This window comes from uncultured Sphingomonas sp. (assembly GCF_913774285.1).
In the GTDB taxonomy this organism is placed as follows: domain Bacteria; phylum Pseudomonadota; class Alphaproteobacteria; order Sphingomonadales; family Sphingomonadaceae; genus Sphingomonas.
The window spans coordinates 1-108368 of sequence record NZ_CAJYHX010000029.1 but is presented as its reverse complement, the minus strand read 5'-3'; the positions used below and the strand labels follow the sequence as shown (position 1 = coordinate 108368).

General features: G+C 67.4%; 126 protein-coding genes, 2 tRNA genes and 1 pseudogene. 74 read left to right on the top strand and 55 right to left on the bottom strand.

From position 1 onward, the window contains the following. Window positions 1-102 precede the first annotated feature (102 nt). From QZ670_RS16650 to QZ670_RS16545, 22 genes are all read right to left on the bottom strand, one after another. Window positions 103-606 carry a DUF2793 domain-containing protein gene (locus tag QZ670_RS16650; RefSeq protein WP_294257339.1) on the bottom strand — a complete coding sequence of 168 codons (504 nt, stop codon included), beginning with the start codon at window positions 604-606 and terminating at the stop codon, window positions 103-105. Beyond that, entirely contained in the window at window positions 603-2765 is a 2163-nt protein-coding gene (locus QZ670_RS16645; protein ID WP_294257337.1) for a phage tail protein, read from the bottom strand. The genes QZ670_RS16650 and QZ670_RS16645 overlap by 4 nt, the downstream gene beginning before the upstream one ends. Continuing rightward, a complete protein-coding gene (locus tag QZ670_RS16640) occupies window positions 2765-3151 on the bottom strand; it encodes a peptidoglycan endopeptidase (protein WP_294257335.1) in 387 nt (128 codons plus the stop codon). Before QZ670_RS16640 ends, QZ670_RS16645 begins: the two co-directional genes overlap by 1 nt. Further along, window positions 3148-3954 carry a DUF2163 domain-containing protein gene (locus tag QZ670_RS16635; protein ID WP_294257332.1) on the bottom strand — a complete coding sequence of 269 codons (807 nt, stop codon included), beginning with the start codon at window positions 3952-3954 and terminating at the stop codon, window positions 3148-3150. The genes QZ670_RS16640 and QZ670_RS16635 overlap by 4 nt, the downstream gene beginning before the upstream one ends. Next, complete coding sequence (locus QZ670_RS16630) at window positions 3951-6209, bottom strand: DUF2460 domain-containing protein (RefSeq protein ID WP_294257329.1); 2259 nt, start codon at window positions 6207-6209, stop codon at window positions 3951-3953. The genes QZ670_RS16635 and QZ670_RS16630 overlap by 4 nt, the downstream gene beginning before the upstream one ends. After that, entirely contained in the window at window positions 6209-6766 is a 558-nt protein-coding gene (locus tag QZ670_RS16625) for a tail tape measure protein (RefSeq protein WP_294257328.1), read from the bottom strand. Before QZ670_RS16625 ends, QZ670_RS16630 begins: the two co-directional genes overlap by 1 nt. Next, the gene (locus QZ670_RS16620; protein ID WP_294257326.1) at window positions 6759-6953 is read right to left on the bottom strand and encodes a phage tail assembly chaperone; all 195 of its coding nucleotides are present in this window, start codon (window positions 6951-6953) and stop codon (window positions 6759-6761) included. Before QZ670_RS16620 ends, QZ670_RS16625 begins: the two co-directional genes overlap by 8 nt. Then, complete coding sequence (locus tag QZ670_RS16615) at window positions 6950-7264, bottom strand: gene transfer agent family protein (RefSeq protein ID WP_294257323.1); 315 nt, start codon at window positions 7262-7264, stop codon at window positions 6950-6952. Before QZ670_RS16615 ends, QZ670_RS16620 begins: the two co-directional genes overlap by 4 nt. Beyond that, complete coding sequence (locus QZ670_RS16610; RefSeq protein WP_294257321.1) at window positions 7261-7668, bottom strand: phage tail protein; 408 nt, start codon at window positions 7666-7668, stop codon at window positions 7261-7263. Before QZ670_RS16610 ends, QZ670_RS16615 begins: the two co-directional genes overlap by 4 nt. A gap of 155 nt (window positions 7669-7823) precedes the next feature. After that, entirely contained in the window at window positions 7824-8228 is a 405-nt protein-coding gene (locus tag QZ670_RS16605; protein ID WP_294257318.1) for a DUF3168 domain-containing protein, read from the bottom strand. Then, complete coding sequence (locus QZ670_RS16600) at window positions 8225-8434, bottom strand: hypothetical protein (protein WP_294257315.1); 210 nt, start codon at window positions 8432-8434, stop codon at window positions 8225-8227. The genes QZ670_RS16605 and QZ670_RS16600 overlap by 4 nt, the downstream gene beginning before the upstream one ends. Beyond that, the gene (locus QZ670_RS16595) at window positions 8419-8985 is read right to left on the bottom strand and encodes a hypothetical protein (protein WP_294257312.1); all 567 of its coding nucleotides are present in this window, start codon (window positions 8983-8985) and stop codon (window positions 8419-8421) included. The genes QZ670_RS16600 and QZ670_RS16595 overlap by 16 nt, the downstream gene beginning before the upstream one ends. A 49-nt stretch (window positions 8986-9034) precedes the next feature. After that, window positions 9035-9157, bottom strand: coding sequence for a hypothetical protein (locus QZ670_RS16590; RefSeq protein WP_294257310.1), 123 nt, complete (start codon window positions 9155-9157; stop codon window positions 9035-9037). 12 nt (window positions 9158-9169) lie between these two features. Next, window positions 9170-10381, bottom strand: coding sequence for a glycine-rich domain-containing protein (locus QZ670_RS16585; RefSeq protein ID WP_294257306.1), 1212 nt, complete (start codon window positions 10379-10381; stop codon window positions 9170-9172). Between the two features lie 139 nt (window positions 10382-10520). Continuing rightward, the gene (locus tag QZ670_RS16580) at window positions 10521-10787 is read right to left on the bottom strand and encodes a hypothetical protein (RefSeq protein WP_294257304.1); all 267 of its coding nucleotides are present in this window, start codon (window positions 10785-10787) and stop codon (window positions 10521-10523) included. Window positions 10788-10804: 17 nt separating this feature from the next. After that, window positions 10805-11830: a phage major capsid protein gene (locus tag QZ670_RS16575; RefSeq protein WP_294257301.1), complete on the bottom strand. Its 1026-nt coding sequence runs from the start codon at window positions 11828-11830 to the stop codon at window positions 10805-10807. 32 nt (window positions 11831-11862) lie between these two features. After that, window positions 11863-12231 (bottom strand): HK97 family phage prohead protease, encoded by a 369-nt coding sequence (locus tag QZ670_RS16570; RefSeq protein ID WP_294257298.1) that lies wholly within the window; start codon window positions 12229-12231, stop codon window positions 11863-11865. Next, window positions 12228-12536 carry a DUF6127 family protein gene (locus QZ670_RS16565; RefSeq protein ID WP_294257295.1) on the bottom strand — a complete coding sequence of 103 codons (309 nt, stop codon included), beginning with the start codon at window positions 12534-12536 and terminating at the stop codon, window positions 12228-12230. Before QZ670_RS16565 ends, QZ670_RS16570 begins: the two co-directional genes overlap by 4 nt. Further along, window positions 12533-13633 (bottom strand): phage portal protein, encoded by a 1101-nt coding sequence (locus QZ670_RS16560; protein ID WP_294257292.1) that lies wholly within the window; start codon window positions 13631-13633, stop codon window positions 12533-12535. The genes QZ670_RS16565 and QZ670_RS16560 overlap by 4 nt, the downstream gene beginning before the upstream one ends. Continuing rightward, on the bottom strand, window positions 13630-13908 hold the full coding sequence (locus tag QZ670_RS16555; protein ID WP_294257290.1) for a hypothetical protein: 279 nt from the start codon (window positions 13906-13908) through the stop codon (window positions 13630-13632). The genes QZ670_RS16560 and QZ670_RS16555 overlap by 4 nt, the downstream gene beginning before the upstream one ends. 326 nt (window positions 13909-14234) lie before the next feature. Next, window positions 14235-15545 (bottom strand): terminase family protein, encoded by a 1311-nt coding sequence (locus QZ670_RS16550; protein ID WP_294257288.1) that lies wholly within the window; start codon window positions 15543-15545, stop codon window positions 14235-14237. Continuing rightward, window positions 15542-16033: a hypothetical protein gene (locus QZ670_RS16545; protein WP_294257284.1), complete on the bottom strand. Its 492-nt coding sequence runs from the start codon at window positions 16031-16033 to the stop codon at window positions 15542-15544. The genes QZ670_RS16550 and QZ670_RS16545 overlap by 4 nt, the downstream gene beginning before the upstream one ends. 305 nt (window positions 16034-16338) lie before the next feature. On the opposite strand from QZ670_RS16545, the gene QZ670_RS16540 reads away from it, so the two are divergent. Then, entirely contained in the window at window positions 16339-17139 is an 801-nt protein-coding gene (locus QZ670_RS16540; RefSeq protein ID WP_294257281.1) for a PEPxxWA-CTERM sorting domain-containing protein, read from the top strand. A 27-nt stretch (window positions 17140-17166) separates the two neighbouring features. On the opposite strand, the gene dapF is transcribed toward QZ670_RS16540, so the two are convergent. Together dapF and QZ670_RS16530 are read right to left on the bottom strand one after the other, a co-directional pair. Then, complete coding sequence (dapF, locus tag QZ670_RS16535) at window positions 17167-18114, bottom strand: diaminopimelate epimerase (RefSeq protein ID WP_294257279.1); 948 nt, start codon at window positions 18112-18114, stop codon at window positions 17167-17169. Between the two features lie 9 nt (window positions 18115-18123). Continuing rightward, window positions 18124-18798: a glutathione S-transferase family protein gene (locus QZ670_RS16530; protein WP_294257276.1), complete on the bottom strand. Its 675-nt coding sequence runs from the start codon at window positions 18796-18798 to the stop codon at window positions 18124-18126. A gap of 100 nt (window positions 18799-18898) precedes the next feature. Between QZ670_RS16530 and QZ670_RS16525 the strand changes: the two genes are divergently transcribed. Continuing rightward, complete coding sequence (locus QZ670_RS16525) at window positions 18899-21415, top strand: DUF2339 domain-containing protein (RefSeq protein WP_294257274.1); 2517 nt, start codon at window positions 18899-18901, stop codon at window positions 21413-21415. On the opposite strand, the gene QZ670_RS16520 is transcribed toward QZ670_RS16525, so the two are convergent. After that, window positions 21408-21851, bottom strand: a complete 444-nt coding sequence (locus tag QZ670_RS16520) for a DUF6456 domain-containing protein (RefSeq protein ID WP_294257271.1) — start codon at window positions 21849-21851, stop codon at window positions 21408-21410. The genes QZ670_RS16525 and QZ670_RS16520 overlap by 8 nt on opposite strands. Window positions 21852-21942: 91 nt before the next feature. Between QZ670_RS16520 and QZ670_RS16515 the strand changes: the two genes are divergently transcribed. The 4 genes from QZ670_RS16515 to epsC all read left to right on the top strand — a co-directional run bounded on the left by QZ670_RS16515 (window position 21943) and on the right by epsC (window position 25331). Then, entirely contained in the window at window positions 21943-22506 is a 564-nt protein-coding gene (locus QZ670_RS16515; RefSeq protein ID WP_294257268.1) for a helix-turn-helix transcriptional regulator, read from the top strand. A gap of 69 nt (window positions 22507-22575) precedes the next feature. Further along, window positions 22576-22944: a hypothetical protein gene (locus QZ670_RS16510; protein WP_294257265.1), complete on the top strand. Its 369-nt coding sequence runs from the start codon at window positions 22576-22578 to the stop codon at window positions 22942-22944. A gap of 125 nt (window positions 22945-23069) precedes the next feature. After that, on the top strand, window positions 23070-24368 hold the full coding sequence (locus tag QZ670_RS16505; RefSeq protein ID WP_294257261.1) for a dicarboxylate/amino acid:cation symporter: 1299 nt from the start codon (window positions 23070-23072) through the stop codon (window positions 24366-24368). Window positions 24369-24371: 3 nt separating this feature from the next. Next, entirely contained in the window at window positions 24372-25331 is a 960-nt protein-coding gene (epsC, locus tag QZ670_RS16500; RefSeq protein ID WP_294257258.1) for a serine O-acetyltransferase EpsC, read from the top strand. A 229-nt stretch (window positions 25332-25560) separates the two neighbouring features. On the opposite strand, the gene QZ670_RS16495 is transcribed toward epsC, so the two are convergent. Continuing rightward, window positions 25561-25636, bottom strand: a tRNA-Val gene (locus QZ670_RS16495). Between the two features lie 288 nt (window positions 25637-25924). On the opposite strand from QZ670_RS16495, the gene QZ670_RS16490 reads away from it, so the two are divergent. Continuing rightward, on the top strand, window positions 25925-26431 hold the full coding sequence (locus QZ670_RS16490; RefSeq protein ID WP_294257255.1) for a GNAT family N-acetyltransferase: 507 nt from the start codon (window positions 25925-25927) through the stop codon (window positions 26429-26431). Here the strand turns inward: QZ670_RS16490 and QZ670_RS16485 are convergent. The 3 genes from QZ670_RS16485 to QZ670_RS16475 all read right to left on the bottom strand — a co-directional run bounded on the left by QZ670_RS16485 (window position 26428) and on the right by QZ670_RS16475 (window position 28611). Continuing rightward, complete coding sequence (locus tag QZ670_RS16485; protein WP_294257253.1) at window positions 26428-26973, bottom strand: GNAT family N-acetyltransferase; 546 nt, start codon at window positions 26971-26973, stop codon at window positions 26428-26430. The genes QZ670_RS16490 and QZ670_RS16485 overlap by 4 nt on opposite strands. Next, window positions 26974-27162, bottom strand: a complete 189-nt coding sequence (locus QZ670_RS16480; RefSeq protein WP_294257250.1) for a hypothetical protein — start codon at window positions 27160-27162, stop codon at window positions 26974-26976. A 1209-nt stretch (window positions 27163-28371) separates the two neighbouring features. After that, window positions 28372-28611 carry a hypothetical protein gene (locus QZ670_RS16475; protein WP_294257248.1) on the bottom strand — a complete coding sequence of 80 codons (240 nt, stop codon included), beginning with the start codon at window positions 28609-28611 and terminating at the stop codon, window positions 28372-28374. 405 nt (window positions 28612-29016) lie between these two features. Here QZ670_RS16475 and QZ670_RS16470 point away from each other — a divergent pair, with 405 nt between their 5' ends. After that, complete coding sequence (locus QZ670_RS16470; RefSeq protein ID WP_294257245.1) at window positions 29017-29259, top strand: hypothetical protein; 243 nt, start codon at window positions 29017-29019, stop codon at window positions 29257-29259. Between the two features lie 78 nt (window positions 29260-29337). Here QZ670_RS16470 and QZ670_RS16465 read toward each other — a convergent pair whose 3' ends face one another. Further along, window positions 29338-30174, bottom strand: coding sequence for a DNA adenine methylase (locus QZ670_RS16465; RefSeq protein WP_294257242.1), 837 nt, complete (start codon window positions 30172-30174; stop codon window positions 29338-29340). Window positions 30175-30444: 270 nt separating this feature from the next. Here QZ670_RS16465 and QZ670_RS16460 point away from each other — a divergent pair, with 270 nt between their 5' ends. Further along, window positions 30445-30984 (top strand): hypothetical protein, encoded by a 540-nt coding sequence (locus QZ670_RS16460; protein ID WP_294257240.1) that lies wholly within the window; start codon window positions 30445-30447, stop codon window positions 30982-30984. An 8-nt stretch (window positions 30985-30992) separates the two neighbouring features. On the opposite strand, the gene QZ670_RS16455 is transcribed toward QZ670_RS16460, so the two are convergent. Both QZ670_RS16455 and QZ670_RS16450 read right to left on the bottom strand, forming a co-directional pair. Beyond that, complete coding sequence (locus tag QZ670_RS16455; RefSeq protein ID WP_365894674.1) at window positions 30993-31901, bottom strand: phage portal protein; 909 nt, start codon at window positions 31899-31901, stop codon at window positions 30993-30995. A 163-nt stretch (window positions 31902-32064) separates the two neighbouring features. Beyond that, window positions 32065-33831: pseudogene (locus tag QZ670_RS16450) on the bottom strand (terminase family protein); the annotation flags it as partial. Between the two features lie 197 nt (window positions 33832-34028). Here QZ670_RS16450 and QZ670_RS16445 point away from each other — a divergent pair. The 26 genes from QZ670_RS16445 (at window position 34029) to QZ670_RS16320 (ending at window position 54718) form a co-directional block, all read left to right on the top strand. Then, on the top strand, window positions 34029-34832 hold the full coding sequence (locus QZ670_RS16445) for a GPO family capsid scaffolding protein (protein WP_294257235.1): 804 nt from the start codon (window positions 34029-34031) through the stop codon (window positions 34830-34832). A gap of 57 nt (window positions 34833-34889) precedes the next feature. Then, complete coding sequence (locus tag QZ670_RS16440; protein WP_294257232.1) at window positions 34890-35948, top strand: phage major capsid protein, P2 family; 1059 nt, start codon at window positions 34890-34892, stop codon at window positions 35946-35948. A 52-nt stretch (window positions 35949-36000) separates the two neighbouring features. Beyond that, entirely contained in the window at window positions 36001-36867 is an 867-nt protein-coding gene (gene gpM, locus QZ670_RS16435; protein ID WP_294257229.1) for a phage terminase small subunit, read from the top strand. 121 nt (window positions 36868-36988) lie between these two features. Beyond that, a complete protein-coding gene (locus tag QZ670_RS16430; protein ID WP_294257228.1) occupies window positions 36989-37177 on the top strand; it encodes a hypothetical protein in 189 nt (62 codons plus the stop codon). Next, a complete protein-coding gene (locus QZ670_RS16425; protein ID WP_294257225.1) occupies window positions 37174-37647 on the top strand; it encodes a head completion/stabilization protein in 474 nt (157 codons plus the stop codon). The genes QZ670_RS16430 and QZ670_RS16425 overlap by 4 nt, the downstream gene beginning before the upstream one ends. Beyond that, window positions 37647-37862, top strand: coding sequence for a tail protein X (locus QZ670_RS16420; protein WP_294257223.1), 216 nt, complete (start codon window positions 37647-37649; stop codon window positions 37860-37862). Before QZ670_RS16425 ends, QZ670_RS16420 begins: the two co-directional genes overlap by 1 nt. A gap of 2 nt (window positions 37863-37864) precedes the next feature. Further along, entirely contained in the window at window positions 37865-38209 is a 345-nt protein-coding gene (locus QZ670_RS16415) for a hypothetical protein (protein ID WP_294257222.1), read from the top strand. Next, on the top strand, window positions 38206-38724 hold the full coding sequence (locus tag QZ670_RS16410; protein ID WP_294257220.1) for a lysozyme: 519 nt from the start codon (window positions 38206-38208) through the stop codon (window positions 38722-38724). The genes QZ670_RS16415 and QZ670_RS16410 overlap by 4 nt, the downstream gene beginning before the upstream one ends. After that, window positions 38721-39239 carry a hypothetical protein gene (locus QZ670_RS16405; RefSeq protein WP_294257218.1) on the top strand — a complete coding sequence of 173 codons (519 nt, stop codon included), beginning with the start codon at window positions 38721-38723 and terminating at the stop codon, window positions 39237-39239. The genes QZ670_RS16410 and QZ670_RS16405 overlap by 4 nt, the downstream gene beginning before the upstream one ends. Next, on the top strand, window positions 39184-39477 hold the full coding sequence (locus tag QZ670_RS16400; protein ID WP_294257216.1) for a hypothetical protein: 294 nt from the start codon (window positions 39184-39186) through the stop codon (window positions 39475-39477). Before QZ670_RS16405 ends, QZ670_RS16400 begins: the two co-directional genes overlap by 56 nt. Window position 39478: 1 nt before the next feature. Further along, window positions 39479-42208 carry a hypothetical protein gene (locus tag QZ670_RS16395; protein ID WP_294257213.1) on the top strand — a complete coding sequence of 910 codons (2730 nt, stop codon included), beginning with the start codon at window positions 39479-39481 and terminating at the stop codon, window positions 42206-42208. A gap of 14 nt (window positions 42209-42222) precedes the next feature. Next, the gene (locus QZ670_RS16390) at window positions 42223-42624 is read left to right on the top strand and encodes a phage tail protein (protein WP_294257210.1); all 402 of its coding nucleotides are present in this window, start codon (window positions 42223-42225) and stop codon (window positions 42622-42624) included. Beyond that, window positions 42621-43283 (top strand): phage virion morphogenesis protein, encoded by a 663-nt coding sequence (locus tag QZ670_RS16385; RefSeq protein ID WP_294257208.1) that lies wholly within the window; start codon window positions 42621-42623, stop codon window positions 43281-43283. The genes QZ670_RS16390 and QZ670_RS16385 overlap by 4 nt, the downstream gene beginning before the upstream one ends. Window positions 43284-43353: 70 nt before the next feature. Further along, on the top strand, window positions 43354-44256 hold the full coding sequence (locus QZ670_RS16380; RefSeq protein ID WP_294257206.1) for a baseplate J/gp47 family protein: 903 nt from the start codon (window positions 43354-43356) through the stop codon (window positions 44254-44256). Next, entirely contained in the window at window positions 44253-44795 is a 543-nt protein-coding gene (locus QZ670_RS16375) for a phage tail protein I (RefSeq protein WP_294257203.1), read from the top strand. The genes QZ670_RS16380 and QZ670_RS16375 overlap by 4 nt, the downstream gene beginning before the upstream one ends. A 14-nt stretch (window positions 44796-44809) precedes the next feature. Continuing rightward, the gene (locus QZ670_RS16370) at window positions 44810-46546 is read left to right on the top strand and encodes a tail fiber domain-containing protein (RefSeq protein ID WP_294257201.1); all 1737 of its coding nucleotides are present in this window, start codon (window positions 44810-44812) and stop codon (window positions 46544-46546) included. Next, window positions 46539-46796 carry a hypothetical protein gene (locus QZ670_RS16365; protein ID WP_294257198.1) on the top strand — a complete coding sequence of 86 codons (258 nt, stop codon included), beginning with the start codon at window positions 46539-46541 and terminating at the stop codon, window positions 46794-46796. Before QZ670_RS16370 ends, QZ670_RS16365 begins: the two co-directional genes overlap by 8 nt. Window positions 46797-47720: 924 nt before the next feature. Continuing rightward, window positions 47721-48272: a phage baseplate assembly protein V gene (locus QZ670_RS16360; RefSeq protein WP_294257196.1), complete on the top strand. Its 552-nt coding sequence runs from the start codon at window positions 47721-47723 to the stop codon at window positions 48270-48272. 5 nt (window positions 48273-48277) lie between these two features. Further along, window positions 48278-48640, top strand: coding sequence for a GPW/gp25 family protein (locus tag QZ670_RS16355; RefSeq protein ID WP_365894672.1), 363 nt, complete (start codon window positions 48278-48280; stop codon window positions 48638-48640). A 10-nt stretch (window positions 48641-48650) separates the two neighbouring features. Continuing rightward, window positions 48651-49817 (top strand): phage tail sheath subtilisin-like domain-containing protein, encoded by a 1167-nt coding sequence (locus QZ670_RS16350; protein WP_294257191.1) that lies wholly within the window; start codon window positions 48651-48653, stop codon window positions 49815-49817. A 35-nt stretch (window positions 49818-49852) separates the two neighbouring features. Further along, on the top strand, window positions 49853-50359 hold the full coding sequence (locus QZ670_RS16345) for a phage major tail tube protein (protein WP_294257189.1): 507 nt from the start codon (window positions 49853-49855) through the stop codon (window positions 50357-50359). 38 nt (window positions 50360-50397) lie between these two features. Further along, window positions 50398-50703, top strand: coding sequence for a phage tail assembly protein (locus tag QZ670_RS16340; protein WP_294257188.1), 306 nt, complete (start codon window positions 50398-50400; stop codon window positions 50701-50703). 8 nt (window positions 50704-50711) lie between these two features. Continuing rightward, window positions 50712-50840, top strand: coding sequence for a GpE family phage tail protein (locus QZ670_RS16335; protein WP_294257187.1), 129 nt, complete (start codon window positions 50712-50714; stop codon window positions 50838-50840). A gap of 4 nt (window positions 50841-50844) precedes the next feature. Beyond that, entirely contained in the window at window positions 50845-53331 is a 2487-nt protein-coding gene (locus QZ670_RS16330) for a phage tail tape measure protein (RefSeq protein WP_294257185.1), read from the top strand. Next, window positions 53328-53717 carry a phage tail protein gene (locus QZ670_RS16325; RefSeq protein WP_294257183.1) on the top strand — a complete coding sequence of 130 codons (390 nt, stop codon included), beginning with the start codon at window positions 53328-53330 and terminating at the stop codon, window positions 53715-53717. The genes QZ670_RS16330 and QZ670_RS16325 overlap by 4 nt, the downstream gene beginning before the upstream one ends. Continuing rightward, entirely contained in the window at window positions 53714-54718 is a 1005-nt protein-coding gene (locus tag QZ670_RS16320; protein WP_294257181.1) for a contractile injection system protein, VgrG/Pvc8 family, read from the top strand. The genes QZ670_RS16325 and QZ670_RS16320 overlap by 4 nt, the downstream gene beginning before the upstream one ends. Before the next feature lie 16 nt (window positions 54719-54734). On the opposite strand, the gene QZ670_RS16315 is transcribed toward QZ670_RS16320, so the two are convergent. Both QZ670_RS16315 and QZ670_RS16310 read right to left on the bottom strand, forming a co-directional pair. Beyond that, window positions 54735-55616 (bottom strand): hypothetical protein, encoded by an 882-nt coding sequence (locus tag QZ670_RS16315; protein WP_294257178.1) that lies wholly within the window; start codon window positions 55614-55616, stop codon window positions 54735-54737. A gap of 210 nt (window positions 55617-55826) precedes the next feature. Continuing rightward, entirely contained in the window at window positions 55827-56483 is a 657-nt protein-coding gene (locus tag QZ670_RS16310; protein WP_294257176.1) for a S24 family peptidase, read from the bottom strand. An 85-nt stretch (window positions 56484-56568) separates the two neighbouring features. Between QZ670_RS16310 and QZ670_RS16305 the strand changes: the two genes are divergently transcribed. The 16 genes from QZ670_RS16305 to QZ670_RS16240 all read left to right on the top strand — a co-directional run bounded on the left by QZ670_RS16305 (window position 56569) and on the right by QZ670_RS16240 (window position 65888). Next, a complete protein-coding gene (locus QZ670_RS16305) occupies window positions 56569-56892 on the top strand; it encodes a YdaS family helix-turn-helix protein (RefSeq protein ID WP_294257174.1) in 324 nt (107 codons plus the stop codon). Then, window positions 56885-57088: a hypothetical protein gene (locus QZ670_RS16300; RefSeq protein WP_294257172.1), complete on the top strand. Its 204-nt coding sequence runs from the start codon at window positions 56885-56887 to the stop codon at window positions 57086-57088. Before QZ670_RS16305 ends, QZ670_RS16300 begins: the two co-directional genes overlap by 8 nt. Window positions 57089-57193: 105 nt before the next feature. Next, complete coding sequence (locus QZ670_RS16295) at window positions 57194-57685, top strand: hypothetical protein (RefSeq protein ID WP_294257170.1); 492 nt, start codon at window positions 57194-57196, stop codon at window positions 57683-57685. Then, window positions 57682-57978 (top strand): ogr/Delta-like zinc finger family protein, encoded by a 297-nt coding sequence (locus tag QZ670_RS16290; protein WP_294257169.1) that lies wholly within the window; start codon window positions 57682-57684, stop codon window positions 57976-57978. Before QZ670_RS16295 ends, QZ670_RS16290 begins: the two co-directional genes overlap by 4 nt. A gap of 105 nt (window positions 57979-58083) precedes the next feature. Next, window positions 58084-60804, top strand: coding sequence for a toprim domain-containing protein (locus QZ670_RS16285; protein ID WP_294257167.1), 2721 nt, complete (start codon window positions 58084-58086; stop codon window positions 60802-60804). A gap of 50 nt (window positions 60805-60854) precedes the next feature. After that, window positions 60855-61220: a hypothetical protein gene (locus QZ670_RS16280; RefSeq protein ID WP_294257165.1), complete on the top strand. Its 366-nt coding sequence runs from the start codon at window positions 60855-60857 to the stop codon at window positions 61218-61220. Then, a complete protein-coding gene (locus tag QZ670_RS16275) occupies window positions 61217-61360 on the top strand; it encodes a hypothetical protein (protein ID WP_294257163.1) in 144 nt (47 codons plus the stop codon). The genes QZ670_RS16280 and QZ670_RS16275 overlap by 4 nt, the downstream gene beginning before the upstream one ends. Window positions 61361-61473: 113 nt before the next feature. Further along, window positions 61474-61716 (top strand): DUF2312 domain-containing protein, encoded by a 243-nt coding sequence (locus QZ670_RS16270; protein WP_294257368.1) that lies wholly within the window; start codon window positions 61474-61476, stop codon window positions 61714-61716. A gap of 5 nt (window positions 61717-61721) precedes the next feature. Beyond that, entirely contained in the window at window positions 61722-61856 is a 135-nt protein-coding gene (locus QZ670_RS16265) for a hypothetical protein (RefSeq protein WP_294257161.1), read from the top strand. After that, window positions 61853-61984, top strand: a complete 132-nt coding sequence (locus tag QZ670_RS16260) for a hypothetical protein (RefSeq protein WP_294257159.1) — start codon at window positions 61853-61855, stop codon at window positions 61982-61984. Before QZ670_RS16265 ends, QZ670_RS16260 begins: the two co-directional genes overlap by 4 nt. Next, a complete protein-coding gene (locus QZ670_RS16255; RefSeq protein ID WP_294257157.1) occupies window positions 61981-62289 on the top strand; it encodes a hypothetical protein in 309 nt (102 codons plus the stop codon). Before QZ670_RS16260 ends, QZ670_RS16255 begins: the two co-directional genes overlap by 4 nt. Before the next feature lies 1 nt (window position 62290). Beyond that, window positions 62291-63337, top strand: coding sequence for a DNA cytosine methyltransferase (locus QZ670_RS20105; RefSeq protein ID WP_365894670.1), 1047 nt, complete (start codon window positions 62291-62293; stop codon window positions 63335-63337). Between the two features lie 140 nt (window positions 63338-63477). Next, a complete protein-coding gene (locus QZ670_RS16250) occupies window positions 63478-64323 on the top strand; it encodes an MT-A70 family methyltransferase (RefSeq protein ID WP_294257155.1) in 846 nt (281 codons plus the stop codon). Next, complete coding sequence (locus tag QZ670_RS16245; RefSeq protein WP_294257153.1) at window positions 64320-64628, top strand: hypothetical protein; 309 nt, start codon at window positions 64320-64322, stop codon at window positions 64626-64628. Before QZ670_RS16250 ends, QZ670_RS16245 begins: the two co-directional genes overlap by 4 nt. Then, entirely contained in the window at window positions 64546-64908 is a 363-nt protein-coding gene (locus tag QZ670_RS20100) for a helix-turn-helix domain-containing protein (protein WP_365894668.1), read from the top strand. Before QZ670_RS16245 ends, QZ670_RS20100 begins: the two co-directional genes overlap by 83 nt. After that, a complete protein-coding gene (locus QZ670_RS16240; RefSeq protein WP_294257151.1) occupies window positions 64800-65888 on the top strand; it encodes a site-specific integrase in 1089 nt (362 codons plus the stop codon). The genes QZ670_RS20100 and QZ670_RS16240 overlap by 109 nt, the downstream gene beginning before the upstream one ends. 135 nt (window positions 65889-66023) lie before the next feature. On the opposite strand, the gene QZ670_RS16235 is transcribed toward QZ670_RS16240, so the two are convergent. The 7 genes from QZ670_RS16235 to QZ670_RS16205 form a co-directional block, all read right to left on the bottom strand. Further along, window positions 66024-66974, bottom strand: coding sequence for a hypothetical protein (locus tag QZ670_RS16235; RefSeq protein ID WP_294257149.1), 951 nt, complete (start codon window positions 66972-66974; stop codon window positions 66024-66026). A gap of 139 nt (window positions 66975-67113) precedes the next feature. Next, window positions 67114-67989 carry a hypothetical protein gene (locus tag QZ670_RS16230; RefSeq protein WP_294257147.1) on the bottom strand — a complete coding sequence of 292 codons (876 nt, stop codon included), beginning with the start codon at window positions 67987-67989 and terminating at the stop codon, window positions 67114-67116. A gap of 12 nt (window positions 67990-68001) precedes the next feature. After that, window positions 68002-69477, bottom strand: a complete 1476-nt coding sequence (locus QZ670_RS16225) for an NAD(P)(+) transhydrogenase (Re/Si-specific) subunit beta (protein ID WP_294257145.1) — start codon at window positions 69475-69477, stop codon at window positions 68002-68004. 2 nt (window positions 69478-69479) lie between these two features. Continuing rightward, window positions 69480-69773: a proton-translocating transhydrogenase family protein gene (locus QZ670_RS16220; RefSeq protein WP_294257143.1), complete on the bottom strand. Its 294-nt coding sequence runs from the start codon at window positions 69771-69773 to the stop codon at window positions 69480-69482. Window positions 69774-69776: 3 nt separating this feature from the next. Continuing rightward, on the bottom strand, window positions 69777-70175 hold the full coding sequence (locus tag QZ670_RS16215) for an endonuclease domain-containing protein (RefSeq protein WP_294257141.1): 399 nt from the start codon (window positions 70173-70175) through the stop codon (window positions 69777-69779). Between the two features lie 98 nt (window positions 70176-70273). Further along, window positions 70274-71395 (bottom strand): NAD(P) transhydrogenase subunit alpha, encoded by a 1122-nt coding sequence (locus QZ670_RS16210; protein WP_294257139.1) that lies wholly within the window; start codon window positions 71393-71395, stop codon window positions 70274-70276. 1 nt (window position 71396) lies between these two features. Further along, complete coding sequence (locus QZ670_RS16205; RefSeq protein ID WP_093297881.1) at window positions 71397-71534, bottom strand: aa3-type cytochrome c oxidase subunit IV; 138 nt, start codon at window positions 71532-71534, stop codon at window positions 71397-71399. Window positions 71535-71694: 160 nt separating this feature from the next. Between QZ670_RS16205 and QZ670_RS16200 the strand changes: the two genes are divergently transcribed. Beyond that, window positions 71695-73122: a sigma-54 dependent transcriptional regulator gene (locus tag QZ670_RS16200; protein ID WP_294257136.1), complete on the top strand. Its 1428-nt coding sequence runs from the start codon at window positions 71695-71697 to the stop codon at window positions 73120-73122. On the opposite strand, the gene folP is transcribed toward QZ670_RS16200, so the two are convergent. From folP to glmM, 8 genes are all read right to left on the bottom strand, one after another. Further along, entirely contained in the window at window positions 73107-74204 is a 1098-nt protein-coding gene (gene folP / locus QZ670_RS16195) for a dihydropteroate synthase (RefSeq protein ID WP_294257134.1), read from the bottom strand. The two genes, QZ670_RS16200 and folP, sit on opposite strands and share 16 nt — an antisense overlap. Window positions 74205-74427: 223 nt before the next feature. Then, the gene (locus tag QZ670_RS16190; protein ID WP_294257132.1) at window positions 74428-75558 is read right to left on the bottom strand and encodes a site-specific DNA-methyltransferase; all 1131 of its coding nucleotides are present in this window, start codon (window positions 75556-75558) and stop codon (window positions 74428-74430) included. 251 nt (window positions 75559-75809) lie between these two features. Beyond that, window positions 75810-76361: a hypothetical protein gene (locus QZ670_RS16185; RefSeq protein WP_294257130.1), complete on the bottom strand. Its 552-nt coding sequence runs from the start codon at window positions 76359-76361 to the stop codon at window positions 75810-75812. A gap of 96 nt (window positions 76362-76457) precedes the next feature. Further along, window positions 76458-77084 (bottom strand): ribonuclease HII, encoded by a 627-nt coding sequence (locus QZ670_RS16180; RefSeq protein ID WP_294257128.1) that lies wholly within the window; start codon window positions 77082-77084, stop codon window positions 76458-76460. Beyond that, window positions 77077-78237, bottom strand: coding sequence for a bifunctional hydroxymethylpyrimidine kinase/phosphomethylpyrimidine kinase (gene thiD / locus QZ670_RS16175; RefSeq protein ID WP_294257127.1), 1161 nt, complete (start codon window positions 78235-78237; stop codon window positions 77077-77079). The genes QZ670_RS16180 and thiD overlap by 8 nt, the downstream gene beginning before the upstream one ends. A 4-nt stretch (window positions 78238-78241) precedes the next feature. After that, window positions 78242-78466 carry a DUF1272 domain-containing protein gene (locus tag QZ670_RS16170; RefSeq protein ID WP_294257126.1) on the bottom strand — a complete coding sequence of 75 codons (225 nt, stop codon included), beginning with the start codon at window positions 78464-78466 and terminating at the stop codon, window positions 78242-78244. 43 nt (window positions 78467-78509) lie between these two features. Further along, window positions 78510-78794 carry a hypothetical protein gene (locus tag QZ670_RS16165; RefSeq protein WP_294257125.1) on the bottom strand — a complete coding sequence of 95 codons (285 nt, stop codon included), beginning with the start codon at window positions 78792-78794 and terminating at the stop codon, window positions 78510-78512. Window positions 78795-78823: 29 nt separating this feature from the next. Continuing rightward, complete coding sequence (glmM, locus tag QZ670_RS16160; RefSeq protein ID WP_294257124.1) at window positions 78824-80164, bottom strand: phosphoglucosamine mutase; 1341 nt, start codon at window positions 80162-80164, stop codon at window positions 78824-78826. A gap of 71 nt (window positions 80165-80235) precedes the next feature. Between glmM and QZ670_RS16155 the strand changes: the two genes are divergently transcribed. Both QZ670_RS16155 and QZ670_RS16150 read left to right on the top strand, forming a co-directional pair. Next, entirely contained in the window at window positions 80236-81495 is a 1260-nt protein-coding gene (locus QZ670_RS16155) for a cation:dicarboxylase symporter family transporter (RefSeq protein WP_294257123.1), read from the top strand. Continuing rightward, entirely contained in the window at window positions 81492-82547 is a 1056-nt protein-coding gene (locus tag QZ670_RS16150) for an AbrB family transcriptional regulator (protein WP_294257122.1), read from the top strand. The genes QZ670_RS16155 and QZ670_RS16150 overlap by 4 nt, the downstream gene beginning before the upstream one ends. Here the strand turns inward: QZ670_RS16150 and gorA are convergent. The 3 genes from gorA to pgi all read right to left on the bottom strand — a co-directional run bounded on the left by gorA (window position 82540) and on the right by pgi (window position 85784). Beyond that, window positions 82540-83886, bottom strand: coding sequence for a glutathione-disulfide reductase (gorA, locus tag QZ670_RS16145; RefSeq protein WP_294257121.1), 1347 nt, complete (start codon window positions 83884-83886; stop codon window positions 82540-82542). The two genes, QZ670_RS16150 and gorA, sit on opposite strands and share 8 nt — an antisense overlap. A gap of 96 nt (window positions 83887-83982) precedes the next feature. After that, window positions 83983-84291: an alkylphosphonate utilization protein gene (locus QZ670_RS16140; protein ID WP_294257120.1), complete on the bottom strand. Its 309-nt coding sequence runs from the start codon at window positions 84289-84291 to the stop codon at window positions 83983-83985. Continuing rightward, a complete protein-coding gene (gene pgi / locus QZ670_RS16135) occupies window positions 84288-85784 on the bottom strand; it encodes a glucose-6-phosphate isomerase (RefSeq protein ID WP_294257119.1) in 1497 nt (498 codons plus the stop codon). The genes QZ670_RS16140 and pgi overlap by 4 nt, the downstream gene beginning before the upstream one ends. A 104-nt stretch (window positions 85785-85888) precedes the next feature. Here pgi and lepB point away from each other — a divergent pair, with 104 nt between their 5' ends. The 3 genes from lepB (at window position 85889) to era (ending at window position 88501) form a co-directional block, all read left to right on the top strand. Next, window positions 85889-86752: a signal peptidase I gene (gene lepB / locus QZ670_RS16130; RefSeq protein ID WP_294257118.1), complete on the top strand. Its 864-nt coding sequence runs from the start codon at window positions 85889-85891 to the stop codon at window positions 86750-86752. A gap of 11 nt (window positions 86753-86763) precedes the next feature. Beyond that, the gene (gene rnc, locus QZ670_RS16125; protein ID WP_294257365.1) at window positions 86764-87423 is read left to right on the top strand and encodes a ribonuclease III; all 660 of its coding nucleotides are present in this window, start codon (window positions 86764-86766) and stop codon (window positions 87421-87423) included. A gap of 169 nt (window positions 87424-87592) precedes the next feature. Beyond that, on the top strand, window positions 87593-88501 hold the full coding sequence (gene era / locus QZ670_RS16120) for a GTPase Era (protein WP_294257117.1): 909 nt from the start codon (window positions 87593-87595) through the stop codon (window positions 88499-88501). 7 nt (window positions 88502-88508) lie between these two features. Here the strand turns inward: era and QZ670_RS16115 are convergent, their stop codons facing one another. After that, complete coding sequence (locus QZ670_RS16115; RefSeq protein ID WP_294257116.1) at window positions 88509-89420, bottom strand: LysR family transcriptional regulator; 912 nt, start codon at window positions 89418-89420, stop codon at window positions 88509-88511. A gap of 115 nt (window positions 89421-89535) precedes the next feature. Between QZ670_RS16115 and QZ670_RS16110 the strand changes: the two genes are divergently transcribed. The 8 genes from QZ670_RS16110 (at window position 89536) to QZ670_RS16075 (ending at window position 99170) form a co-directional block, all read left to right on the top strand. After that, a complete protein-coding gene (locus QZ670_RS16110; protein WP_294257115.1) occupies window positions 89536-91938 on the top strand; it encodes a TonB-dependent receptor in 2403 nt (800 codons plus the stop codon). An 11-nt stretch (window positions 91939-91949) separates the two neighbouring features. Next, window positions 91950-92921, top strand: coding sequence for an MBL fold metallo-hydrolase (locus QZ670_RS16105; protein WP_294257114.1), 972 nt, complete (start codon window positions 91950-91952; stop codon window positions 92919-92921). Window positions 92922-92924: 3 nt separating this feature from the next. Continuing rightward, entirely contained in the window at window positions 92925-94040 is a 1116-nt protein-coding gene (locus QZ670_RS16100) for an FAD-dependent oxidoreductase (RefSeq protein ID WP_294257113.1), read from the top strand. 18 nt (window positions 94041-94058) lie between these two features. Beyond that, entirely contained in the window at window positions 94059-94961 is a 903-nt protein-coding gene (locus QZ670_RS16095; RefSeq protein WP_294257112.1) for a VOC family protein, read from the top strand. 3 nt (window positions 94962-94964) lie between these two features. Then, a complete protein-coding gene (locus QZ670_RS16090) occupies window positions 94965-96122 on the top strand; it encodes an alpha/beta fold hydrolase (RefSeq protein WP_294257111.1) in 1158 nt (385 codons plus the stop codon). Beyond that, complete coding sequence (locus QZ670_RS16085) at window positions 96119-97303, top strand: MFS transporter (RefSeq protein WP_294257110.1); 1185 nt, start codon at window positions 96119-96121, stop codon at window positions 97301-97303. Before QZ670_RS16090 ends, QZ670_RS16085 begins: the two co-directional genes overlap by 4 nt. Window positions 97304-97314: 11 nt before the next feature. Continuing rightward, window positions 97315-97878: a cupin domain-containing protein gene (locus QZ670_RS16080; protein ID WP_294257109.1), complete on the top strand. Its 564-nt coding sequence runs from the start codon at window positions 97315-97317 to the stop codon at window positions 97876-97878. A 329-nt stretch (window positions 97879-98207) separates the two neighbouring features. Further along, window positions 98208-99170: a fumarylacetoacetate hydrolase family protein gene (locus QZ670_RS16075; protein WP_294257108.1), complete on the top strand. Its 963-nt coding sequence runs from the start codon at window positions 98208-98210 to the stop codon at window positions 99168-99170. A 562-nt stretch (window positions 99171-99732) separates the two neighbouring features. On the opposite strand, the gene xth is transcribed toward QZ670_RS16075, so the two are convergent. Further along, window positions 99733-100509, bottom strand: coding sequence for an exodeoxyribonuclease III (gene xth / locus QZ670_RS16070; RefSeq protein WP_294257107.1), 777 nt, complete (start codon window positions 100507-100509; stop codon window positions 99733-99735). A 94-nt stretch (window positions 100510-100603) separates the two neighbouring features. Here xth and QZ670_RS16065 point away from each other — a divergent pair, with 94 nt between their 5' ends. From QZ670_RS16065 to QZ670_RS16025, 9 genes are all read left to right on the top strand, one after another. Further along, entirely contained in the window at window positions 100604-101335 is a 732-nt protein-coding gene (locus QZ670_RS16065) for a DUF72 domain-containing protein (protein WP_294257106.1), read from the top strand. A gap of 74 nt (window positions 101336-101409) precedes the next feature. Continuing rightward, entirely contained in the window at window positions 101410-102450 is a 1041-nt protein-coding gene (locus QZ670_RS16060; RefSeq protein ID WP_294257105.1) for an ATP-dependent DNA ligase, read from the top strand. A 44-nt stretch (window positions 102451-102494) separates the two neighbouring features. Beyond that, window positions 102495-102968 (top strand): c-type cytochrome, encoded by a 474-nt coding sequence (locus QZ670_RS16055; RefSeq protein ID WP_294257104.1) that lies wholly within the window; start codon window positions 102495-102497, stop codon window positions 102966-102968. Then, a complete protein-coding gene (coxB, locus tag QZ670_RS16050) occupies window positions 102965-103924 on the top strand; it encodes a cytochrome c oxidase subunit II (protein ID WP_294257103.1) in 960 nt (319 codons plus the stop codon). Before QZ670_RS16055 ends, coxB begins: the two co-directional genes overlap by 4 nt. Continuing rightward, window positions 103921-105819, top strand: a complete 1899-nt coding sequence (locus QZ670_RS16045) for a cbb3-type cytochrome c oxidase subunit I (protein ID WP_294257102.1) — start codon at window positions 103921-103923, stop codon at window positions 105817-105819. The genes coxB and QZ670_RS16045 overlap by 4 nt, the downstream gene beginning before the upstream one ends. Further along, window positions 105816-106433: a cytochrome c oxidase subunit 3 gene (locus QZ670_RS16040; protein ID WP_294257101.1), complete on the top strand. Its 618-nt coding sequence runs from the start codon at window positions 105816-105818 to the stop codon at window positions 106431-106433. Before QZ670_RS16045 ends, QZ670_RS16040 begins: the two co-directional genes overlap by 4 nt. Further along, on the top strand, window positions 106430-106756 hold the full coding sequence (locus QZ670_RS16035) for a hypothetical protein (protein ID WP_294257100.1): 327 nt from the start codon (window positions 106430-106432) through the stop codon (window positions 106754-106756). The genes QZ670_RS16040 and QZ670_RS16035 overlap by 4 nt, the downstream gene beginning before the upstream one ends. Further along, complete coding sequence (locus tag QZ670_RS16030) at window positions 106744-107640, top strand: cytochrome c oxidase assembly protein (protein ID WP_294257099.1); 897 nt, start codon at window positions 106744-106746, stop codon at window positions 107638-107640. Before QZ670_RS16035 ends, QZ670_RS16030 begins: the two co-directional genes overlap by 13 nt. After that, window positions 107630-108040, top strand: a complete 411-nt coding sequence (locus QZ670_RS16025; protein ID WP_294257098.1) for a c-type cytochrome — start codon at window positions 107630-107632, stop codon at window positions 108038-108040. The genes QZ670_RS16030 and QZ670_RS16025 overlap by 11 nt, the downstream gene beginning before the upstream one ends. Before the next feature lie 202 nt (window positions 108041-108242). Here the strand turns inward: QZ670_RS16025 and QZ670_RS16020 are convergent. Beyond that, window positions 108243-108319: transfer RNA gene (locus tag QZ670_RS16020), tRNA-Met, on the bottom strand. Window positions 108320-108368: the final 49 nt, after the last annotated feature.

Below are 108368 nucleotides of genomic sequence, written 5' to 3'. Positions count from 1 at the left end.
CCCCTTTCATGGTCGTCCTAACGGACAGGCCAAACTCACTACTCAAACCAAAGTTTCGGCGCAAGCGCACAAACCCGCGGACTGTTGCACAAACGTCACATGTTAATCGACTCCGATCAACCCGTGTTGGCGCAACGTTTGCACGACCGCAGAGATCGCCCTTCTCGCCTCTGCGTCAACCGTCGTCCCCCCCGTCGGTTCCGCCACATTCGGCTGCCGAGGCCCAACTACTTGTCGCCCCTCGATAAAAAGTCTTCCATAGGTACGCCCTTGGTACCATTCTCCGCCGGCGTACAATGCCAAAGCCTGGTCCGCCGCCACCCAAACCCGCATGCCGTCGCGCGGCGACAAGAAACGCCAGCCTCCCTCGGTCCACCCTGTCAGCTTGCGTGTCTGCCCGGCCCAGGCGCCTTGCGGTGCAGCACCGACGATCCAGCACTGGCCGAGACTCGGCGCGGACGGCGGCACGTTGACCATTGCCGCAACCACCGCCGCCTGCGTCGCGATGTCGAGCAGCGCCAGGGCTTCGTTGTGGAACATCTCCTTCTGCGCCTGTCCGGGTTCGAGCATCGGCAGTGCCAGGCGCGGTGTCGGCGAAGCGGTCATCGGTCGTCTCCAAGGCTGGGAAGCGAAAGCTGGGCGGCGGGCGACAGGCCATGCGTGCCGATCTGCCGGACCGCCAGCGTGAGCGGCAGCGCGCGATCTTCGGCGGAAAGCGTCAGCCCGGGCGCATCCAGCGTGCGCACGCTGCGCTCGCCACCGCGCGCGATTTCCACCTGATACCGCTCGCTCTCCTCGCCCAGCGGCACGTCGACGCCGTCGCGCCACGCCCAGCCGACTCGGCTGCGCCGGGCCCATCCGATCTGCGTGATGTCGCCCTGCCGCGTCGCGCGAAGCTGTACCGGCGATGGCGGCAGCAGCGAGATGCCGTTCGACATGGCGGTGACGGCCGGCGCGTCGACCGGATCGTCGGAGCCTTGCGCGAGCAGTTGCACGGAACCACCAATCGCAACGCGGAGGTCGAGCGGCTTCAGCGTGTCGCGCGTCACCAGCACGAAGCGGTCTCCCGCGCGCTGGGTGCCGATCGCCGCCTCCGTACCGCGCCGCCCGCGCCATAGCTGCGACAGGCGCCAGCGCGTACCCCCGAGGCTCTGCACTTGGCCGAACTGAAGCAGTTCATCGCCCAGCATCGCCAGGTTGGCACCGGCATCCAGCGCCGCCAGGTCCACATTGGCCAGCACCATGTCGGCGCGGGCGAGTTCCACCTCGGCATAGCCCGCGCCATCGATCAGCGCCGCGCGCGCCGCGCCCGGCGGCACCTGCACCGTGCCGAGAATCGCCGGATAGGCGGTATCCCCCGCCGGCGCCCAGCTCGCACCGCCATCGATGCTCGCCAGCAGCGCGGCGCGGCGCCAGCCGCTGCCGGTGCCGGCCGCCGCGACGACGAGGTTCGGCACCGTTGCCGCCACGTCGTCGAGCGGCGGCAGCTCGAAGGGCAGCAGGATGGTGCTGCCCCGCTGCGCGTCGGGCGCCGTGACCGCCCGGCCGGGGCTCGCCGCACCCGCGAGCGGTGCCTCGGCGATCGGGACGCATTCCAGCTTCACCACCATGTTCTCGAGCAACCAGCGATCGACGCGCCACTGGCCGGGCGCGCCGTCGATGGTGATGCGGGCGCCGGGGGCGAGCGTCAGCGCCTCCCAGCCCAAGGTCAGCGTGCGGCGCTCGCGCGCCAGGTCGGTCCGCGCCAGCGCCCCCGCCGCCATCGCCTTGGCCGATCCCGCATCGAGCACGGCGGGCAAATCGATCCGCGTCTCGCGCGTACCCGTGCCCTGGCGTGCCGCCTGCTGCACCCCGGCCTGATAATCGCGCGCCGGATCATAATAGCCGATGCTTAGCCGCCGCGGCGCGGCATCGGCGGCGGCAATCGCGCGCACCCCGCGGCCGGTAGGCTGGGCATCGGCGCCGACGCCGCCGTCCGCCATCGCCCGTGCTGCGCCGGTGCCGGCCTGCAGCCGCACGGCAGCGCCATCGCTCTGCACCCAGGCGCCCGTCGCCGCGCACAGCGTGTCGAGCGTCGTGCGCATCGACTCCTGCGCCGAGAAGCCGGCAAGCGGCGTGGCGAGTCCGTCGGCCGCCACCCCCAGCGCCCGCGCCACGCTGCCCGCCGGTACCGGATCGGCATCGGCGATCACCTCGAAGCTCAGCTGGGGAATTCGGTTGCCGAAGGTCGCGAGCTCGAGGTCCTCGAACACCGCATAGGCGGTGCCGCGATGCGCGGGCGCCCTGCCCGATCCCTCGATCGCGGCGATCAGCGGATCGACCGGCTGGTCCTCGGCGCCGGTATAGAGCCGGAAGCCGGTGCGCACCTTGAAGTCGCCCGCCGCGCCGCGGAGCAGCTGGCCGTCCGCCCAGATCCGCCCCACGTCGAGGATCGGCCGTGTCGACAGCGCGATCGCGAACGAGGCGGTGTAGCTGTACGAGGTGGCCGAGGGTCGTCCCTTGCCGCCGCCCTCGGTGGCGCGATGCTCGATCAGGTCGGTCGCCCAGATCACGCTGCCGGCCACCCGGATCGTTCCGAACAGCTGCGGAACCGCGGTGCCGTAGCTAGAGGTCTGCACGCGCAGGTCGGCAAGCCGCGGACCTTCGCGCGGGCCCTGCTTGAACAGCAGCTGGTGGTCGATGGCATTGCCGATCAGGCCGCCCAGCCCCGCGCCGAACGGGCCGCCGATCAACCCGCCCGCCACCGTCAGCACTACCGTCGCCATCAGCCTTCCTCCCCCAGACGCCAGCAGCTCAACACCGGCCAGGGCACCGGGCCCGGCCGTTCGACCACGCGGCGCGCGATCGCGTCGGCATGGATGATTCCGTCCTCGCAGCGGATCGCCAGATGCAGCTGGCCGGGCCCGCTCCGGCAGAGCAGCAGGTCGCCCGGCGCCGCCTCGGCGACCTCGACCAGCCCCACCGCACGTAGCTGCGCCGCAGTGCCCGCCGCATCGCCGGTCCGCAGCCGATATGTCGCCGGCGCGCCGCGCCCGAGCGCGACCACCGCCAGCCCGACGCAGTCGAGCCCCGTCGCCACGTCGCGCCCATGCAGCCGGAAGGGCGCACCGAGCGCCGCGCGCGCCGCCGCAACCACCGCCGCGCCGCTCATGCGCCGGGATAGCGGGTGAGCAAGTCGGTGCCCGGCAGGAAGGGCTCGCCGCGGAAATTGGCGGCGTTGGCGAAGCGGCCCGAGCACGTCTCGAACCGGCCATCGCATCCCTCGATCAGCTGAACCAGCGCACCCACCCCGTCGAAGCGCGGCGGGCGGCGGAGCGTCACCCGGTTGCCGTCGGAGGCGGCGATCACATCCTCCAGCCCGCTGTTCGCCCCGCCGAACCAGCGCAGTCGGCCATTGCCATAGGCATTGGCGGCGGGTTCGGCCGCGTCCAGCGTCACCACCGCATCGGCCACTGCGGTCACCCGCGCGAAGCGCCGTCGCCCGGCCATCGCCACGCGGCACCGGGCATCGCCCAGCTCGGCGCGGCAATCGGGCGAGGTCGCCTCGGCCACCGGCGCGTCGAAGGCGGCGGTGAGCCCGCGCAGCTCGGCGGTGATCGCGCCGTCCCGCGTCTCGATCGCGCCGATCGTTCCCTCGCCCAGCGCCACCGTTTCGCCCGGCGCAGTCCAGTCGGTGGCGAACAGCGCGACGCGGGCGAAATCCCAGCGCCCCGCGAGCAGGTCCGTCTCGGAGATCGCATCGCCGGAGAGCATGCCGTGCACGTCCATGCTGTCCGCCTCCAGCGTCGCGCTGCGCTCGACCGCGCTGGGGGTCATCCCCGGCGCGGCGCGGTAGAGCACGCCGTCGATCAGCAGGTCGCGGTCATGCGCGGTGAGGCCGATCGTCACCCCGTCGCGGCGCTCGATTCGCCAGCACAGGGTGACGGTGGTCAGCGTGCCGTCGAGCCAGCTCATTCGCGGATCTCCACCAGCGGGACCGAGGCGGCCGCCCCGGCGAGGAAGGTCGCGCGGCTGACGCGCAGCTGGTCCTCGGCGAAGCGCACCGGCACGTCGAACAGGAAGGAGGCGGTGAGCTTGACGCCCGCGGCAGGCGCGACGTCGAGCGTCACCACCCCGCCCGCGCCCAGGGTGAAGGCCGAGGTTGCCGCGCCGTTCAGCTTGAGCGCCACCGTGCCCGCCACCGGCCGGGTGATCCGGCGGACCGTGTCGCCATAGGTCTTGACCAGCTGGAACCGCGCGGTCTGGCCGTCGCCGGTGCCGATCGGCTGGTCCTTGGCCTCGTAATCGAACGGGTCGCGCAGCCGGAACCCGCGCGCCGGGCCCATCCGCGCGCGGTAGAAGCCGAGCAGCGCGGCGATGTCCGCCTCGGAGCGCACGCCCGGCCCGACATCGTAGCGCGTCCGCGCCTGCGCCCAAGCGGCGTTGCGCCGCTCGGCACCGCCCGCGCTGGTGACGATCGCGGTGGAAAGCTCGGGCACCACCTCTGCCTCGCGCCCGAGCGCGATCGGGAAGGACACGTCGTCGAAGGGCGTCACATCCGCCTCCTGGTCGAAATGGGTGAAACCGTCGCGCGCCACCTGCGGCAGCGCCCAGACGAAGGTCGCGGCGACCCCGCGCGCGCGGCCCCGCGCCGCCGCCTCGGCGATCGCGCGCCACTGGAGCCGGTCCTCGGCACGCAGCACGAAGCCGGCGAGATAATGCTGCCGCGCCGGCGGATAGCCGAGCCGTGCCTGCGCCGCCGCGACCGCGCGCTCGGACGCCGCCGCATTGCCCGCCGCCGCCCAGTCATAATCCTCAAGCTGGAGCACATCGAAGGCAGGCGAGGCCCAGCCGACCGGCATATTGACGCGCTTCGCCTCCGGCATTGCCGGATCGAGCACGGTGGGCAGATAGGTGAGCAGCAACAGCTGCGCGCCCGGCGCCGCCGACTTCACCGCATCGCGCAGCGCCAGCGTCGACGCCGCGAGCAACGCCCCCGCCGCATCGAGCACGCCGGTGTTCACCGTGCCCTTGAGGTTCTGCGCCGCCGGATTGCCGAGCGCCGCCTGCGCCGCCGCATCGTGGATGCACAGCCGGCCATCGGCCATCACCCACCACCAGGGCTCGCCGACCTGGAACTTCACCGCCAACCCTGCGCCCTGCGCAATGCCGACGAACGCCAGCGCCACCGCGCGCAGATAGGCCATCGCCCCGGCATGGGCGGGCGAGAGCAGCGTCGAGGGCGGGCTCCATCCGGTCAGCGCCGGGCTGCCATCGGCGGCGCGCTGCTTCCAGTCGCCCCAGCAATGCTGGTCGAGCAGCTCGTAGCTCAGCGACCAGATCACGCCATAGCCGAGCGCCCTCGCCCGCGCGGCAAAATCGACATGCCAGGCGGCACAGGACCGGTTGAGCGCACCGCCGGCGAGGCTCGCATAGAAGCCGCCCGAGGCGGGTTCGAGCCGGAAATAATGGCTCATGCCGACATAATGGAGAATGTCGCCGCGATAGCCGAGCTGCAGGATGTTCCGCAGCAGCCGCGCCGGCGTCTGATTATAGCCGTCGTCATAGCCGGTCGCGATCGACAGGCCGTGCTCGGGCACCACCACGTCGCCGATCGTCAGCACCGACCCCGGCCCGTCGCAGGCGATCCCGCTCAGCTCGACCCAGCCCTCGCTCGCCGCCGCCAGCGGCGTGGTGTCGCCCGCGACATAGCCCGGCGGCACCAGCGAGACGAACATCCGGTCGACATCCCCGGCCCAGACCGGATCCGCCTCGCCGGGCAGCAGGAAACCGCCCGCCACGTCGGCAAAGTCGATCGACACCTCGGCGTCGGTTGCTTCGCCGCTGGCATAGTTCCACAGCCGCACATACCAGGCGCGCGGCGCGCCGCCCTCGTCCCGCCCCTCGATCGTCAGCACCGGGCCGTTGACCGCATCGAGCGCGATCACGCCCGAAGACCGCCAGCGGAACCGCAGTCGGCAGCCGCGAAAGTCCCGCGCGGTCGCATAAGCGAGCAGCGGATGGTCCCAGCGATCCTCCGCCTCCCAGATCAACCCGGCGAGATCGCCGCGCCGCTGGAAGACCAGGTCGACGCGCAGCGCATCTGGCGCGGTGGTGACCACGCTCGCCATCATCGGCCGCGGGAAGTTGACCGTCCAATAGACCGGATCGAACCGGCTGATCACGCCCGTCGCCTGGTCGCGCCGCCGCGCGGCGAGCCACCAGCCCATCAGTCGAGCCCCGCCAGCGCCGAGCGCACGGCCCGCGCCACCTGCCGACTCGACTGCGCCAGCGCCCTGGGCGCCGCATCGGCGGCGGCGTTGACGGTGATCGACACCCGCACGTCACGCCCGCCGCCCTGGCCGCCCGCGGGCGCCACCTGCCCCGCGCTGGTCGGCACGAACAGTTCGGGGCCGCGCTCGCCGACCCAATAGGGGCGGCCCGGGCTCACCGGCCCGCCGGTCGCACGGCCGGGCAGCCCCAGCAGTCCGCCGAGCAGCGACAACAGCCCGCCCCCGCCGCCGCCGCTGACCGAAGGGAACGCGACGCCGAGTGCGGCCCGCGCGATCTCGTCGAGCGCCTTCACGCCGATCTTGGCGAGATCGTCGAACCCGATCTTGCCGCTCTGCGCCGCGCGCAGCAATGTCGTCTCGATGGTTCTGCCCGCCTTGTCGACGCCGGTCGCCAGCGGGCCCTCCAGCGTGCCGCGCATCGCGTCGACATCGCGCGCGAAGCCGGCGGTATCGGCGCGCACCGACACCACCAGCCGTTCGATTTCCTCATCCATCGGGGAATTGCTCCTGCAATCTTGCGATCAGGTCCGCGCTCGGCGGTTCGCCCGCGTCGGGCATGGCGGCCGCCAGCAGCGCGGCGAGTTCGGCCGGCGTCGCGCGCCAGAACCGATCGGGGCTCCAGCCGAAGGCGAGGCCCGCCAGCCCGGCCAGCCGCCCGGCGGCCTCGGCGAAGGACGTCATCGTCCTGCCAGGATCTGGCCGATCAGCATCTTGAGCGCCGGGGTTGCCGCCACCAGCCCGGCCTCCGCCACGCCTTCGGAAAAGGCTTCGCGCGTCAGCCCCTCGGGCACCGACTTGAGGCAATGCCAGAACAGCGCGACCATCTCGCCCAGCGCCAGCCGCCCGGCCGCGGCGCGCTCGACCAGCGCGAACAGCGGGCCCAGCTCGGCCTCGGCGGCGACCAGCGCCTCGAAGCTCGGCCGCAGGACGAGCGGCACGCCGCCCACCCGCAGGGTTGCCTCGCCACGCACCGGATTGGCCGCGCCGGTCATGCGCTCACCACCGGGCCGGAGCTTTCCAGGCTCAGCGTGTAGCTGCGCTCACCGTTGAAATCGCCGGCATAATCGAGCTTGGTGACGAGGAACTTGCCCGTCATCGTCTCGCCGCTCTCGAAGCTCAGCCGATAATCGTCGAGCGTGCCGGCCAGGGCATTGGCCTTCACCCGCACCTCAGCGGTCGATCCGGTGAACACGCCCGCGGCGGACACGCTGACCGATCGCACCCCGGCGCCGGACAGCAGTTCGCGCCAACCGCCCGAATCCTTGCTGGTGATCGCCACCGCCTCGCCATTCACCGAAAGCTGCGTGGTCCGCAGCCCCGCCACGGTGGCGTACACCACCGGCGTCGCGCCATTGCCCACCTTGAGCAGGAAGGCGCTGCCTTTTTCCGCTGCCATGTTCGTCTCCTGTTGGTTCGTGAGCGTGCGCCAGCTTGGCGCGACGCTTTTAAGCCCCTCCCCTTCAGGGGAGGGGTTTGGGGTGGGGCTGTGTCTCACCGAGACCAACAGACGTTCTGGAACCCCTCCCCCCTCCCCCTCCCAGGAGGAGGGGCTTAGGTTGGGGTACGCAGCATCCGCACCCGGTGCTCGACCACCGCCGTCACGCCGCTCGTGCCCCCGTCCACCACCCGCGTGCGGACCAGCACCCGGCTGACGATCCGCCAGCCGCCGCCGAGCGCCGCGGGCATCGCCGCGATCGCCGCCTCGACGTCCGCGGCAAGCGCCCGCACCCGCTGCCGCGATGGCCCGGCGTCGCGTACCAGCACCGAGGTGCGGACCTCGCGGCCGTCCTGGTCCTTGGTGCTCCAGTCGGTGAGCATCGCCTCGTCGACCTGCAGATAGGGCCGCGCCGCCCGCGGCGGCGGCGCATCGAACACGCCGTTGACCGGGGTCGACAAGGCCCCCATGGCGGTCAGCGCCGTGCGCATCGCCGCGGTGATCGCTTCCTGCGGGCTCATCGCAACAGCCCTCCCAGCCAGCGCAGCGCCGGATCGGCGAGCCAGCGCCGCCACAGCCCGCGTCCCGACAGCGTGACGGCGCTGCCCTCGACCGCCACCGACACGCCCGGCACCGTTTCGCGGGCGCGTTCGGCCAATCGCCCGGCCGCGTCCGCGGCCGCCGCGCGACCGGTGGTTTCGGCGCGCGCCTTCAGCTGCTCCAGCATTGCCGCCGCGCCCCCGCCATCAGTTGCAGCCGCCGCCACGGCCGCCAGAATGCCACCACCGCCGCGGGCGGCACCGTGGCGTCGCCCCGCGCCTCGAGCAGATGCGCCGCCAGCAGCACCACGCCTTGGGCGAGCGGCGGCGGCAGGTTCTCCCAGCCCGGCGCCGTGCCCGCGGTGAAGGTAACGCGCACCCGCATCGGCGCGGGCGCCGGGGCAAGCCGCACCCAGCCTTCGCCGCGCGCATCCAGATCGATGGTATACGCCGCCACCGGCAGCGCGGTCGCCGTGCCGGCGGCGTCGACCGTCTCGACTGCACCGATTGCGATGACCGGCGCCACCGGCAGCCGCTGCCAGTCGGGCGAGCGGCCGAGCCAGGCCTGCCATTGCCGCGCGATCCAGGCGGTGCCGGTAAAGGCCTCGCCCAGCGCCAGCGCGGTCTGGACGGCGGCGGTAACGGCGGCATCGTCGGTGCCGTTCGCCATGCGCAGATAGTCCTTCACCGCCGCGCACGCGCTCGCGATCGCCGCCGCCGGAAAGGGCGGTGCGTCCATGGTTCTTCTCCCTCTGTTGGTTGGCGCCGCGCGTTGCTGCGGCCCGTGCTCAGGCGGAGGCTTCCGCCTCGACCTCCAGCGTCCGGTTCTCGCCCGGGTCGTATGGGGACGTGCCGTCCCACTCGATCCGGTTGACCACCGCGCCCGCCTCGATCACCCGATAGACTGCCATTGTCCCCGCTCCTCAGCCGAAGGTCCAGGTGACGCGCACTTCGCCGCGCCCGCCATTGCCGCCTGCGCCGGGGGAGAAGCCGGTATCGCAGGCACCGCCGCCCCCGCCACCGCCGCCAGGGGCACCGCCGGCGCCCCCGGCGGCGCCGTTGCCGGTCAGATTGCCCGAAAAGCCGCCCGCGCCGCCGGAATGCAGTGCCGGATCGGCCGCGGCGCCCGCCCCGCCGGCGGGGATCGTCGCGGTCCCCGCCGTCCCGCCCGAGAGCGGCGCGGCGGCATGGTTCGATCCCGCGCCGCCGACCGCAGCACCCCGCGCGACATTGGCCGCATCGATGCTGGCGCCGCCGGCACCACCGCCGGTCGCGCCGTTGCCGCCCAGCCCCGCAGTGGCGGTCGAGGCACTGGTTCCGCCGCCGCCCAGTGCGCCGAACGTGCCGACCGGCAGCGCGGTGCCGCCGCTCGCATTGGCGGCCTGGCCGGCACCGCCGCCATTGCCGCCATCGGCGCGGATCAGCGCGCCCAGCAGGCTCGCGCCGCCGGTGCCCCCGGCGACGCCGTTGGCGGCCGCGGTGCCCGGCGAGGGACCGCCGCTGCCGCCGGCGCCTACCGTCACCGATTCGGTGACGCTATGCGCCGCGGCAGCGAAGCGCAGCTGCTGCACCATGCCGCCGCCCCCGCCGCCGCCGCCGGTGCGGATCGAGGCGCTGGCGCCGCAGCGGCCGGAGCCGCCGCCCCCACCGCCGCCGATCGCCGTCACCTCCAGCCCGCTCGCCAGCGGCGGCTTCGTGCTGGTGCCCGAGCTCGTGTAGACGATCCGCAGCGGTGCGATCCGCCAGTCGAACGCCTCCCACGCGCCCTTCCACCAGACGAACCACACCGCATCGCCCGGCGCCGAGAGCCAGGCGAGGTCGCTCGCCGCAGCATTGCGCACGGTCACGCGATTGGTGCTGGCATCGCCCTTGTGGACGCGGAGGAAATCGCCGTCGCGCACCGCGCTCGCCGGCAGGGTGATGGCGAAGGCGCCGCCGCTCGCATCGGCGCGGATCGAGCTGCCGCAATCGTCGCTCGACGCCGTATAGGCGGCGGTCTTCTCGATCTTGGGCAGCCGCGCGGTGCCGTCGTACAGTTCGTCGAAATTGGCGTTCGCCTTGATCCAGGCGGCACGCTCGGTATCGCCGGTTCCGTCATTGGCGGCGGACCCGACATTGATGCTCTGCTTGGCCATGCTCAGCTCCTGTCGGTGCTGCGCAGCGTGGAATCCACGGTGCTGGTGGTGCGGTCGAGCCGCGTCGAAACCCCGGCCCCCGGCGGCGGGGGCACGCGTCTGCGCGCCACCGCCGGGATGGACAGCGACAGCCCGTCCATCAGTAGAGGGCCAGCATGTCGGCGGCGCTGGTGCCGGTCGCCCGCACATAGCGCGCGCGGAACGGCAGGATCGTGCCGCCCGCCACGTTCTTCCACACCGTGTCGACGCTGCCGTTGACCCCGCGCATCGTCACCGTGCCGCCGGTGCCGACATAGAGCGCCTTGGGAATGTCGGTCAGCGCCACGGTGTCGCTCGGCACCACCGCAATCGCCGCCGTGGCCGGGGCCGCGACATGGTCGGCCCGGTTCGCGAAACTGTCTGCCATGTTGCGTCCCTCCGGGCTCAGTTCGCGGCGAACTTGAGGAGCTTGATCGCTTCCGAATTGCTGACCATGCCGCCCAGCCGCTTGGTCGCGTAAAAATGGACGAAGGGCTTGTTGGAATAGGGATCGCGCAGCAGCTGGGTGTCGCCGCGCTCGGCGATCAGATAGCCCGCCTGGAAGTTGCCGAACGCGACCGAGAAGGCATTGGCGGCGATGTCCGGCATGTCCTCGGCCTCGACCACCGGGTAGCCGAGCAAGGTCGCCGGCTGGCCCGCGGCGATGCCGGGCTGCCAGAGCAGCTGGCCGTCGCTGGTCTTGAACTTGCGGATCCGCGCGAGCGTCGCCGAGTTCATCACCCAGCTCGCCCCCTGGCGATAGGGCGCGCGGAGTGCCTGGACCAGGTCGATCAGCTTTTCCTCCGGGTTCGCCGCGAAGGCGCCCGCCGCGCCGGTGGCGAGATATTGCAGCGTGCCGAAGGCGCGCGTCGCATCGGCGGCGGTCGAGGTCGGCACCGCGAGGAAGCCCTTGGGCTGGTTGGTGCCGTTGCCGCTCACGAACGCGGTGCCCTCGGCCTGGGCGAACTCGTGGGCGATCTCGCCGGCCAGCCAGCTTTCCACATCGAACATCGCGTCGTCGAGCATCGCCTGGCTCGCCGCCGGGTTGGCGTAGAGCTCGCCGAAGGGCGGGGCGACTTCGTTGAAGGTGGGTGTCGCGGTGATCGGCCGGGCGGCGGTCTCCGAGGCCCAGCCGCTGTCGAAGCCGCCGCTCGCGACCAGCTTGCGATAGCCGCTGCTGCCCACCTTCACCACATTGGCGATCGCCCGGATCGGCGAGATCGCCTGCAGCGTCACGTCGATCTGCGCGTCGATTTCGCGCGGCACCGCATAGCCGCCCTCGCCGCCGCTGTTGCCCGACAGCGCCTTGGTTTCCACGCCGCCCCGCAGATAGCCGTCGAACGCCGCGCTCGATACCGGCCGACCGCCGGCCAGCATCGGCCGCACCGGCGGCAGCATCACCTGTTCGAAGCTCGATTCCATCGCATCCATGGTCTTCTCCCGCTCAAGAAAGATTGAAAAACTCAGCCGACGGCGTGCACCCGCGCGAGCGGCTGCATCGGTTCGGCCACCAGGCTCACCTCGATCAGTCGAATCGCGGTCAGCTCGCGCACCCGCCCGCGCCGGGCGGCGGCCACGCGGTAGCCGAAGGACAGCCCCGCAACCGCGCCCTCGGCGACCAGCGCCGCCAGCCGCGGATCCTCGACCCGGCCGATCACCCGCAGCCCGCGCGCATCCTCGCCGATCGCCTCGATCGTGCCGACCGGCGCGCCGCGATGCTGCCAGAGCAAAGGCACCGGCCCGACCGCCCCGAACGCCCCCGGCCGCACCACGTCGCCGCCGCGGTCCTCGCGATCGAACACCGCGGCATAGCCGGCGAAGCGCACGCTCATTTGAGCCAGCCGGGAAAGCCCATCCGCAGCGCCAGCAGCACCAGCACCAGCGCCGCCAGCGTGCGGCCCAGCCACTGCATCACCGCCTTGATCATCGACTTCTTGGCATCGCGCCACGCGCTGAGCAGCTCGCGCAGCTCGGCCATGTCCTTGGCGGCGCCGCTATCCTCCAGCCCCAGCCGGGCGAGCGCGCGGTTCGCCCCCACGGTGCCCGCCTCTTCGGCAATGGCGCGGAGCGTGGTCAGCTCGGCGCCTTCGTTCTCGGCCTGCGCGATCAGCTGGCCCAGCATCGTCCCATCGGTCATGGCAACCCCACCATCTTGCGTTTCTCTTCGCTCGTCAGGAAGTCGGCGCCCGCAACCTGCCGCCACAGCAGCTCGCGCTCTTCGGCCAGCGCCGTCACCCGATCGAGATCGACCGCGAGCGCGGCACCCGGAAACCAGCCGCCCAGCCCCCGCACCAGCCCGCCGAGCAGATGCTCGGCCATCGGCAGGATCGCGAGCCGCCACAGCGCGCGATTGGCCTCGCGGTAATTGGCGTAGGCCGCGTCGCCCGGCAGCCCGAGCAGCATCGGCGGCACCCCGAAGGCCAGGGCGATCTCGCGTGCCGCCGCCGCCTTCAGGCCCACGAAATCCATGTCGGCCGGGGTCAGGCTGATCGCCTGCCATTTCAGCCCGCCTTCGAGCAGCATCGGTCGCCCGGCATTGGCGGCGCCGGCGAAGCCTGCCTCCATCTCGTCCTTCAGCCGGGCGAACTGGTCGGGTGCCAGCGCCGAACCGTCGCCGGGATCATAGACCAGCGCCCCGCTTGGCCGCGCGGCATTGTCGAGCAGCGCCTTGTTCCACCGCGTCGCCGCATTGTGGATCGCGATCGCACCCGCCGCCGCGTCCAGGCAGCCCAGGCCATAATGGTCGTCGGCCGGATGGAAGGCGCGCAGGTGCAGGATCTGCGGCCGCCCGCCATCGTCCGCCGCCAGCCGGGCGACATGCTCGCCCACCCGGTACCGATAGGCGACGGGCCAGCCGGCGGCATCGGGCTCCACCGTCACCCGCTCGGGGCGCAGCGCATAGAGCGTCTGCAGCGTGCCCGCTTCGTCGGTGAGCAGCTGGACATAGGCATTGCCGTGGAGCAGCAGCTGCGCCGCCAGCGTCTCGAGCAGCCGCTGCCCGCCCGAGGGCGCTGCGACCAGCGCCAGCAACCTCGGATCGGTGCCGGTCAGCGGGGCGCCGCCGACGCCTTCCGCCACCATCCGCACCGCGCGCTGCGCCACCGGGTTCTGGCAATAGCCTTCGCGCAGCTGCACCTCATAGCTGCGCGGCCAGTCGCCGAGGCTGCCCCAGCCGCCGCGCGCCAGCGCCGGCCGTTGGCCTTCACGCGCGGCCTTGCGCCCGAACCACTTCATCGCGCCAGCTCCGCGACGCTGAGCTTGCCGTCCCGGTCCAGGTCGCGCGCCCGATAGGCGGCGGTAAGGCTGGTGCGCATGCCGTCCCAGAAGTCGCCGGAGAATTTCTCGGGCGGGAACACCTTGGCGACCAGGGCCTGGACCTCGGCAGCATCGAGCATGCCGTCGCCGTCACGATCGTTCACCGCCACCGTGACGCCGGCACCCACCGCAAGTCCGGTCTGCGCATTGAGCGCGCACGCGCCCGTCAGCAGGGCGAGCAGCCCTGCAGCCATGCAGTTTCGCATTGCGTTTCTCCTAGTATCTAAATCCTCCCCGGCACGGGGAGGGGGACCGCGCGGCGCAGCCGCGTGGTGGAGGGGGGCCGCCGCACCGGACGCGCTTGTGGAGAGCCCCCTCCACCATTCGCTGGCGCGAATGGTCCCCCTCCCCGTGCCGGGGAGGATCGGAAGGCGACCTCATCTTCCCCCGCCAGGGGGAGGTGGCGCGCGACGCGCGACGGAGGGGGAGGATGCCAGAACCTCTCAGGCCTGCGTGCTTCCGCCCCCTCCGTCAGGCTGCGCCTGACACCTCCCCCTGGCGGGGAGGATTGGAAAGCAGGTCACACCGTTCGCACCTTCGCTTGTCCGCGGCGCCCCAGCATCAACTCGGTCGCCGCCCAGACCAGCGCATCCGCCCGGTCCGGCGAACGCCCCGGCCCTTCATACCCGCCGCATGCCTGCAGCCCGGCCAGCTCCGCCTCCAGTTCGGCGAACACGCCCGCGTGCCACAGCAGCCCGCGCTCGTAGAGCAGCGCCACCGGCTCGGCGCGGGCGGCCTTGCCGCGGCTGGCATGGACCAGCCGGAGCGGCAGCGCGCTGTCCGCCGCCTTGAGCACGCTGGCCACCATCGCGCCGCCCTGGTTCTTTTCCGCCACCACGCATTCCGCCTCGAACCGCGCGACGCAGTCCGCCACCGCCGCCGCCCAGCCCTCCGGGCTGCGCCCCGCGACGCTCGCATCGGCGAGCACATAGCCGTGCTTGTCCTCGCCCAGCCCGACCGCGACAATCCCGCAGGCATCGCCCTCGGTGCCCGCCGGCGGATCGACCCCGACCACCACCCGCACCAGCGGCACGTCAACCGCGCGGCGCTGCCGCTCGATCAGTACGCGCGGCCACAGCGCGCCCGCGACATCGTCGATCATCTCCCCGTCCAGCTCCTGCCGCCCGAGCCGCGTGCCGGCATATTCGGCGACCATCGCCTCGACGAAGCTGCGCGGCAGATGGATATTGTCCCGCGTCCGCCCCCGGGTCTCGTGCAGGGCCGGGCGCGGGATCGCCATCACGCGGCGCATCAGCTTCACCGGGCGCGGGGTCGTGGTCACCACCACCCGCGGCTTTTCGCCGCGGCGCATCCCCATCATCAGATTGTCCCAGGTCGCATCGGCGGTGCCGGCCGACCATTTGGCCAGCTCGTCCGCCCAGGCGAAGTCATGCTCGGGGCCGCGCAGTTTCTCCGGCGCCTCGGCCGAATAGACCAGCGCGCGCGCGCCCGATCCGAACACCAGTTCGCCCGCCGTGGCGCGCCAGTCGAGCGTCTCGCCCTCCAGCCCCAGCGCCAGCAGGCCGGAGGGCCCCTCCACCATCACCCGCCGCGCATCCTCGATCGTCGCGCCGACCAGCGCGATCCGGGCGCCGGGCACGTCACGCGCCATCTGGCTCACCCATTCGGCGCCCGCCCGCGTCTTGCCGAAGCCGCGCCCGGCGCGGATCAGCCACACCCGCCAGTCGCCCTCGGGCCAGAATTGGCCGTCATGCGCCCAGCGTTCCCACCATTCGTTGAACGCGCGGATCTCGCCGTCAGACATGCGCTCCAGCATCCGGTCGCGCTCCTTGCGCGGCAGCAGCGCGAGCCGCTCGAGCGGATCGCTCATTTGCCCTGCTCTGCCTTCAGCCGCTTCTCCAGCGCATCCAGCCGCTTGGCCAGCGCCGCCTGCGCCTCCTCGCGGCTGATGCGGTGTACCGGCCCGCCGGGGCGCCTGCGCCGCCCCTCCACCGTTGGCCGGTGATTGCGCAGCAGGTTGAGCGCCAACTCGGGATCGAGCGGATCCTCCGGCAATTCGCCGGTGCCGAATTCGACATCGTTCACGCCGGCGCCGGCGCGGCGCAGCAGCCGCTCCTCCAGCCGGTCATACCCCATCAGCAGCGCATCGCGCCAAAGCGCGGCAAATTCGGGGTCGCGCTGGCGGAGCCGGTACACCCCCGTCGTCGACATCCCCGCCTGGCCACAGGCGATACCGACGTTGCAGGTCACCGCCAGCGTGTCGAGGAAGGTCTGTCGTTTTTCACGGGTCCAGCCGCCGGCCGCAACCGTGCGGACCTGCCGCCGCCGCTGGTTCCCCGAAGCGATCGTCAGTGCCATTTGCACTCTCCCGAAAATGCGAACGGGCCGCGGCACCTTCGTGCCCGGCCCGTGCAGCGGAGCCGCCCTCGGCGACTCGCAATTCTTCAGCGTTCCTGTTTTGTGCCATAGGAGCGTGACGATGTCAAGCGTTTTTAGCCCATTTGGTTATCCGTCGACGTCTGTCCGTCTGCGATGCTAGCGACCGCCCGACGAAAAGCGCGATATGCCTTCACTAACCTGCTGATATACCATCGTTAACCATGTTGCCTAGCAATCATGATCCTCTACGGTTGCGCGCTCGAACGTCAAAACAGGTGGGAACCATGATACGAACTGCGCTGATTGCTGCCGCGCTGCTGCTCGGCACGAATGCCGAAGCGAAGCCGTACAAGATTACGATGAACGCCTATTACGATACGCTCTACACGCCGGGGACGCCGAAGAGCGGCACCATGTCTTTCCAGGCGATCATCAACGATCCGCAGGTCGTTACCACTACCTCGACGGGGCAATGGGGTCTGGACATCGTTGATTCCAAGACGCGCTTCGCCGCGATGTTTGACACGAAGGTCGACGGGGTCACCGCTGCCAAATCCTTTATGGACCTGACCTTGGGCTGGGCCACGATCCCCAGCCTCGAGTTCGGATATCCCAGCCTGGAGAAGGTCCTCCAAGTCGGCTTCAACACCCTGTCGCTGCCGTCGACGGTGCAGATCGCCACGCCCACGATCACGGATCTCTGCAACACCGGGTATCAACCCTATGGCGCTTGCACGCTCGGGCCGATCACGTCGACGACGCGACCCGACGTGGCGGGGGCGCTGTTCCTTGATACCTACGCGCCGCTGGACAGCGGCAAGAAGAATATCCTCGATTTCTCGCTCGGCAACGACGGAAGCTATCTCGGCTATAACGAAGCCGAGGTGAATTGGCAGGCGACGCCGCCGGCTGGCTATACGGGGGGCGATCCCTGGCCAGACCACAAAATCGTGTACCAGTTCACCTTGGGCAGCTTCACTATCTCCCCGGTTCCCGAACCGGCGAGTTGGGCGATCCTGATCACCGGCTTCGGCATGGTCGGCGCGATGACGCGCCGCAAGAAGCGGGCGCTCGCGCACGCCTGAACGGGTTGGGCTGGGCGCTTCCGGCGCTCAGCCCGCCAAGCCGGCGACCATCACCTCCCACGCCGCGCGCTCTTCGCCACGGTCGCGCAGCGTCTCCACCGCGCCGAGCGTGCCGGCGGCGAAGTTCACCGCGATCGCCCGTTCCGCCTCGAAGGTGGCGTTGCCGCTCAGCATCACCCGCGTGTCCGCCTCGGCCTGGCCGCGGACCATGCCGCCGCGGTTGAACACCTCGATCGGGGTACCGAAGGGGACGCGTCCGGTGAGCGCGGCGCTGAGTACCGAGGCGGCCATCGCGCTGCCGCAGCTGTCGGTCAGCCCCACGCCGCGCTCGAAGGTGCGGACGAACAGGCGGGTGGGCCCGCGCAGCTCGACGAAGGACACGTTGGCGCGTGCCGGGAGCAGCGCCGGGCGGCTTTCGCACCATTCCCCAAGTGCCACCAGTTCGGCCTCGTCGACCCGGTTGACGAAGGTCACCAGATGCGGGTTGGGCATCGCCACCGCCGTGAACGCGCGCGGGTTGGGCAGCCCGTCGATCGGCGCATCAAGCACCTGCTCGGGCACACCGACCAGCCCGACATCGGCGGCACGGGTGGAGTTCGGCCCCACCAGCGTGCGGATCGTCGCGACGCCCGGCGCGATGTCCGGATCGCGCGCGACGCTGGCCGAACTGGTCTTGAGCTTCACCTGCGCCGCGTCCAGCCCCAGCAGGTCGAAGCCCAGCCGCGCGGTGCAGCGCAGGCCGTTGAGGCAGGTCTCGGCCTCGGAGCCGTCCGAATTCCACATCCGCATGCCGAAGGCGTGGGTATCGTCGCCCGGCACCAGCGCGAGCAGGCCGTCGCCGCCAACCGGCCCGGCGCGATCGGCGAGCAGGCGGGCGAGCGTCGCCCAGTCGGGCTCGGAGAGCGTCAACGCGCGGGCGTCGATCAGCGGGAAGTCGTTACCCGAGCCGTGGCACTTGGTGAATTCGATGCGCATGCCGCCCATTTAGGCGGCGGCGGTCGCCTTGGCTACGCCCCCGCCCATCGCTTCCACCTGCGCCTTGTCACGGGCAAGAATCGCCGCGAAGCTCGGCCGCGCGTGGATCGCCTCGACATAGGCGGCGGTGCGCGGATAGCGCGCGGCATCGACGCACACGCCGATGCAGCCGAGCGTCGCGAGCGGGCTGGCAATGGCGATGTCGGCCAGGGTCAGCCGATCCTCGACGAGGAAGCCGCTGTCGGGGATGGCCGTCTCCAGATAGGCGAAGATCGGCGGCAGCTGCTCGTTCTCGGCCTGGTCCGCGGCGGCGTGGTCGCACGGCAGCTGCATCACCCGCGGCTTGACGAACCGATTCCCGAAGATCGCCGAGCCTGCGGCCATCATGATCGTATCCGCCAGTTCGTCGAACCAGATCGTGCGGGCGCGGGCCTCGGGCGCCAGCGGGATCAGATTGGGTTCGGGGTATTTGGCTTCGAGATAGGTCACGATCGCGGACGAATCGGCGATGGTGAAGTGACCGTCGCGAAAGCCGGGCATCTTGCCGAACGGGCTGATCGCGCGAAACTCGGGATCGGGGCTGCCGGGCCCGGCGAATTTCAGCTGTAGTTCCAAGCCCTTCTCCGCCCCGAACACCATGCATTTGCGAACATAGGGCGACAGCGTCGAACCATAGACGATCATCGGCGTTCCTCTCCTTGATGGCGGGCAGCATAGCCGATTTTGCGCCGTGTCGCGCGGCCCGTGCGCGACATTGCCGCTCGAACGTGCGAAGTCCCGCCCGATGACCGCCTATGCCTTTCTGCTGCTCGCCGTCGCCGCCGCGACCGCCTTCGCCATGCTCAAGCGGCGGATCGACCAGCTAGAGGGCGACCTGCAGGCAATGGAGATGCGGATCGCGCGGCTCGACGACCGCGCGCACGTGCCGCCCCCGGCAACACGACCGGCGGCAAGCGTGCGGATCGCCGAGCCCGAGGGGCCGCGCATACCCGCGGACGAGATCGATGACGGGACCGCCACCCCGCCGGTGCACATGCCCGCGCCGGTCGAGGCACCGCCGCCGCCTGCGCCGCCCCGCCCCGCCTTCACCCTCCCCCGCATCAGCTTCGAGACGCTGGTCGGCGGCCGCCTGCCGATCTGGATCGGCGGCGTCGCGCTGGTGCTCGCGGGCTTCTTCCTGGTGCGCTACTCGATCGAGCAGGGCCTGCTCGGCCCCGCCGCGCGCACCTTTATCGCCGCCTTGTTCGGCCTTGCGCTGGTTGCGGCGAGCGAAGCGGTGCGCCGCCTGCCCGCCACCCGCGACGATGTCCGGCTGGGCCAGGTATTCGCCGGCGCGGGCATCGCGAGCCTGTACGGCACGCTCTACATGGCCGCCGCGCTCTACCATCTGATCGCCCCGCTCACCGCGTTCGGCGCGGTCGTGCTGGTGACGCTGGGCGCGATGGGCCTGTCGCTGCGCCACGGCCCGCCGACCGCGATCATGGCGCTGGCGGGCGGTTTCCTCGCGCCGCTAGTTGCCGGGTTCAACGCGGCAGGGATCGCACCGCTGCTCGTCTATCTCGGGCTGTTCGTCGCCGCATTGTTCGGGCTGGCGGTGCATCGCCGCTGGGGCTGGCTGGCGTTGGCGGCGAGCGTCGCGGGACTGGGCTGGACCCAATTTCTGGTCGCGGTGCTCGACGGGCGCGGCAACCTCTCGGCGATCGGCCTCTACACCATGCTGCTCGCTGGCGGCGCGAGTGCCGCGCTGCCCGCTGCGGGCCTGCGCAACCGTTGGCTCCGCCTCGCGCCGCTGCTGGTCGGGCTGCTGCAGCTGGTGGCGATCGCGCCGGGGCTCGACTTCGGGCCACTCGCCTGGAGCTTCTACCTCGTCCTCGCCGCGGCGACGCTGGTGCTTGCGTGGCACGACGCCGTTTATCTGCCCGGCGCGCTCGCCGCAGTGGCGCTGCTGCTGGCACTCGAGGCGCTGGGACTCACCGCCGTGAACCGCGGCGCCACGCCGGTGGGCGCGCTCGTCGCGGCGCTGCTGTTCACCGGTGCCGGCCAGGCGCTGGCGGCGCGCGGGCGGCAATGGATCGTACTGGCGCTGCTCGGCGCGGGCGGACCGGTCCTGGTCGCGCATCTGCTGGCCCCGACGCTGCTGGCTCCGCTCGGCTGGGGCCTGCTCGAGCTCGTCGCTGCGCTTGCCTGCGCCCGACTCGCCTGGATGCTGCGCAGCGAAGCCGACGATCCCGCGCTTACCACCGCGACGCTGGCGAGCGCGGCGCTGCTGACCGTCGCGCTGGCCCAGCCGCTGCCACATGGCTGGCTGTCGCTGCCGCTCGCCTTGGTGCTGGGCGGCCTTGCCGTCTGGGCACGACAGGTGCGCGCGCCCAGCCTGTTCGCGCTGCCGATCCTGTGGCTGGTCGCCGCGCTGGTCGCCGCGGCGCTGCCCCTGCTCGATGTCGCCTCGGCGATCTTCGTCTCGTTGACCGGCGACCGCCTGCCCTACAAGGAACTGCCAACCTTCGCCGATGTGCTGCGCGTCCTCGCGCTACCGATCGCCGCGGCGCTGGCCTTCCTCTTCGCCGACCCGCGCGCCTTCGGCCGCGCCCGACGCGGCGCCGCGATCCTCGCCGGCACGGGCGCCGTGCTGCTGCTCTACACGCTCGCCAAGCAGCCGCTGGCGATCGCGACGCCCGAGCGGTTCCTCGCCTGGGGCTTTGTCGAGCGTGCGCTGTTCACCCAGGCCGCGCTTGCCGCCGGATGGGCGCTGCTCCGCGCCGGGCGGCTGCCCGGGCTGGCCAAGGCGCTTCTGCTGCTCGGCCTTGCCCGGTTGGTCTGGTTCGACCTGGTACTGCTCAACCCCGCCTTCGTCGCGCAGCAAGCCGGGCCGCTGCTCGCCGCGCATCTCGCCCTCGCCGCCTTCTGGTGCTGGACGCTGCCGCGCCTGCGCATCCCCGCCGCGCTGCTCAGCATCGCCGCCGCGCTCGCCGCGATCCGCTGGGCGGCGCACGGGACGCTGCTCACCGGACCGATCGGCAGCCTGGAGAATGGCGGCTATTCGGCGGCGCTGCTGCTGCTCGCGCTCGCCTGGCTGTGGCGCGGCATCGCGGCGGGGCGGCACGACCTGCGGCTGGCCGGCCTCGGCCTGCTGACCCTCACCACCTGCAAGGTGTTCCTGGTCGACGCCGCCGCGCTGGACGGGCTGCTGCGCATCCTCTCCTTCCTCGGGCTCGGCGTGGCGCTGATCGCGATCGGCTGGGCCTATAGCCGTTTCCTTGCCCGCCCCGCCGGAGCACCCGAGGCGCCGCCGGTCACCTGAGCCGGTAATGGTCGGCGACGCGGTCGAGCGCGAGGCACAGCACCAGCTTGCCCGCGCGGCTCGGCCAGCCCAGCCCCTTTTCGGCGGCGCTCAGCCCCTCGCCCGCGCAGACCACGCGCCACAATATGTCGGAGAGCCCACCGCCCACCGCTGCGATCGCCGCATCGAAGCGGCGCTTGGCGGCGATCTGCGCCAGCGTCGGGTCGAGCGGCTCGTACGCCGACCGTCGCCCGCCCTCGCGCGGCGCGGGATCCCAGCGCATCGTCACGCGCGGCCCCAGCGACGCCGTCTCGTAATCGCCGCGCAGCCGCTCGCCCGCTTCATATTGCCGGGCGTCGACATGGCCGCGCGCGCGCAGCCAGTCGAGCGGCGACTCGCCCAGGTTCACCGTCACGCTGCGGCCCTTGCCCGTTGGCCGCTCCACCAGCTCGCGCATGCCATGATCTCCTTTTGTTCGGACTCCCCCCCTCTTGCCATCGCGGCGCATCTGTAGGAAAGAGGAAAACCAATTTGGTTAGGAGCAGGCCATGATCACCGCGATACGCGAAGTCCGCCGGGCCAAGGGACTGACCCTCGATGATGTCGCCCGCCGCTGCCAGCCGCCCACCACCGCGCAGACGATCGGCCGATTGGAAACCGGCACCCGCACCGTCTCGGTCGCCTGGCTCAACCGGATCGCCGCCGCCCTGGAGGTGGATGCCGCCGATCTGGTCCAGCTTCCCGATCGCCCTGATGTGCCCGTGGCCGCGATACTGGAGGCCGACGGTGCCCATGCCCCGCGCCGCCCCGCCACGCTGGTCCCGCCCCGCCCTGAGGCCGGCACCATCGCCATCGCGGTCGAGGCGAGCATCGGCGACTATCGCACCGGCGATGCCATCTGGTGCGAGCGGCTTGCCCCCGCCGATTTCGGCCGCGCGCTCAACCGCGACGTGCTGGTGCCGCGCCCCGCCGGCCGCTTCCTGTTCGGTCGGCTGATCGGCCGCGACGGCACCCGGCTGCAGCTGCTCCCTCCCGGCGCAGGGGGCCGCCAGCAGGTGGTGACCGATCCCGCCTGGATCGCCGTCGCGGTGCGGCTGGTCCGCACGCTATAGGCATTGTTACGCCCTTGCTCGCTGCACCTGTTGGGCGCAACATGCTGCGCAACAGGAGGGAAGAAGACCATGAAGAAACTGGCTCTCATTGCATCCGCAGCGTTCCTCGCCGCGGCCGGCCCCGCGCTGGCCGACGACTGGGATTTCATGCTCACCAACGCTACCGGCAAGCTGATCACCAAGATCGAAGTGTCTCCCGCCGGCGGCGGCGCCTGGGTCGACAACAAGGTCGATGCCGAACTCAACAAGGACGGCAAGATCAAGCCGGGCGGCAGGACCACGGTGCATTTCGAGAAGGCGGCGAGCGCCTGCAAATTCGACGTGCGCGCCACCTTCGAGGACAAGACCAACGCGGTCTGGTCGAACATCAACCTGTGCGACAACAGCTATGTCACCGTCGCCTTCACCGGTGACAAGCCGACGTTCAAGGCAAATTGATCCACGCGCCGGGCGGCCCGTCGCGACCGCCCGGACGCAAGCCGGCCCAATGCGGCTGATAGCAATTCTTTGTTCTCCTACTTAGCGAATAGGATATCGTGGCATTCCGAAAGGAGCCGCCACGCATGGCCAACGCCGTTCCCACCCGTACCCGTCCCAATTTCGCTCTTCAGGTACTGCTCGGCATGGCCGCCGGCCTGGCGCTGGGTTTCGCCGTGCGCGCGACCGGGCAGGCGGGAATCGGCGAGGCGCTCCACACCACCGGGCAGATTTTCGTCCAGCTGCTCAAGGCGCTGGTGCCGCCCCTGGTGTTCACCGCGATCGTCGCCTCGATCGCTGCGCTGCGCGACCTCGACAATGCCGCGCGGCTGGTCGCCCGCACGCTGTTCTGGTTCGCCGCCACCGCGCTGATCGCGGTGCTGATCGGCATTGCGCTCGGCCTGCTGCTCCAGCCAGGCCTCCATGCCGGCGTCGCGGCGAGCGCGGCCAAGGCGCCGTCGAGCACCGGCTCGTGGCTCGATTTCCTGAAGGGCGTGGTTCCCGCCAATTTCCTCGGTCTCACCGCGTCCACGGCGCTGAAGGACGGCAGCGCCAGCACGGGCCTGTCGTTCAACGTCCTCCAGATCATCGTCGCCGCGATTGCGATCGGTGCGGCGGCGGTGCGCGTCGGCGAGGTGGGCGGCGCCTTTCTCCAGTTCAACGCCTCGGCGCTCGCGATCTTCCGTCGACTGCTGCGCTGGGTGATCGCGCTGACGCCGATCGGCACCGCCGCGCTGATCGGCGATGCGGTGGTCCGCTATGGCTGGGACGCGCTGTCGGCGCTCGGCGCCTACGCGGTCGCCATTTATATCGGCCTCGCGCTGGTGCTGCTGGTCGTCTACCCGGCGCTACTGCTCGCCAACGGGCTGAACCCGCTGCGCTTCTTCGCCACCGCCTGGCCGGCGATCCAACTCGGCTTCGTCTCGCGCTCCTCGGTCGGCACGCTGCCGGTGACCGAGGAAGTGGTCGAGCGGTTGGGTGTGCCCTCGGCCTATGCCGCCTTCGCGGTGCCGCTGGGCGCGACCACCAAGATGGACGGCTGCGCGGCGATCTACCCGGCCGTCTCGGCGATCTTCGTCGCGCAGTTCTTCGGTGTGCCGCTGCATCTGGCCGACTATGGCCTGATCGCCTTCGTCGCGGTGGTCGGCTCGGCCGCGACCGCGGGTCTCACCGGCGCGACGGTGATGCTCACCCTCACCTTGTCCACGCTGGGCCTGCCACTCGAGGGCGCGGGGCTGCTGCTTGCGATCGACCCGATCCTCGACATGGGCCGCACCGCGGTCAACGTCGCGGGCCAGGCGCTGGTGCCGACCATCGTCGCCCGCCAGAGCGGCCTGCTCGCCCCTGACGCATTGGGCACCCCGGCCCGTACCGTGACGGCCTGATCCATGGCGACCGCGGTTTCCGAACACGCCTTTGCGGGCGAGATCGCCGATGCGGTGTCGGCGCTCAACAGCGTACGCTCCGCCTGGCGCGAGCGCCGCGCCGAGCATCGCGGCCTTTCCCGCTTCCCTGCCCCCGCCGAGCTCGCCCGCTTCGTCGAGCATGTCGCGGCCGCGCTCTTCCCCACCCGCCTCGGCGGCTTTCGCGGCGGCATCGCGCGCGAGGACGATTTCGTCGCCGAGCAGCTGGCCCAGGCTTTCAATATCCTGCGCGAACAGCTCGCCGCCGAGTTCGACTATTGGCAGCTCCACAGCGCCACCCCGTTCGACAGCGACCAGCCCGACCTGCTCGTCCGCCTGTTCGCGGCCGCGCTGCCCGAGATCCGCACCCTGCTCGACGCCGATGTCGACGCCGCGTTCGTCGGCGATCCCGCGGCGCGCAGCGTCGACGAGATCCTGATCAGCTATCCCGGCGCGCTGGCGATCCTCCATTATCGCATCGCGCACCAGCTGCACGGGCTGGGCGCGGTGATCGTCGCGCGGATCCTCTCCGAGCTCGCCAATGCCCGCACCGGCATCGACATCCACCCGGCGGCGACGATCGGGCCGAGCTTCTTCATCGACCACGGCACCGGCGTGGTGATCGGCGAGACGACGATCATCGGCCGCAACGTGCGGCTGTACCAGCACGTGACGCTCGGCGCGCGCAGCCCGCTGGGGCTGGCCCCGGCGGGCCCGCGCAGCCGCTATGCCCGCCACCCGATCATCGAGGACGATGTGATCATCTATGCCGGTGCGACGATCCTCGGCCGGGTGACGATTGGCCGCGGCAGCACGATCGGCGGCAATGTCTGGCTGCTCGACAACGTGCCCCCGCACAGCGTGCTGGTGCAGCCCGCCGCGGTGCCGCTCCACGGCGACGCGCAGAGTAACCTGACGGCGCGGCTGGCGGAGCATCGCGACTAGGAGGTGGTGGCGCGCGCGAGCGCTTTCGGCCGGGGAGCGGCGTCGGTCTCCCTCTCCCGCCTGCGGGAGAGGGCCGGGGTGAGGGTGAGTCGGGTTGCTGGAAAGGCCGCACTCGCCCCACACACCCTCACCCTTCCGCCGCCTGGCGGCTCCCTCCCTCTCCCGCAGGCGGGAGCGGGAAAGCCCGCACGGCTCGCGTTTGGCCGCCTGCACGATCAAAGAAGGGAAATGGTGGGCGGTGACGGGCTCGAACCGCCGACCCTCTCGGTGTAAACGAGATGCTCTACCAACTGAGCTAACCGCCCGGTCGCCCGGAGTGCGCGGATTTACGCGATTTCCGGGACGCGTCAACACTGCATTTTCGGAACAGAGCGGATACGCGCGGCACCGAAGGGCTCCGTGCGTCCCGAACTATTCCCGAACGTCGAGGAGCCCTTCCATGGCCGCCCGGCATCGAAAGCCACTCGAAAAATGCACGTTGGGAACCCCCGAATCTAGGCTGCCAAGTGAGTTGCCTGTTCTCTCGGACGCGGCGAAATCTCGTTGATCGGGGATATGAAAGTTGGCAGTCATTCTGAGAAAGGCTGAAGCAAATGCCCGCGATGACTGACCCTATGGACGCGCTGGTCCAATATCAGGAGGCCTTCGCTCGAGGCTTGATCCCGGTACAGCCCGGCATAGCGAACCGCGACATTCTCGTTGCGCGCGATGATCCCAATGATAAGCCGCGCTTCTCCTATATGCAGGCTCAGCATCGCACGCTCATGGTGCTGGTGATGCTCGTTCAGATCGGATGGGATGAAGAAGGGCCGATTTTCGAGGTCGGCTATGCCGTTGCGCCCGAGTTTCGAGGTCGCGGTTTAGCGGTCCAGACGCTTGCTGCAGCGCTCGACGAGCTCTCGGCTGGGCTCGCTAGGGCTAAAGTTCCGATGATGACGATTGAAGCGGTGGTCGGCGCCGGAAATTTGTCATCGGAACGCGTAGCGCTCGCCATTTTCGGCGAGGCGCCTACGTCCATCACCGATGAAATCTCCGGCGAGCCGGCACTCCTTTTTCGTAAGGTCATCGCTTGCGAGCGCGGTACCGGATTGCGCCGCTAAGCGGGAATTTTGCTCAAGTCGATGAACATGACGGGCGCGTCTCTTCCCCGATTGCCCACAGTATCGAGAACCGTGAAGCCGCACTTCTCGTAGAAGCCGACGGACTGACGCTTCGAATCAACCATCATGAACCGGCAGCCCACGACAGGGCAGATCGTCCCTTTGGCAACGCCAAGAGCAACATTGACGAGCTTCTGGCCTACGCCAAGCCCTTGCAAGCGACGGTCGACGGCGAGGCGAGCGATCTTTACCGCTGGGAAATGCTTATAATTGAAATCCACACCCTCGTTGTCGATTGGAACTGGATCCTCCTCCCCGATCGCAACCTCGCCGCAAACCAGCGTCATATACGCCCTAAGGTTTTTAGTTTCCGCGCCGAAAATTCCATAGGTGCGAGATAAACTCTGCCGCTCAAACGCCATTGCTTTCGTTTGAATAAATGCTTTGAGCGGCGTGAAATCGGCGTGCCCAAGAGAAAGGCCGGAGAGCTTGTCCCCGGCCTCAATCTGCTTAAGAGTCAGTTGCTCGTCAGGGAGCGCCAATTATGCCATCTCATTCAAACTGAATGTGATAGCACCTTTGCTTTGCAGTTCCCTGCTCAGTTTCAATCCAATCGACACGCCTGAAGCAGCCTCTTTTTTCGGCTTGCCATAGGTGACCTGATTCTTAAACTTCTTGGCGTCGGCGTCGGTGAGCACGACGCGACCAAATGCCGTCGATTTGATGCCCATGTGAGCCTCCTTCCAGTGATTCAACATACGGTTGAATCGGTTAAGGCTTTCATCTGCATGCTAGCTCCGCATGCGCAAGAGGGGGCGTTATGAATTACGCGGTAGCCCGCGTAATTGATATTGACGGCTTCGTCAATAGGCTAAGCCGGATTTCGGCGCTTTTTGGCGTTGCAAAAATCTAACGAAAATCCGATATGCAACGCGATGGACGAGCCAGAATCTTCTGCCGAGCGTCGTTTACTATCTTCGCTGCGTAGGAAACGCGCCGAGCTCGATCGCCTTCACAAAGAGGTGGACCGACTCGAGCGACAGCTTACTGCGATCCGCCGGAACGGATTACAAAGAGCCCCTTTGCCTCGCGCCTCTAGCGTGACTCGCGTCCTTGTCGAACACGCGGTGTTGGATCGCCTGCGGCAGACACCGAGCACGAGCACATCATCAGACGTCCTATGGCCGTTCGTCCGGCGCCTTGGCGTAGAATCTCGGAGCACATTCAGATCCCACCTCCGCCGCATGAGAGACCGAGGGCTGATCGTATCTGACGGGGTCGCCAACTGGGCCTTGGCACCAGGCGTATCGACCACTCGATACATATCGATCGAGGTGCAGCGCGCCATGGCTCAGCTCGAAGCTCTGCGCGCAGCAGTGAAAGATTGAACACTTCGCCGCTGGCCGCGACGCCCTGTTATCTCTCGTAAGCTGGGGAGTAGCACGCGGGGAAAGTGTGACCGAGATGACCACCGTGCGATTTCAACGACTTACAACCAAACCGCAAAGCAAACCGGGACCAAACCGGATCACGACCAAACACCATGATTCTGAAAAAAAATAATATCCTTTGTTTTCAATCAGGTAATCTCAACCAAGGGTGTCCGGTTTGCTCCAGTCGGCCCCTTAATGCGACCACGTAAATCGTGCGAAATCAGACGGTTAAAGCTCTTCGAGTATGGCCGGTCTGCCCGGTCACACTTTTCCCGCTCGCTATACCCTTCCGCTGAGACGTTCCGGCTGATTTTCTAAATTGTGCGCGGTGCTCGGAAGCAGGCTGGAGGTGCATCAAAGTGCATCACGGGCGCAGCCTTTTCCCCCTGGGGGGCTCTCAGAGGCGGTTCAGCGCATCAAAAGGGACACGAAAAGGGGGCGGGCGAGGCGGGGGGAAAAGCGCTCTTTTCGGGGCGCCAACGCCGAGGGGGGGCGGCCCCCGCCGCCTCAGCGGTGGTCGGGGTCGAGGATCTCGATCGCGCTGGTCGCGAACTCGTGGAAGACGCGCTGCCAGTGCGGCCCCGCCTGGTCGAGGGGGACATCGTCCAGTGTTCCACCGCGCCGGCTGTCCCACAACGCGCGGGCGAGATCGTCGATCAACGCCACGCGATCGTTCGCGGTGCAGATCCGGCAACGGGACGAGCTGCCGGTTGGATGATCGTGCGGGTTGTCGACTCGGGTACGCATCGCCTAATGATGTTCTAGTTATGTTCCATTCGCAACCCGGGGCCGGCGGTGCCCATTCATGAGCGCGAACCATCGCTATGAGACCCTCAGCGACATCACGCGCCGAGGCTTCAACGTGCTGGTGCAATGCGGGTGCGGTCACAGCGCGGTGGTCGACGCGCGCCGCCTGGAGCGGTGGTATCGGTGCCATCGTTGGTCGACGTCGCTGCACATGCTGCGCGACCATCTCTATTGCCTGCAGTGCGGCGGGCGTCCAGTAAGCGCGCGAGCCCGCCCTTGCGCACAGGAGCCCACGGCTCCCAATCGATTTCCGAACAGCGAGGAGCAATGGGAACGCATAATTCGTGGTCTTAGGCGCTGATCGCGAGTAGACCCGCGAAGCAGCACGGCAGGAGCAAACCAGTAATGATCATCAAGTTTTTTCTGAGCGGCTCTTGCGTATTCACGGAAAAGAGCGACGCGGTTCCGACCATTGGCTCTGAAGTTATATTCAGATTTCAGACGTACAAGAAGGGGATCGAGGCCGGCACTTTGGTCACAGCGATTGTTCTAGACGAGATCCCGGCAATCTACGACTACACCGCCGATGCCTGCGACGTAGTCGTCAGCTTGGACATTGGTGAAATCAACGTCCACAAATCCGAATAAGTTTTTCGATAAAATCAGTGGCGGTCATCCCATAACTTGCAATCAACAGCGTGGCCGCCACTGCGAATTCAATTTCTCTCAGCGTAGGGAAACGGGGTCGCATGCGCCGGTGTTGGCGCAGATCGCGAAGTTGGCAATCAGCAGCTCACCCGCTTTGGACGCATTTCCTCTGCTCACCGTGTACGTCGTTTCGATGGGCGTCATGCCGAAAGCGCCGAACACCTCCCGCACGCCAGGTGTGTCATTCAGCGAGAGCAGGAACTTGCCCTTGACCCCGGCGAGCTGGGCAGCAAGGCGCTCGAAGTCCTCGCGGCCGAAGAGGTCCTGGCCGTAGTCGGTCTCGCACCCCCAATAGGGTGGATCGAGATAGAACAGCGTGCCTGCACGGTCATAGCGGTCGATGAATGCGGAATAGTTGAGCTGCTCGATCACTACGCCGGCCAAGCGATCGTGGATGTCGGCGAGCAATGGCTCCAGTTTCGTGATGTTGAAATTGGCCGCATTCGTCGTGCTGACGCCGAAGGTTCGCTTGCTCACCTGCCCGGCGAAGGCAAGGCGCTGCAGGTACAGGAACCGCGCCGCGCGCTGGAGGTCGGTGAGACGCTCGCTGGGCAACGCGCGGAGCCGCTCGAATTCGGCGCGGCTGGCAACGCGAAAGCGCAGCATATCGAGCAGGTAGGGATAGTGCTCCTGCAGCACGCGGAAGAAGGTGACGACATCGCCGCTGACATCGTTGATCACCTCGGCCTTCGGGCGCTGCCGGCGGCGCAGGAACACGCCACCCATGCCGACGAACGGTTCGGCATAGAGCTGGTGGTCGACCTGCTCGATAATCCGGACAATGCGGCCGGCGAGATTGCGCTTGCCGCCGATATAACCGGCGGCGGGCGACACGGGGGTTACGGCACTCAACATTTGGACGCTCTGCCTCTTCTTATACTGATGCGTCTGAGACGACACAGATATCAGGTCGGGCCATAAGGTTGACCGGCGGCATCAGACGAACCCGACGATGGCACGTCACTCAATCTGTAGGAAAGCCCCTCACGTAGTCCGCCAAGAGCCCGACATGCAGCTTCCAATTAAGCGACTTACTGATAAGCTGGACCTATGACATACAAAGAACGGCAGCCGAAGGGCAGAGAGGCAGTCCTCCGTGATCTGGCAAAATTTTCACGCCTAACGGTGAATGACGTAGACATCGACATCGGCGCAGCCATAGTCGACGAGACGGATAGAGGAGCCGTCATCATTTTAGGCAGCATAATAGAAGACTCTTTAGCTAATCGCATAAGGCAGAACTTTGTTGATTTAACCGTCGAAGAAGACAAGCGTTTATTTGGGGCAGACTCTCCAATTGGCACATTTTCATCTCGTATAAAGGTAGCTTATGCGCTTGGTATCATTGATCGAGAGCACGTCAAAATGTGTGATATAATACGATCAATGAGGAATTCCTGCGCCCACAGCCGTAGAGATATTTCCTTCGCAACCGCTGAACTTGTGGATGCGTTAGACTTATTAGCCCGACCGATTCTAGGAGAACCTGCGAGCTCGAACTCCAACCGTGAAGTAAGCAAGGTTATGTTTGTTTGGTGTGTAGTCTATCTAACAAAAGTCATCATGGGGAAGCCTCTGCATCAGGCGCGCACCGAGTTGGAGAATCTGATTGAAGCAGCGAGCGACAAAGCAAAAGCCGAGTTTGCACGGTTCCGAAACGCGTAAAGCGCCGTTTAAGCGATAGATGCCATCAACCTCCGCTCGCGGAACCGGATCACCTCACGGCCAACCAGCTCGTTGAACTGCAGCAGCCGCACCTGCAGCGGCGCGATCTCCAGCTCGAAGAACATATCGACCGCCTGGAGCGGGTTGCCGAATCCGCTCGACCCTTGCGCTGGCACGATGCCGAGCAGCTGGGGCGGGACGCGGTGCGCGGCGAGCACGTCGTCGCGGGTCGCGTTCTTGATGCCCAGGAACTCGTCCTTCGCGCCCACCTCGGCGATCGGCAGGATCTTCAGGCTCCCCTCCTTCGCGTTCGGCGCGTGCACGAACAGGTTGCGGAAGTTGCCCGGTCCCCGCGAGGCTTTGAGCGCCGCCTTGAGCGCGGTGGTGTCCTTCTCGTCGATCTCGCCGGTGGCATAGAGGATGTACCCGGCATGGCTGCCGTTCAGATAGTATCGGCGGCGGAACAGCGTCGCGGCCTCGTTGAGCAGCGCCGACTGCAGCGCGCTCAGATATTCCGGCACGCCGTAGATCTCCTGGTTCACGTCCGGCTGGCAGACCTGCTGCACGCTGCCGGGGGCGAACTCCACCTCGTCGCGGTCCCCGGGCACGTAGAAGAACCGCCCCGCCTCCACCCCGCGCCGGGTGTATTTGGCGATAGCGTGCTCATAGCGCAGCACGCCGCCCAGGATGTTGCGCCGCTCCTCCAGATAGCCGTTGCCGAAGACGAGGAAGTCCTGCGCCAGCGCCTCGAACGCCGCGGTGCTGAGCAGCGGCGAGGCTTGGAACGACGCGACCAGCAGGTTGCGCTTGAGCATGATGGCGCTGCTGTGGTGCGGCGAGACGCGGAACGCGCGCGCCAGGCCATCGAGCGACACCGGCGGTTCGTACCATCGGCCGTTGTGCCAGCACTCGGCCATGTCGAGCAGCTCGCGGCGGTTGAGCACCGGCTCCGGATCGCCGAAGCTGAACGCCAGGCCACCCGAGCTGGTCTCGTCCTTCGCCGGCACCAAAGCCCCAGACGGCGCCGCCGCCGTTTCCTGTCGGGACATCGTCCGCGCCCGAGTCCGCTTGCCCATCGATAATCTCCAAGCGCGTCTGCGGCCGCGCGCTGCCGTCCAGTGGTTCGTTGATGAGGATGTGCATGACCGCCCACGCTAGATCGCCGTGGCCGATGCTCTCGTCGCCCCGGCTGGTCTTGAAGGTGATCGCCTTGCCCGAGCCGGTGAGCGCCTTCTTGATGCTGAGGAAGCTCGACTGCACGTCGATCCAGCTCGCATCGAATTCGATGCGGCCGCGCGCGAAGCTGTGCTGCGCCTTCATCACCATCTGCGCCTTGGACTCGAGCGAATATTCGATCTTGGTGCAGCCGCGCACGGTGCCGCTGAGCAGTTGGTAGACGGCCGAGCCGATGCCGGTGGCGTCGATGCCCAGATAGGTGCAGTTGTAGCGAGCGAGCCGCTGGCGGATGAACTCGGCCTGCGCCTGGTAGTCGAGCCCGCGCAGCTGGTACTTCTCCAGCAGCCGGAACTTGCCCCCCGGCCCTTCCGGCGGCAGCGCGATCACCAGCGCGGCATTGTCGCCGTTCTCGCTCTCCTGCGGATCATAGCCGGCCCACACCGCCCGCGTGCCCACGGGCCGCGAGGCTAGCGGCTGCACGTCGAGCCAATCGACGACGCTGTCGACGGTCGCGCGCTGCAGCTCGTTGAACTTGAAGGCCGACAGGCTGTCGTCGACGAACTGGCACATCAGCAGGTTCGCGAATTCGTCCGGCGCATATTCGATGCGCAGCTCGTCCAGATCGAACAGGTCGCAGCCGCGCGCCTCGGCGTCCTCGATCGTGACGATCTGGCGCCAGATATTGTCCTCGCACACCGCGCCCGCCTTCAGGCGGGCGTGCCCGGTGTCGATGGTGATCCGGTTCTCCTTCTTCACGCGGCGGTTGCGGCGCTCGCCGGTCCAATAGGGGTGCGCCTGGTGGGCGACGGTCGACGGCGTCGAGAAGTAGGTTTTCCGCCACTTCTTGTGCATCGCCATGCCGCTGGCGACCTTGTTCAGCTCCTCGAAGCCATAGGTCCAGAAGAACTCGTCGAAGTAGAAATTGCCGTGATAGCCCTGCGCGGTGCGGGCGTTGGTGCCAAGGAAGATCAGCTGCGGCAGATCCTCGCCCTCGGGCAGCGTCTCCGCGTCGAGCACGATCGGATCGCCCTGCAGCTTCACGCCGACGCGCGCCGCGAACTGGATGATGTAGCCGCGGAAGATATGGGCCTGCGCCTTGGAGGCGCTGAGGAAGATCATGTTGCCCCGCCCGCGCAGCGCGTCGAGCAGCGCCTCGCGGGCGAAATACCAGGTCGCGCCGATCTGGCGCGATTTCAGGATCATGCGGGTGCGCTGGTCGCGCGCGTCCCACCAATCCTGCTGATAGCCGAACAGCTCGTCGTGGAAGATGCGCTCCAGCTCTTCCACCTGCTCGCGGGTGAAATAGTTGGTCTTCGCCTTCTTCTTCTCGCCCGCGTTGCGGTTGCCGACCTTCTCGTTCAGGTCGCCTTCGTGCCCACCCGGCGCCTCATAGCGGCGCACCCGCGCGGCGGTGGTGACCGCGCGCATCAGCAGGTCGATTTCCTTGAAATCGCCGGGCGTCTTCTTGTCCTTGTCGATCAGCCCGACGATGCGCGCCTCGATCGCGTCCTCGATCTTGGTGAGGGCCGGCGCATCATCCCATCGATCGCGCTGCCGCCAGGACTCTACCGTCGCGCGCGAAAGACACAGCTCCTCGGCGATCTGCGTGATCGTCCAGAAGCGCCAGTAGAGGCTGCGCGCCTTCCGCCGCGCGTCCACGGGGATCGGCATCGTCGATGCTGGCAGGGGTTCGTCGGCGGGGTGCATGGTGGCGCGAACCTAGCCATGCTGACGCGCCCTCACTGAGCGCCGCCCCTTGTGAAACGGGCATTTCACAAGGCGGCTCGCTTGAGAAGAGATGCCAATCCGGTCCCTGTTCGCCTGGTCAAACGCCGCCTCGGCTCGATCACTCAGGGACCAGCACCGCCATGGCCAAACTCTCCAAGTTCTTCCGCGCCTTCGTCGCCGGCCAGACGATCAGCGACGGCCGCACGATCACCGACGAGATGATCGATGACGTGGTCGCGACCTTCAACCGCGACACCTATTCGCCGCGCATCAACATCGAGCATATCGCCGGCTACAGCCCCGAGCCGCCGTTCAACGGCTATGGCGACGTCGCCGCCGTCAAGGCGCAGGACGACGAATTCACCGTCGACGGCAAGTCCACGAAGCGCCGCGCGCTCTATGTGCAGGTCGACGCCAACGACAACCTGGTGAAGCTTTCGGCCGATGGCCAGAAGCCGTATCCGTCCGTCGAGCTGACCCCCGACTATGCCGGCACCGGCAAGGTCGGCCTGGTCGGCCTGGCGTTCACCGACACGCCCGCCTCGATCGGCACCCAGAAGCTGCAGTTCTCGCGCACCGCGCCGGGCACGATCTTCAGCGCCTCGGATCAGGCCGTCTCGATCGAATTCGAGCAGGGCACGACGGGCATCGCCGATGCCATCGCCGCCGGCTTTGCCAAGGCTTTCGGCATGTTCCGAGCGAGCGAGCAGGAACAGAAGTCCGAGCCGGCGCCCAAGCCCGCCAACGACAATAACTTCGACATGAATGCCTTCAGCAAGGCCATGGGCGACGCCGTCGCCGCAGCGGTAAAGCCGGCGCTCGATGCGGTCAGCGAAGTTCGCACCGAGGTGGCGACCATGAAGGGCCAGCTCGAAACCACGCCCGCCGGGTTCAGCCGCCCGCCGGCCAGCGGCGGCACCGGCCAGCACCTCACCGACTGCTGACGCCGCCCACCGCCTCCCCACGCCCGCGCCCCTCCCCCGCACCCCGGAGCACTTTCCATGCAGAACCAGACCCGCGTGCTGTTCAATTCGTACCTTGGCCAGCTCGCCAAGCTGAACAGCCTCGACGGCCATTTCTTTTCGCCCGCCTCGACCGAGATCAAGCGGTTCTCGGTCGCGCCTGCGATCGAGCAGAAGCTGCTCGCGAAGCTCCAGACCACCAGCGATTTCCTGTCGCGCATCAATGTGATCTCGGTAATCAACCAGATGGGCGACCGCGTTGGCGTTGGCGTCACCCGCACGCTGGCGGGCCGTACCGATCTGTCGGTGCCCGGCAACCGACGTCGCCCGACCAGCCCCTTCGGCAGCGACGCGATCGACCAGTATGTCTGCAAGAAGACCGACTACGACTATGCGTGGCCCTATGCCCTGCTCGATGCTTGGGCGCACCGCCCGGAATTCCAGCAGCTCTGCCGCGACGCCGTGCTGGTGCAGAAGTCGCAGGACATCATCACCATCGGCTTCAACGGCGTCGACGCCAAGGCGCAGACCGACCGCGTCACCTATCCGCTGCTGCAGGACGTCAACTATGGTTGGCTCTACAAGATGCGAACCTACGCGCCGAACCGCGTGCTGTCCCATGGCGGCCTCGATCAGGCGAAGGTCTATGTGTCGGACAGCGGCAGCGCCGATTACGAAAACCTCGATGCGCTGGTCTTCGACGTGATCCACAATCTGCTGCACGAGCAGTTCCGCGGCGCAACCGACCTGGTGGTGATCGTCGGCAGCGACCTCGTGCACGAGAAGTATTTCAAGATCGTCAGCGAGGCCGGCAACACCGCCACCGAGATCGTCGCGCGCGACGTGATCCTGTCGAGCCGCCAGCTTGGCGGCAAGCCGACCATGCAGGTGCCGAACTTCCCGGCCAACGCGCTGATGGTCACCAGCCTTAGCAACCTGTCCTACTATCAGCAGACGGGTTCGGCGCGCCGCAACGTCGTCGAGGAATCGGCCTACGACCAGATCGCCAACTACGAGAGCGTGAACGACGCCTTCGTCGTCGAAGAATACGGCAAGGCCGCCCTGGTCGAGAACATCAAGCTTGGCCCGAAGAGCTGAGGCTCTGCGTCAAGTCTGCCCGCCCTCACCCATCCCAGCACCGGAACGCACCATGAGCCCAGCTCGCCAGCATCGTGACCGCTTCGCCGCCTCGGCCAAGCCCCATCACATCAGCAATGTCGTTGCCGCGCCGGAGTGCGAGGGCGGGCAGGAACCCCTGCTCGCCTCCCCCATCGTGTCCGCCAGCCCCGCGCGCCTGCATACCCTGCAGCACGCGGCGCGGGCAGCGATCGAAGATCCCGCCACGCTGGACCCGTCGCTCGGCGAAGGCCCCGATGCCCAGATCATGCTGCGCCTGATGCACGACATGCGCCGGCTCAAGGCCATCCAGTCGATCGAAAAGAAGATCGAGGCCAAGCGCGACATGCTGCCCGCCTACAAGGATTGGGTGATGGCGCGCCTGGCGGCGGCGGCCGAGGCCGGAAAGGCGGTCGCGGACGAGGTGATACCCACCATCATGGTCTGGCTGATCGACGTTGGCGAATATCGCGGCGCGATCAAACTGGCCGACTACATGTTGCGCCACGATCTGCCGATGCCGGCGCGCTATCAGCGCACCACGGCCGCCCTGGTGGCCGAGGAGATCGCCACGGCCGCGATCAAGGCGCAGAGCGCCGGCACCCGCTTCGATCTGGGCATTCTCACCGATGTCGAGATCCTCACCGCGGACGCGGACATGCACGACCAGATCCGCGCCAAACTCTACAAGGCGATCGGCCAGGAAACCGCGCTCGCTGCCGAAGCGCTGCTGTCGGCGGACAATCAGCGCCCGGCCTTCGGCAAGGCGCTCGAAGCCCTACGCCGCGCCCACCAGCTCGATGAACGGGCTGGCGTGAAGGGCAACATCAAGAAGCTGGAGAAGCTGCTCGACGCCGCCCTTCCGCCCACCACCGAACCGGCGCCCGGCAAGGGCGCCTGACCAGCTCGCCCCCGGCGCTCGGGGGCGGATCGCGCGCGACGGGAGGGCCTTCGGGCTGAGGGCCGTCGCGGACCCGGTCCCCACCCCCGTTTGCCGGGGACGCTGAAGGAACCGCGATCCTATGTCCGCCGCCCCTTTCTTGAACTTCGCCGCTCTTGCGCTCTGCGCGGGCGGGTTCGCGCAGGCGGCCGTCGACGCCACCTTCGCTGAGAGCTGGCGCATCCGCCTCGGCAGCGCCACGATCGGCGCAGTTTCCTTGGCCGGCGTGGTGTCCTTCATGGCGCGAACGGCCGCGCTGGTGCTGGTATGAGCACCTTCCCCTGCACCCCCATCCTCACCCCGCCGCCCGCCGCGCCCGATGGCGCGCCGATCGGCAATGACGGCTGGTTTCCCGACGTCGACGTCGCGGACCTCCGCAAGGCACGCCGCATTCCTACCGAGATGCCGGCGGAACGCCTGCGCGACGCCGTGCGCGAAGCGATCATCTGGACGAACGACCAGCTCGAGGATTGGCGCGCGGAGCAGGCCGCCGCCAGCTTCGCCAAGGTGCCCAGCTCCACCGTGGACGGCTTGAGCCGCAACGTCGTGCTGTACCAGCTCGCCGTGGGCGCCTGCGCCAAGGCGCTGCTGATCGAGCGGCAGCGCGACGTCGACCTGACCGGCGCCGGCCAGCGCAAGGTGGACGAGCTGGACGATTCGATTGGCGAGCTGCGCCGCGACGCGCTGCAAGCCGTGCGCCGGATCCTCGGCCGCACCCGCACCAGCGTCGAGCTGCTCTGATGGCCGACCTGCTCACCGCGCGCCAGGGCGACACGCTGGACGAGCTGCTGTGGCGCGAACGCGGGCTCGGCCCCGAAGCGCTCGATGCCGTGCTCGCCGCCAACCCCGGCCTCGCCGATCGCGGCCCCACCCTTCCGATCGGCACGCCGGTCACCCTCCCCCCGATCGCCGCCCAGGCACAGCCGGTGCGCGAGACGGTCCAGCTCTGGAGTTGACCATGGAACAGAAGATCATGGCCTTGCTCGACGCGATTTGCGCATTCGCATCCGGCATTGCCCCCGGCGCGATCGGCGCCACCGTGGCGCTCGCCTGGCGCAAGGGGCTCACCTGGCGCGAGCGCTTCACCCAGCTCGCCGTGGGCATCGTCGTCTCGTGGTTCGTCGGCCGCGCGATCGGCGCGATCTGGACGCTCGATCCTTTCGTGCTGCAGGGCATCGCCTTCACGATCGGCATGATCGCCTTCGAGGCGACGCCGCGGTTCATCTCGGCGGCGGCTGACGTCGCCGGCACCATCCCGGCGATCCTGCGCGACCGCTTCCTGGGCAAGGGAGGCGAGCAATGAGCTACGATCGCGCCGCCCTCGAAGCCGAGCTGATCCACGACGAGGGCGAAAAGCTCAAGGTCTACCGCTGCACCGCGAACAAGCGGACGATCGGCGTCGGCCGCAACCTCGACGACGTCGGCATCTCCAAGGCGGAAACTGCGGCGCTCGGCATCACCGTTGCCAGCGTCTGCAAGGAGGGCGTCACGCGGCCGCAGTCCCGCGCGCTGCTCGGAAACGACATCGACGCGTGCGAACGCCAGCTCGACGCCAAGCTGCCCTGGTGGCGCAAGCTCTGCGACGTGCGCCAGCGCGTGCTGCTCAACATGTGCTTCAACCTGGGCATCGGGCGTCGCCCCGATCCCGTGAAGAACATCAAGGGCGCGGGCCTTCTGCAGTTCGTCAACACGCTGGCGAACATGGAGCGCGGCAACTTCGCCGCCGCCGCCGCCGCCATGCGCGCGTCGCTCTGGGCGCGCCAAGTCGGCGCCCGCGCCGAGCGCCTCGCCCTCATGATGGAAAAGGGAACCGCATGATCAAGCTGATCGTCGGCGCCTTCAAGGCGCTCCACGCCTGGGCGGGCAATAGCTGGCTCGTCCTGATCGCCCTCGGGCTCGCCCTCGCCGCCCTGTATGTCGACGATCGCCGCACCCACGCCGATCGCGACGCCTGGGCGGCCTGGGCAAAGGCCACCTGCGCCTATGCCGGCGCGACGCCCGACGCCACCACGGTCGAGCGCGTGGATGCCGCTGGCAAGCGCCACAAGGTGAAGCTGCCGCGCGGCGGCGCCTGCAGCGAAGCGGTGCAGGATCTCGCCGCCTTCCGCGCCAAGACGCTCGCCAGCACCGCGCGCGTGCTCACCGCCGCAGCCGCCGAGCAGCAGGCCAAGGCCAACCGCGATCGCACCACCGCCCAGGCCGAGTCCGAAACCCGGGCCGCCGCCCTCACCTCCATGGAGAAAGCCGATGCCCAGGTTCGCGACGATGACCGCGTCGATGGCAGCTGGTTTGCTGCTCTCAACCGCCTTGGCGGGCTGCAGCCACACGATTGAGCACCGCCCGGCGGACGTCGTCGCGCTGCCGGTGAAGGACAAGCCGCCTGCCGACCTTCTCGTCTGCCCCGCGCCGCCGCCCGCCTTCCCGACCGATCAGGTCGCCACCATCCCCGCCCCGCTGCGCGAAACCCTGCGTGGCCTGGTGCTCCACGATCGCGATGCGCGCGCCCGCTTCCGGCGCCTGATCGAATGGATCGCCCCTGGAACCTGCAAGCCCGAACCGGAGACCCGTTGAAATGGCCAAAGCCGCCACCGCCGAACTGCAGGCACAGATGCTCACCGCACTGCAGGCTCTCGCCCCCGCGACCGACGCCGTGCCGATCGTCGCGAACGACAATTCCGACCTGGCCCAGGAGGCCGTGGGCCTCGCCTGCGGCGGCAATGCCGGCGCGGTGAAGCTGAAGACCGCCGCCGGCAATGATCGCACGATCGCCATCGCCAGCGGGCAGACGATCGCGATCCGCTTCCGAAAGGTGTACCTCACCGGCACGTCGGCAACGGGCCTAACCGCCCTGCTCAACCCGGCTGTCCCGAGCACCCCGAAACCGACCCCGACCCCAGCGCCGACGCCCACCCCGACGCCGCAGCCAACGCTCAGCCTGTCGAGCGCTGTGACGAAGGCCGAGGGCAATTCCGGCACCACGGCTTTCACCTGGACGCTCACGCTCAACCGGGACGGCTCGACTGCCGCCTATCCGTTCACCTGGGTGGTGACGGGCACCGGGAGCAACCCGGCGAACGCCGCGGACTTTGGCGGCACCCTGCCCAGCGGCAGCGGCACCTTCGCGGCCGGCGAAACCACCAAGACGATCACCGTGCAGGTGAGCGGCGACACGGCCGTCGAGCCCGACGAAGCCTTCACCCTCGCGGTCACCGCCTCGGGCCTGAATACCGTCACCAGCACCGGCACGATCAGCAATGACGATCTGCCGACGCTCAGCCTCACCCCGAGCAGCGCATCCATCCCCGCCAACGCCGCAGCAGGCTATCAGCTCGCGGCGATCGGCAACGTGCCTTCCGGCGTCACGCCGACACTCACCCCGAACGACGGCCGCTTCCTGATCGCCGGCAGCGCCGGCACGGGCTGGGTTGTGGTGCTCGGCAACGCCGCGATCAGCGCGGGCAAGGTCGACATCGCGGTTTCTGCCGCCGGGGCAACCGGCGCGACCTTCGCGCTCACGATCACAGCGGGCGCAGGCGCAGGTCTGACTGCGCCGCCGAACTGGGATTTCATCGCCTACGGCGATAGCCGCGTCGAGAACGGCCTCGGCGGCGCGCTCGGGAGCGGCGGGTATGCGGCGACCCAGTCGATGCTGGGTTGGCCGTCGCTGATCCCGCAGGAGACCAACCACCGGCTGCGCCTGGGCCGTTACCCCAACTTCGGCATCTCGGCGTCGAACACGGTCAGCGGCAAGGAAATCCCCCGCCGCCCCGCGACGTTTACCCTCCAGAACCAGACGCCGGCAGCAACCGCCAGCACCCCGCCGACATGGTATCGCGGCACCGACTCCACGAACAAGGGTCTGGACTATGCCGCCGCGCACCCGGCGGGCATCATCATGGTCATGCACGGGGGCGCGGATAGCGACCTCGACACCGGCGCGCGCACGCGATTCAAGGCCTATATCGACTATTGGCGGACCAATGCGCCGAACAAGCTCATCGTCATTCTCAACGAGCCGCCCTTCGGCGTGAACCAGGCCGGCGCGGTGGTCGGCGGCTCGGGGCAGTCGGTGATGGACTTCGCCGCGTGGCAGAAGACCTTCGACTATGCCTCCGGCAACGCCAATGCGACGCCCAACGTCGTCGTGGTTGATATCAACGCCTTGATCACCGACCCTGCTTCGGGCCCCACCCCATACCTGAACAAACAGGGCTTCTACCGAGACGACAGGCACTTCACGCCCTGGGGCGCGCAGCAGGTGGCCAAGGCGGTCCATGCGCGTCTGTCGGCGGCCTTCGGCTCCACCTACACGGGCCTGCCGTCGCAGATCTCTCTCCCGGTCAGCAACGGTGCGACGATCGCGCAGGACACGATCGGCGTTCACCCGGGCTTCGTGCACACCAACCCGCTCCTCAAGCCGGGTGCAAACGGTCAGGTCATCACCCCGGGCTTCACCAATCTCCCGTCCGCGGCCAACGTCCCCGAAGGATGGGCGATCGGCGGCACCAGTGCGGCGCTCGGCGCCGATATCATCACGACCCTCGACAAGACGGGTACCGATCCGGACGGCTACCCGATGACCACGATCACGCTCTCGGGCACCCTGCGCTCTGCCACCTTCACCGGATCCATCTCGGGCACCACGCTGACGATCGAGGCGATGGACACCAGCAAGGGGCCCGGCACCATCGTGATCGGGTCCACGCTCTACGCAGGGTCCAGCTCCTACTTCGTCCAGGCGCTGCTCAGCGGCACGGCGAACACGGCGGGCGCCACCTATCAGGTCAGCGCGGGCGTGGCCAAACCCTCGGGCACGCCGATGATGACCACCACCGCGTTCGGCGTGCAGATGTTTCAGACCGCTATTGCGGGCAGCGGCTCCGAGCTCTCGCTCACGGACAAGTTGCGGCCGGTCGGCCGCGTGGTGCTCCGCACGGGAAGCAAGCTCTGCAACGGCGCGTCGATCCAGGGCTTCGCGCGAGACGGCAGCACGATCAACGCCAAGTCGCAGTCGACCATCGTGAACAGCAGATCGCAGGGCGGCAGCGGCAGTGACGCGATCGGCTACCACCTGAACGCCTACGGCTTCGATGCCGGCGGTGCGAGCAACCCGCTCATGGGGCAGATGATCGACCTGGCCGACCCGAACATGGACACCGCGAACGGCGGGCCTGGCTTCCTGACCACGAAGGGCGCCATCATCCAGGTGAACGTCGATCTCCTGAACGCAAGCGGGTTCGACCAGCCTGCCCTCGCCGTGGTCGATGTGAGCCGCGTCGGATTGGCGCGCGTGTCGAGCTAGGGAGAAGGTGCTGGATGAATAAGCCGGATACCCTGCGCCGCGTACTGCTGGCCCATGTGCCCCAGCTCGGCGCCGACCCGTCGAAGCTCAGCCTGTTCGTCGACAAGGGCCGCGTCGCCGCGCGGCCCGGCGGGCTGTCCTTCGAGTATCGCTACACGCTCAACATCGTCGTGCAGGACTATGCCGGCTCGATCGACGGGCTGATGGTGCCGATCCTCGCCTGGATCGCGGAAGCGCAGCCCGAGCTGCTCGAAGCGGGCCAGCAAGAGCCCTTCCGCTTCGAGTCCGAACTCCTCGACGCCGACGCGGCCGACGTGTCGCTATGGATCGAACTGACCGAGGCGGTGTCGGTGGAAGCACTGGCGCAAGGCGGCTTCAACGCCGTGCACCTGCCCAAACCGCGGCTCTGCGAATGAGCGGCGACCTGGCCGAGCTGGAGCGGATCGCGGGCGCACTGCTGCACGCCACCGCGCCGCCGGAGCGCCGCCGCATCCTGCGCGCCATGGCGACGGATCTGCAGCGCTCGCAATCCGCCCGCATCGGCCGCCAGCAGAACCCCGACGGCAGCGCCTACACGCCCCGCAAGGCCAAGCCCGCGCCGCGCCCCGGCAATTATGCGGTGAAGTTCCTCTACCCCAAGGGGGCGGCCGAGCCGCGCCTGGTGCTCATGAAAAGCTGGGCGCACGAGGGGAATCTGCTCACCGGCTACGACGTAGAGGCCGGCGACGTGCGCAGCTTCTTCTGGGACAAGGTCGACCGCTGGCTGCCGCTGGAGCCCGAGGAACAGAACAAGGGCGCGGGCAAATACCGGCGCAAGGGCAGCATCCGCCGCGCTGCCATGTTCCGCAAGCTCCGCAACGGACGCAACCTGCGCGCTGGCGCCACCGATCGCGAGGCCTGGATCGGCTTCGCGGGGCGCGTGTCTGAGATCGCCAGCGTATCGCAGGACGGGTTGATGGATCGCCCAGCGGCCAAGGCGAAGCCCGTGCGCTACGCGCGCCGTGCGCTGCTAGGCGTCTCGGATGCAGAAGCTGGGGCTATGCTCGACGTGCTTCTGCGCCATCTCAAAACCTGACCTTGTGAAACCCGCCTTTCACAAGGCGCCTCGCTAGCCTCAACAGCCACGCCGCCGCGACATGGGCGGCATGGCCGATAGCTCCGTCACCTTCACCGCAGTCGATCTCTCGCGCCTGCCGGCGCCGAAGGTGATCGAGCAGCTCAGTTTCGAGCAAATCTATGGCGAGATCCTTGCCGCGCTGCTGGAACTGAAGCCGGATTTCGATGCGACCGTCGAGTCCGATCCGGCGGTCGCGATCTTGCAGATCAGCGCCTATCGCGAGATGTTGCTTCGCGGCGTGATCAACGACGCTGCGAAGGCGGTCATGCCGGCATTCGCCACCGGCTCGGACCTCGACCACCTGGCCGCGCTGATGAACGTTACCAGGCTCGAGCTCGACCCCGGCGATCCCGCCAACAATGTGCCGCCCACCTACGAGGATGACACCTCGCTTCGGGCGCGCCTGGTGCTAGCACCCGAGGGCTTCTCGGTCGCCGGTCCGGAGGGCGCCTATATCTACCACGCGCGCTCGGCGGACGGTGACGTGCTCGATGCCAGCGCCACCAGCCCGGCGCCGGGGGAAGTGCTGGTCACCATCCTGTCGCGCCTGGGCGATGGCACCGCCTCACCCGAGCTGCTCGCCAAGATCGCCGCGCACGTCTCGTCGGAGACAGTGCGCCCCCTCACCGACGCCGTGACCGTGCAGTCCGCGAAGATCATCCCCTACCAGATCACCGCGACCCTCACGACGTACAGCGGCCCCGATGGCTCGATCGTGCTCGCCGAGGCGCAGCGCCGCGTCGAGGAATATCGAGATCGCCAGCACCGCCTGGGGCTCGACGTGACGCGCTCCGGCATCTTCGCCGCCCTGCATGCGGAGGGCGTCCAGAATGTCGCCCTCGTTTCGCCAGCGGCCGATATCGTGGTGGATCGCACACAAGCGGCCTTCTGCACCGCCATCACGGTCACCTATGGAGGGATCGGCGAATGATCCGCAGCCTCCTTCCCCCGAACGTCACCGCGCTTGAGCGCGCGATCGAGGCCGCGACGGCGCGCGTGGGCGACCTTCCCGTGCCGCTGCGCGACCTGATCAATCCCGACACCTGCCCGCTGCCGCTCCTCCCCTTTCTTGCCTGGGCGGTGTCCATCGACGCCTGGTCGAGCGACTGGCCCGAGGCGGTGAAGCGCACTCGCGTCCGCCGCGCCATCGAGATCCAGCGCCACAAGGGCACCGCATCGTCGGTGCGCGCCGTCGTGGAGTCGTTCGGCGGTGCCGTGGCGCTGCGCGAATGGTGGCAGCTCGACCCGCCCGGGCCGCCCCATACCTTCACGCTGGCGGTCGAGCTGAGCGGCGGCGACGGCGCGCCCGCCACTGCCGCCTTTGCTGATGCCGTAATCAACGAGGTGCGCCGCACCAAGCCGGTGCGCTCGCACTTCTCCTTTTCGCAGGGGCTGCGCTTCACCGGCGCTACCGGCCTGGTTGCCGTCGCACGCCCCGCCATCTTCACCCGCCTCGCGTTCGCCGCCTGACCGGAGCCCCGCCGATGCCATTCTCGCTCACCGTCACCAATGCGGGCCGCGCCGCGATCGTCAACGCCGCCAAGGACGGCACCAACGCCGTCCGTATTGCCTCGGTCGGCGTCTCCGCGACGACGCTTGCGGCGACCCCTGCCACCGCTGCGCTCCCCGGCGAGATCAAGCGGATCACCACGATCTCTGGCGATGCGGTTGCTCCCGACACGATTCACGTCACCGTGCGTGACGAAAGCAACGCCGCCTATGCGGTGCGCTCGGTCGCGCTCTACCTGGCGGACGGCACGCTGTTCGCCGCCTATGGCCAGACCGACGTACTGGTCGAGAAATCGTCGCAGGCCCTGCTGCTGCTCGCCCTCGATCTGCGCTTTGCCGATATCACGGCGACCAGCCTCACCTTCGGCGACACCAACTTCCTCAATCCGCCGGCCACCACCGAGCGCGAAGGCGTGGTCGAGCTGGCGACGATCGCCGAGGCGCAGGCCGGTATCGACGCGCTGCGCGCGCTCACCCCGCAGGGCGCCAAGGCCGCGATCATGGGCTGGCTGGCGTCGATGGACGGCGCAGGCTCAGGGCTCGACTCCGATCTGCTCGACGGTCAGGAGGGCAGCTACTACACCAACATCAAGGCGCGGCTGGGCTACACGCCGCTTAACCGCGCGGGCGACACGTCGACGGGCCGCCAGGTGTTCGCGGCCGGCGCCACCGGCAACAATGTCCTCGCCGCCGCGCCGGTCTCGACCTCGGGCGAGATCGAGATCCGCGGCAACGGCACCGGCGGCGCCTTCGCGGCATTCCACCGCCCTGGCGCGTTCACCGCATTGCTGGGCATCGACGTCGACAATGTCTGGAAGGTAGGCGGCGCCGGATCGGGCGCCAATCCGCTATGGCATGCGGGTAACGATGGTTCTGGCTCGGGCCTCGACGCCGATCTGCTCGACGGGGAGCAGGCAGACGCCTTCGCCAAGGTCGCGGGTGCGACCTTCTCCGGCGATGTCGTGATGCTTTCCAGCCTGTTTTTCCGCGCCGCTGGTGGCGGCCGCGTCTTTTCGCCCACCCTGAACCGGTTGGCGCTGTTCAGCGATAGCAGCCTCAACGAGCGCCTGACGATCACGCCCTCCGGCTATGTCAGCGTCGGCGGGCAGCGCAACGTGGGTACGGTGGCGGACGTGATCGGCTCGGGCAATATGCGCGTCATTGCTGCTACCCCAGGAGGTACCTGCTACACCGCGATGGACGTGCAGAATTATACCGCGCACCAGTTCGTTCGGCAGTTCAACAATAGTTACAATCAGGTCGGCTCGATCACCTGCAGCGAGACCGCCACCAGCTACAACACCGCCTCCGACTACCGTCTTAAGGAGGATTGGCGGCCGATCGCCGATCCGATCGGCCAACTGCGCCGCCTGAAGCCTTACGACTATCGCTGGCGCTCGACGGGACACCGCAGCGATGGCTTTCTTGCCCACGATCTGGCGGAGGTGAAGCCCGACGCCGTCACCGGCGAGAAGGACGCGATGCGCCTGCAGACGATTATCGACAGGCCAGCTGTTCCCGCCACCTACGACGCCGCAGGCAAGGTGCTCACGCCAGAGATCCCGGAGGTGTCGCACGAGGAGCGGGTGCCCGACTATCAGTCGGTCGACCTGAGCAAGCTGGTGCCGCTGCTCACCGCTTCGGTGCAGCGCCTCGCCGACGAGGTCGACCTTCTGAAAGCGCAGATGCAGGGAGCAAACGACAATGAGTGATATCAGCTATCAGATCGGCAAGCTCGCGACTGATCGCCGCACGGTGCCCGTCATCTTCACTAGCGGCGATATCGTTCATAAGCGAGACGTGAACGCCGCCGTTAATTCGCAGGGCGTTTACGACAAAGCCGCCACCAAGGCTCGCGTCGCAGAGATAGCCCAGGGTATCAAGGTGAAGATTGCAGTGGGCGCCATTTCCAACGAATCGCCCGCAGTCCGTGCCTCATCAAAGCCTCAGCCCAAACGGTAACGTGGTCGAAGCCGCTGCGGCCCTAGCGTACGCTTGCTCCTCTGCAGTGCACCACTTCACCATCCCACGTTAATCACAACAAAAGAAATATCATCATAAATTAACAACCACTGGCGAAAATACGCGCAACCGCTTTTAACAACATGAGTCCGTTAGACGGGCACATTTTGTCAGTCACTGCAGCAGAGAGTAAGCCATGAGCTCAAACCCCACGAAGTTTTCTATACCGAAAATTCGATCAATTCAGCTATTGATATTTTATCCGTTTTGGCTCGCCGCGATTCTTTACGGGCTTACCTTCTTAATGTCGGACTCCAAGAAACCTTACGATGTATCCGACATAACGTTTAGCGCGATAACGATACTCTCCATTATAGTGATAATAATTCTAAGCGTCTTTCGCAACGGACATCTATCGGAGCTTCTTAACACTCACTTTTCCCCTAAGGATAAAAGCAAATTCGCAATAGGGGTGATGATATTCTACATTTTCATTGCTCTTCTCGCTATATTTTTCTGCCAACTCACATTGCAGAAATTCAAATTAGATGTAGACCTCAAGCAGAAAGATGGCATCTTGGACCATTTCTTGGTTCTCGATACCCTAACGTTCGCAATGACATCATGGACCATCTTGTTAGCGTATAAATTGAAGATTTTTTGGGACCATCTCGTTAAAATATTTAGTGAGTTCGACAGATAGCATTACTACACCTCTTGTGTGAATTATACCCCTCCGCCGAACAAGCGGCACTCCGCTCCCTTTGAATTCACTGTTACAATGTACTTGTTAGCAGCCCTCCACCGCGGAACATGAGTGGTGGACGGCTGCCTGTAGATTGCCCCCGACTTCCACTGTGAAAGGCCGGTTTCACAAGTCCGAACGCTCGCGCGTCCGCGAAGCTGGAGGCACAGTCCGGCACCATGCGCGATCTCAACGACCCCCGCCGGCTGATCGGCAACCTGATGCGTCTGGGGACAATCGACAGCATCGATCTTGCCGAGGGCACAGTGCGCGTGCGCGTCGGTGAGCTGCTCACCGGCGAAATTCCCTTCGCCGCGCCCCGCGCCGGTGCCGTGCGGATCTGGTCGCCACCCAGTCGGGGCGAGCAGGTGCTGCTGTTCTGCCCCGAGGGCGACATCGCCGCCGGCATCATCCTTGGCGCGCTCTACAGCGACGCGCACCCCGCCCCCGCCAACGACGGTAGCTTCCTGATCGACTTCGCCGATGGAACGCGCATCTCCTACGATCCGCAGGCCCACAAGCTCGCTATCGCGCTCGGCGCAGGCGGCTCGGCCGACATCACCGCCCCCGGTGGCCTCACCCTCAACGCCAACGTGACGCTCAACGGCAAGCTGGACGCGACGGGCAAGATCACCAGCACCGACGACGTCGTCGGTGGCGGCAAGAGCCTCAAGGGCCACAAACACCTGCAGGTACAGCCCGGCAGCGGCGTATCGGGGGCGCCGCAATGAGGGGCATGGACGCCGCCACCGGCAAGCCGCTCGACGACGAGGCGCACCTGGCGCAGTCGGTGGGCCGCATCCTCTCGACACCTATCGGCACGCGCGTTGCCCGCCGCGACTTCGGCTCGCTGCTCCCCGAGCTGATCGACCAGCCCGTCAACGCGCTGCTGCCCATCCGCGTCTTCGCCGCGACAGCGCTGGCGCTCAAGCGCTGGGAGCCTCGCCTCCGGGTGACCCGCGTCGCCCTAGAGCAGCCCGAATCCGGCAAGGCCGTCGTCATAATCGACTGCGTCCGCACCGACCATCGCCGCCCCGCGTCCCGTACCCGCCTCACCGTGCCGCTCGTCTCCCGCAGCGGCCTCACCGTCACTGCTTAGGAGCACCCCCATGGCCTACTCGCACGGCATCACCATCACCGAACCGCTCGACGGCAGTCGCACGCTCACAACCGTCGCGACGGCCGTGATCGGCGTCGTCGTTACCGGACCGGGGGCGAACGCGGACGCCTTCCCGCTCAACAAGGCGGTGCTCGTCACCGACGCCGAAGTCGCGATCGGCAAGGCGGGCACCACCGGCACGATGCCGGGGGTGCTGCGCGCCATTGCCGACCATGTCCGCTGCCCGATCGTGCTGGTGCGGATCGCCGAGGGCGCGAACGCGGCCGAGAAGACGGCCAACGCGATCGGCACCACCACCGCGCAGGGCCAGAAGACCGGCATGCAGGCGCTGCTCGCCGCCGAAGCGCAGCTCGGTGTCCGCCCGCGCATCCTGGGCGCCCCCGGCCTCGATACCCAGGCCGTCACCGAGGCGCTGGCGATCGTCGCCGGCAAGCTCCGCGCCATGACCTACGCCGCGGCGATCGGCGGCGACATGAGCGCGGCGATCGCCTATCGCGCCAACTTCAAGGCGCGCGAGCTGATGCTCGTCTTCGGCGACTTCTACGCGGCCGATCCCACCACCGGCGAATCGGCGGTCAGCTACGGCGTTGCCCGCGTGCTCGGCCTGCGCGCGAAGATCGACCAGGAGCAGGGCTGGCACAAGACGATCAGCAATGTCGCGGTCGCGGGTGTGACGGGCGTCACCAAGGACGTACAGTTCGATATTCAGGACTCGAGCTGCGAGGCCAACCTGCTCAATGCCGCCCAGGTCTGCGCGTTGGTGCGCACAGGCGGCGGTTTCCGGGTCTGGGGTTCGCGCACCTGCTCGGATGAGCCGCTATTCGCCTTCGAGAGCAGCGTGCGCACCGCCCAGGTGATCCGCGACACTATCGCCGCCGGCATGATCTGGGCGATCGACAAGCCGCTGCGCCCGAGCCTCGCCAAGGACATCGTCGAGACGATCAACGGCACGCTGCGCCAGATGAAGCTGGCGGGCCAGATCCTCGGCGGCCGCGCCTGGTACGATGCCCAGCAGAACACGCCCGACACGCTCTCGGGCGGCAAGCTCACCATCCCCTACGACTACACGCCGATTCCGCCGCTGGAGAGCCTCGGGCTCGAGCAGCGCATCACCGATTCCTACTTCGCCGACTTCGCGGCCGGCGTCGGCGCCTGATCGCCCCCTTCCCCATCTGATCGAAAGGCACCCCAATGGCCCTGCCCCGCAAGCTCAAGGACATGAACCTCTATTCGGAGGGCAACTCGTTTCGCGGCATCGCGACCTCGGTCACGCTGCCCAAGCTCACCCGCAAGCTGGAAGACTATCGCGGCGCCGGCATGGACGGCACCGTGAAGCTCGACCAGGGCGCCGAGGCGATGGAGATGGAATTCACCCTCGGCGGCCCCGAGCTTTCCATCCTGCGCCAGTTCGGCCTGCCCGGCGTCGCCGGCACCTATCTGCGCTTCGCCGGCATGTGGCAGGACGAGGGCACCGGCCAGGTCGACGAGGGCGAGATCACCGTGCGTGGTCGCTACGAGGAAATGGACCTGGGCGAGATGAAGCCCGGCGAAGGCGGCGAGTTCAAGTGCAAGTTCCAGTGCGCCTACTTCCGGCTCGACTGGAACGGCGAGGAGCTGATCGAGATCGACGTGCTGAACGGCGTGCACCGCGTTGGCGGCGTCGATCGGCTGGCCGTCTTCACCTCCGCGCTCGCCTGATCTCCGCGCGCCGTTCCCTCAAATCGAAAGTCTGATCCATGACCGCTACCCGTACCTTCACCCTCGACGATCCGATCATCATCGGCGACGAGGAGAAGATCCCCGCCGGCACCGTCATCACCGTCCGCAAGCCCGGCTCGGGCGAGCTGCGCGGCCTGGCGCTTAACAACCTGCTCCAGCTCGACGTGGCGTCGCTGGAGACGCTGGCGCCGCGGATCACCAGCCCGACGATCTTCAAGCCGCTGGCCGCCGCGATGGCGCCCAACGACATGCTGCAGTTCGGGACCGAGGTGGTCGATTTTTTGCTGCCGAAGGCGGCAAAGCCGGTCTCCCCAACCGAATAGAAGATGTGATGGCGGATGTGGCGGCGGTGTTTCACTGGCCGCCGCCCGTCATGGACGAAATGGGCGTGGCCGAGCTGATGGACTGGCACGCCCGCGCGATCGAACGGCTGAAAGCCATGAACGGCGTCGAGGACTGACACGATGGACCGCAATCTGCGCATCCGCATGCTGCTCGAAGCCGGCGACAAGGTATCCCGGCCGCTGCGCGACATCGCCAGCGGCTCGGGCCGTGCCGCGCGCTCGCTGCAGGAAACCCGCGACCAGCTCGCCAAGCTCAACCGTGCCCAGGCCGATCTGGCATCTTTCCGCACGCTCAAGAACGACCTGCGCGGCACCGAGCAGCAGCTTGGCCTTGCCCGCACCCGCGTGGGCGAGCTGGCGCGACAGATGCAGGCAGCCGAAAACCCGACGCGCAAGCTCGCCCGCGACTTCGACGCCGCCAAGCGCGCGGCAGCGGCGCTGAAAGCCCAGCAGGAAAGCGAAAGCGCCGAGCTGCAACGTCTCCGCGATCGGATGCGGGAGGCCGGACTCGGTGCGGGTGGGCTAGTCCAGCACGAGCGCAACCTGCGCCAGGCCATCGCCCGTACCAACGACCAGCTCGAAGAGCAGAGCCGCCGCCTGCAGCAGTCGAGCGACCGCGCGCGCCGGGTGAGCGCCGCGCGTGAGCGGTTCGGTGCGCTGCAGGGCACGGCCGCCGGCATGGCGGCAAGCGGCTTCTCCGCGATCGAGACGGGCCGCGCGATCGGCACGCCGCTGGTCGGCGCCATCGTCGCAGCACAACATCTCGAATCGGGCATGACGGACATCGCCCAGAAGGCGGACCTCACCCGCGCCCAGGCCGAGAAGATGGGCGAAGGGCTGCTGGTCGCCGCGCGCGCCGCCAACCAGCTGCCCGAGAGCCTGCAGCAGGGCGTCGATGTGCTGAGCGGCTTCGGCTTGAACCCGGCCAAGGCGGCGCAGATGATGGCGCCGATCGGCCGCGCCGCCACCGCGTACAAGGCGGAAATCGCCGATCTGGCCGCGTCCAGCTTCGCCAATCTCGACAATCTCAAGGTGCCGATCGAGCAAACCGGCCGCGCTATCGACATCATGGCGCAGGCGGGAAAGGCCGGCGCCTTCGAGATGAAGGACATGGCGCAGTATTTCCCGACGCTCACCGCCGGCTATCAGGCGCTGGGGCAGCACGGCGTAGGCGCCGTCGCGGATCTGTCGGCCGCGCTCCAGATCGCGCGCAAAGGTGCCGGCGACGCCGCCAGTGCTGCGACCAACGTCCAGAACGTGCTGCAGAAGATCAGCTCGCCCGCGACCGTGCGCGCCTTCGGCAAGATGGGCGTCGACCTGCCGAAGGCGCTCAAGAAGCTCTACGCCGAGGGCAAGACGCCTCTCGAAGCCATTGCCGAGCTGACCAACAAGACGCTCAAAGGCGAGATGTCGAAGCTGGGCAACCTGTTTGAGGATGCCCAGGTGCAGCAAGGACTGCGCCCGCTGATCGCCAACATGGAGGAATATCGCCGTATTCGCGCCGAGGCGCTTGGAGCCAGCGGCACCACCGACAAGGATTTCGCGCAGCGCATGAAGGACTCGGCCGAGCAGACCAAGCGCCTGCAGGTGAGCGGCACCGCGCTGGCCGTCACGCTCGGCGCCAAGCTGCTGCCCACCGTCAACGCGGTCCTGGAGCGCGCGAACGCCTTCACCGACCGCGTGACCAAATGGACCGAGGCCAACCCGGGCCTGGCGAAATCGCTGGCTGTGGGCGCGGCCGCCTTCGCCGCGCTGTTCCTCGTGCTGGGGGGCGGCGCCATCCTGATCGCCGGCTTGGTCGCCCCATTCGCGGCGCTATCCGCGACAGCGGCCCTGCTCGGCATTGGCATGCTGCCGCTGATCGGCATCGTCGGCGGTGTCGTGCTCGGCGTGGTGGCGCTCGGCGCCGCCGCTTACGCGATCTATGCCAATTGGGGCGCGATCAGCACCTGGTTCGCCGGACTGTGGGAGAGCATCAAGTCGGCGACCTGGTCGGCGATCCAGTTCGTCGGGCGCATCCTGCTCAACTTTTCGCCCGTGGGGCTGTTGCTCCGCGGCTTCATGGCGCTGCTCGCCTGGATGCGGGGGCCGCTCGGGCAGCGCATGCTCGCAGCCGGCGGCGACATCGTGCGCGGCATCATCAGCGGCATCACCGGCATGCTGGGGCGGCTCAAGGACACGATCGTTGGCGCGGCATCAGCGGCGGCGAACTGGTTCAAGAGCAAGCTCGGCATCCACTCGCCTTCCCGCGTATTCGCGTCGTTCGGTGGTTTCATGATGCAAGGGCTCGATCAGGGACTCGCGCGCGATCAAAACCGGCCCGTCGACCGGATCGACGGTCTCACCAGCCGCCTCGCCAACGCGGTCGCCACCGGCACCGCGGCGCTGGCGATCGGCGCCAGCAGCGCGGCCCCGGCGGCTGCGCGGCCGAGCGCCGCCCCCGCTGCGCTCGGCCCGGTGACGATCGTCATCCAGCAGCTTCCCGGCCAGTCGGATCGGGATCTCGCCCGCGCGGTGCGCGCCGAGCTGGAGAAGCTCACCCGCGAGGGCGCGGGCGCGGGCCGCCGCACGTCGATGTCCGACCGCCCCGATGGAGATGACCTGTGAAGCTCTTGAGCCTCGGCATGTTCGTTTTCGCGATCGAGACGCTCGCCTATGACGAGCTGCAGCGCAAACGCGCCTGGCGCTTCGCGACGAACGGCCGCGTCGGTGCCAAAGACGCGATCCAGTTCACCGGCGCCGATCTGGAGACGGTGACGCTTTCGGGCCGCACTCATATCGAGCTGGCCGACGGCCGCGTGTCCCTCGACCAGCTGATCGACATGGCGGCCGAAGGCAAGGATTGGCCGCTGGTCGACGGTCGCGGCAATGTGCTCGGCAACTTCGTCATCACCGCGATCGACGAACGGCACCGGCATTTCATGCCCGATGGCCAACCCCGCCAGATCGATTTCGGCATCGACCTGCTCGAAGCACCGGATGCCGCCGCATGACTCCCACCGCCGACTTCCGCATCACCCTCGACGGCGAGGATCTGTCGCCCAAGATCCGCCCGCGCCTGATCAGCCTGCGGATCACCGAGAAGCGCGGCGGCGATGCCGACCAACTCGACCTAGTGCTGGACGACAGCGATGGCCGCCTGGCGCTGCCGCCCGAAGGGGCGGTGCTCACCGTCGCGCTTGGCTGGAAGGCTGGCGATGGTGTGCCGATCGGCCTGGTCGACAAGGGCCGGTTCAAGGTGGACGAGGTGGAGCACTCCGGGCCACCGGACACCGTCAGCATTCGGGCCAGCGCGGCGGATTTCGCCAGCGCCCTCACCACGCGGCGCGAGCAGAGCTGGCACGACACCACCATTGGCGCGATCGTGCAGGCGATCGCCGGCAGGCACAAGCTACAGGCCCGCTGCGCGCCCGCTCTGGCGTCGATCGCGGTCAAGGCGGCCTCACAGGAGCGGGAAAGCGATATCGCGCTGCTGCGCCGCCTGGGGCGCGAGCATGATGCCGTCGCCACCATCAAGGCCGGGTGCCTGATCTTCGCGCCCATCGGCGCCGGCATCACCGCGACGGGCAAGGCCCTGCCCGGCGTGACCATCCGCCGCCGCGACGGCGATCGGCATAGCTACCGCGTCGAGAAGCGCGAGGCCGCCGGCAAGGTTGTGGCCGAATGGCATGACCGCAAAGGGGCGCGTAAGAAGAAGGTGACCGCCGGCAGCGGCGATGGCGCGGAACGAAAGCTATCCCGCGTGTACGCGAGCGAAGCGGAAGCGAAGCGCGCAGCCAGAGCCGAGGCCAAGCGCGCCGGCCGAGCGCCGCGCAGCTTGAATCTCACCCTTGCGCTTGGCCGCGCCGATTTGGCTCCCGAGCAGCCTGCCGCAGTCAAAGGGTTTAAGGCCGATGTGGACGCGCAGCGGTGGCTAATCTCAGAAGTGAGCCACCAGCTCGATGATCGGGCAGGATTCACCACAGCCATGAAGTTAGAGTTCAAACAACTTTGAGCGCACACACCAAAATTTACTTCTTTAGGAGCGGCATAATTTTCATAATTGCGTCTAGCGCTCCACCATTAGCCTCTATTCTCGCGTGCTCAATATCAATGGTAGACTGCCCCTTCTCCAAAAGTCTATTCCTCTCGACCTTTACCAAGGCATTCAGAATATCGCCCCACTGAGTTAGTTCATCTCGTGCAAATGCGGCACTAAGAGCCGCCTGTCGATGTTCTACGTTCGTGATTTCGTTCTGGTAATATTTTACTTCCTCCAAGCTTGATTTATAAAGCTTCAAAAAGAAAAAAGCAAAAATCTGGAGCAGAATTACGAGAGACAGCCTCGGCGCGTAAGCCATAACGAAGTGCTCTGTGCTGTCCTTCGGCGTATCAAAATAAAATGCAGCTGCGCCTAGCAATCCCAGCCCTACCACTGTAATGCCACCACCAACTGCCAAGTTGAAATTACTTTTTAAGTTTAACCTCTTGATCTCGTTCGCAAGCCTTTCTTTAGACTCTTCAAAAGCCTCATTGACTGCTGCTGCGCTTTTCAGATGCTGCAAATCGCGATCTATAATCGCACTAACGCGCGCGATAATTTCGTCGCCGCTTGCGTCAATTATCCTTTCGCTTAGTTCTTGAGCCACCTGCGCAACGCCTGCAATTTGCGCATTTGGTTCATTGTTATCACGTTGCGCCAGTTTGCTTTTCAGCTCGAATATTTCAGATTTCAGTTCGGCGATCTCAGGAGAAAGTTTCGAATAGAAAGATATTGACCTCCCATCCTCCGATGTCCGCTGAAATTTAAACTCCCCCCTTGCCGAGCGAAAAGCCCCATCATCGGCCGAAGATTTGAAGCCAGTCTCGAGATAAGATATTGCCAGTCCAATGAAGCCGAAAATCGTGAACAAAACACCTAACAGATCAAGAAACTGAGATATGGGGACGTAAGAACCTCTAAATGGTATGTATACCTTGTCACGTGCCAGGAAAATCATAACCAAACCGAGGGTTATAGAACAGACTACGAAGATGACACGAAGTCGCCTTCTCCTATCTCCACTAAGCGCACTTGTTATTATTGAGAATGACACGAACCAGCCCACCCATTACTTTTCGATTTACACTCTTTTTCCGATGAAACTGATACGCCCGACGATATTCACCTCCTCAGCCGATGCTTCGTCAGGCGGCACGCGATCATTGTCCGACAGGATCGTCACCTTCTCAGCTCGCACGCGCAGCCGTTTGATCATGCCTACGTCGCCGATAGTGAATGCCCAGAGGGCGTCTTGTTCCCGCACCACGCGCTGAGAACGGTCGATCAGCACTAGGTCACTATCGTTGATGGTGGGAGCCATCGAGTCGCCCCGCCCCCGCGCGAAGGTGAGGAGAACGGGCGGAGTATGCGTAATCGCCTCAATGAAGCCTCGAGGGAAAAGCCTAATCGACTCCTCGACGCCGATATCCATGAACGTGCCGCCCATTCCATATTCCAGATCGATCGAAGCGATCGGAACAAGGTCGAGCTGCTCCGCCATTTCTTCCTTGCTGAGCGGCGGAGGCATCAACGTATCGGGATCGTCGGTCTCGCCACTCAGATACTGCACCGACGTCCCCAGCGCCGACGCAATTTTGTGGAGGTGCGCGGAACTGCGCGACTCGCCCCGGATCAGCGCGCTGACTGTGCTCTGCCGAAGACCGACGCGCCGAGCCAGCTCCGACTGAGAGAGCTTAGCCGAGTGCAGACGCTCTGCGATGCGTTCCCCTACGGTCATGCATTCGATGTCTAACGATACGACGTTAGAAGCCCACATCGTTTTCCCTCTTGATAGCTTAACGTCATATCGTTAGTCGGTAGGTATGTCGTTAGAAGCGCATCTGGATACGCCGCTTGCCAAAGCAGTTCGGGCCGCCGGCTCACAATCTGCATTCGGCCGGTGGATCGACCGCCGGCAATCTACAGTTTTTGGGTGGCTGAAGGACGGGAAGCCTCTGCCCGCGGAGCATGTGCTCGAAGTCGAACGCTTGAGCGGCATCTCGCGCCACGAGCTTCGGCCAGATATCTACCCGCAAGATCATGCCCAATCAGCTAACGGAACGGCTGTAGACGCTTTAGTGGGACGCCCTAACGCAGTCGCGTGCGATCGCGATGCGATTTTGCCGCAAGGCAATTCGAATGACTGAAATTGCCACGCATACTGTCCGCACGATGGGCCACATGCTCGCTGCGCTCACCGACCTTCAACCAAGAGGCGCTGAGCTGCAGAACGAGCCGATCGGTGTCGCCAACATCGACAACGCCGCAGGCTGGAAAATCGCGCTCGAGAAAAACCAGCTCGGCTTGCTGCAGATTCGCTTCGCAAGGCCGCAACGTGGCTGACCGCGCACCGGATAACCCCACGGGTCGCACTGTGGGCCTGGCCACCACCATTGTTCCCTCTCCCTGCGATGGTGGTGGCCCTTTTCATCAAGCCGAGACGAGCCGATGACGAAGCAACGCATTCCGGGCACTTGGGCACATGCCGCATTTACCATCGGCGAGCGGATCGGCGCGAAGCGCGCCGCCGCTGCTGCCCAGGTGGGCGAGCGAACCTTCTACAATTGGGCCGATCCTGATCTCGGAACCACACCGACACTGGCGCAGGCATTCGCACTCGACATGGCGTTCGCAGATGCCGGTGGCGAGGAGCTTCCCTTCCTCGCGGTGTATCAGGCTGCAAGCGAGTGCCGCGCGATCGTCCTCGATCCGTGCCACCTAGCGCTGGTCGACGATCTCGCGGAGACGGCCAGAGAATTCGGTGAGGCTTTCGAGCACACGCTCGCCGCCACGCGGCCGAACGCCAGCCGCGCGCATGTGCTGCGCGCGATGACCGAGACGGCCGAGCTGCAGCAGGCCACCAACACCATCGCGCGCCGCTTAGGCGCCATCTTTCGCCGTGGCGCGGGGCCGCGGCAAATCGCGGGGGGCACCCTATGACCGTCAAACGACGCCTTTTCTTTTCCTGCCCGGAGTGCGGCTCAGCGGTGAGCTGCCGAACAAGCGAGCAGATCACGCACACCATCCGGGAGGCGCGCCTCCTGTGTGAAAATGACGACTGCGGATGCGCCTTCGTTGCTCAGATCATCGCCGTCCGCTTCGTCGTGCGGGGCATGAAGCCGAACCCGGCGCTGCACCTGCCCACCGGCAAATGGCGCGAGCCCGCCAACGACGATGCACCGCCGCCGCCGGCCAATGACGACAGGATCGCCGCCGATCTCGTGAGCGGCTGACGCCCGCCGGCACCACGCCGGCCGAACTGAAACCCGACTGCCCAGCCCGAAGCACCCCGCTTCTGGGAACGCCCTCCGCTTGCCTGCGAAAGACCACACCACCCAATGCGCGATGATTTGCTCAAGGACGTTCTGGCCAACCTGAAGCGCGATTACGGCTTCAAGGAAAAGGGCGCCTGGCTGCAGGAAGGCCGCTGCGAGCAGTGCGGCAAGAAGGAAGCGTACGCCCGCGCTGACAACCCGTGGGTGGTGAAGTGCGGCCGCCAGAACAAGTGCGGCGCCGATACCCACGTCAAGGATCTTTACCCCGAGCTTTTCGAGAACTGGTCGAACCGCCACAAGCAGAGCCGCGAGGAGCCGAACGCGGCGGCCGACGCCTACCTCTTGCACGCGCGCGGTTTCGACCTGGCGCCCCTGCGCGGCGCCTTCGCGCAGGAATGGTATCGCGATCCCGACCTCGGACTCACCAGCGCAACCGTGCGCTTCCCGCTGCCCGGCGCCGGCTATTGGGAACGGCTGATCGACCAACCCAGCCGCTTCGGGAAGAAGAAGGCGCGGTTCAGCGTCGGATCGAACTGGCGGGGCCATTGCTGGCTGTACCCAAAGCACGACATGGCAGCGCTTGCCCGCGCGGGCGAGGTGTGGATCACTGAGGGCGTCTTCGATGCGATCGCCCTGGTGCAGAAGGGCAAGGTGCACGCCGTCTCGGCGATGTCCTGCAACGTCTATCCCGAGCACTTCCTTGCCGAGCTACGCCGGCTATGCGGCGAGCTGAACATCGCCACGCCTAAGCTGATCTGGGCGTTCGACGTCGGCGCTGCCGGCGTGAAGTTCACCCGCAAGTTCGTCGAGCAGGCGCGCAAGGATGGCTGGCGCTGCGGCGCCGCCCAAGTGCGTCCGGATGGCGAGGGTGAAAAGCGCGACTGGAACGATCTCGCCCAGATCGACAAGCTGGAGCCGAGCGACCTCGACGAATATCGCTGGAACGGCGAGATCACGATCGCCGCGACCGCCACCGCGAAGGCGCTGCTCGTCTATGAGCGCAAGCGGCTCGAGTCGTTCCCGCTCACCTTCGGCGGCAAGCAGCTCTGGGCAAACTTCTCGATCGAGCGGATTCAGGGCGAGCTGCAGTCGCTGCTCGAAAGCCAGGATCCGGAATTCGCCGACTTCGCGGCGCTGCCCTTCGACGACCAGTGGAACAAGGCTGCTGAGCGCGCTGTCGCGATCGAGGAGCTGGCGAACTGCACGTTCCGCACCCTCTATTTCCAGCGCGACCCCAACCTTGAGGAAGGCGCCTATTTCCTGCGCGTCTCCTTCCCCAACGGGCAGCAGCTGAAAGCCACCTTCACCGGCGCCGCATGCTCCGGATCGGGCGACTTCAAAAAGCGGCTCGCGAGCGTCGCGCCTGGCGCGCAGTGGACCGGCAATCAGTACCAGATCGACAAGCTGATGCAGCAGCAGTGGACGAACATCCGCGTCGTCGATGCGATCCAGTTCACCGGCTATTCGATCGAGCACGAGGCGTGGATTTTCGGCGACGTCGCCGTGCACAAGGGCCGCGTCTACCAGCCGAACGACGAGGATTTCTTCGTGCTCGGCAAGCGGTCGGTGAAGCTGCGCACCTCGGAGCGCATGCTGCGGATCGACTATGATGCCGACAAGCTCGACCTGAGCTGGCTGGAGCCGCTGCACGTCGCCTACGGGCCGAAGGGCATCGTCACCCTTGCCTTCTGGTGCCTGGCGCTGTTCGCCGACCATGTCCGCCGCGAGCAGGACAGCCTTGGCTTCCTCGAAATGACCGGCGAGCCCGGCACCGGCAAGACGACGCTGCTGGAGTTCCTTTGGAAGCTGCTCGGGCGCGTCAATTACGAAGGCTTCGATCCCACCAAGGCGACCAGCGCCGGCATCGCGCGGACGCTCGGCCAAGTAGGCAACCTGCCCGTGGTGCTGATCGAAGGCGACCGCAATCAGGATACGCCGCACAGCAAGCGATTCGAGTGGGACGAGCTGAAAACCGCCTATAACGGCCGCGCCGTGCGCACCCGCGCGATCGCAAATGGCGGCATGGAGACCTTCGAGCCGCCGTTCCGCGGCGCCGTGGTGATTGCCCAGAACGCGCCCGTCGAGGCCTCGCCCGCGCTCCGCGAGCGCATCATGGGCATGCACTTCGACAAGTCACTCTTCTCGGCCGCCGGCAAGCGCGCAGGCGAGGCCCTGTCGCGCGCGGACGTCGAGACGCTCTCCGGCTTCGTCGTGCATGTGGTGAAAGCCGAGGAGGCGATCCTCGCCGAATATCGCAAGGCGTTCGCCAAGCGGGAGACCGCGCTCGCGATGATCGAGGGCGTGCGGAACGGCCGCCTGGTCAAGAACCATGCCCAGATCGCCGCGATGCTGGACGCCATGGCAGCGACGCTGCTCAAGCCCCTGCCGGGCCGCGTCGTCGGCGAAGCGCACGACCTGATCGGCCAAATGCTGCTGGAGCGTCAGCGCTCGGTCGAGACCGATCACCCGAGCGTCGAGCTGTTCTGGGAGCGCTTCGACCACATCGAGAGCCTGGAGGATCCGCGCACCGAGCGGCCGATCGACCACAGCCTCAACCCCGAGCTGATCGCGATCAACCTGCCGCAATTCGAGACGCGGTGCGCCGATCTGCGCCTGCAGCTCCCCTGCCTGATCACCGAGCTGAAACGGCTGCTCAAGGGCTCGAAGGCCCGCCGCTTCATCGATGTGAAGTCTGTCAAATCGAAGACCGGCAAAACCGTGACCTGCTGGGTCTTCGCCAATCCTCCCGAACGTCAACAAGCCAAAGCGAAGGAGCGCTTTTGATGCTGCTGCCCAACACGCACGTCCCCGCCACCCGCCGCGCCCCCACGCGCATGACGGCCGCCCTGTATCTGGAGCTGCGCCGTAAGGCGGCGGGGCTTACCCGCTACGATCTGGCCCGCCGCCTCAGCCAAGCCCGCGCCTTCCCTCTCGATCGCGCTTCTGCCCTGCGGCTGATCGAGCAGCTGGAGCGCCCTGGCACCAGCGCCAGGCATCGGGAGGTGATCGCGGCGATTGCCAAGATCATCCCGCTCGACGTCGCCACCTATGACCAGCTCGCGAACGATCCGGTCGATCGCCACCCCACCGTTTGCATGCGGTGCGGCTGCACGGCCGACGAGCCGTGCACCGGCACTGCGGGCGTCTGCACGCTGGAGCGGGGTACCTGCACGCGCTGCCAGAGCGGCGCAGCACAGTGAGCAGCTTCCGCCGCGTCCTGGGCTGCAATTGCGCCACATGCCAGCCCGAGGCCAGCCCGGCCGCGCGGCTCATCTTCAACCTGCCCGGCGGACTCGTCGTCGGCTTCGGCATCACCGCCATCATGAGGATTTTCCTGTGACCACTATGACCATGCGCCAGGAGCGCGCGGGCGACGGCTCGCTGCGCCATGTGCCCACGCCGTTCGTACCCGCTACAGGCAAGGGCAAGAAGGCCGCCAAGCCCGCCGATCCGATCAAAGCCAACCCGGATACGTCCGCGCAGGAGTTGAAACAGTTCATCGAGCGCATCGAGCGCCTGGAGGAGGAAAAGGCCGGCATCGCGGCCGACATCAACGACGTCTACGCGGAGGCGAAATCGACCGGGTTCGACGGCAAGGCCATGCGCGCAATCGTCAAGATGCGGCGGATGGAGAAGCACCACCGCGACGAAGCGGAGGAGATTCTCGAAACCTACAAGTCGGCGCTGGGGCTGTGAAGGCGATGGACAAGCACACCGTCCGAGCAATCGCGCGCGAGATCTCCATCCTCGTCCTGATCGTGGCCGCTTTGCTGGTTGCCCTGGCCGATCGGCGGGAGAGTGCCTGCGCCAACGCCCAGGTGGAGGCGCGGCCGTGATCCGCGTCGATTGTCAACGAGCTGCAGCCCGCGTCCGCGCCGCCGGCACGGTACTGCTTTCGATCGCCGTCATGCTCGGCTTGTTCATTCTGGCGATCGGCGCCGTCGTCGGGGAGCGCCGCCGGTGAAGCGCCGCCGTCCCTCCCCAACCGCCCAGCTGTGCGATGTCATCGGCTGCGGGCGAGAGCGAGTGCGCTTCTCCCGGCTCTGCGAGCGCTGCCAGCAGCGCCTGCCGGCGGAGATCCGCATCGCGATCACCGAAGCGCACCACCAGCGCCGCTGGGGCGATCACGCCACCGCTCGCCGCCAAGCGGGCGCATTCCTCAACTTGCCGGTGCCATCGAAGGTACCGGCTGCGACCATCCCCAGCATGTCGCCGCAGCGTGCATACGAGCTGCAGGCGCGCATGCTGGGCGAGAGAGGTGACCTTTGACATGGCTCTTCGTACCCTCAGCCTCTGCGCCGGCGTCGGAGGCCTCGACCTCGGCGTCCGCATCGCTCGACCCGACGCGCGCTGCGTCGCTTTCGTGGAGAGGGAAGCCTCAGCAGCCGCAAGCTTGGTCGCGAGTATGGAAGCGGGGCGGCTTCATCCGGCTGCTGTCTGGTCTGACCTGCGAACCTTCGACGCTGGAGCATGGCGCGGCGCAGTGGATTGCGTCCTGTCGGGAGATCCCTGCCAGGGAAACAGCGTCGCCGGTAAGCGCCTCGGTGCCGAAGATGACCGTTGGCTGCTCGACCGTGCCATCGAAGTCTTTGATCAAAGCGGGGCTGACACCTTCTTCCGCGAGAACGTCGTCGGGAATCTCGACGGACAGCTCGAAGTTGCAATCCCATCACTGGAGCGACTGGGCTGCCGCATTGCGTTCGGAATATTCAGCGCGGCCGAGGTCGACGCAAGCCACCGGCGAGAACGCGGCTTCCTCTTGGCCGACCGTTCGCACCTCGGACACCAACGGGGCCGGCGCGCACGGAGAGGGCAGGTTGGATCTGCGCACGGCGGCATCGCTTTGGCCGACGGCAACGGTGACGAGCCAGGCGCAAACTGCGGAGAATCCAACGCCTGGGCAGACCGGCGGCACCACCCTAGCCGGCGCCGCGGAAACTTGGCCGACGCCTATGACGCGCGATCATCGCAGTGGGCACAGTCAGAAGAGCGACGAGGAGCTTTGGGGGAAGAAGGGCCGGCCGCTGGAGCGCGTGGCGACTTCCCACTGTTCGCTCCTGGCCCAGCCGACCCCATCTGGTCCGACATCATCGCCAGAGCGCCGTCGCTTGAACCCGCTGTTCGTCGAGTGGCTGATGGGTTGGCCGACCGGATTGAGCGGCTTCGACACTGCGGGAACGGCGTCGTGCCGCTCACTGTAGCTCTCGCTTGGGTGCGACTGCATGAACTGCTGGCTGAGGAAGCAGCGGGCGGCGCTTGCGCAGCTGCTGGCGATCGAGCCGCCAGCGCAAGCCAGCTTGTTCTGAGGGCCGCGTGATGCCGATTAGTCCAGAAAATCGCGCGCGCTATCCATCTGACTGGCCCGTCACCAGCCTGCGCATCCGCAAGGAACGTGCCGGCGATCGATGCGAGTGTCAGGGGGAATGTGGGCACTCGCATGAGGGCCGCTGCCCCGAGGTGAACGGCGCCCCGCATAGCGTCACCGGCTCGCCGGTGGTGCTCACCGTCGCACACCTCGACCACCAGCCCGAGAACTGCGCGGACGAGAACCTGCGCGCCATGTGCCAGCGGTGCCACCTCGGCTACGATCGGGATCACCACGCGTTCAACGTCCGACAGACGATGTCCCGCCGGCGGCTACAGGCCGCCGGCAACCTCGAACTGTTCGGCGGCGACTTGGGCACCCCGACTCTGCCAACGCCCCCGGCGGTGCTCGCGCCGCCGGCACGGGCCTCGGCCGAGTGGCCATTCGGCGAACTGCGGCCAGGCGGCTACGGCGTGATCTATGCGGATCCGCCGTGGCGCTTTGCAAACTTCTCGATCAAGGGCGAGGCGAAGAACCCGGTGGCGCATTACCCGTGCATGTCGATCGCGGATCTCGCCCGCTTGCCGGTCGCGCGGCTCGCCGCGCCCGACTGCGCGCTGATCATGTGGGCGACCGCGCCGCTGCTCGACCGCGCGATCGAGCTGCTGCGCGCGTGGGGGTTCACCTTCAAAAGTGCCGGTGCCTGGGCGAAGCGCACGTCGACCGATCGCACCTGGGCGTTCGGCACCGGCTATGTGTTCCGATCGGCGGCCGAGTTCTACCTCGTGGGCACGATCGGCAAGCCGCGCGTCCAATCGCGCCGCGTCCGCAACCTGCTGGTGGCGCCGGTGCGCGAGCACAGCCGCAAGCCCGACAGCATGATCGCGGACGTCGAGGCCCTCTATGCTGGTCCTTATGTCGAGTTGTTCGCCCGCCAGCGTCGCTCCGGCTGGGACTGCTGGGGCAACGACGTCGACCTTTTCTCGGAGCGCGCATGATGTCGACAGCGCAGGACGAATTTTCCGCGTCGACCGTGACTGGCGAATGGGCGTTGGGTTTGGTCGGCGCGTGGGTAGGCAAGCCGAACGAGATCCACAAGCGGCCGCCGTTTCGCGCCCATAGCTTCGACGCGGACGATCGCTATTGGGTGGTCGGCTCGACGTCTGTTTCCGTTCTGCATGGGTGGCACGGGGATCAGGCAACCGCCCAGGCGCTGGCAAATGCGCTCAACGCGGCTGCTCTGGCATCAACCGACGGCCCCGAGCAGTCAGCCGAAGGGGGGCAGCATGAACATGATGCCTAGCACTCTTCTCACGGAAACAGAGGCGGCAGACAGGCTCAGGCTCTGCACCAAGACCTTGCGCAAGGAACGCAAGGCGGGGCGGCTCTCCTACATCTTGATAGGTCGAGCCGTCCGTTACACCCTAGACGATCTCGAATCATTCATCGCCAGGGCGCGGCAGGATACTACCCAATGTCAGTCTACAAACCGGGTAAGTCGCCCTACTACCACTACGACTTCGTCTGGAAAGGTAGTCGCTTTCACGGCTCGACAGGGCTCAAAACGAAGCGCGAAGCGCTAGCCTTCGAGGCGCGCGTTCGCAGCGACGCGATCCTGCAGATCCGGGAGCGCGAGCCGATCAGCGTGGATCTGGCGTGCGGCCTCTACCAAGATCACGCGGAGACGCAGCCGAGCTGGCAGACGACCCGATACATCCTGCAATCGGCGATCGACGGGCTCGGCGGCGGGAAGCTTCTCAAGGAGATTTCGCAGCTCGAGCTGCAGCGACACTTCGCCGGCCGGCGCGCAACGCGCTCCAACGCGACGATCAACCGCGAGATCGAGACGCTCCGCGCCGTATGGCGCCGCGCCGATGATGCCGGCTTCGACGTCGGAGATATGCCGCGCTGGACAAGCCTCTTCCTGCGAGTTGCCGAGCGCCCGCCGCGCGAGCTGACGCTGGATGAAGAACCCCGCCTGTTCGATGCGCTCCGCGCGGATCTGGTCGACGTCTGCGACTTTGCGCTCAAATCGGGCTGGCGCCAGGCCGAGGTGATCGGGCTGCGCTGGTCTGATATCGACATGCACAGCCGAACTGCGCAAACCCGGATCAAGGGCGGCGACATCGTGCGCCGGCCGCTCACCGCCACGCTCATCGCGATCATCGCCAACCAGCCGAAGGTTGGGCCGTTCGTCTTCACCTACGTCGCCCAGGCTAACAAGTCCGAGGTGGTCGACAAGAAGGGACGGAAGCATCCCGCCAGGAAGAAGGGCGAGCGCTATCCGATGACCAAGACCGCGCTGCGCGGCGCATTCGCCGCGGCGAAGGTCGACGCGGAGATCGATGGATTTCGCTTCCACGATCTGCGCCACACCCGAGGCACGCGCATCGTGCGCGCGACGGGTTCGTTGGCAGCCGCGAAGGAAGCGCTCAAGCACCGGAACATCAAGACGACGCTGCGCTACGCTCACGTGCTCGATGAGGACGTCCGAAACGCCTTGGATGCATCGGAGTCCCGAACTATCCCCGAACCCACCTCGGAAGCCGCCCGAAAAAGTTAGGATTTCTGCGGGGTTCAGGCGCCTGGGTGCTCGCCGTGTAAACGAGATGCTCTACCAACTGAGCTAACCGCCCGCGCGCGCCGACGGCGTCTGCGTTGGACGCCGATGCCAAAGCTGCGCGCGAAGGGCAAGCCCTCAAACGAGCGAAAGTCCCGCCCGCTTCACCGCCGCGATATAGCGCTCCATCCCCCGCCGCGCGCGCTCGCTCAGCGCGATATAGGCGCGGCGGCGGTCGCTGGGATCGGCCTTGCGGTCGAACAGCCCCGCCTCGTTGAGCGTGCCGATCCAGCGCAACGCGGTGGTCGGCGGCACGGCTGCTGCGATGCACAGGCTGGAGACCGAGATCTGGCGATGCTCGAGCTCGGCCGCGTAGAGATCGAGCAGCATGTCCCAGGCGGGATCGGCGAACAGATCGCCCTCGAAGAAATCCGCGCGCATCCGCCGTGCGCGGATCACCCGGCGGACCTCGGCCGCGTCGGTCTCGACGGTGTCGCTGGCGCTGTCCATCCGAAAGGCCATCGATTCGTTGCGCACACCGGCGGGTCGTTCGAGCACCTCGCTGCGGGTGAGGCGCGACAGCGAGTCGGCGATCCGCGCCACTTCCTCGTGGAAGCGCCGGATGCGCATCGTCTCCTGGTCGCGCATCCCGTCGTGCAGCCGTGCCACCGGCGCCCGGTGGGTGGAGAGGATGGCGCCGAGCCGGTCGGTGTCGCTCGGCGCGCATTGCAGCACCGCCGAATCGGGCAGCAATCCCACGGCTGCGTCGATCTGCTCGGGCGTGACGGTGGCGATCAGCGGCACGCCGCGCGCCTCGGCCATCGCCCCCAGGCGGGCCAGCAAAGGATCGAGCAGCGCCGGCGCCACCCCTTCGCCCTCGAGCAGCAGCAGCTGTGCGCCGTCCAGCAGCGTCTCCGTATGCAGCGCCGCATCGGCGTCGACGGGCAGGCGGGCGCGCAGTCCCGCCGCCGTCACGATGCGCGCCGCCGCCGCCGCGCCCGCCGGCGACCCCGCGACGATCTGCGCGACATCCACCGCGATGTCGTAGGAAATGCTATCGAGCCCCCCGGCCCCAATTGCCTCGTACATGTCTGCCCCCATGGTTCGACATCTGTTCCCCAACAAATGCCGTATCGCTCCGAAATGGCGGAGTCTGGTTTACTCCAAATCGGAGCGTTTTGGCAGCATGATTGCGTGGTTTCTCCGAAGTGGAGCAAAGAGCCGGGAACTATCCGCGCGCGCGCCGCAAATCCTCGATCTGCCCGTCCTGCAATCCCAGCATGGTCCGCGCCGCACTAGCAAGAGTCGCGGTCATCAGAACGAAGCCCAGCGCTACCAGCGCGAGCATGCCGGAGACCAGCAGCAGCTGGGAAGCCGCCGGCAAGTTCTTTGCGGCGAGCACGATCATGAGTACCGTTTCCATCAGCGCCTGGACGTTGGCACCGGTCTGGCCGAGCGTCGCCAGGATCGGTAGGAAGAAGAGGGCGAGCAGCACCAGTCCGGCCAGCGCGATCAGCAGCCCCAGCAGCGCGAAGGCACCGAAGATCGACCAGAAATGCCCGCGCGATTGCGCCCAGGCCTCGTCGACGGTGATCGTCTCGTAGAGATAGGTGAGCGGCAGCGCGATCGAGAGGCGCACCTGCACGAAGATCAGCCCCGCCAGCTCCGCCAGCAGCAGCGCGGCACCGAGCCAGCCGGTCGCCGTCGCGGGAACGAGCCAGCCCAGCAGGCCCAGCAGCAAGCCGTTGGCGAGCGTCAGCAGGAAGGTCACCACCAGGGTGGCGATGGTCAGCAGCACCAGCAGCGCGAACACGCGCAGTTCGTTCGCGCCGAGCCGCAGATAGCAGGCGCCGCGCTTGTAGGGGTGGAGCGTCGCGCGGGTCGCCGCCGTGACCAGCACCGCAACGAGGGCGAGCGCCAGCCCCTGGCTGAGCAGCCCCGCACCGATCGCACCCGCGATGTTCGCCGGGTCAGCGGGCGCGATCAGGATCCGCAGCAGCCCGATCGCGAAGACGCCGACCAGGTAGAGGATCGCCCAGACCAGCACCGAAAGCGGATGCTGCCGCAACAGGCGGAACGCGCCGCCCAGGATCGATCCGACCACCCCATCCCCCGATCAGTCCAGCGACTTGACGATTTCTTCCACCATCTTCTTAGCATCGGCGAGCAGCATCATCGTGTTGTCGCGGTAGAAAAGCTCGTTGTCGACGCCCGCATAGCCGACGCCGCCCATGCTGCGCTTGATGAACAGCACGGTCTTGGCCTTCTCCACGTCGAGCACCGGCATGCCGTAGATCGGCGACGACTTGTCGGTCTTGGCGGCGGGGTTGGTCACGTCGTTGGCGCCGATCACGAAGGCGACATCGGTCTGGGCGAATTCGGAGTTGATGTCCTCCAGCTCGAACACCTCGTCATAGGGCACGTTCGCCTCGGCGAGCAGCACGTTCATGTGCCCCGGCATGCGGCCCGCGACCGGGTGGATCGCATATTTAACCCGCACGCCATGCGCCTTGAGCTTGTCGGCCATCTCGCGCAGCACATGCTGGGCCTGCGCCACCGCCATGCCGTAGCCGGGGACGATGATCACCTGCTCGGCCTGGCTCATCAGGAACGCCGCGTCCTCGGCCGAGCCGCGCTTCCACGGCCGGTCGACCGCCGCCGCGCCGCTTGCTCCCCCGCCGACATCGCCGCCGAAGCCGCCCGCGATCACGCTGAGGAAGCTGCGGTTCATCGCGCGGCACATGATGTAGCTGAGGATCGCGCCCGAGCTGCCGACCAGCGCGCCGGTGATGATCATCGCCGAATTGTGCAGCGTGAAGCCCATCGCCGCCGCCGCCCAGCCCGAATAGCTGTTGAGCATCGACACCACGACCGGCATGTCCGCCCCGCCGATCGGGATGATCAGCAGGAAGCCGATGGCGAAGCTGAGCGCCGTCACCGTCCAGAAGATCCAGGGGCTCTGGTCCTGGGTAAAGTAGGCGATCAGGCCCAGGATCGCGGCGAGCACGCCGAGATTGATCACATGGCGGCCGGGCAGCAGGATCGGCTTGCCGCCCATATTGCCGTTGAGCTTGAGGAAGGCGATCACCGATCCGGAGAAGGTGATCGCGCCGATCGCGACGCCCAGCCCCATCTCGATGCGGCTCTGGAGGAAGATCACGCCGTCGCTGGCGATGCCGAACGCGCCGGGATTGAGGAAGGCCGCGCCCGCGACGAGCACCGCGGCCAGGCCGACCAGCGAGTGGAAGGCGGCGACGAGCTGGGGCATCGCGGTCATCGCGATCCGGCGTGCCGTGACGATGCCGATCGCGGCGCCGATGCCGATCGCGGCGAGCAGCTCGACCAGCGTCAGCGTGTCGAGCACCGGCGTGCCGTAATTTTCGCAGATCGCGCCCGTCGGGCAGGGCGGCGCGATGCGCGGGACATGGGTGGCGAGCGTGGTGATGACGGCGATCGTCATGCCGATCATGCCGGCGCGGTTGCCGCGCTGGCTGGTGGCGGGGCTCGACAGCCCGCGCAGGGCGAGGATGAAGCAGACGCCGGCGACGAGATAGGCGAGTGCCGCCCAGGGATTTTGCGCGATGCTCTCCATGCTCAGCGGGCCTTCTTCTTGTACATGGCGAGCATCCGCGCGGTCACCGCGAACCCTCCGAAGATGTTGATGCTGGCCAGCACCACCGCGACGAGGCCGAGCCATTTCGAGGTCTCGCCCGCGCTCCCCAGGCTACCGGCGGCAGCGGCGATCAGCGCGCCGACAATGATCACCGAGGAAATGGCGTTGGTCACCGCCATCAGCGGCGTGTGCAGCGCCGGCGTGACCGACCAGACGACATAATAGCCGACGAAGCAGGCCAGCACGAAAACCGAGAGGATCGAGATGAAGTCCATGATCTACTCCTGATCCGCACGCGGAGGCGCGGAAAGATCCTCCCCGGAACGGGGAGGGGGACCAGCCGCAGGCTGGTGGAGGGGGAGCCCGGCAAGGGACGCGATCGATGCAACTACTGCGTCAGCGTCCTGCAAAATCTCCGCGGCGTTGATACGCAAAACTCGATAGCCGTTGTCGGCCAGAAACCGGTCCTTGCGGCGATCATGAGCTACCGCTGCGGGTGCGGCATGTACCTGCCCATCGACTTCGATCACCAGGCGCAGCCCGGCGATGTAGAAGTCGACCACATAGAGTCCGATCGGGTGCTGGTGGCGCACCCGCGTGCCGAGTGCGTTGCGCCGCAGCCGCTGCCACAACAGCACTTCCGGCAGGCTTAGCTCGCGCCGCTGCCGGCGCGCCATCGCGACTTCGGGCCGGATCGCCCGCTTCGCTCCCCCTCCACCGCGCTGCGCGCGGTCCCCCTCCCCGTGCCGGGGAGGATCGGGGAGCGCCCCCGGCGTCATTGCAACAGCCTCTCGTGGACCACCTTGCCGCCCTGCGTTACCCGCACGGCGGTACCGATCTCCTCGTCGAGCACCGGCTTGCCGGCGTCCTTGTCCCAGAAGGCCGAGAGGAAGTTGAACAGGTTGCGCGCGAACAGCGCCGAGCTGTCCGCCGCCAGCCGGCTGGGCACGTTGCGGTGGCCGACGATCTTCACGCCGTGGCGCTCGACGATCTCGCCCGGCACGGCCCCTTCGACGTTGCCCCCCTGCTCCACCGCCAAGTCGACGATCACGCTGCCGGACCGCATCGTCGCGATCTGCGTGTCGCTGATCAGCCGCGGCGCGGCACGACCGGGGATCAGCGCCGTCGTGATCACGATGTCCTGCTTGGCGATGTGCGACGAGACCAGTTCGGCCTGCGCGGCCTTGTAGGCGTCGCTCATCTCGGTGGCATAGCCGCCCGAGCCCTCGCCCTCGATCCCGGCGACATTCTCGACGAAGATCGGCTTGGCGCCGAGCGACAGGATCTGCTCCTTGGTCGCCGAGCGGACGTCGGTGGCGGAGACCTGCGCGCCCAGCCGCCGCGCGGTGGCGATCGCCTGGAGGCCGGCGACGCCGACGCCCATCACGAACACCTTGGCGGCGCTCACCGTGCCCGCCGCGGTCATCATCATCGGGAAGGCGCGGTCATATTCGGCGGCGGCGTCGAGCACCGCCTTATAGCCGGCGAGGTTGGACTGCGAGGAGAGGATGTCCATCGACTGCGCGCGGGTGATGCGCGGCATGAACTCCATCGCCAGCGCCTCGAGGCCCAGCGCCGCGTAGCGGTCGATTCGGGCGCGTTCGCCGAACGGATTGAGCCCGGCGACGAGCCACGCGCCCTGCTTCAGGCCGGTCAGGCTGTCCGGATCGGGACCCTGCACCGCGAGCACGATATCGGCATCGGCAAGCACCTCGTTTCGCGAGCCGATCGTGGCCCCCGCCTCGCGAAACGCGGCGTCGGCGTAGGAGGCAGCAAGTCCCGCGTCGGACTCGACCGCGACCGAAGCCTTCAAATTAATGAATTTCTTGACGGTTTCGGGCGTAGCCGCGACACGTCGTTCGGCAATCGCCGCTTCCTTGAGTACTGCGATCTTCACGTCAGCGGGCGATCAGGAAGACGACGAAAGCAGCGATGAGGAATACCGCCACCGTGCCCCACTTCATCAAAGCCGTGAAACCATTGAAGGTTTCGACATGCGACTGGATCTCGCCGGCGTTTTCACCTGTTTCAGCCATTGATGCGCTCCTCTCCTAGGTGCTCGATGTCTTATACCGCTGGTCCGGCGTGCCTCAACCCCGCCCCACAAAGAACTGTTTCGGCCCTGCTTAAGCCGAACTTTACGCATCTGGTCTAACCGATGCGGCTCGAAACGGGACATTTGGGACTGGAGTCGGCATGACGCGCAACGGGCAACGTCTTCTGTTGCTGATCGATTCGGAACCGGCGCAGCGGCGTCTGGTCGCCGCGATCGCTTCGCGCCGTGGCTGGCGGACGATCTTCGCCGACGATGCGGAAAGCGCGCTGGCGACGCTCGGCACGCCCGACGGCCTGGCAGTCGACGCGATCCTGCTCGACCATCCTGCCTCGGACGCCGATGCCGCGATCCTGATCGCCGAGCTGCGCGCCCGTCGCCCGCACATGCCGATCCTGGTGCTCGCCGCCAACGGCTCGGTCGCCGCCGCGGTCGGCGCGATGCGGGCCGGTGCCAGCGACTTCCTGGTGAAGCCGATCGCGTCGGAACGCCTGCTAGCCGCGCTGGAGAGCGCGATGGGCGGCAGCAGCGCCGGCGAACTCCGCCCGCTGACCGAGAAACTCACTGCCAATCTCGGCTTTGCGGAGATCGTCGGTTCTGCCCCGCAGTTCCGCGCCGCACTCGCTGTTGCGGCCAAGGCCGCCCGCGCCCGCGTACCGGTGCTGATCGAAGGCGAGAGCGGCGTCGGCAAGCATGTTGTCGCGGAAGCGATCCACGGTGCCTCGCCGCGGGCGCGCAAGGAACTGATCGTCGTCAATTGCGGTTCGATCCCCGCCAACCAGGTGGAATCGGAGCTGTTCGGCCATGAGGAAGGCGCCTTCACCGGCGCGTTCGAGCGCAAGGTCGGCCGCCTGCAGGACGCCGATGGCAGCACGATTTTCCTCGACGAAGTCAGCGAAATGCCGCTCGAGGCGCAGGTCAAGCTGCTGCGCATGCTACAGACTGGCGAGATCCAGCCGCTCGGCGCGCGCCACCCGCGCGAAGTCGATGTCCGCGTCGTCGCCGCCAGCAACGTGCCGTTGCTCGCCGAGGTTGAAGCGGGGCGCTTCCGCGAGGACCTCTATTACCGGCTCAACGTCGTCCAGGTGACGATCCCGCCGTTGCGCGAACGCGCCGGCGACATCCCTGCGCTCGTCCGCCACCTGCTCGCGCGGATCGCCGAGCAGCCGGGTCTCCGCCAGCTCGGCATCAGCGAGGACGCGCTGCAGCTGCTCACCGCCTATGACTGGCCCGGAAATGTCCGCCAGCTGCAGAACGCGCTGTTCCGCGCGGCGGTGCTCTGCGACGAGGAAGGGCTGACCCGCGACGACTTCCCGCAGATCGCCCAGATCGCGCAGGGCAAGCCGATGACGTCCGGGCCGGTGGTGAACAACTCGGGCATGGGCGGCATCACGTTGTTTCGCCCGGACGGCAACCTCCGCCCGCTCGACGAGATCGAGGCCGATGTGATCCGCCTGGCGATCGGCCATTATCGCGGACGGATGACCGAAGTCGCCCGGCGCCTCGGCATCGGCCGCTCTACGCTCTACCGCAAGCTCGGCGAGCTGGGGATCGATCAGACCGCGGCATGAGGCGCGGTGAGCGCGGCATCCTGCATGCCGCGCCACACCCGCAGCGCCTGGACGGTATCGAACGCGTCATGGACGCGCAGCAGCTGCACGCCCAGGCCTGCACCCTTGAGCGCCAACGCCAGCGAACCGCCCAGCCGCTGCTCGGCCGGCGCTTCATTGGCGAGCGCCCCGACGATGCGCTTGCGGCTTGCGCCCAGCAGGATCGGGCAGCCGAGGCCGTGGAACAGCGCCAGCCCGTTCATCAGCACGAGATTATCCGCCAGCGTCTTGCCGAAGCCGATGCCTGGATCGATGACGATCTTCGCTCGGTCCACGCCTGCGGCGACCGCCGCCTCAACGCGTGCTTCCAGCCAGTCATAGACTTCGATCAGCACGTCGCCATATGCGCCCTTCCCCTTCGCACCATGCTTGGGATCGGCGGCATGCATCAGCACGACCGGGCAGCCGGCGCGTGCGACCACCTCCAGCGCGCGATCGTCGTAGAGCAGCGCCGACACGTCGTTGACGATGTGCGCGCCCGCGGCGAGCGCCGCCTCCATCACCGCGGCCTTGCGGGTGTCGATCGAGATCGCCGCGCCGCTCGCCGCCAACCGCTCGATCACCGGCACGACGCGGGCGATTTCGTCGCCTTCCCACACCGTTTCCGCGCCGGGACGGGTGGATTCGCCGCCGACGTCGAGGATGGCCGCGCCGGCAATGCTCATGTCGACGCCCGAATGCGCGGCCGCGGCAGGATCGCCCAGATGCTTGCCGCCGTCGGAGAAGCTGTCCGGCGTCATGTTGAGGATCGCCATCACCTGCGGCTGGTCGAAACGCAGCGTGCGGGCGCCGAGCGTCAGCGGCGGACGGGGCGCCGTGATGCGCGCGGCGATCGGCGCCAGGCGGGGATCGGCCTCCGCCTCCCCGATGGAAATGGCGCGCTGGACGACCCGCCTGCCATTCTCCACCGCGATCAGTTCATAGGCGGAGAACCACAACAGCCCGCCTGCCAGCCGCGCGACCTCGCCGTCGCGGCCGACCGGCGTGTCGACGAACTGGATCGGGCGGAGGTAGAGGCGCGCGGCGGGAGGAAAATCTAGCATGGCGCCGTGCTATCGGCATGCGTAGGACGAGGGAAGCCATCATACACCTCTCCCCAACGGGGAGAGGGAGGGGCCCGCCGCCGCAGGCGGTGGGAGGGAGAGCGGCAATGCGAGGCATCGCCTCGCGCGACTGCTTGCGCAGCCGCTCACCCTCTCCAAGCTGCGCTAGGCGGCACGCCGCCAAGCTTCGCTATCCTCTCCCTCAAGGGAGAGGAAACGCTTGTTACGGCTGCGTCGCGAGCAGATAGGTCTGGCGCAGCGCGTCGATCGGCTTGAGGCCGCCCTGGTCCTCGTAATGCCAGAAGGTCCAGCCGTTGCAGCTGGGCGCGCCCTGCAGCGTCGCACCCAGCTTGTGGATCGAGCCCGCGTGCCCGTCGCAACTAAGCGAGCCGTCCGCGCCCACCGTCGCCCGCCAGCGCGCCTTGTGGTCGCTGAGCACGGTACCGGGCGCCAGATAGCCATTCTCGACCAGCTGGCCGAACGCCACGCGCGGCGCGGCCTTGGGGGCCTGCATCGTCTGCAGCGCGCTTTCGTCGAGCGGCAGCGCCGCGGCGATGCGCTCCAGCGCCGCCTCGACATAGACGCCCTCGCGATCGATGCCGATCCAGCGCCGGCCGAGGCGCTTGGCGACCGCGCCCGTCGTGCCGGTGCCGAAGAACGGATCGAGCACCACGTCGCCCGGCTTGGTGCAGGAGAGCAGCACGCGGTACAACAGCGCCTCGGGCTTCTGCGTCGGGTGGACCTTGGTGCCGTTCTTCTTCAGCCGCTCCTGCCCGCTGCAGATCGGGAATTCCCAATCGCTGCGCATCTGCAGTTCGTCGTTGAGCGTCTTCATCGAACGATAGTTGAAGGTGTAGCGCGACTTCTCGCCCTTCGACGCCCAGATCAGCGTTTCGTGCGCGTTGGTAAACCGCGTGCCCTTGAAGTTGGGCATCGGGTTGGCCTTGCGCCAGATGATGTCGTTGAGGATCCAGAAGCCGAGATCCTGGATCGCCGAGCCCACCTTGAAGATGTTGTGATAGCTGCCGATCACCCAGATCGTGCCATCGTCCTTCAGGATGCGGCGCGCCTGCGCCAGCCACTCGCGCGTGAATTTGTCATAGGCCGCAAGGCTGTCGAACTTGTCCCATTCGTCGGTCACCGCATCGACATGGCTGCCGTCGGGACGGTTGAGATCACCGCCCAGCTGCAGATTGTACGGCGGATCCGCGAAGATCATGTCGATCGACTTGTCGGGCAGCCCGCGCATCGCCTCGATGCAGTCCTGGCGCAGGATCGTGTCCAGCGGCAGCACGGCCGGCGCCTGCTTCGCGACGCGCGCACCCGCCCGTTTGACCTTCTCCAGCACGCCCATGAATCATTGCCCCTTCGCTCAAAAGGCACCCCTATTCGGGGCCGAGCGACTCCTCCGTCAAGAGGGGGGATCGCCGGGTGGTGACCCGAAGCAGGCCCTTGGACAGGCGGAACATTTCGGCACCCGCCATATCTTGAGTCAAGAAGTTATCCACAGGCCCAAGCGCTGGTGGGTGTGGCCGAAAAGACTCAGTTCCCGCCCCTCGAAAATTTTCCCGGCCTGTGGATAAGCTGGAACGTTCCGCAAACGATTCAGCCGATCGCGATGGCCTCGCCACCGCCTGCGACGCTCGCCGCAAGCCGGGCGCGGGCCTGGGTGAACAGCCCCATTTCGTACAGCGCCTGGGCCTCGCGACCGAACCATTCGACCTCGCCGCCGAATCGGATCCGTGCAGCGACGCAGAGCGCCACGCGGACTTCCCAGGAGGTGCCCGCCGCGAGGATCGCGGCCCGGACTGCCTTGCGACTGGCGCGCCCGCCGAGCATGTCCGAAGGCAAACGCACCGTCAGCGCACGGGCGCGCCACGGGGCGATCTCGCCGAGATCGGCGTAGTCGCTGGCCAGCACGGGATCACGCAGCGTCTCGAGAAAGGCGACATGCAGAGGATGGGTGACATCGGTCAGCGCGGAATCGTCGTCGAAGCGGAAGCGGATCGCGCCGAGCCCGCGCGATTCGGCGTAGCGCACCATTGCCGCCATCTCGTGGAAGCTCGCCGGACCAATGATGGCTTCACGGAGCAGTTCGGCCAGCACCGGGTCGTAGCGCGTCGCCGGCTGGAACCCGCCGGTTGATCCCCGTATCATGCTGCCCAAATACGCCATGCCCGCTCCTCCCGCTGCTATCCGTTCATTGTAGGACGGCAGCAGGGCACGCGGACGCACTAGGCAAAATTTGCCGGGTTATTCCGCGGCGATCGACCCGAAATCGAGATGCGCCTGCGCGACCGGCGCGAAGCTGCGGCGGTGGTGCGGCGTCGGGCCCAGTGCGCGCAGCGCCTCCTGATGCGCCTTGCCGCCATAGCCCTTATTCGACGCCCAGCCATAGCCGGGGAACTGCGCGTCCAGTTCTACCATCATGCAGTCGCGGCGATGCTTGGCGACGATCGAGGCCGCAGCGATCGAAAGGCACAGCGCGTCGCCGCTGACCACCGCCTCGCTGCGATGGTCCCATTTGGGGCAGCGATTGCCGTCGACCAGCACGAAGGCCGGGGGGAAGCCCAGCGATTCCACCGCGCGCGTCATCGCCAGCATCGTCGCCCAGAGGATGTTCAGCCGGTCGATCTCCTCGACGCTGGCGATCCCCACCCCAACCTTGGCGCAGGCGAGCAGTTCCTCGCACAGCCGCGCCCGCTTGGCGGCGGTCAGCGCCTTGGAATCGTTGATGCCTTCAGGGATGCAATCCGGGTCCAGCACCACCGCGGCGGCAACCACCGGCCCGGCCAGCGGACCGCGCCCGGCCTCGTCCACCCCGGCGATCGGGCCGGAATGGAGCTGGAAATAGCGGGTCTCGTACGAAAGATCAGGCATCGTCCTCGATCCGCCATGGCGGAAAGCGGCGCATCTCGCCAGCCTGATAGAGACGAACCGCATTGCCGGCAGGATCGCGCAGCCGTGCTTCGCGCCAGCCCCATTTCTCGTCCCTGGGCTCCTGCTCGAAGCGGAAGCCCTGCTGCTGGAGATAGGCGACCGTCACGTCGAGGTCGCCGCATTCGAAATAGACGACCGGGGCGGTATACGCCTCATCGGTGGCGATCGAGAAGGTCGCGCCGCCTTCCGTCTCGAACCGGGCATAGCGGGGCGAGGCGCGCACCACCTGCCGCAGCCCGAGCAGCCGGTAGAAGCGCTCGCTGGCGGCGAGGTCCTTGGCCGGCACCGTCACCTGGTTCAGCATCGGCTCGAAGAAACTCATGTTGAGGTCCAGCCGCACCGCCTGCTGCGCCATCGGACCATGGCCGCGCCCCAGCCCCTCGGCCTCGCGCATCGCGATCCGCACGAAGCGGCGCGCCCGGCTCACCGCCTCGGGCAGGTCCCACTCGCAGGCGAGGCCGCAGGCGATGGCGGAGGCGAGCGTGCAGCCGGTGCCATGGTCGTTTTCGGTATCGATCTTGGGGTCGCGCCACTCGATCTGCGGCGGGTCCTCGGGATCGGCCGAATAGAGCGTGTCGACCACCTCTGGGCCGGTGCCGTGCCCGCCCTTCACCAGCACCGCGCAGCGATGCGCCGCGACGATCTCCTGCGGATCGCGGCCGAGCACCTCCAGCTCGGGCAGGTTCGGGGTGATGACGGTCGCGCGGTCCATCAGCCGCTCGAACGCGGCGACGGTCGCCTCGTCGGCGAGCCGGGCGCCGCTGGTAGAGATCATCACCGGATCGAACACCACCGGCACGCCGGGCAGCTCGGCCAGCCGCTCGGCCACCGCGAGCGCGGTGCGGGCGGAGCCGATCATGCCGATCTTCACCGCGTCCACGCCGATGTCGCGCACCACCGAGTCGATCTGCGCGATCACCATGTCGGTCGGCACCGGGTGCACCGCCTGCACGCCCACCGTGTTCTGCGCGGTGATCGCGGTGATCGCGGTCATGGCATGGCCGCCGAGCATGGTGACGGTCTTGATGTCGGCCTGGATCCCGGCGCCGCCGCCGGAATCCGAGCCTGCGATGATCAGCACGCGTGCGCCCATGGCCTTATCCCTTGTGCTTGCGCTCGGTGGATGCCGGATGTCGCTTCAGCGCGTCGCCGACGCGGGCAGGACGATCGAGCAGTTCGCCGCCGCAATTGGGGCAGCGCTCGTCCAGGTCGTCGGCGCATTCGGCGCAGAAGGTGCATTCGAACGAGCAGATGAACGCACCGCCGGCATCGGCGGGGAGGTCGACGCCGCAGCGTTCGCAATCAGGCCGCATTTCCAGCATCGGGCAACCTTCTAGTCTCCTTGCCGCGCGAGGCAAGCACCGCTCAATGCGGCGGGTTGAAGGCGACGATCAGTACCGCGATCAGCAGCGCGCCCAGCCCGCAGAGAAAAGCCTTGTCGGCAATGTCCTCGGTCCGCGTCGCCTCGGGCGAGCGGATCGCGAGATAGGAGAGCAGGCAACTGATGGCGAAGAGCAGGCACGCGCCCATCGCCACCTCGTCCGCAATCGTCTGATCGGCAACCTTGGTCAGCTTGAGGCCGGTGATGATGAGCAGCGCGATGCCGAGCAGGTTCGACGCGGCACCCAGGATGTGGGGGGAGCGATCCATGAAGCTACGCGTCCTCGACGCCTAGCCGATCACCCCGCCGCAACGCGCACCGCATCACACACACGATCGACCACCGCTTCCACCTGCGCCTTGTCGTCGCCTTCGGCCATGACCCGGATCACCGGTTCGGTGCCCGAGGCGCGGATCACCAACCGGCCACGGCCCTTGAGCTCGGCCTCGGCGGCGGCGATCACGTCCTGCACGCGCGCATCCTCCAACGGCTTGCCGCCAGCGAAGCGGACGTTCTTGAGCAGCTGCGGCAGCGGCTCGAACCGGTGGAGCACCTCGCTCGCCGGGGCCCCTGCCCGCACGATCTCGGCCAGCACCTGCAGCGCCGCGACCAGCCCGTCGCCGGTGGTTGCATAGTCGGAGAGGATGATGTGCCCGCTCTGCTCGCCGCCGACATTGTAGCCGGAGCCGCGCATCTTCTCGAGCACATAGCGGTCGCCCACCTTCGTGCGCACAAGCCCCAAGCCCTGCGCGGCGAGATGCCGCTCCAGCCCGAGGTTTGACATCACGGTGGCGACCAGCCCGCCCCCGGCGAGCTTGCCCTGCCGCGCCCAGCCCGTGGCGATCAGCGCCATCAGCTGGTCGCCGTCGATCACCGTGCCGGTCTCGTCGACCACGATCAGCCGGTCGGCATCGCCGTCGAGCGCGATGCCCAGCGCCGCGCCCGAGCCGACCACTGTCTCGCTCAGCACCTGCGGCGCGGTCGAGCCGACGCCGTCGTTGATGTTCTTGCCGTTGGGCGACACGCCGATCGAGACGACCTCCGCGCCCAGCTCCCACAGCGCCGAGGGCGCCACCTGATAGGCCGCGCCATTGGCGCAATCGACCACCACCTTGAGGCCGTCGAGCGTCAGGTCCGAGGGGAAGGTCGACTTGGCGAAATGGATATAGCGGCCGCGCGCGTCCTCGACGCGGCGGGCGCGGCCGATATCGGCAGAGGGCGCCAGCGGTACCTCGCCGTCGATCAGCGCCTCGATCGCCTCTTCATCGGCGTCGGAAAGCTTGAAGCCGTCCGGGCCGAACAGCTTGATGCCGTTGTCGGCATAGGGATTGTGGCTGGCCGAGATCATCACGCCCAGATCGGCTCGCATCGAATGGGTAAGCATCGCCACCGCAGGCGTCGGCATCGGGCCGACCAGCACCACGTCCATGCCGACGCTGGTGAAGCCGGCAACCATCGCGTTTTCCAGCATATAGCCGGAAAGCCGTGTGTCCTTGCCGATCACCACGCGGTGGCGGTGATCGCCGCGGCGGAAGTGCGCGCCAGCGGCCATGCCCACCTTCATCGCCATCCCCGCGGTCATCGGTGCCAGGTTGGTCGCGCCGCGAATGCCGTCGGTGCCGAAATATTTTCTTGCCATGCGTCTCGTTCTCGCGCCCTTGTGGCGTTGTGTGCGTGCTGTGATAGCGGCGAAAACTGCAAAGGGCGAGCATGTCGCAACCTACTCGTATTCTTCTTTCCCTGCTGGCCGGGCTCGCAGTCGGCGCTGCACTGGCGGCCTTTTCGCCGCAATGGGGACTGGCCGCCGCTGCTTGGGCACAACCGGTCGGCCAGGCTTGGCTCAACGGCTTGCAGATGACGATCGTGCCGCTTGTCGTTGCGCTGCTGATCACCGGCGTTACCGCGACGGCGGAAGCCGCCGCCGCCGGGCGGCTCGCCGGCCGGGCGATCGCGCTCTACGTGACGCTGCTGTTCTGCTCGGCGCTGCTCGCCGCGGTGCTGACGCCGCTGTTCCTCAAGATCGCGCCGCTGCCGCAGGAATCCGCCGCCAGCCTGCGCGCCGCGCTGACCGGCGCCGAGAAGATCGGCCCGGTGCCGCCGCTCGGCGAGTTCCTCGCCGCGATCATTCCCGCCAATATCGTCAAGGCAGCAGCCGAAAACGCGTTCCTGTCGCTGATCATCTTCTCGCTGGTCTTCGCCTTCGCGATCACCCGGGTCGCGGCGGAATCGCGCGCGCTGCTCACCAATTTCTTCGTCGCGGTACGCGACGTGATGCTGGTGGTGATCGACTGGGTGCTGTGGATCGGCCCCGTCGGGGTGTTCGCGCTGGCGCTGGTGGTCGGCGCGAAGGCGGGCACCGGTGCGTTCGGCGCGCTGCTCCACTATATCCTGATCGTCTCCTCGGTCGGCCTGGTGTTGACGCTGTTCGCCTACCCCGCCGCCGTTATTGGCGGACGGATCGGCTTCACCCGCATGTTCCGCGCGGCATTGCCCAGTCAGGCGGTGGCGCTCAGCACCCAGTCGTCGCTGGCGACCCTGCCGGTGATGATCGAAGGCGCCGAGGAGGTGGGCGTGCCGGTCGCCGTCTCGGGCGTGACCATGCCGCTCGCCGTGGCGATCTTCCGCTCGACCGGCCCGGCGATGAACTTCGCGGTGGCGATCTATGTCGCCGAGTGGTTCGGCGTGCCGCTCCACCCGACCACGCTGCTCGTCGGCGCGGTCGTCGCGATGCTGACGTCGCTCGGCTCGGTTTCGCTCCCAGGCACGGTGAGCTATGTCAGCGCGATCTCGCCGGTAGCCGCGACGATCGGCGCGCCGATCACGCCGCTAGGGCTGCTCGTCGCGGTGGAAACGCTGCCGGATATCATGCGGACCGTCGGCAACGTCACCTGGGATCTGGCGACGACGATCTGGCTGTCCCGCAAGGCTGAGACGCCGCGCGCGGACACGAATATCGCATCGGTACATTGAGGACGCCTCTTCCCACGCCGCTCCGCTGGATCGCGCTCGCGCTGCTCTCGATGGTGCTGGCGGCGCTGCTCGAGGCGATCGGGCTCTCCGCAGGCCTGTTGCTCGGGCCGATGCTGGCGGGAATCGCCTTCGGCGCCGGCGGATCGGGTCTCGGCCTGCCGCGCTGGAGCTTCCTCTGCGCGCAGGCGGTGATCGGTTGCCTGATCGCGGGCACGCTGTCTGCGGGCATCTTCGGCGCGGTGTTGCACGAATGGCCGCTGTTCCTGGGCGTTACGCTCGCGACGCTGGGGGCGAGTTGCTTCCTTGGCTATTGGCTCAGCCGCTGGCAGGTGCTGCCCGGCACCACCGCGATCTGGGGTTCCATGCCTGGCGCAGCCAGTGCGATGGTGGTGATGGCGGAGGCGTTCGGCGCCGACGTTCGCCTGGTCGCCTTCATGACCTACACGCGGGTGGTCTGCGTGGCGGGAGCCGCTTCGGCGCTCGCGGCAGGACTCGGCGCGCACCATGACGGATCCTGGCTGCATACGCTGATCGCCCCCGCGCCGCTGCTCCCAACGCTGGCGACGCTGGCGGTGGCAGCTGCCGGTGTCGCAGGGGCACTGGCCCTGCGCCTCCCCGCGCCGGCGCTTCTCGGGCCCCTCGCGCTGGGCGTGACGCTGCACCTCGGCGGTATCGTCCGGCTCAGCCTGCCCGAGCCGGTGCTGGCGTGCAGCTACGCGCTGATCGGCTGGCGGATCGGCCTGGCCTTCACGCGCGAAACGCTGCGCTTGGCTGCCCGCGCCCTGCCGCGCGTGCTGCTGTCGGTGGCGATCCTCATCGGCTTTTCGACCGTCCTCGCGCTACTGCTCGCCCGCTTCACGCATGTCGACCTCGTCACCGCCTATCTCGCGGTGAGCCCCGGCGGGCTGGACTCGGTCGCGATCATCGCGACCTCGGTGCCGGTCGACCAGCCCTTCGTGATGGCGATGCAGACGCTGCGCTTCCTCGCCGTGCTCGGCGCCGGCCCCCTGCTCGCGCGCTGGGTTGCGCGGCGCCTGCAGCCGGTTATTTGAGCAGCACCAGCTCCTCGGCCATGGTCGGGTGCAGCGCCACGGTGGCGTCGAACGCGTCCTTGGTCAGCCCCGCCTTCACCGCGACCGCTGCGGCCTGCAGGATCTCCGGCGCGTCCGGGCCGATCATGTGCAGACCCACCACCTTGCCGGTCACCCCGTCGCAGATCATCTTGTAGAGCGAACGCTCCTGGCGTCCGGCGAGCACGTTTTTCATCGCCCGGAAATCCGAGGTGTAGACCTTGACCGAACCGAGCGTGTTGCGCGCCTCGCCCTCGGTCATCCCCACCGATGCGATCGGCGGGTGGCTGAACACCGCGCTTGGGATGCAGTGATAATCGACTTGGTGCGGCTTGCCGCCGAACAGCGTATCCGCGAACACTTGGCCTTCACGGATTGCCACCGGAGTCAGCTGCACGCGATCGGTCACGTCGCCCACGGCGTAGATGCTCTCGACGGTGCTGCGATTGTCGGCATCGACTTTGACCGCGCCACGCTCGTTCAACTGCACGCCCACCGTTTCCAGCCCCAGCCCCTTGGTGTTGGGCACGCGGCCGGTGGCGAACAGCACGCAATCCACCTCGATAGGATCGTGCCCGCTCATCGAGACGAGCAGGCTGCCATCCGCCTGCTTCTCGATCTTCTCGAACTCGGCGAAGAAGCGGAACTCGATACCCTTGGTCATCGAGATCTGGAGGAGCCGGTCGCGGACCTGCGCATCATAGCCGCGCAGGATCACGTCGGTGCGGTTGACCAGCGTCACCTTCGAGCCGAATTCGTTGAAGATCCCGGCGAACTCGTTGGCGATATAGCCGCCGCCGGCGATCAGCACGCGCTTGGGCAGCGTTTCCAGGTGGAAGACTTCGTTCGAGGTGATCCCGTGCTCGCTGCCGGGGAAGCTCGGCACGTGCGGATGCGCGCCGGTGGCGATCAGTATCGTCTTCGCGCTAACCACCTTGCCGCTCGCCAGCGTCACCTCGTTCGGGCCGGTGATGGTCGCGCGCTCGTGGAAGATCGTGACGCCGTTATTCTCCAGCCCCTGGGTGTAGAGGCCGTTGAGCCGGTCGACATCGGCGAGGACGTTGTCCCGCAGCGTCGGCCAGTGGAAATGGCAGTCGGGCACCTCCCAGCCGAAGCGGCGCGCGTCCTTCAGATCCTCGGCAAAATGCGCGCCGAAGATGAGCAGCTTCTTGGGCACGCAACCGCGGATCACGCAGGTGCCGCCGACGCGATACTCCTCCGCTACCGCGACCTTGGCGCCGTACGCCGCCGACATGCGCGAGGCGCGCGTCCCGCCAGAGCCCGCGCCGATCACGAACAGGTCGAAGTCATAGTCGGACATGGAGCACTCCGGAGATGCACCGGCTCGGTCGGCCGGGAGAAAGGGTCGAGGCAAAGATAGGGTGCGGCGCCCGAAAACAAGGGCGCCGTGCGTGGCTCAGCGCTTGCGGACGAACTCCGCGCGCAGGACCAGGCCCTTGATGCCGTCGAACTTGCAGTCGATTTCCTGCGCGTCGCCGGTGAGGCGGATCGACTTGATGAGGGTGCCGCGCTTGAGCGTCTGGCCGGCGCCCTTCACGGTCAGGTCCTTGATCAGCGTGACCTGGTCGCCGTCCTGCAGCAGGTTGCCGACCGAGTCGCGTACTTCCACCGTGTCAGCAGCCGCTGCTTTGGCTGCGGCCTCGGCGGCGGGGATCCACTCCCCGCTCGCCTCGTCGTACACATATTCGTCCTCGCCGCCGCTCATGCGCCGAACGCCCGCTGGATCAGATCGTTGGTGGAGGGATCGAAGTCGAGTCCGCCCTTGTCGGCCGCCTTGGCCATTTCCTTGCCCAGCTCGACACCGAACTGGTCGAACGGATTGATGCCGAGCAGCACCGCGTTCACGAACACGCGGTGCTCGTAAAAGGCGATCAGCGCGCCCAGCGTACGCGGGTCGACGGCGTCGAGCAGCAGCGTCGACGACGGACGATCGCCCGGATAGCTGCGCGCGGGATCTTCATGCCCCTTCCCCGCCATTAGCGCCGCGCCCTGCGCAAACATGTTGAGCAGCAGCTGGCGGTGATGCTCGGGCGCGAGCGCGTCGCCCGCCTCGATCACGCCGACGAATTCGAGCGGCACCAGGTGCGTGCCCTGGTGGAGCAGCTGGAACACCGCATGCTGCGCATCGGTGCCGACGCCGCCCCAGGTGATCGCCGAGGTCGGGTAGGTCACGGGTTCGCCTTCAGCGGTGACGCGCTTGCCGTTCGATTCCATCTCCAGCTGCTGGAGATAGCTCGGCAGCAGCTTCAGCCGCTCGTCATAGGCGAAGGTCGCACGGGTCTCGCAGCCGCGCGTCTGGGTGTAATAGAGGTCGGCGAAGGCCGCGAGCGCGGGCGCGTTCTGCGCGAGATCGGTCAGGCGGAAATGGCGGTCCATCTCGGCCGCGCCTTCCAGCAGTTCCGCAAACGCGTCCCAGCCCAGCGCCAGCGCCGCCGGGAAGCCGATCGAAGACCAGAGCGAATAGCGGCCGCCGACGCTCTCGAAGAAGGGCAGCACGCGCGTCTCGTCGACGCCCCATTCCACCGCCTTGTCGGGCGAGGCGGTGAGCGCCACCACCTGGCCATAGGGATCCTCGACCCCACCCTCGGCCATCCAGGCGAGCGCGCTCTGGGCGTTGAGCATGGTCTCGGTGGTGGTGAAGGTCTTGCTGGCGATCACCAGTAGCGTTGCCTGCGGATCGAACGCGTCCATCGCGTCTTCCAGCGCCACGCCATCGACATTGGAGACGATCGCCACGTCATAGCGGTCCATGTCGCGCCCCAGCGCGTCGACCAGCAGGTCCGGGCCGAGCGCGGAGCCGCCAATGCCGATGTGGAGGATGTGACGGATCGGCCCCAGCGCCTCGGCCTCGATCGCGTCGATCAGCCCGCGCATCCGCTCGTGCTGCGACCGCGCACGGGCGACGCTCTCCGGCGCGCCTTCATAGCGCTCGGCAGTGTGCTCGGCGGCGCGGCCTTCCGTCACGTTGACCACCTCGCCCGCGAACAGCGCGTCGCGCTTGGCGGCGAAGTCCATCTGCTGCGCCAGCGCAGCGAAGGCCGACACGGCCTCGGCCGTCAGATGGGTCTTGGACCAGTCGAAATGGATGCCGGCGACATCGACGCTCAGCCGCGACAGCCGATCGGCGTCGGCAGCGAAGAGGTCGGTGAGCTTGGTCTGGGGAAGGGCTTGGATTGGCGTCCAGTCGGGCAAGGCCATGTTCATCTCCTTGGTGGCAGGGCTCCCCTATCGTCCCGCACCGGCCCATTCCAGCCTCATTCCGCCGCTTGACCTCCCCGTCGCGCCCTAGCAGAGCAGTGCCCATGGAAACGCCCGCCTCCACCGAACCAAGCGCCACGCGCCCCGAAAACGTGCAAGCGCCTGGCGCAAAGCCGGAAAAGCCGAAGTCGGAGTGGCGGGACCTCGCCACCTTCCTGCTCAAGCTGGCGCTGATCGTGTTCGTCGTGCGCAGCTTCATCTTCTCGCCGTTCAGCATTCCGAGCGAGTCGATGCTGCCGCGGCTGCTGATCGGCGACTATCTGTTCATCACCAAATGGAACTACGGCTATTCCAAGCATTCGCTGCCGTGGAGCCTGCCGCTGATCCCGGGCCGTATCCTGCCGCGCGACCCCGCCCGCGGCGACGTGGTGGTGTTCAAGGCGCCGAACCACAATGGCGAGGACTGGATCAAGCGCGTGATCGGCCTGCCCGGCGACACGATCGAGATGGTCAACGGCCAGGTTATCCTCAACGGCAAGCCGGTGCCCAAGCAGCGCATCGCCGATTTCATGCTGCCGATCACGCCCAACTTCACCCATTGCCCGACGCAGTTCCAGACTGCCGACGCCAAGGGCGCGCCGATCTGCCGCATCCCGCAGTTCCGCGAGACGCTGCCCAACGGCAAGCAGTACAACGTGCTCGACCAGGACAATCTGCCGCAGGACAACACCCAGGTGTACACCGTCCCCGCCGGCCATGTGTTCCTGATGGGCGACAACCGCGACAATTCCACCGATAGCCGCTTCCAGCAGCCGCCGTACGGCTCGGGCATCGGCTTCGTGCCGATCGAGAATATCGAAGGCAAGGCAGTGGTGAACTTCTGGTCGACCGACGGTGGCGCCAACTGGCTGCTGCCCTGGACCTGGTTCACCGCGGCGCGGTGGAGCCGGATCGGAGAAGGCTTCTGAGCGTGCCCGATCTGGGCGGCTGGGTCACAAAGACCTTCGGCCGCCCCGCGAAAGACCTGCCCAGCTTCCAGCGCGCGCTGACCCATGGCAGCCAGGCCGCCGGCAACTACCAACGGCTCGAATTTCTCGGCGACCGGGTGCTCGGCCTGATCGTCGCCGAATGGCTGTTCGAGCGGTTTCCGGAGGAGCCGGAAGGCGCGCTCTCGCGTCGGCTGAATTCATTGGTGACTGGCCCCGTCTGCGCCGATGTCGCGCGCGAACTGGGCGTGGTGCCGCACCTTCGCCTCGGCAAGCAGGCGCGCGACGATGGCGCAGCGGACAGCGACAATGTGCTGGGCGACGTGATGGAGGCACTGATCGGCGCCTGGTATCGCGAGGCAGGGCTTGATGCGGCGCGGAGCTTCGTGCGCAAGGCCTGGGGCAATCGGATCGACGAACACGCCAAGGCCCCCAAGCATCCCAAGTCGGCGCTTCAGGAATGGGCGGCCGCGCGCAACCGCCGCCCGCCGGAATATGAGATCGTCGATCGCTCCGGTCCCAACCATGCGCCGCGCTTCACGGTGAAGGTGTCGATCGGCAAGCTCGCCGAAGCCTCGGCCGAGGGCAGCAACAAGCAGGAAGCCGAAACCGCGGCAGCAGCCGCGCTGCTGGCGAAGCTGGGTAATTCCTGATCATTCTAAGCCCCTCCCCTTCAGGGGAGGGGTTGGGGTGGGGCAGTGTCTCACCGAGGCCAACCTTGCTCTGGAATCCCTCCACCCCAAAGCCCCCTCCCAGGAAGAGGGGCTTAAGGAGGGCTTTGCCCCTCGCCCCCATCCCCATTCCCCAGTACAACCGGAACCCATGACCGAACCCACCACCACTCAATCCTGCGGCGTCGTCGCGATCCTCGGCGCGCCGAATGCCGGCAAATCGACGCTGGTCAATGCGCTCGTCGGCCAGAAGGTCGCCATCGTCAGCCCCAAGGCGCAGACCACCCGCGCCCGCGTGATGGGCATCGCCATCGAAGGCGACACCCAGATCATCCTGGTCGACACCCCCGGCATCTTCGAGCCCGAACGCCGGCTGGATCGTGCCATGGTCGCCGCCGCCTGGGACGGCACCGACGGCGCCGATCTCGTCGCGCTTGTCGTCGACGGCAAGGGCGGCATCGGCCCCAAGGTCCATGCGGTGATCGACAGCCTGCGCGGCCGCAAGGGGCGCAAGATCCTGATCCTCAACAAGGTCGACATCGCCGACAAGCCGCGCCTGCTCGGCCATGCCGCCAAGCTCAACGAGGCGCTGGCATTCGACGAGACCTATTTCGTCTCGGCCCAGACCGGCGACGGCGTGCCCGAGCTCAAGGCAGCACTCGCCGGTGCGATGCCGCAGGGCGAGTGGCATTTCCCCGAGGACCAGGTCTCGGATGCCACCGATCGCATGCTCGCCGCCGAAGTGACCCGCGAGCAGCTCTATCTGCAGCTCCATGCCGAGCTGCCCTATGCCAGCGCGATCGAGACCGAGAAGTATAGCGAGCGCGAGGACGGCTCGGTCGAAATCCACCAGCAGATCCTCGTCGCGCGCGACACCCAGCGCGCGATCGTGCTCGGGAAGGGTGGCCAGCGCCTCAAGGAAATCGGCAGCCGCGCCCGCGCCGAGCTGTCGAAGCTGCTCGGCGTGCCGGTGCACCTCTACCTGCACGTCAAGGTCAATCCGAAGTGGGAAGAGGATCGCGGCCTCTACCGCGAGATCGGCCTCGACTGGGTCGACTGAGGAGGCTCTAGCGCAGCGGCACCGGATCGCCCGCGTGCCGCCGCAGCCCTTCGCGCAACCAGAGCAGCCCGCGATCGGCGGCCCTGGCGCGGTTGAACTGGATCATCTCGCGCATCTTCGGCAGCGCGAAGGGCGGCGGCGCCATGGCGAGCGGCAGCTTGTCGAGGAACAGCCGCGCGAGCCGGGCGTGCACCAGCGCGATCCGCATCGTACCGGGCAGCAGCCACGGCACCAGCGTGAACGAGGTCACCGTCACCTCGATTCGCCGCGTGTCCCCCCGCGCCCGCACGAATTGCTCGACAAAGGCCGGCGTGTTGGAGAGTTCGACCACCACATGCCCGGCGGCCTGATAGGCAGCCTCGGTGATCGGCTGCGCGAACAGCGGATTCTCGCGCCAGCCCAGGACGACATGCTCTTCCTCGAACAGCAGTTCCGAAGGGTGGCCGTGCGCCTGGAACTGCTCGGGCGAAATGATGCAATCCACTTCGCCGCGCTCCATCTGTTCGGAGACGTTTGCATGCGGGCCGATCACCGAAAAGCGGATGCCGGGCGCCTGCACCGCCATTTCGGCAAGAAGCGGCTGAACGGCGATCGACGTGACGTAATCCGATGCCGCAATCCGGAACCGACGACGCGAAGTCTGCGGATCGAACAGCGTCGACCCTGAGATCAGCGCCTGCGACGACGCGACGATCTCCGCCACTCGCGGTGCCAGTTCCTGCGCGTGCGGGCTGGGAACCATCTGCTTGCCGTTGGCCACGAGCAGCGGGTCGTTGAACGATTCGCGCAACCGCCGCAGCGCCGCGCTCATTGCCGGTTGAGTGAGGTGCAGCCGCTCGGCGGCGCGCGTGACGCTACGCTCCTCCATCAGCGCGTGGAAGGCGACGAGGAGGTTGAGGTCGAAGCGGTCGAGCCGCACAGGCATAACTCCCGTGATTGAATGATCATCAAATATAACGATTTTGATTTATATCAAATGCGACACATCCTGTCCGCAGCGGTCCGGAGAGCACCGCACGATCAGGAGACAGGATGTGAGACGGGCATGGATGCTCGCCGGCTCGGCCATCGCCCTCGTGGCGGCCAGCGGCGCAGCACGGGCGCAGAGCGACCCACAACCGGCGGCGCAGGACAGCAGCCAGCCGACAATCAGCGAGCAGGGCCTTCAGGAAATCATCGTCACCGCGCAGCGCAAGGCTGAGAATCTGCAGCGCGCGGGCATTCCGGTCGCCGTGGTCACCGGCGAGCAGCTGGTCAGCAAGGGCCTGACCAGCGCCAACGAACTCGGCAATTCGGTACCGTCGTTGAGCGCCCAGCCCCAGGGCGGCGCCAACACCGTGTTCTTCCTGCGCGGCGTCGGCAATTTCACCGTCAACGGCTATAGCGATCCGGCGGTCGCCTTCAATTATGACGGCGTCTATCTCGGCCGCGCCACTTCCACCTCGGGCATCTTCTACGATCTCGAGCGGGTAGAGGTGCTGAAGGGGCCGCAGGGCACGCTCTATGGCCGCAACGCCACGGCGGGCGCGATCAACGTGCTGCCGACCCGCCCGAAGCTCGGCGAAAACAGCGGCTTCGTCACCGCGAGCTACGGCAATTACGACGCGTTCAACGTTCAGGGGGCGGTCAACGTCGCCATGGGCGAGCATGGCGCCATGCGCATTGCCGGCAACGTGGTGAGCCGCAGCGGCTATCAGTCCGATGGCACCAGCGACGAAAAGACCCAGGCGCTGCGCGTCCAGTTCCTGAGCGAACTGGCGCCCGACCTCACCGTGCGCATCGGCGGTGACTATGCGCATAGCGGCGGCAAGGGGCCGGGCTCGACCTATGCGGGGCGGATCGTGTTCAACGGCACCGCCAACCAGTTCGTGCCCGCGGGCCTCAGCGAGGATAGCGGGCTGTTCTCGCCCGAGGCGCAGGCCTATCGCCGGACGCTGTTCAGCGGCCTCGCCGGCCGCACGCTGACGCCGCTCGATGTGCAGCCCTATCTCGACAACAATTATTTCGGCGCCAATGCCGAGATCAGCCTGCGCACCGGCGCCGGCACGCTGACCGTGATCCCGGCCTGGCGCTATTCGAAGCTCGACAACCGCTTCGCCGTGCCGGCCTTCTACGGCAATGTCGCGGAGACCGACGAGCAGAAGAGCCTGGAGGTTCGCTTCGCGGGCAACCGCGTCGGCATCTTCGATTATATCCTCGGCGCCTATTATTTCGACGAGTCGGTCGCGGCGACCTATCTCTATGCCCAGCAGGCGCTGAACGCGTACCAGCAGTTCACCTCGGGCACCAAATCCTATGCCGGGTTCGGCCGGGTCACCGCCAATTTCACCGATCGCCTGCGGCTGATCGGCGGCCTGCGCTACACCAAGGACGACAAGGACTTCAACGGCCGCGCCGACGTGTTCCTCGTCCGCTGCACCGCCGTGGTGCAGGGCCGGCCGAGCTGCCCGAACGCGCCACTGCTGCCGTCGACCGGCCGCTATCAGGACCTGACGTCGCTCGGCTATCCCAGCGTGCCGGACAACCAGGCACGCCCGATCGGCACCACCGGCGCGCTGCTCATCCACGCCGTCACGCCGGTCAACACGCCGCTGTCGAACGATCGCTTCACCTACCATCTCGGCGCCGAGTTCGACGTCGCCCCCCGCTCGCTGCTCTATGCCAATTACGAGACCGGCTATCGCTCGGGCGGCTTCGCGCTGTCGGCCGGGTACGAGACGTTCCAGCCCGAATATATCGACGCCTACACGATCGGCATGAAGAACCGGTTCTTCGACAACCGGCTGCAACTGAACCTCGAGGCGTTCCTGTGGAAGTACCGCAACCAGCAGGTCAACCACACCGGCATCGATCGCAACGGCAACCAGGGCCAGTTCACCGAGAATGTCGGCAAGTCTACCAACAAGGGTGTCGAGGTCGATGCGCAGTTCCTCGCCACGCGCAACACGCTGCTGAGCGTCAACGTCCAGTATCTCGACGCGAAATATGACGACTTCGTCTATCGCGAGCCGATCGGCGCGACGCCGCCGATCACCGGCTGCCCCTACCGCGCCAGCGCCACGGCGGGGCTGTACGACATCGATTGCTCGGGCCGCAGCGCCTATCAGTCGCCGAAATGGACGATGAACCTCGGCGCGCAGCAGACCGTGCCGCTGGGCGACTACAAGATCCTGCTCTCGGGCGACACGCAGTATCGCACCAGCCGCGTGGTCGGGTTCGAATATATGCCGAACCAGATCGTCGGCGCGACCTGGGTGAGCAATGCCCAGATCGCCTTCGGCTCGACCGATGATCGCTGGTCGATCGCTGCCTTCGTCCGCAACATCGAGGACGAACGCTACCAGGCCAGCGCGCAGATCTACAGCGCCGGCTCGGCGGCGCTCGCCGTCTATTCGCCGCCGCGCACCTATGGCGTGCGCGCGACGTCGAAATTCTGAGGATGCGCGCCATGCACCTTCTTCCGCGCCTGCTCGTCACCGGCCTGCTGCTCTCGGCGGCAGGTGCGGCGGACGCGCAGACGCCGGCTCCCGCATCGCGCTGGATCACGCTGGGCACGATGGGCGGCCCGGTGCCGGAGCCGGGCCGGTCGCAGCCGGCCAATGCGCTGGTCCTCGGCCGCGACGTCTATCTGGTCGATGTCGGCGACGGGGCGGTGGAGCAACTCGCCAAGGTCAATCTCCAGGCGCTGCAGGTGAAGGCGGTCTTCCTCAGCCACCTGCATTTCGATCATACCGGCGGCCTCGCCGCGCTGATCGGCCTACGCTACCAGACCCACGCGCCCAGCCCGCTCCACGTCTACGGCCCGCCGGGCACCAAGGCGCTCGTCGACGGGCTGGTCGCCTCGATGCAGCCGGCCGCGGCGGCGGGCTATGGCCTGCCCGGCGCGCCGGTGATCGATCCGGCGACGACGGTGGTCGTCACCGAGATGGCGGACGGCACGAAGGAGACGCTTGGCGGCTTCACCGTGCGCGCCGTCAAGAACAGCCATTACAGCTTCGCGCCGGGATCGGCCGAGGACCGCCACTATCAGTCGCTGGCGCTGCGGTTCGACCTGCCGGGCAAATCGATCGTCTATACCGGCGACACCGGGCCGAGCCCGGCCGTCGACGCGCTCGGCCGCGGCGCGGACCTGCTGGTCAGCGAGATGATCGACGTGCCGGCCACCATGGCGGCGATCGCGCGGATCCAGCCGAACATGCCGGCGGCGCAGCGCGATGCAATGGCCGAGCATCTGACCCGCCATCACCTCACCCCCCAGCAGGTCGGCGAAATGGCCAAGGCGATGGGGGTGAAGCAGGTGGTGCTGACCCACCTCGTGATCGCCCGCGCCGATCAGGCGGCGATCGACCGGTCCATCGCCACCATCCACCAATTCTTCCCCGGGCCGGTGACCGCCGCCCAAGATCTGGAACGATTCTAAGCCATGCAGTCTCTCAAGATCCTCGTCATCGGCGGCGGCATCGGCGGGCTCACCGCCGCCATCGCGCTCAGGCACAAGGGCTTCGCCGTCGAGGTGATCGAACGCGATCCTGGCTGGTCGGTCTACGGTGTCGGCATCATCCAGCAGGCCAATGTGCTGCGCGCGATGAAGGCGCTGGGCCTGCTCGACGATTATCTGGGCGCCGGCGTCGGCTTCGACGCCGTCGAGATCTTCCGGCCCGACGGCGTGAAGGTTGCCCGCGTGCCCGCGCCGAGGCTGCTCGACGGCTATCCCGCCAATGTCGGCATCGGCCGCCGCGCGCTGCACAAGGTGCTCGGCGACCGCACGATCGCGGAGGGCGCCGAGGTGCGGCTGTGCATCACCGCGGAAACCATCGTCGACGATGGCGAGCAGGTTGCGGTGACCTTCTCCGACGGCAGCAGCGGCATCTACGACCTCGTGATCGGTGCCGACGGCGTCTATTCGCACACCCGCGAAACGCTGTTCCCGGATGCGGAGCGGCCCGCGTTTACCGGCCAGGCGGTGTGGCGCTACAATTTCCCGCGCTTCGCCGATCTCGATGCGCTGCAGGTGTATAACGGCCCGACCGGCGTCGGCTTCGTGCCGATCAGCGCAGACCTGATGTACATGTACGTCACCACGCCCGAACCGGACAATCCGCGCTACCCGCGCGAGGGACTGGCGGCGACGATGCGCGGCAAGCTCGCCACCTGCGCGCCGGCGATCCAGGCGCTCGCCGGGCAGATCACCGACGATGACGCCGTGGTCTATCGCCCGCTGGAAGGCATGCTGATGGAGGGGCCATGGCATCGCGGCCGGGTCGTGCTGCTCGGCGACGCCGTTCACGCGACCACCCCGCATCTCGGCCAGGGCGCCGGCATGGCGATCGAGGACAGCCTCGTCCTCGCAGAGGAGCTCGCCCGCGCTGACACGGCGGAGGACGCCTTCACCGCCTATCGCGCCCGCCGCTTCGATCGCTGCGCCTATATCGTCCGCCAGAGCCTGGCGATCTGCCACGGCCAGCTCGGCAAGGGTCCGCCGGTCGATAACGCCAAGGCGACCGCCGAAATGTTCGCCGTCACCGCACAACCGATCTGATCCCCAGGAAAGCCTATCATGACCCGAGTCACCGAAATTCGCTATGTCGGCTATGCCGTCACCGACTTCGACGCCGAGAAAAAGTTCTACGAGGACATCTGGGGCCTGGAGCCCGTGCCGAGCAACGACGGCATGGCCTGGTTCAAGGCCCAGGGTCACGACGAACACCATGTCGTCCGCCTCCGCCCGGCCGAGGAAAACCGCATCGACGTGATCGCGCTCGCCGCCGACAGCAGCGCCGATGTCGACGCGATCCGCGCTCGTGCCGAGAGCGCCGGCTGCAAGATCGTCCGCGAGCCTGCCGAACTCAGCACACCCGGCGGCGGCTACGGCTTTCGCTTCTTCTCTCCCGACGGGCTGCTGTTCGAAGTCTCGAGCGACGTCGCGCGCGGCCAGCGCCGCGAGATCGCCCGCTGGGACGGCGTGCCGGTCAAGATCAGCCACATCGTGCTGCACTCGCCCGATCACCAGGCGGCGGTGAAATTCTTCACCGACGTGCTCGGCTTCAAGGTGAGCGACTGGCTGGGCGACTTCATGTGCTTCCTGCGCTGCAATTCGGCGCACCACCGCATTGCGCTGCTGCCGGGGCCCGCCTGCCTCAACCATGTCGCCTATGACATGGAGGGGATCGACGGCATGATGCGCGGCGCGCACCGGCTGAAGCTCAACGGCATCAACATCGGCTGGGGTCCCGGCCGCCATACCGCCGGCAACAACACCTTCAGCTATTTCGTCACGCCCAGCGGCTTCGTCACCGAATACACTTCGGAGCTGGAAGAGGTCGATTTCGACGCGCACCAGCATCAGGTCTACACCCCCGCGCCGCTGATCATGGACCAGTGGGGGATCGGCACCGGCGGTCCGCAGACGATGCCGCTTCCTGCCCCCAATCCAGGGCTGTTCATGGCGGTGGAGGCCTGAGCCGTGGCGCTGTTCGAATATTTCCCCAACTATATCTGGAACCTTTCGGTCGCGATCGCGATGGAGAGCGGCGGCCAGATCGGCGAGCTGGTCGACATGTGCCAGCCGATCAAGGATGCGGCCGCGGCCGGTGCCGATGCCGGCACCCCGCAGTTCATGGAGCAATGGGTCGCGATGGCCGACAAGCTGATCGGCCTCGCCGACGAGGACGAGGCGCGCGGCCGCGCCTTCTCCGCCTCGAACAAGCTGGAGCGCGCCGCGCTCTATCTGTTCACCGGCGAGCGGATGCAGGGCCATGGCCATCCCGGCCGCAAGGAAACCTATGCCAAGGCGCGGGCGACCTTCGATCGCTCCACCGCACTCGGCCAGATCAACCGTGAACGCGTGGAAATCCCGCTGGCGACCGGCACCATGCCGGCGCTTTACACCCGCGCGCCCGGCGACGGCCCGAAGCCGGTGGTGGTCTATTGCAACGGCCTCGATAGCTGCAAGGAGCTGCTCTACTGGTCGCGCCTGCCCGAGGCGCTGGCCCGGCGCGGCATCTCCACGCTCTGCGTCGACCAGCCCGGATCGGGCGAGGCGCTGCGGCTGCAGGGGTTACCGGTCGATCCGCATGCGGAGAACTGGGCGTCGAAGGCCGTCGACTGGCTGGAGCGCCAGGCGGACGTGGATCCCAAGCGGATCGGCATGACCGGCATCTCGCTGGGCGGCCATTTCGCGCCGCGTGCGGTCGCCTATGAGCCGCGCTTCGCCTCGGGCGCCTGTTGGGGCGCCAACCATAATTGGGCCGAGGTGCAGCAGAAGCGGCTCAACCGCGAGGGCGAGAACCCGGTGCCGCATTACTGGGCGCATGTGATGTGGGCGTTCGGCGCCAGCGACATGGACGATTTCTTCGCGCGTTCCGCCGACATGAACCTCAACGGCCATATGGACGGCGTGAAGGTGCCGTTGCTCGTCACCCACGGCGCGCAGGATCGCCAGATCAGCGTCCAGTACGCACATGACTGCTACGACCAGCTGGTCAACAGCCCGAAGCGCGAGCTGAAGATCTTCACCGCGCGCGAAGGCGGGGTCGAGCATGTCGGCGCCGACAACATGTCGTTCGGCCGCGATTATATCGCCGACTGGTTCGGCGAAACGCTGGGCGGACACACCGCATGAGCGCGGCAGCGGGAACGCAGGTCGCGTCCAGCCGGCACGCGATCCTGCTGATCCTCACCGCGATCATGCCCACCATGGGCATCGTCGCGCTGGTGCCGGTGCTGCCGATGCTGCTCCGCGAATTCGCCGCGGTGCCGGGATCGGCGGTGCTGGTGCCCGTGGCGCTGACCATCCCGGCTTTGTGCATCGCCCTGTTCTCGCCGGTGGCGGGGGCGATGTCCGACCGCTTCGGGCGCAAGCCGGTGCTGCTGATCGCGCTGCTGATCTACGGCGTGGTCGGCGCGCTGCCCTTCCTGCTTAAGGACCTGCCGGCGATCATCGCCGCGCGGGCGGTGCTGGGGCTGGCGGAAGCGGCGATCATGACCGTCTCCACCGCAATGCTCGGCGACTATTTCGAAGCCCCCCGGCGCGAGCGCTGGATCTCTGCCCAGATGGCCTCGGTAAGCCTCAGCGCCATCCTGCTGGTGGCGATCGGCGGGGCGCTGGGCGAGGCGCTGGGGTCGCGCGGGCCGTTCCTGCTCTATGTCATCGCTCTGCCGATCGCGATCGCAGTAGTCGCGATGCTGTTCGAGCCGATCCAGCGCGCGCGCCACGCCGCGCCCAAGGTGCGGCTGCCGCTCGGCACCATCCTGCCGGTGCTGCTGATCACCATTGCGGTGGGCGTGCTGTTCTACACCATCATCGTCCAGGTCGGGCCGATCGTCGAGCGCAGCGGCGTCACCTCGCCCGCGCTGATCGGGCTGGCGGCGGCCGGCACCAATCTGGGCGTCGCGATCGGCAGCATCCTGTTCGGCCGGTTCAAGGCGCATGCCGGGCCGCGGCTGCTCGCTACCGGGCTGGCGCTGGTGGCGATCGGCTATGCCGGCGCGGCGCTGGTGCCCGGGTTCGGGCCGATTACCGCCTGCGCGGTGCTCGCCTGTGTCGGCAGCGGCATCCTGCTGCCCAACATGCTCGCCTGGGTGATGCGTCGCCTGCCCGCCGCCGCGCGCGGATCGGGCACCGGCGCCTGGACGGGGGCCTTCTTCCTCGGCCAGTTCGCCGCGCCCCTGATCACCACGCTGCTGATCCCCGTGACCGGCGGCCTTTCGCAGACCCTGCTTCTCTATACCGGGCTCGCGCTGGCCGGGGCGATCGCCGCCCTGTTCGCCGGCAGGCGCGCGCCCGGCCCCCTCCCTGCCTGAAGGAACACCCCATGGAAAAGTCCGTTCGCCGCGTCGTCACCGGCCATGATGCCCAGGGCCGCGCGATCATCCAGGAAGACGGTGTCGTGCCGCGCGTCCAGCGCGTCGGCGGCGATATCGGCCCGCTGTTCCACGAAGTGTGGAACACCCAGGCGACGCCCGCGCCGATCGACGCCGCCTCGGGCGAGCCGCCCGAAACCGGCATCGTCCTCGCACCCCCGAAGAACGGCACGCGCATCCGCGTGCTCGACATTCCGCCCGAGGGCGACGGCATCCGCAACATGACGCCCGAGGAGGCCAAGGCACATTTCGCCGAAGTCGGCGCCGGCGATGCCTCGGCACATGGCGAAGGATCGCGGCATGCACTGATGCACCGCACCGAGACGATCGACTATGGCATCGTGCTCGAAGGCGAGCTGGTGCTGATCATGGACGAAGGCGAGACGACGGTCCGCGCCGGCGACATCGTCATCCAGCGCGGCACCAACCATGGCTGGGCGAATCGTTCGGACAAGAACTGCCGCATCGCCTTCATCCTGATCGACGGCGCGTTCGACGCGAGCCTGAAACGCTGACGATGCACGTGACGATCTCCGGGCGCAGGCGACCAGCTGGCGCTGCCCGGCCGAATGCTGCGCGGACATTCTCGTCCGAGCCATCCTGCAAGAAGGGGCCAAGCATGGCCCCTTCTCCGCGGCGGCGCTCCTGTGCCGCTTCCCGAATGCCGCGATCGCCCATGTCGAGGATTCACCCTCGGCCACGTCTTCGGCAGCTATCCCGCGCCGACCAACGCCCATGCCGATGCGCCAAGCCTTACCGCCAACACGGATGCCGAAGCGCCGATCGATCGGACACTGGCTGGCGACGCCTTTCTCCTAACACCCACGCCTGAAGGATTTCTCGCATGCGCTTCGCCACTCGCGACAACGGCACCCCCGACGGCGAACTTCTGCTCGTCTCGCCCGATATGCGCCGCTGCATGGCCGCCGGGCGGGATTGGCCCAACCTGCTGGCCCTGCTCGAAAATTGGGACGCAGCGCTGCCGGCGGTGCAGGGTATCGCCGCCCGTCTGGCGGCTGGCGAGGGCGCCCCGCTAGACGGCGTCCCGCTGCGCGCGCCGCTGCCGCGCACCTGGCAGTGGCTCGACGGATCGGCGTTTCCCACGCATGGCGAGCTGATGCAGCAGGCGTTCAACCACGCGCCGATCGAAACCGACAAGCCACTGATGTATCAGGGCATGAGCCATCAATTCCTGGCGCCGACCGAGGATGCGCCGTTCCCGGACGAAGCCGACGGCATCGACTTCGAAGGCGAGTTCGGCGTGATTACGGGCGCGGTGCCGATGGGGTGCCCGGCCGAGGAAGCCCTCGCCCATGTGCGGCTGATCGTGCTGATCAACGATTGGTCGCTGCGGACGATCGCACCCCTCGAAATGAAGACCGGGTTTGGCTGGGTGCAGGCGAAGCCGGCATGCAGCGTCGCGCCATTCGCGGTGACGCCCGACATGCTGGAGAACGCCTGGCGCGACGGCCGGGTATGCCTGCCGCTCACCGTTGAGGTGAACGGGGCGTGGTTCGGGAGCCCCAAGGGGGACGCGATGGCCTATGGCTTCCATGAGCTGATCGCCCATGCCGCGCGAACCCGCAGCCTGCCGGCTGGAACAATCATCGGCTCCGGAACGGTTTCCAATGCCGAGCATGCGGAGGTGGGATCGACCTGCATCTCCGAACGTCGCGCGATCGAGAAGATCGCGCATGGCGCGTTTCGCACGCCCTTTCTGCGCGCCGGCGATCGCGTGCGGATGCATGCTGGGGAGCAAGGCGGGCCGTTCGGCGCGATCAATCAGCGAGTGGTGCGGGCGACGTGAGAAGGCCGTTGCGGGAGCACGGGCCAGCTCCGGCCGGCCTCCACCAGGCGGGCGATACGCCCGCTTCCAAGCCCTGGATCATAAGGCGGCGGACCAGCCGGCCAGCGGCACGACCGAGCGGCAGTCGAACGGCGCGCCACCCGGCTGGAAGCCGATGCCGTCATCGCTAGGAGGAAGGCGCACCGTTGCGCCTCGCCTAGCTGCAACGCGTCATCCCCCCATCCTCGAACCAACACGTGACCCTTCCCCCTTCAGAATCCGGCGAACTTTCTCCGTTACCTATGTTGCGCGCACAGCGTCGTCGCGGAGGCACCCCGACACGCGCCGCGGGCTACCGCAGGCGAACAGGGCGGGGATGAAGCCCGCTCATTCTAATCCAGGCTAGGATGTTTTTGCCGGGCAGGGTCTGCGCTGCTGGCGAGCAGCGGCAGCAGCAAGTCGTTGATCCCGCGCAACGCGCGCGACCGCCCGATCCTCTGCAAACCCCACAAGCTGGCGGCACGGGCGGCGAGCATCATCAAAAGTGCACAAGGCCGAGCGCATGGCGGAGGGCCGCGCAGGGTCAATCGTCGCGCAAGCGGATCCAGGTGGGGGCGTGATCGCTGGTCTTTTCCCAGCCGCGTACCCGCCGGTCCACGCCTGCGTCGGTCAGCCGGTCGGCAAGCTGCGGGCTCAGCAGCAGATGGTCGATGCGCAATCCTGCATCGCGTGCGAACGCGTTCCGGAAATAGTCCCAGAAGGTGTAGATGGTCGCGGCGGGATGCAGGCTGCGCTGGGAATCGGTCCAGCCCTGCGCCAGCAGCCGGGCATAGAGCGCCCGCACCTCGGGCGCGAACAGCGCGTCGTCCAGCCAGCGCTCCGGCTTGTAGACGTCGCGCTCGGTCGGCATCACGTTGAAGTCACCGGCGAGCACCACCGGGAGCCCGCTTTCGACCAACGTCGCAGCATGCGCGATCAGGCGCTCGAACCAGGCGAGCTTATAGTCGAACTTCGGACCCGGCCGGGGATTGCCGTTTGGCAAATACAGTCCGCCGACGAGCACGCCGTTCACCGCCGCCTCGAGATAGCGGCTCTGCGACGGGTCGGGATCGTCCGGCAGCCCACGGCGCGTTTCGTGGATCTCGCCCACCCGGCTGAGCAGCGCGACGCCGTTCCAGCTTTTCTGGCCGTGCCACAGCGCATCATAACCGAGGTCGCGGATCGCGGCTTCGGGGAATTTGTCCTGGGGCGCCTTCAACTCCTGCAGGCAGACGATGTCCGGCGCGGCGTCCTCCAGCCAGCGCAGCAGCACCGGCAGGCGACCGTTCACGCCGTTCACATTGTGGGTTGCGATCTTCATCGGCGTTTCGCTCCCGCTACCTTGCCGCCAGCCGGAACGAACACGATCCGAAATCGATCAGAGGGTCGAGAACCCGCGGCGATGGAGGAGGAAGATGCGACCGGTGATCGGAACCGCCGGCTGGGCGATCCCCGCAGCAGACCGACCCTACTTCCCCGCCGAGGGCAGCGCGCTGCAGCGCTATGCGATGCGGCTGACCGGCGTGGAGATCAACTCCTCCTTCTATCGCCCGCATCGGCGAACGACCTGGCAGCGCTGGGCGGAAAGCGTACCGGACGGTTTTGGCTTCGCCGCCAAGATGCCGAAGACGATCAGCCATACGCAGCGGCTCGCAGATGTGGACGCGCTGCTCGATCAGTTTCTTGAGGAGGTCGGCGGCCTGACCGACAAACTGGCGGTGCTGCTCCTCCAGCTGCCGCCGAGCTTCGCGTTCGACGCAGAACTGTTTTCCGCATTCTGCGCCGCACTGTCGACGCGCTCCGCCGTTCCGCTCGCTTGCGAACCCCGTCACGCGAGCTGGTTCACGGCCGAAGCCGACGCGCTCCTTGCCGGTCTGAATGTCGCGCGCGTCGCCGCCGATCCGGCGAGGGTCCCCGAAGCAGCCACACCGGGCGGGTGGCGCGGGCTTTCCTATTGGCGGTTGCACGGCTCCCCCGTGATGTACCGGTCGGCCTATGGCGAGCCGCGGCTGCGGGAGGTGGCAGCGAGTCTCAGCGCCGACAGCGCATCCGATAAGTCGATATGGTGCATCTTCGACAACACGGCCTCCTCCGCCGCGATGGGGGATGCGCTGCTTCTTTCGAGACTGCTTGAAGACGCCGCGTAGCCGCCGCCCTCCACCGGCTGAACCCGGCAGGGCGCCACGCGTTCGGTCTGCGCACCGCCGTCCAAGGGAGCATCATGGCCATGCCCGATCTGTCCCCCATGGAAGCCAAGCTGGTCGCCGCGCTGCCGGAGGAAGCCGGCTGGCAGTTCGAACCCAAATGGGACGGCTTTCGCGCACTGGTGTTCCGTCGCGAGCGCGGGATCGAGATTCTTTCCAAATCGGGAAAGCCGCTCAGCCGCTATTTTCCGGAGATCGTCGCTACCATCGCCGCCGTAGACTGTCCGGACTTCATCCTCGACGGCGAGTTGATACTCCCGGTCGGCGATGTGCTTTCGTTCGACGCACTCCAGGCGCGCCTCCACCCCGCGCCGAGCCGAATCCAGCGTCTGTCGCACGAAACGCCCGCGCAACTGATGCTGTTCGATTGCCTCGGCATCGGTGGTGCGGCGCTTCTCCAGGCGCCGCTACATGAACGCCGCGCTGCGCTGGAAGCCTTTCACCAGGCGCATGGCGGACCGGCCCTCTTGCTGTCGCACCGAACGCAGGATTTGGACATGGCGCAGTCCTGGCTCGCGCAAGGCGGCGGCGCGCTGGACGGGGTCGTCGCCAAGCGGCTCGACGCCCCCTATCGCCCCGGCGAGCGGGCGATGCTGAAGGTGAAGCAACACCGCACCGCCGATTGCGTCGTCGGCGGCTTCCGCCGGACCAAGGAGGGCGACGGCGTCGCATCGCTGTTGCTCGGCCTCTACGACGATGCCGGCCTGCTGCACCATGTCGGCTTCACCTCCGGGATCGCTGGGGCCGAGCGCCCGGCGCTGCTGCAAAAGCTGGAGCCGCTGGTCGAAGCGCCCGGCTTCACCGGCAAGGCGCCGGGCGGGCCTAGCCGGTGGAACAACGGTGTCGAAAGCGAATGGGTGCCGCTCCGGGCGGAATGCGTGCTGGAGGTGCTCTACGACCAGGTCACCGGCGACCGCTTCCGCCATGGCACGAAGCTGCTGCGCTGGCGCCCGGACAAGGCTCCTGCGCAGTGCCGGATGGAGCAGCTGATTCGAGAGGTCCGCCCGGCAGAATTGTCGACGCTGGCGGGTACATCGACGGACGCTGATCAAAACTAATTTGTGTAATTGAAGCAAGCGCCTGGGTTCGCGACCAAGGCGTGGTGAAGTCCGTCGGTCGCGCATGCCTCACCGCTTTGATCGCCTTGTCTGCAGCGGGCTGTAGCGCGGAGAGCCGTACCGCCGGCCCGGACCTGCCCCAGACCGCCCCCACCGGCGCGCAGGATCCGCGCGCGGCAGCCTATGAGCGCAACCTCTATCAGGTCGCGCAGGGCGGGCGTTACTTCACCTGGTATGGCTGCAGCGGCTGCCATGGCGGCAATGCCGAGGGCACGCGCAACCTCGGCGACCGGGCATGGGTGCACGGCGGTGACCTCGACCAGGTCTATGGATTCATCGCCAGCCAGCATCCCGGGACGCCCGCCGGGTACGCCACGCGCATTCCCACTGAGCAACTCTGGCAGATCACCGCCTATGTCCGGAACCTGCCGCGACTGGCGCCGGAGAAGCGTCGCCGCCAGGATGTCGATCAGGTCGGCGAGCCCCAAGGCAGCAACTGGACGGGCCCGGTGCAGTGAGCGGGCTGCAATCGGCACTGGCACCGGCGGGGGAACAGGCGGCGGGTATCCATGGCCTGTTCTGGCTGATGATGGCCGTATGCGGCGCGATGTACCTGCTGGTACTCGCTGGTCTTGCCTGGACGCTGTGGCGCGCGCTTCGCCGGCCCCGCACGTCAGGCGACCCGGCGATAAACCCACCCGATGTGGGGCTCAATCGCGGGCTGCTCGGCTGGGCCGGGCTGATCGTCGTCGGCCTCACCGTGCTGATCACCGCCAGCTTTCTCGTCGAGCGCAACATCGCCGCCGCGCGGGCGCGCAATGCGCTGCAGGTGCGGGTGACTGGCCATCAATGGTGGTGGCGTATCCAGTATCGCGATCCGCGCACCGGCGGCTGGATCGAGACCGCGAACGAACTCCACCTGCCCCTCGGCCGCACCACCCGGGTCGCGCTGGGATCGGCGGACGTGATCCACAGCTTCTGGGTGCCGAACATCGCCCAGAAGCTCGACGTGATCCCCGGGCGCATCAACCTGCTCGACCTCACCCCCACCCGCCCCGGCTGGTTCCGCGGCCAGTGCGCCGAGTTCTGCGGCATCCAGCACGCGCACATGGCGTTCGACGTGAAGGTCGACGCGGCGGAAGATTTCGACCGCTGGCTGGCAGGCCAGGCGAGGGCCTCCGCCACGCCCGCCGATCCCGTCGCCGCGCGAGGGCAGCAGGTGGTGACCGGCGGGCAATGCGCAATGTGCCACGCCATCCGCGGCACCCCCGCAACCGGCCGCGCCGGCCCCGATCTCACCCATTTCGGCAGCCGGCGCTCGGTGGCGGCCGGGACGCTGACGATGAGCCGCGGCGCGATCCAGGGCTGGATCGCCCAGCCCCAGGCGCTCAAGCCCGGCACGATGATGCCGCCGGTTGCGCTCTCGGGCGCCGATGTCGACGCCGCCTCGCGCTACCTGATGGGACTGCAATGACCCAGCCGCTCACCCCCGAACAGACCGAGCGGCTCGCCGTCTCGTGGCGCGACGCGCCGGGGCTGTGGGGTTTCCTCACCACCGTCGACCACAAGCGCATCGCCGCGCGCTACATCCTCACCGTCGTGCTGCTGATGTTCCTGGCGGGCATGCTCGCGCTCGACATGCGGCTGCAGCTCGCCTGGCCGGACATGGGCCGGATGACGCCACAGCTCTACAACGAGAGCTTCTCGCTGCACGGCTCGACGATGCTGTTCCTCGTCTCGGTACCGGTGATGGAAGCGATGGCGATCTGGCTGGTGCCGCTGATGCTCGGCCAGCGCGCGCTCGCCTTCCCCCGGCTCGCGGCGTTCAGCTACTGGCTGTACCTGGGCGGTGTGCTGATGCTGTGGGTGCCGCACGCTTTCGGCATCACCCCCGATCTCGGCTGGTTCGAATATCCGCCGCTCTCCGGCCCCGGCTATGGCCCCGGCAACCGCGTCGACATCTGGGCGCAGATGATCACTTTCACCGAAGTCGCGGCGCTTGCCGCCTCGGTCAACGTCGTCGCCACCGTGCTCAAGATGCGCCCGCCGGGGATGACGCTGGCGCGCATTCCCGTGTTCGTCTGGTCGCAGGCCATCGCAGGGCTGATGACGATCGTCTCGCTGCCCGCGGTGATGCTGGTCACCAGCATGCTGATTGCGGACCGGCTGGTCTCGACACAATTCTTCGCGCCGGCCGCGGGCGGCGACGTGATCCTGTTCCAGCACCTGTTCTGGTGGTTCGGCCATCCAGAGGTCTACATCATTTTCCTGCCCGCCGCCGGCTTCGTCTCGATGATCGTCGAGACCTTCTCGCGCCGCACGCTGTTCGGCCATGTCGCGGTGGTGCTGTCGATGCTCGGCATCGCCGCACTCGCCTTCGGGCTGTGGGTCCACCACATGTTCGCCGTCGGTCTGCCGCGGCTGGGCAACGACTTCTACACCGCGGCGAGCATGGCGGTGGCGCTACCCGCAGGCCTGCAGATCTTCTGCTGGATCGCGACGCTGTGGAGCGGCCGCCCGCGCTTCGACACGCCGCTCCTCTGGGTACTCGGCTTCATCGCGACCTTCGTAATCGGCGGCCTGTCGGGGGTGATGGCGGCCTCCGCCCCGCTCGACCAGCAGATCACCGACACCTATTTCATCGTCGCCCATTTCCACTACGTGCTGATCGGCGGCGCCATTTTCCCGCTGCTCGGCGCCTTCTGCTACTGGTACCCCAAGGCGACCGGGCGGCTGATGTCCGAACGCTGGGGCAAGCGTGCCTTCTGGCTGATCGTCGGCGGGTTCAACCTCGGCTTCTTCCCGATGCACCTGCTCGGGCTGATGGGCATGCCGCGCCGGGTCTACACCTATAGCGAGGGCATGGGCTGGGGCCTGCTCAACCTGATCGCGACGCTGGGCTCGGCGATCGCGGTAGCGGGCGGGCTGGTGTTCGTCGCCAATGCCTGGTGGAGCAGGCGCCACGGCGCGCATGCCGGACCCGATCCCTGGGGCGGATCGACGCTCGAATGGGCGGTCCCCTCCCCGCCCCCGCAGCACAATTTCGATCATCTGCCGGTGGTCGACAGCCTGACGCCGCTCTGGACGCAGAAGGACGAACTGCAGGGGATGACCGGCCTCGCCGTCGAGCGGCGCGAGGTGCTGGTCACCTCGGTAATCGAGGCGACGCCCGAATATCGGCAGAAGAGCCCCAAGCCTTCGATCGCCCCGTTGCTCTCGGCGCTGGCGGTGACGATCCTGTTCATCGGCAGCATCTTCACGCCCTGGGCGCTGGTGTGGGGCGCAGTACCGGTAGCGGCCGCGCTGATCATCTGGTTCTGGCCGCAGCGCGAGCGGGCGAGCACCGGCCCGTTGCGGGTGCGCCGATGAGCGACGCCCGCCGCTGCAAGATCGTCGGCGACGTCTCGGACCTGCCCGAGAGCGCCAGCGGGGCGAAGCATCTCGTCTGGTGGGGCAATATCGGCTTCATGGCGATCGAGGGCACCGCCTTCGCGCTGGCCGCCGGCACCTACCTGTACCTGATGAGCCAGACGCGCGGCTGGCCGCCTGCCGGCACCCGCCCGCCCGATCTGCTCTGGCCGGCGGTTCTCACGCTGGGTCTGTTCCTCAGTGAGATCCCCAATCTCTGGGTGCGCCACTGCGCCGTTACCAAGAACGAGTGGGGCGTACGCTTCGGCACCCTGGGCATGACGATCCTCGGTCTGCTGCTGCTGATTCCGCGCGGGATCGAGTTCGCGCATCTCAACGTGCATTGGACCGACAATGCCTATGGATCGCTGACCTGGATGCTGATCATCCTCCACACCAGCCACCTGATCACCGACATCGGCGACACGGCGGTGCAGGCGGTCTGGCTGTTTACCCATGAGGTGGGCGACGACCAGTTCGCCGATGTGGAGGACAATGCCAATTACTGGACCTTCGTGGTGCTCAGTTGGCTGCCGGTCGGCGCGCTGATCTACCTGGCGCCGAGGCTGGGATGAGCCGTTGGCATCGCATCCGTCCCTGGGCGGCGCTGCTCCTGCCGCCGCTGGCCTGGTATGTCTTCCAGCTGGGCCTGGGAAGCGTGCTGAAGGTTTCGTGCGCGCCCGTCGGCGATGGGCTCGGGCTGGGCTGGGGCCTGGGCAGCCTGGCCGTCTGCGCCGCAGCGATAGCGATCGCCTGGCCCTGCGCCAAACCCGCCGGCGACCAGACGCCGCCGCGCGCCTGGCTTTCGCGCGTCGCGCTGCTGCTGGCCGCAATCTTCGCGCTCGCCATCGCCTTCCAGACGCTTTCCGTGCTGATTGTGCCCACATGCGTCGCCTGAGCGTCGTCGCCCTCTTGCTCCTGCTGCCGAGCGTGGCGCTCGCCCATGCCGGCCACGATCACACCGCACCGCCGGGCTGGACCTGGGATCCGGCGATTATCTTGCCGCTCTTGATCGCAGCAGTCGCGTTCGGTCGCGGATGGCGCCGCCTGCGCGCCCGCTCGACCGGCGGTCGAGCGGGCCTCCAGCGACATGGCATCTGGTTCGCGATCGGGTGGGTGGTGCTCGCCGGCGCGCTCGTCTCTCCCTTGCACGAAGCGGGCGAGCGGAGCTTCACCGCGCACATGATCGAGCATGAGCTGATCATGCTGCTCGCAGCCCCTTTGCTGGTGCTGGCCGAGCCGCTCGCGACGATGCTGTGGGCCTTCCCGCCCGCCGCCCGCCGCACGCTTGGGGCGATAAGCATGGCGGTCTCGCCCGCCTACCGCTGGGCGAGCGGCGCCGTCGTCGCGACGCTCCTGCAGGCGGCGGTGCTGTGGATCTGGCACATGCCGAGCCTGTTCGATATCGCCCTCGCCAACGAAGCCTGGCACGCCGTCCAGCATTGCTGCTTCCTGGGGAGCGCGCTGCTCTTCTGGACTGCGATGCTGGGACGGCGCGGCGCCGGTGCGAGTGCGGCAGCCGATCGTGCGCTGGCCGGGCTGTGCCTGCTCGCCACTTCGATCGTCACCGGCGCACTCGGCGCGCTGATGGCCTTCGCCACCTCGCCCTGGTACGCCGGCTACGCCCGGCTGGCGCCCGCCCCCTTCGGCCTCACCCCGGCCGAGGACCAGCAGGTGGCAGGGCTGATCATGTGGGTGCCCGGTGGCCTCGTCCATCTCGGCGCGGCGCTGCTCCTGTTCCGTACCCTCATCGCTCCACCGAGGACCGCCGATGCCGTCTGAGCTGCGCTTCGTCTACGGAATGACCGTGCTCGCCGCACTGATCGGCGTCGCGTCCGTCGCCGGCGTCTATTACCAAGACATCGCCCAGGCACGCACCCATGCCGAGGCGATGACAGGGGGCAGTGTGCAGGCCGGGAAGGCTGCGATCGGACGGTATAATTGCGGCGCCTGTCACCGAATCTCCGGTATCGGCGCGGCCGCCGGCGTGGCGGGACCTGCGCTGAACGGCATCGCGACCCGCAGCTTCATTGCGGGCATGCGGCCGAACGATCCCGCCAATCTCGAACGCTGGATCCAGCATCCGCAGCAGGTTGTGCCCGGCACCGCCATGCCGGATCAGGGGGTAACGCCGCAGGACGCGCGGGACATCGCCGCCTATTTGTACACGCTGCGGCGCTAGGTCCTACGGGTGAGCGTCGTCCACCGATGCTCGCGCCGCTGGTGCACGCCAGGAGAATGGAGGCGGAGGACCGAGGCGGTGAGTGCGCCGCGCCGCCGGGCGGTCCTGCCTGGGTCGGCAGGAGGACGGCGCGGTTCGCAGGCACCGCGTTTTGTCCACTAACGACAAAAGCCGCAAACCCGGTGGGGTGGCGGCTTTTTGTTGGTTGCGGGGGCAGGATTTGAACCTGCGGCCTTCAGGTTATGAGCCTGACGAGCTACCGGGCTGCTCCACCCCGCGCCAATGCTGGTGCCTCGCAAGGAGGCAGAACGGGGGACATGTGAATGGG

What these genes read in the sequence shown, in the direction of transcription:
- QZ670_RS16595 (WP_294257312.1), bottom strand. Translation starts at nt 8,985, where the DNA reads ATGGACGCACCGCCCTTTCCGGCGGCGGCGATCGCGAGCGCGTGCGCG.
- QZ670_RS16095 (WP_294257112.1), top strand. Translation starts at nt 94,059, where the DNA reads ATGACCCGAGTCACCGAAATTCGCTATGTCGGCTATGCCGTCACCGAC.
- QZ670_RS16440 (WP_294257232.1), top strand. Translation starts at nt 34,890, where the DNA reads ATGCAGAACCAGACCCGCGTGCTGTTCAATTCGTACCTTGGCCAGCTC.
- QZ670_RS16200 (WP_294257136.1), top strand. Translation starts at nt 71,695, where the DNA reads ATGACGCGCAACGGGCAACGTCTTCTGTTGCTGATCGATTCGGAACCG.
- QZ670_RS16165 (WP_294257125.1), bottom strand. Translation starts at nt 78,794, where the DNA reads ATGGATCGCTCCCCCCACATCCTGGGTGCCGCGTCGAACCTGCTCGGC.
- QZ670_RS16060 (WP_294257105.1), top strand. Translation starts at nt 101,410, where the DNA reads ATGGCCATGCCCGATCTGTCCCCCATGGAAGCCAAGCTGGTCGCCGCG.
- QZ670_RS16490 (WP_294257255.1), top strand. Translation starts at nt 25,925, where the DNA reads ATGCCCGCGATGACTGACCCTATGGACGCGCTGGTCCAATATCAGGAG.
- QZ670_RS16140 (WP_294257120.1), bottom strand. Translation starts at nt 84,291, where the DNA reads ATGAGCGGCGGCGAGGACGAATATGTGTACGACGAGGCGAGCGGGGAG.
- QZ670_RS16605 (WP_294257318.1), bottom strand. Translation starts at nt 8,228, where the DNA reads ATGAGCCCGCAGGAAGCGATCACCGCGGCGATGCGCACGGCGCTGACC.
- QZ670_RS16265 (WP_294257161.1), top strand. Translation starts at nt 61,722, where the DNA reads ATGGACAAGCACACCGTCCGAGCAATCGCGCGCGAGATCTCCATCCTC.
- dapF (WP_294257279.1), bottom strand. Translation starts at nt 18,114, where the DNA reads ATGCGCATCGAATTCACCAAGTGCCACGGCTCGGGTAACGACTTCCCG.
- QZ670_RS16525 (WP_294257274.1), top strand. Translation starts at nt 18,899, where the DNA reads ATGACCGCCTATGCCTTTCTGCTGCTCGCCGTCGCCGCCGCGACCGCC.
- QZ670_RS16045 (WP_294257102.1), top strand. Translation starts at nt 103,921, where the DNA reads ATGACCCAGCCGCTCACCCCCGAACAGACCGAGCGGCTCGCCGTCTCG.
- QZ670_RS16390 (WP_294257210.1), top strand. Translation starts at nt 42,223, where the DNA reads ATGAATAAGCCGGATACCCTGCGCCGCGTACTGCTGGCCCATGTGCCC.
- QZ670_RS16600 (WP_294257315.1), bottom strand. Translation starts at nt 8,434, where the DNA reads ATGCTGGAGCAGCTGAAGGCGCGCGCCGAAACCACCGGTCGCGCGGCG.
- QZ670_RS16245 (WP_294257153.1), top strand. Translation starts at nt 64,320, where the DNA reads ATGATGTCGACAGCGCAGGACGAATTTTCCGCGTCGACCGTGACTGGC.
- QZ670_RS16180 (WP_294257128.1), bottom strand. Translation starts at nt 77,084, where the DNA reads ATGCCTGATCTTTCGTACGAGACCCGCTATTTCCAGCTCCATTCCGGC.
- QZ670_RS16625 (WP_294257328.1), bottom strand. Translation starts at nt 6,766, where the DNA reads ATGGATGAGGAAATCGAACGGCTGGTGGTGTCGGTGCGCGCCGATACC.
- QZ670_RS16220 (WP_294257143.1), bottom strand. Translation starts at nt 69,773, where the DNA reads ATGGACTTCATCTCGATCCTCTCGGTTTTCGTGCTGGCCTGCTTCGTC.
- QZ670_RS16240 (WP_294257151.1), top strand. Translation starts at nt 64,800, where the DNA reads ATGTCAGTCTACAAACCGGGTAAGTCGCCCTACTACCACTACGACTTC.
- QZ670_RS16445 (WP_294257235.1), top strand. Translation starts at nt 34,029, where the DNA reads ATGGCCAAACTCTCCAAGTTCTTCCGCGCCTTCGTCGCCGGCCAGACG.
- QZ670_RS16575 (WP_294257301.1), bottom strand. Translation starts at nt 11,830, where the DNA reads ATGGATGCGATGGAATCGAGCTTCGAACAGGTGATGCTGCCGCCGGTG.
- QZ670_RS16320 (WP_294257181.1), top strand. Translation starts at nt 53,714, where the DNA reads ATGACTCCCACCGCCGACTTCCGCATCACCCTCGACGGCGAGGATCTG.
- QZ670_RS16035 (WP_294257100.1), top strand. Translation starts at nt 106,430, where the DNA reads ATGAGCCGTTGGCATCGCATCCGTCCCTGGGCGGCGCTGCTCCTGCCG.
- QZ670_RS16205 (WP_093297881.1), bottom strand. Translation starts at nt 71,534, where the DNA reads ATGGCTGAAACAGGTGAAAACGCCGGCGAGATCCAGTCGCATGTCGAA.
- QZ670_RS16280 (WP_294257165.1), top strand. Translation starts at nt 60,855, where the DNA reads ATGACGGCCGCCCTGTATCTGGAGCTGCGCCGTAAGGCGGCGGGGCTT.
- QZ670_RS16520 (WP_294257271.1), bottom strand. Translation starts at nt 21,851, where the DNA reads ATGCGCGAGCTGGTGGAGCGGCCAACGGGCAAGGGCCGCAGCGTGACG.
- xth (WP_294257107.1), bottom strand. Translation starts at nt 100,509, where the DNA reads ATGAAGATCGCAACCCACAATGTGAACGGCGTGAACGGTCGCCTGCCG.
- QZ670_RS16420 (WP_294257223.1), top strand. Translation starts at nt 37,647, where the DNA reads ATGGCCGACCTGCTCACCGCGCGCCAGGGCGACACGCTGGACGAGCTG.
- QZ670_RS16430 (WP_294257228.1), top strand. Translation starts at nt 36,989, where the DNA reads ATGTCCGCCGCCCCTTTCTTGAACTTCGCCGCTCTTGCGCTCTGCGCG.
- QZ670_RS16335 (WP_294257187.1), top strand. Translation starts at nt 50,712, where the DNA reads ATGGCGGATGTGGCGGCGGTGTTTCACTGGCCGCCGCCCGTCATGGAC.
- QZ670_RS16370 (WP_294257201.1), top strand. Translation starts at nt 44,810, where the DNA reads ATGCCATTCTCGCTCACCGTCACCAATGCGGGCCGCGCCGCGATCGTC.
- QZ670_RS16570 (WP_294257298.1), bottom strand. Translation starts at nt 12,231, where the DNA reads ATGAGCGTGCGCTTCGCCGGCTATGCCGCGGTGTTCGATCGCGAGGAC.
- QZ670_RS16065 (WP_294257106.1), top strand. Translation starts at nt 100,604, where the DNA reads ATGCGACCGGTGATCGGAACCGCCGGCTGGGCGATCCCCGCAGCAGAC.
- QZ670_RS16505 (WP_294257261.1), top strand. Translation starts at nt 23,070, where the DNA reads ATGGCCAACGCCGTTCCCACCCGTACCCGTCCCAATTTCGCTCTTCAG.
- QZ670_RS16350 (WP_294257191.1), top strand. Translation starts at nt 48,651, where the DNA reads ATGGCCTACTCGCACGGCATCACCATCACCGAACCGCTCGACGGCAGT.
- QZ670_RS16040 (WP_294257101.1), top strand. Translation starts at nt 105,816, where the DNA reads ATGAGCGACGCCCGCCGCTGCAAGATCGTCGGCGACGTCTCGGACCTG.
- QZ670_RS20100 (WP_365894668.1), top strand. Translation starts at nt 64,546, where the DNA reads ATGCGCTCAACGCGGCTGCTCTGGCATCAACCGACGGCCCCGAGCAGT.
- QZ670_RS16330 (WP_294257185.1), top strand. Translation starts at nt 50,845, where the DNA reads ATGGACCGCAATCTGCGCATCCGCATGCTGCTCGAAGCCGGCGACAAG.
- QZ670_RS16355 (WP_365894672.1), top strand. Translation starts at nt 48,278, where the DNA reads ATGGACGCCGCCACCGGCAAGCCGCTCGACGACGAGGCGCACCTGGCG.
- QZ670_RS16085 (WP_294257110.1), top strand. Translation starts at nt 96,119, where the DNA reads ATGAGCGCGGCAGCGGGAACGCAGGTCGCGTCCAGCCGGCACGCGATC.
- QZ670_RS16585 (WP_294257306.1), bottom strand. Translation starts at nt 10,381, where the DNA reads ATGGCCAAGCAGAGCATCAATGTCGGGTCCGCCGCCAATGACGGAACC.
- QZ670_RS16630 (WP_294257329.1), bottom strand. Translation starts at nt 6,209, where the DNA reads ATGGGCTGGTGGCTCGCCGCGCGGCGGCGCGACCAGGCGACGGGCGTG.
- gorA (WP_294257121.1), bottom strand. Translation starts at nt 83,886, where the DNA reads ATGTCCGACTATGACTTCGACCTGTTCGTGATCGGCGCGGGCTCTGGC.
- QZ670_RS16400 (WP_294257216.1), top strand. Translation starts at nt 39,184, where the DNA reads ATGGCAGCTGGTTTGCTGCTCTCAACCGCCTTGGCGGGCTGCAGCCAC.
- QZ670_RS16360 (WP_294257196.1), top strand. Translation starts at nt 47,721, where the DNA reads ATGCGCGATCTCAACGACCCCCGCCGGCTGATCGGCAACCTGATGCGT.
- QZ670_RS16410 (WP_294257220.1), top strand. Translation starts at nt 38,206, where the DNA reads ATGAGCTACGATCGCGCCGCCCTCGAAGCCGAGCTGATCCACGACGAG.
- QZ670_RS16480 (WP_294257250.1), bottom strand. Translation starts at nt 27,162, where the DNA reads ATGGGCATCAAATCGACGGCATTTGGTCGCGTCGTGCTCACCGACGCC.
- QZ670_RS16285 (WP_294257167.1), top strand. Translation starts at nt 58,084, where the DNA reads ATGCGCGATGATTTGCTCAAGGACGTTCTGGCCAACCTGAAGCGCGAT.
- QZ670_RS16565 (WP_294257295.1), bottom strand. Translation starts at nt 12,536, where the DNA reads ATGACCGATGGGACGATGCTGGGCCAGCTGATCGCGCAGGCCGAGAAC.
- QZ670_RS16310 (WP_294257176.1), bottom strand. Translation starts at nt 56,483, where the DNA reads ATGACCGTAGGGGAACGCATCGCAGAGCGTCTGCACTCGGCTAAGCTC.
- QZ670_RS16620 (WP_294257326.1), bottom strand. Translation starts at nt 6,953, where the DNA reads ATGACGTCCTTCGCCGAGGCCGCCGGGCGGCTGGCCGGGCTGGCGGGC.
- folP (WP_294257134.1), bottom strand. Translation starts at nt 74,204, where the DNA reads ATGCTAGATTTTCCTCCCGCCGCGCGCCTCTACCTCCGCCCGATCCAG.
- pgi (WP_294257119.1), bottom strand. Translation starts at nt 85,784, where the DNA reads ATGGCCTTGCCCGACTGGACGCCAATCCAAGCCCTTCCCCAGACCAAG.
- QZ670_RS16075 (WP_294257108.1), top strand. Translation starts at nt 98,208, where the DNA reads ATGCGCTTCGCCACTCGCGACAACGGCACCCCCGACGGCGAACTTCTG.
- QZ670_RS16555 (WP_294257290.1), bottom strand. Translation starts at nt 13,908, where the DNA reads ATGGCTGCAGGGCTGCTCGCCCTGCTGACGGGCGCGTGCGCGCTCAAT.
- QZ670_RS16080 (WP_294257109.1), top strand. Translation starts at nt 97,315, where the DNA reads ATGGAAAAGTCCGTTCGCCGCGTCGTCACCGGCCATGATGCCCAGGGC.
- gpM (WP_294257229.1), top strand. Translation starts at nt 36,001, where the DNA reads ATGAGCCCAGCTCGCCAGCATCGTGACCGCTTCGCCGCCTCGGCCAAG.
- QZ670_RS16645 (WP_294257337.1), bottom strand. Translation starts at nt 2,765, where the DNA reads ATGGCGACGGTAGTGCTGACGGTGGCGGGCGGGTTGATCGGCGGCCCG.
- QZ670_RS16190 (WP_294257132.1), bottom strand. Translation starts at nt 75,558, where the DNA reads ATGGGCGTGCTGGAGAAGGTCAAACGGGCGGGTGCGCGCGTCGCGAAG.
- QZ670_RS16545 (WP_294257284.1), bottom strand. Translation starts at nt 16,033, where the DNA reads ATGGCACTGACGATCGCTTCGGGGAACCAGCGGCGGCGGCAGGTCCGC.
- QZ670_RS16030 (WP_294257099.1), top strand. Translation starts at nt 106,744, where the DNA reads ATGCGTCGCCTGAGCGTCGTCGCCCTCTTGCTCCTGCTGCCGAGCGTG.
- QZ670_RS16590 (WP_294257310.1), bottom strand. Translation starts at nt 9,157, where the DNA reads ATGGCAGTCTATCGGGTGATCGAGGCGGGCGCGGTGGTCAACCGGATC.
- QZ670_RS16385 (WP_294257208.1), top strand. Translation starts at nt 42,621, where the DNA reads ATGAGCGGCGACCTGGCCGAGCTGGAGCGGATCGCGGGCGCACTGCTG.
- QZ670_RS16185 (WP_294257130.1), bottom strand. Translation starts at nt 76,361, where the DNA reads ATGATACGGGGATCAACCGGCGGGTTCCAGCCGGCGACGCGCTACGAC.
- QZ670_RS16610 (WP_294257321.1), bottom strand. Translation starts at nt 7,668, where the DNA reads ATGGCAGCGGAAAAAGGCAGCGCCTTCCTGCTCAAGGTGGGCAATGGC.
- QZ670_RS16105 (WP_294257114.1), top strand. Translation starts at nt 91,950, where the DNA reads ATGCACCTTCTTCCGCGCCTGCTCGTCACCGGCCTGCTGCTCTCGGCG.
- QZ670_RS16580 (WP_294257304.1), bottom strand. Translation starts at nt 10,787, where the DNA reads ATGGCAGACAGTTTCGCGAACCGGGCCGACCATGTCGCGGCCCCGGCC.
- epsC (WP_294257258.1), top strand. Translation starts at nt 24,372, where the DNA reads ATGGCGACCGCGGTTTCCGAACACGCCTTTGCGGGCGAGATCGCCGAT.
- QZ670_RS16465 (WP_294257242.1), bottom strand. Translation starts at nt 30,174, where the DNA reads ATGTTGAGTGCCGTAACCCCCGTGTCGCCCGCCGCCGGTTATATCGGC.
- QZ670_RS16540 (WP_294257281.1), top strand. Translation starts at nt 16,339, where the DNA reads ATGATACGAACTGCGCTGATTGCTGCCGCGCTGCTGCTCGGCACGAAT.
- QZ670_RS16290 (WP_294257169.1), top strand. Translation starts at nt 57,682, where the DNA reads ATGACCGTCAAACGACGCCTTTTCTTTTCCTGCCCGGAGTGCGGCTCA.
- QZ670_RS20105 (WP_365894670.1), top strand. Translation starts at nt 62,291, where the DNA reads ATGGCTCTTCGTACCCTCAGCCTCTGCGCCGGCGTCGGAGGCCTCGAC.
- QZ670_RS16295 (WP_294257170.1), top strand. Translation starts at nt 57,194, where the DNA reads ATGACGAAGCAACGCATTCCGGGCACTTGGGCACATGCCGCATTTACC.
- QZ670_RS16100 (WP_294257113.1), top strand. Translation starts at nt 92,925, where the DNA reads ATGCAGTCTCTCAAGATCCTCGTCATCGGCGGCGGCATCGGCGGGCTC.
- QZ670_RS16155 (WP_294257123.1), top strand. Translation starts at nt 80,236, where the DNA reads ATGTCGCAACCTACTCGTATTCTTCTTTCCCTGCTGGCCGGGCTCGCA.
- QZ670_RS16415 (WP_294257222.1), top strand. Translation starts at nt 37,865, where the DNA reads ATGGAACAGAAGATCATGGCCTTGCTCGACGCGATTTGCGCATTCGCA.
- QZ670_RS16375 (WP_294257203.1), top strand. Translation starts at nt 44,253, where the DNA reads ATGATCCGCAGCCTCCTTCCCCCGAACGTCACCGCGCTTGAGCGCGCG.
- QZ670_RS16455 (WP_365894674.1), bottom strand. Translation starts at nt 31,901, where the DNA reads ATGGCCGAGTGCTGGCACAACGGCCGATGGTACGAACCGCCGGTGTCG.
- QZ670_RS16550 (WP_294257288.1), bottom strand. Translation starts at nt 15,545, where the DNA reads ATGAGCGATCCGCTCGAGCGGCTCGCGCTGCTGCCGCGCAAGGAGCGC.
- QZ670_RS16395 (WP_294257213.1), top strand. Translation starts at nt 39,479, where the DNA reads ATGGCCAAAGCCGCCACCGCCGAACTGCAGGCACAGATGCTCACCGCA.
- QZ670_RS16170 (WP_294257126.1), bottom strand. Translation starts at nt 78,466, where the DNA reads ATGCTGGAAATGCGGCCTGATTGCGAACGCTGCGGCGTCGACCTCCCC.
- QZ670_RS16530 (WP_294257276.1), bottom strand. Translation starts at nt 18,798, where the DNA reads ATGATCGTCTATGGTTCGACGCTGTCGCCCTATGTTCGCAAATGCATG.
- QZ670_RS16225 (WP_294257145.1), bottom strand. Translation starts at nt 69,477, where the DNA reads ATGGAGAGCATCGCGCAAAATCCCTGGGCGGCACTCGCCTATCTCGTC.
- QZ670_RS16340 (WP_294257188.1), top strand. Translation starts at nt 50,398, where the DNA reads ATGACCGCTACCCGTACCTTCACCCTCGACGATCCGATCATCATCGGC.
- QZ670_RS16650 (WP_294257339.1), bottom strand. Translation starts at nt 606, where the DNA reads ATGACCGCTTCGCCGACACCGCGCCTGGCACTGCCGATGCTCGAACCC.
- QZ670_RS16405 (WP_294257218.1), top strand. Translation starts at nt 38,721, where the DNA reads ATGATCAAGCTGATCGTCGGCGCCTTCAAGGCGCTCCACGCCTGGGCG.
- QZ670_RS16235 (WP_294257149.1), bottom strand. Translation starts at nt 66,974, where the DNA reads ATGTACGAGGCAATTGGGGCCGGGGGGCTCGATAGCATTTCCTACGAC.
- lepB (WP_294257118.1), top strand. Translation starts at nt 85,889, where the DNA reads ATGGAAACGCCCGCCTCCACCGAACCAAGCGCCACGCGCCCCGAAAAC.
- QZ670_RS16515 (WP_294257268.1), top strand. Translation starts at nt 21,943, where the DNA reads ATGATCACCGCGATACGCGAAGTCCGCCGGGCCAAGGGACTGACCCTC.
- QZ670_RS16475 (WP_294257248.1), bottom strand. Translation starts at nt 28,611, where the DNA reads ATGCGTACCCGAGTCGACAACCCGCACGATCATCCAACCGGCAGCTCG.
- QZ670_RS16300 (WP_294257172.1), top strand. Translation starts at nt 56,885, where the DNA reads ATGACTGAAATTGCCACGCATACTGTCCGCACGATGGGCCACATGCTC.
- QZ670_RS16635 (WP_294257332.1), bottom strand. Translation starts at nt 3,954, where the DNA reads ATGAGCTGGCTCGACGGCACGCTGACCACCGTCACCCTGTGCTGGCGA.
- QZ670_RS16560 (WP_294257292.1), bottom strand. Translation starts at nt 13,633, where the DNA reads ATGAAGTGGTTCGGGCGCAAGGCCGCGCGTGAAGGCCAACGGCCGGCG.
- QZ670_RS16025 (WP_294257098.1), top strand. Translation starts at nt 107,630, where the DNA reads ATGCCGTCTGAGCTGCGCTTCGTCTACGGAATGACCGTGCTCGCCGCA.
- QZ670_RS16615 (WP_294257323.1), bottom strand. Translation starts at nt 7,264, where the DNA reads ATGACCGGCGCGGCCAATCCGGTGCGTGGCGAGGCAACCCTGCGGGTG.
- QZ670_RS16470 (WP_294257245.1), top strand. Translation starts at nt 29,017, where the DNA reads ATGATCATCAAGTTTTTTCTGAGCGGCTCTTGCGTATTCACGGAAAAG.
- QZ670_RS16425 (WP_294257225.1), top strand. Translation starts at nt 37,174, where the DNA reads ATGAGCACCTTCCCCTGCACCCCCATCCTCACCCCGCCGCCCGCCGCG.
- QZ670_RS16510 (WP_294257265.1), top strand. Translation starts at nt 22,576, where the DNA reads ATGAAGAAACTGGCTCTCATTGCATCCGCAGCGTTCCTCGCCGCGGCC.
- thiD (WP_294257127.1), bottom strand. Translation starts at nt 78,237, where the DNA reads ATGGGCGCACGCGTGCTGATCATCGCAGGCTCGGATTCCGGCGGCGGC.
- era (WP_294257117.1), top strand. Translation starts at nt 87,593, where the DNA reads ATGACCGAACCCACCACCACTCAATCCTGCGGCGTCGTCGCGATCCTC.
- QZ670_RS16345 (WP_294257189.1), top strand. Translation starts at nt 49,853, where the DNA reads ATGGCCCTGCCCCGCAAGCTCAAGGACATGAACCTCTATTCGGAGGGC.
- QZ670_RS16365 (WP_294257198.1), top strand. Translation starts at nt 46,539, where the DNA reads ATGAGTGATATCAGCTATCAGATCGGCAAGCTCGCGACTGATCGCCGC.
- QZ670_RS16640 (WP_294257335.1), bottom strand. Translation starts at nt 3,151, where the DNA reads ATGAGCGGCGCGGCGGTGGTTGCGGCGGCGCGCGCGGCGCTCGGTGCG.
- QZ670_RS16380 (WP_294257206.1), top strand. Translation starts at nt 43,354, where the DNA reads ATGGCCGATAGCTCCGTCACCTTCACCGCAGTCGATCTCTCGCGCCTG.
- QZ670_RS16215 (WP_294257141.1), bottom strand. Translation starts at nt 70,175, where the DNA reads ATGGCGCGCCGGCAGCGGCGCGAGCTAAGCCTGCCGGAAGTGCTGTTG.
- QZ670_RS16305 (WP_294257174.1), top strand. Translation starts at nt 56,569, where the DNA reads ATGTCGTTAGAAGCGCATCTGGATACGCCGCTTGCCAAAGCAGTTCGG.
- glmM (WP_294257124.1), bottom strand. Translation starts at nt 80,164, where the DNA reads ATGGCAAGAAAATATTTCGGCACCGACGGCATTCGCGGCGCGACCAAC.